Source organism: Nonomuraea sp. NPDC049714 (assembly GCF_044465295.1).
GTDB lineage: Bacteria > Actinomycetota > Actinomycetes > Streptosporangiales > Streptosporangiaceae > Nonomuraea.
The window spans coordinates 294,932-405,426 of record NZ_JBITLM010000009.1 but is presented as its reverse complement, the minus strand read 5'-3'; the positions used below and the strand labels follow the sequence as shown (position 1 = coordinate 405,426).

Annotated in this window: 98 protein-coding genes, 1 tRNA gene and 1 pseudogene; 60 read left to right on the top strand and 40 right to left on the bottom strand. The window is 68.4% G+C overall.

From position 1 onward, the window contains the following. Nucleotides 1-609 precede the first annotated feature (609 nt). Complete coding sequence (locus ACIBQX_RS33260; RefSeq protein WP_397011553.1) at nucleotides 610-1,110, bottom strand: YajQ family cyclic di-GMP-binding protein; 501 nt, start codon at nucleotides 1,108-1,110, stop codon at nucleotides 610-612. 389 nt (nucleotides 1,111-1,499) lie between these two features. On the opposite strand from ACIBQX_RS33260, the gene ACIBQX_RS33255 reads away from it, so the two are divergent. After that, nucleotides 1,500-1,581 (top strand) — tRNA-Tyr (locus tag ACIBQX_RS33255). A 297-nt stretch (nucleotides 1,582-1,878) separates the two neighbouring features. Here ACIBQX_RS33255 and ACIBQX_RS33250 read toward each other — a convergent pair. The 6 genes from ACIBQX_RS33250 to ACIBQX_RS33225 all read right to left on the bottom strand — a co-directional run bounded on the left by ACIBQX_RS33250 (nucleotide 1,879) and on the right by ACIBQX_RS33225 (nucleotide 5,824). After that, nucleotides 1,879-2,718 (bottom strand): hypothetical protein, encoded by an 840-nt coding sequence (locus ACIBQX_RS33250; RefSeq protein WP_397011533.1) that lies wholly within the window; start codon nucleotides 2,716-2,718, stop codon nucleotides 1,879-1,881. 216 nt (nucleotides 2,719-2,934) lie between these two features. Beyond that, nucleotides 2,935-3,843, bottom strand: coding sequence for a phosphotransferase family protein (locus ACIBQX_RS33245; protein WP_397011532.1), 909 nt, complete (start codon nucleotides 3,841-3,843; stop codon nucleotides 2,935-2,937). Further along, nucleotides 3,840-4,529: a GntR family transcriptional regulator gene (locus tag ACIBQX_RS33240; protein ID WP_397011531.1), complete on the bottom strand. Its 690-nt coding sequence runs from the start codon at nucleotides 4,527-4,529 to the stop codon at nucleotides 3,840-3,842. Before ACIBQX_RS33240 ends, ACIBQX_RS33245 begins: the two co-directional genes overlap by 4 nt. Before the next feature lie 326 nt (nucleotides 4,530-4,855). Next, the gene (locus ACIBQX_RS33235; RefSeq protein ID WP_397011530.1) at nucleotides 4,856-5,173 is read right to left on the bottom strand and encodes a hypothetical protein; all 318 of its coding nucleotides are present in this window, start codon (nucleotides 5,171-5,173) and stop codon (nucleotides 4,856-4,858) included. Beyond that, nucleotides 5,157-5,429, bottom strand: coding sequence for a hypothetical protein (locus tag ACIBQX_RS33230; protein ID WP_397011529.1), 273 nt, complete (start codon nucleotides 5,427-5,429; stop codon nucleotides 5,157-5,159). The genes ACIBQX_RS33235 and ACIBQX_RS33230 overlap by 17 nt, the downstream gene beginning before the upstream one ends. Then, nucleotides 5,426-5,824 carry a hypothetical protein gene (locus tag ACIBQX_RS33225; protein WP_397011528.1) on the bottom strand — a complete coding sequence of 133 codons (399 nt, stop codon included), beginning with the start codon at nucleotides 5,822-5,824 and terminating at the stop codon, nucleotides 5,426-5,428. The genes ACIBQX_RS33230 and ACIBQX_RS33225 overlap by 4 nt, the downstream gene beginning before the upstream one ends. Nucleotides 5,825-5,925: 101 nt before the next feature. On the opposite strand from ACIBQX_RS33225, the gene ACIBQX_RS33220 reads away from it, so the two are divergent. Together ACIBQX_RS33220 and ACIBQX_RS33215 are read left to right on the top strand one after the other, a co-directional pair. Then, nucleotides 5,926-7,182: a multiprotein-bridging factor 1 family protein gene (locus ACIBQX_RS33220; protein ID WP_397011526.1), complete on the top strand. Its 1,257-nt coding sequence runs from the start codon at nucleotides 5,926-5,928 to the stop codon at nucleotides 7,180-7,182. Then, nucleotides 7,179-7,811 (top strand): 2'-5' RNA ligase family protein, encoded by a 633-nt coding sequence (locus ACIBQX_RS33215; protein WP_397011524.1) that lies wholly within the window; start codon nucleotides 7,179-7,181, stop codon nucleotides 7,809-7,811. Before ACIBQX_RS33220 ends, ACIBQX_RS33215 begins: the two co-directional genes overlap by 4 nt. 753 nt (nucleotides 7,812-8,564) lie before the next feature. Here ACIBQX_RS33215 and ACIBQX_RS33210 read toward each other — a convergent pair. From ACIBQX_RS33210 to ACIBQX_RS33195, 4 genes are all read right to left on the bottom strand, one after another. Next, a complete protein-coding gene (locus ACIBQX_RS33210) occupies nucleotides 8,565-9,752 on the bottom strand; it encodes an ISAs1 family transposase (RefSeq protein ID WP_397011522.1) in 1,188 nt (395 codons plus the stop codon). A 268-nt stretch (nucleotides 9,753-10,020) separates the two neighbouring features. Beyond that, on the bottom strand, nucleotides 10,021-11,760 hold the full coding sequence (locus ACIBQX_RS33205) for an ABC-three component system protein (RefSeq protein WP_397011520.1): 1,740 nt from the start codon (nucleotides 11,758-11,760) through the stop codon (nucleotides 10,021-10,023). Beyond that, entirely contained in the window at nucleotides 11,750-12,010 is a 261-nt protein-coding gene (locus ACIBQX_RS33200) for an ABC-three component system middle component 6 (protein WP_397011518.1), read from the bottom strand. Before ACIBQX_RS33200 ends, ACIBQX_RS33205 begins: the two co-directional genes overlap by 11 nt. Next, complete coding sequence (locus ACIBQX_RS33195) at nucleotides 12,007-12,954, bottom strand: ABC-three component system protein (protein WP_397011516.1); 948 nt, start codon at nucleotides 12,952-12,954, stop codon at nucleotides 12,007-12,009. The genes ACIBQX_RS33200 and ACIBQX_RS33195 overlap by 4 nt, the downstream gene beginning before the upstream one ends. Before the next feature lie 1,065 nt (nucleotides 12,955-14,019). Here ACIBQX_RS33195 and ACIBQX_RS33190 point away from each other — a divergent pair. The 3 genes and pseudogenes from ACIBQX_RS33190 to ACIBQX_RS33180 all read left to right on the top strand — a co-directional run. Then, a complete protein-coding gene (locus ACIBQX_RS33190; RefSeq protein WP_397011514.1) occupies nucleotides 14,020-15,270 on the top strand; it encodes a hypothetical protein in 1,251 nt (416 codons plus the stop codon). 163 nt (nucleotides 15,271-15,433) lie between these two features. Further along, complete coding sequence (locus ACIBQX_RS33185; protein WP_397011512.1) at nucleotides 15,434-15,595, top strand: hypothetical protein; 162 nt, start codon at nucleotides 15,434-15,436, stop codon at nucleotides 15,593-15,595. A gap of 92 nt (nucleotides 15,596-15,687) precedes the next feature. Further along, nucleotides 15,688-16,039 (top strand): annotated as a pseudogene (locus ACIBQX_RS33180) (hypothetical protein); the annotation flags it as partial. An 11-nt stretch (nucleotides 16,040-16,050) separates the two neighbouring features. Here ACIBQX_RS33180 and ACIBQX_RS33175 read toward each other — a convergent pair. The 3 genes from ACIBQX_RS33175 to ACIBQX_RS33165 form a co-directional block, all read right to left on the bottom strand. Then, complete coding sequence (locus tag ACIBQX_RS33175) at nucleotides 16,051-16,494, bottom strand: hypothetical protein (protein WP_397011510.1); 444 nt, start codon at nucleotides 16,492-16,494, stop codon at nucleotides 16,051-16,053. 159 nt (nucleotides 16,495-16,653) lie between these two features. After that, complete coding sequence (locus tag ACIBQX_RS33170) at nucleotides 16,654-17,022, bottom strand: hypothetical protein (RefSeq protein ID WP_397011508.1); 369 nt, start codon at nucleotides 17,020-17,022, stop codon at nucleotides 16,654-16,656. 764 nt (nucleotides 17,023-17,786) lie between these two features. Further along, nucleotides 17,787-19,085 carry an MFS transporter gene (locus tag ACIBQX_RS33165; protein WP_397011551.1) on the bottom strand — a complete coding sequence of 433 codons (1,299 nt, stop codon included), beginning with the start codon at nucleotides 19,083-19,085 and terminating at the stop codon, nucleotides 17,787-17,789. 100 nt (nucleotides 19,086-19,185) lie between these two features. On the opposite strand from ACIBQX_RS33165, the gene ACIBQX_RS33160 reads away from it, so the two are divergent. After that, the gene (locus tag ACIBQX_RS33160; RefSeq protein ID WP_397011506.1) at nucleotides 19,186-19,485 is read left to right on the top strand and encodes a sulfotransferase; all 300 of its coding nucleotides are present in this window, start codon (nucleotides 19,186-19,188) and stop codon (nucleotides 19,483-19,485) included. A gap of 45 nt (nucleotides 19,486-19,530) precedes the next feature. Beyond that, on the top strand, nucleotides 19,531-20,379 hold the full coding sequence (locus ACIBQX_RS33155) for a serine hydrolase domain-containing protein (protein ID WP_397011504.1): 849 nt from the start codon (nucleotides 19,531-19,533) through the stop codon (nucleotides 20,377-20,379). 59 nt (nucleotides 20,380-20,438) lie between these two features. Here the strand turns inward: ACIBQX_RS33155 and ACIBQX_RS33150 are convergent, their stop codons facing one another. Then, a complete protein-coding gene (locus tag ACIBQX_RS33150; RefSeq protein ID WP_397011502.1) occupies nucleotides 20,439-21,413 on the bottom strand; it encodes a helix-turn-helix transcriptional regulator in 975 nt (324 codons plus the stop codon). Between the two features lie 130 nt (nucleotides 21,414-21,543). On the opposite strand from ACIBQX_RS33150, the gene ACIBQX_RS33145 reads away from it, so the two are divergent. After that, nucleotides 21,544-21,939, top strand: coding sequence for a RidA family protein (locus tag ACIBQX_RS33145; protein ID WP_397011549.1), 396 nt, complete (start codon nucleotides 21,544-21,546; stop codon nucleotides 21,937-21,939). 349 nt (nucleotides 21,940-22,288) lie between these two features. Here the strand turns inward: ACIBQX_RS33145 and ACIBQX_RS33140 are convergent, their stop codons facing one another. The 3 genes from ACIBQX_RS33140 to ACIBQX_RS33130 all read right to left on the bottom strand — a co-directional run bounded on the left by ACIBQX_RS33140 (nucleotide 22,289) and on the right by ACIBQX_RS33130 (nucleotide 27,601). Further along, nucleotides 22,289-23,677, bottom strand: coding sequence for a tannase/feruloyl esterase family alpha/beta hydrolase (locus ACIBQX_RS33140; RefSeq protein WP_397011500.1), 1,389 nt, complete (start codon nucleotides 23,675-23,677; stop codon nucleotides 22,289-22,291). Nucleotides 23,678-23,832: 155 nt separating this feature from the next. Beyond that, a complete protein-coding gene (locus ACIBQX_RS33135) occupies nucleotides 23,833-24,492 on the bottom strand; it encodes a TetR/AcrR family transcriptional regulator (protein ID WP_397011498.1) in 660 nt (219 codons plus the stop codon). Between the two features lie 40 nt (nucleotides 24,493-24,532). Further along, on the bottom strand, nucleotides 24,533-27,601 hold the full coding sequence (locus ACIBQX_RS33130; RefSeq protein WP_397011496.1) for a BTAD domain-containing putative transcriptional regulator: 3,069 nt from the start codon (nucleotides 27,599-27,601) through the stop codon (nucleotides 24,533-24,535). Between the two features lie 236 nt (nucleotides 27,602-27,837). On the opposite strand from ACIBQX_RS33130, the gene ACIBQX_RS33125 reads away from it, so the two are divergent. Then, nucleotides 27,838-29,037, top strand: a complete 1,200-nt coding sequence (locus tag ACIBQX_RS33125; protein ID WP_397011494.1) for a cytochrome P450 — start codon at nucleotides 27,838-27,840, stop codon at nucleotides 29,035-29,037. On the opposite strand, the gene ACIBQX_RS33120 is transcribed toward ACIBQX_RS33125, so the two are convergent. Further along, complete coding sequence (locus tag ACIBQX_RS33120; protein ID WP_397011492.1) at nucleotides 29,021-29,953, bottom strand: substrate-binding domain-containing protein; 933 nt, start codon at nucleotides 29,951-29,953, stop codon at nucleotides 29,021-29,023. The two genes, ACIBQX_RS33125 and ACIBQX_RS33120, sit on opposite strands and share 17 nt — an antisense overlap. Before the next feature lie 55 nt (nucleotides 29,954-30,008). On the opposite strand from ACIBQX_RS33120, the gene ACIBQX_RS33115 reads away from it, so the two are divergent. The 10 genes from ACIBQX_RS33115 to ACIBQX_RS33070 all read left to right on the top strand — a co-directional run bounded on the left by ACIBQX_RS33115 (nucleotide 30,009) and on the right by ACIBQX_RS33070 (nucleotide 43,556). Continuing rightward, nucleotides 30,009-30,863, top strand: coding sequence for a substrate-binding domain-containing protein (locus ACIBQX_RS33115; RefSeq protein ID WP_397011490.1), 855 nt, complete (start codon nucleotides 30,009-30,011; stop codon nucleotides 30,861-30,863). 10 nt (nucleotides 30,864-30,873) lie between these two features. Continuing rightward, nucleotides 30,874-31,575, top strand: coding sequence for an ABC transporter permease (locus ACIBQX_RS33110; protein ID WP_397011488.1), 702 nt, complete (start codon nucleotides 30,874-30,876; stop codon nucleotides 31,573-31,575). Next, on the top strand, nucleotides 31,572-32,627 hold the full coding sequence (locus ACIBQX_RS33105) for an ABC transporter ATP-binding protein (protein ID WP_397011486.1): 1,056 nt from the start codon (nucleotides 31,572-31,574) through the stop codon (nucleotides 32,625-32,627). Before ACIBQX_RS33110 ends, ACIBQX_RS33105 begins: the two co-directional genes overlap by 4 nt. A gap of 32 nt (nucleotides 32,628-32,659) precedes the next feature. Next, nucleotides 32,660-33,505: an NTP transferase domain-containing protein gene (locus ACIBQX_RS33100; RefSeq protein WP_397011484.1), complete on the top strand. Its 846-nt coding sequence runs from the start codon at nucleotides 32,660-32,662 to the stop codon at nucleotides 33,503-33,505. Between the two features lie 17 nt (nucleotides 33,506-33,522). Continuing rightward, nucleotides 33,523-35,325 carry an aldehyde ferredoxin oxidoreductase family protein gene (locus tag ACIBQX_RS33095; protein ID WP_397011482.1) on the top strand — a complete coding sequence of 601 codons (1,803 nt, stop codon included), beginning with the start codon at nucleotides 33,523-33,525 and terminating at the stop codon, nucleotides 35,323-35,325. An 80-nt stretch (nucleotides 35,326-35,405) separates the two neighbouring features. Further along, nucleotides 35,406-38,369, top strand: coding sequence for a formate dehydrogenase subunit alpha (gene fdhF / locus ACIBQX_RS33090; RefSeq protein WP_397011480.1), 2,964 nt, complete (start codon nucleotides 35,406-35,408; stop codon nucleotides 38,367-38,369). Further along, a complete protein-coding gene (locus ACIBQX_RS33085) occupies nucleotides 38,370-40,115 on the top strand; it encodes an NAD(P)H-dependent oxidoreductase subunit E (RefSeq protein ID WP_397011478.1) in 1,746 nt (581 codons plus the stop codon). It begins immediately after the preceding gene. Continuing rightward, on the top strand, nucleotides 40,112-41,332 hold the full coding sequence (gene glp / locus ACIBQX_RS33080; RefSeq protein WP_397011476.1) for a gephyrin-like molybdotransferase Glp: 1,221 nt from the start codon (nucleotides 40,112-40,114) through the stop codon (nucleotides 41,330-41,332). Before ACIBQX_RS33085 ends, glp begins: the two co-directional genes overlap by 4 nt. Continuing rightward, nucleotides 41,329-43,248, top strand: a complete 1,920-nt coding sequence (locus ACIBQX_RS33075) for a molybdopterin biosynthesis protein (RefSeq protein ID WP_397011474.1) — start codon at nucleotides 41,329-41,331, stop codon at nucleotides 43,246-43,248. The genes glp and ACIBQX_RS33075 overlap by 4 nt, the downstream gene beginning before the upstream one ends. 56 nt (nucleotides 43,249-43,304) lie before the next feature. Beyond that, nucleotides 43,305-43,556 carry a hypothetical protein gene (locus ACIBQX_RS33070; protein WP_397011472.1) on the top strand — a complete coding sequence of 84 codons (252 nt, stop codon included), beginning with the start codon at nucleotides 43,305-43,307 and terminating at the stop codon, nucleotides 43,554-43,556. Between the two features lie 102 nt (nucleotides 43,557-43,658). Here ACIBQX_RS33070 and ACIBQX_RS33065 read toward each other — a convergent pair whose 3' ends face one another. The 3 genes from ACIBQX_RS33065 to ACIBQX_RS33055 form a co-directional block, all read right to left on the bottom strand. Then, nucleotides 43,659-44,804 (bottom strand): RNA polymerase sigma factor, encoded by a 1,146-nt coding sequence (locus ACIBQX_RS33065; RefSeq protein WP_397011470.1) that lies wholly within the window; start codon nucleotides 44,802-44,804, stop codon nucleotides 43,659-43,661. 4 nt (nucleotides 44,805-44,808) lie between these two features. Further along, nucleotides 44,809-45,216: a YciI family protein gene (locus ACIBQX_RS33060; RefSeq protein ID WP_397011468.1), complete on the bottom strand. Its 408-nt coding sequence runs from the start codon at nucleotides 45,214-45,216 to the stop codon at nucleotides 44,809-44,811. Nucleotides 45,217-45,332: 116 nt separating this feature from the next. Further along, nucleotides 45,333-46,160, bottom strand: a complete 828-nt coding sequence (locus tag ACIBQX_RS33055) for an SDR family NAD(P)-dependent oxidoreductase (protein ID WP_397011466.1) — start codon at nucleotides 46,158-46,160, stop codon at nucleotides 45,333-45,335. An 83-nt stretch (nucleotides 46,161-46,243) separates the two neighbouring features. Between ACIBQX_RS33055 and ACIBQX_RS33050 the strand changes: the two genes are divergently transcribed. Then, the gene (locus ACIBQX_RS33050; protein ID WP_397011464.1) at nucleotides 46,244-46,876 is read left to right on the top strand and encodes a TetR/AcrR family transcriptional regulator; all 633 of its coding nucleotides are present in this window, start codon (nucleotides 46,244-46,246) and stop codon (nucleotides 46,874-46,876) included. Here ACIBQX_RS33050 and ACIBQX_RS33045 read toward each other — a convergent pair. After that, nucleotides 46,783-47,508, bottom strand: coding sequence for an alpha/beta fold hydrolase (locus ACIBQX_RS33045; RefSeq protein WP_397011462.1), 726 nt, complete (start codon nucleotides 47,506-47,508; stop codon nucleotides 46,783-46,785). The two genes, ACIBQX_RS33050 and ACIBQX_RS33045, sit on opposite strands and share 94 nt — an antisense overlap. A 235-nt stretch (nucleotides 47,509-47,743) precedes the next feature. Here ACIBQX_RS33045 and ACIBQX_RS33040 point away from each other — a divergent pair, with 235 nt between their 5' ends. Further along, nucleotides 47,744-49,195, top strand: coding sequence for a cellulase family glycosylhydrolase (locus tag ACIBQX_RS33040; RefSeq protein WP_397011460.1), 1,452 nt, complete (start codon nucleotides 47,744-47,746; stop codon nucleotides 49,193-49,195). A gap of 78 nt (nucleotides 49,196-49,273) precedes the next feature. On the opposite strand, the gene ACIBQX_RS33035 is transcribed toward ACIBQX_RS33040, so the two are convergent. Together ACIBQX_RS33035 and ACIBQX_RS33030 are read right to left on the bottom strand one after the other, a co-directional pair. Next, a complete protein-coding gene (locus ACIBQX_RS33035) occupies nucleotides 49,274-50,152 on the bottom strand; it encodes an SDR family oxidoreductase (RefSeq protein WP_397011458.1) in 879 nt (292 codons plus the stop codon). A 30-nt stretch (nucleotides 50,153-50,182) separates the two neighbouring features. After that, nucleotides 50,183-51,442: an MFS transporter gene (locus ACIBQX_RS33030; protein WP_397011456.1), complete on the bottom strand. Its 1,260-nt coding sequence runs from the start codon at nucleotides 51,440-51,442 to the stop codon at nucleotides 50,183-50,185. An 88-nt stretch (nucleotides 51,443-51,530) separates the two neighbouring features. Between ACIBQX_RS33030 and ACIBQX_RS33025 the strand changes: the two genes are divergently transcribed. The 7 genes from ACIBQX_RS33025 (at nucleotide 51,531) to ACIBQX_RS32995 (ending at nucleotide 70,872) form a co-directional block, all read left to right on the top strand. Next, a complete protein-coding gene (locus ACIBQX_RS33025; protein WP_397011455.1) occupies nucleotides 51,531-52,412 on the top strand; it encodes a LysR family transcriptional regulator in 882 nt (293 codons plus the stop codon). Nucleotides 52,413-52,509: 97 nt separating this feature from the next. After that, nucleotides 52,510-64,800, top strand: coding sequence for an amino acid adenylation domain-containing protein (locus ACIBQX_RS33020; RefSeq protein WP_397011453.1), 12,291 nt, complete (start codon nucleotides 52,510-52,512; stop codon nucleotides 64,798-64,800). Continuing rightward, nucleotides 64,793-65,005, top strand: coding sequence for an MbtH family protein (locus tag ACIBQX_RS33015; RefSeq protein ID WP_397011451.1), 213 nt, complete (start codon nucleotides 64,793-64,795; stop codon nucleotides 65,003-65,005). The genes ACIBQX_RS33020 and ACIBQX_RS33015 overlap by 8 nt, the downstream gene beginning before the upstream one ends. A gap of 44 nt (nucleotides 65,006-65,049) precedes the next feature. After that, the gene (locus ACIBQX_RS33010; protein ID WP_397011449.1) at nucleotides 65,050-66,252 is read left to right on the top strand and encodes a cytochrome P450; all 1,203 of its coding nucleotides are present in this window, start codon (nucleotides 65,050-65,052) and stop codon (nucleotides 66,250-66,252) included. A gap of 33 nt (nucleotides 66,253-66,285) precedes the next feature. Next, nucleotides 66,286-67,866: an MFS transporter gene (locus tag ACIBQX_RS33005; protein WP_397011447.1), complete on the top strand. Its 1,581-nt coding sequence runs from the start codon at nucleotides 66,286-66,288 to the stop codon at nucleotides 67,864-67,866. Between the two features lie 73 nt (nucleotides 67,867-67,939). Then, nucleotides 67,940-69,517 carry a citramalate synthase gene (cimA, locus tag ACIBQX_RS33000; protein ID WP_397011445.1) on the top strand — a complete coding sequence of 526 codons (1,578 nt, stop codon included), beginning with the start codon at nucleotides 67,940-67,942 and terminating at the stop codon, nucleotides 69,515-69,517. A 17-nt stretch (nucleotides 69,518-69,534) separates the two neighbouring features. Beyond that, nucleotides 69,535-70,872: a M14 family zinc carboxypeptidase gene (locus ACIBQX_RS32995; protein ID WP_397011444.1), complete on the top strand. Its 1,338-nt coding sequence runs from the start codon at nucleotides 69,535-69,537 to the stop codon at nucleotides 70,870-70,872. An 81-nt stretch (nucleotides 70,873-70,953) separates the two neighbouring features. Here ACIBQX_RS32995 and ACIBQX_RS32990 read toward each other — a convergent pair whose 3' ends face one another. Then, complete coding sequence (locus ACIBQX_RS32990; RefSeq protein ID WP_397011442.1) at nucleotides 70,954-73,575, bottom strand: BTAD domain-containing putative transcriptional regulator; 2,622 nt, start codon at nucleotides 73,573-73,575, stop codon at nucleotides 70,954-70,956. Nucleotides 73,576-74,257: 682 nt separating this feature from the next. Here ACIBQX_RS32990 and ACIBQX_RS32985 point away from each other — a divergent pair. Then, nucleotides 74,258-74,548 carry a helix-turn-helix domain-containing protein gene (locus ACIBQX_RS32985; RefSeq protein ID WP_397011440.1) on the top strand — a complete coding sequence of 97 codons (291 nt, stop codon included), beginning with the start codon at nucleotides 74,258-74,260 and terminating at the stop codon, nucleotides 74,546-74,548. 109 nt (nucleotides 74,549-74,657) lie between these two features. Beyond that, nucleotides 74,658-75,830, top strand: coding sequence for an RNA-guided endonuclease TnpB family protein (locus ACIBQX_RS32980; RefSeq protein ID WP_397011547.1), 1,173 nt, complete (start codon nucleotides 74,658-74,660; stop codon nucleotides 75,828-75,830). A 36-nt stretch (nucleotides 75,831-75,866) separates the two neighbouring features. Here the strand turns inward: ACIBQX_RS32980 and ACIBQX_RS32975 are convergent, their stop codons facing one another. After that, entirely contained in the window at nucleotides 75,867-76,484 is a 618-nt protein-coding gene (locus tag ACIBQX_RS32975) for a TetR/AcrR family transcriptional regulator (RefSeq protein WP_397011438.1), read from the bottom strand. Between the two features lie 107 nt (nucleotides 76,485-76,591). Between ACIBQX_RS32975 and ACIBQX_RS32970 the strand changes: the two genes are divergently transcribed. The 5 genes from ACIBQX_RS32970 (at nucleotide 76,592) to helR (ending at nucleotide 82,804) form a co-directional block, all read left to right on the top strand. Then, complete coding sequence (locus ACIBQX_RS32970) at nucleotides 76,592-77,773, top strand: NAD(P)/FAD-dependent oxidoreductase (RefSeq protein WP_397011436.1); 1,182 nt, start codon at nucleotides 76,592-76,594, stop codon at nucleotides 77,771-77,773. Between the two features lie 26 nt (nucleotides 77,774-77,799). Next, nucleotides 77,800-79,014 carry a cytochrome P450 gene (locus tag ACIBQX_RS32965; RefSeq protein ID WP_397011434.1) on the top strand — a complete coding sequence of 405 codons (1,215 nt, stop codon included), beginning with the start codon at nucleotides 77,800-77,802 and terminating at the stop codon, nucleotides 79,012-79,014. A gap of 30 nt (nucleotides 79,015-79,044) precedes the next feature. Then, on the top strand, nucleotides 79,045-79,254 hold the full coding sequence (locus ACIBQX_RS32960; RefSeq protein WP_397011432.1) for a ferredoxin: 210 nt from the start codon (nucleotides 79,045-79,047) through the stop codon (nucleotides 79,252-79,254). Nucleotides 79,255-79,418: 164 nt separating this feature from the next. Beyond that, on the top strand, nucleotides 79,419-80,660 hold the full coding sequence (locus tag ACIBQX_RS32955) for a glycosyltransferase (RefSeq protein WP_397011430.1): 1,242 nt from the start codon (nucleotides 79,419-79,421) through the stop codon (nucleotides 80,658-80,660). Beyond that, entirely contained in the window at nucleotides 80,657-82,804 is a 2,148-nt protein-coding gene (gene helR, locus ACIBQX_RS32950; protein WP_397011428.1) for an RNA polymerase recycling motor ATPase HelR, read from the top strand. Before ACIBQX_RS32955 ends, helR begins: the two co-directional genes overlap by 4 nt. A gap of 70 nt (nucleotides 82,805-82,874) precedes the next feature. Here the strand turns inward: helR and ACIBQX_RS32945 are convergent, their stop codons facing one another. Next, complete coding sequence (locus ACIBQX_RS32945) at nucleotides 82,875-83,111, bottom strand: hypothetical protein (RefSeq protein WP_397011426.1); 237 nt, start codon at nucleotides 83,109-83,111, stop codon at nucleotides 82,875-82,877. Nucleotides 83,112-83,498: 387 nt separating this feature from the next. Here ACIBQX_RS32945 and ACIBQX_RS32940 point away from each other — a divergent pair, with 387 nt between their 5' ends. After that, a complete protein-coding gene (locus ACIBQX_RS32940) occupies nucleotides 83,499-84,296 on the top strand; it encodes a class I SAM-dependent methyltransferase (RefSeq protein WP_397011424.1) in 798 nt (265 codons plus the stop codon). Nucleotides 84,297-84,302: 6 nt separating this feature from the next. Here the strand turns inward: ACIBQX_RS32940 and ACIBQX_RS32935 are convergent, their stop codons facing one another. After that, nucleotides 84,303-85,274, bottom strand: coding sequence for a helix-turn-helix transcriptional regulator (locus ACIBQX_RS32935; RefSeq protein ID WP_397011422.1), 972 nt, complete (start codon nucleotides 85,272-85,274; stop codon nucleotides 84,303-84,305). A gap of 60 nt (nucleotides 85,275-85,334) precedes the next feature. On the opposite strand from ACIBQX_RS32935, the gene ACIBQX_RS32930 reads away from it, so the two are divergent. Beyond that, entirely contained in the window at nucleotides 85,335-85,907 is a 573-nt protein-coding gene (locus ACIBQX_RS32930; protein WP_397011420.1) for a DinB family protein, read from the top strand. Next, a complete protein-coding gene (locus ACIBQX_RS32925; RefSeq protein WP_397011418.1) occupies nucleotides 85,904-86,365 on the top strand; it encodes a VOC family protein in 462 nt (153 codons plus the stop codon). Before ACIBQX_RS32930 ends, ACIBQX_RS32925 begins: the two co-directional genes overlap by 4 nt. A gap of 29 nt (nucleotides 86,366-86,394) precedes the next feature. Here ACIBQX_RS32925 and ACIBQX_RS32920 read toward each other — a convergent pair whose 3' ends face one another. Together ACIBQX_RS32920 and ACIBQX_RS32915 are read right to left on the bottom strand one after the other, a co-directional pair. Next, a complete protein-coding gene (locus ACIBQX_RS32920; RefSeq protein WP_397011416.1) occupies nucleotides 86,395-87,645 on the bottom strand; it encodes a tyrosine-type recombinase/integrase in 1,251 nt (416 codons plus the stop codon). Continuing rightward, nucleotides 87,642-88,187 (bottom strand): helix-turn-helix domain-containing protein, encoded by a 546-nt coding sequence (locus tag ACIBQX_RS32915; RefSeq protein ID WP_397011414.1) that lies wholly within the window; start codon nucleotides 88,185-88,187, stop codon nucleotides 87,642-87,644. Before ACIBQX_RS32915 ends, ACIBQX_RS32920 begins: the two co-directional genes overlap by 4 nt. A 118-nt stretch (nucleotides 88,188-88,305) precedes the next feature. Between ACIBQX_RS32915 and ACIBQX_RS32910 the strand changes: the two genes are divergently transcribed. From ACIBQX_RS32910 to ACIBQX_RS32860, 11 genes are all read left to right on the top strand, one after another. Continuing rightward, the gene (locus ACIBQX_RS32910) at nucleotides 88,306-88,509 is read left to right on the top strand and encodes a helix-turn-helix transcriptional regulator (RefSeq protein WP_397011412.1); all 204 of its coding nucleotides are present in this window, start codon (nucleotides 88,306-88,308) and stop codon (nucleotides 88,507-88,509) included. Then, nucleotides 88,509-88,859, top strand: a complete 351-nt coding sequence (locus ACIBQX_RS32905) for a hypothetical protein (RefSeq protein ID WP_397011410.1) — start codon at nucleotides 88,509-88,511, stop codon at nucleotides 88,857-88,859. The genes ACIBQX_RS32910 and ACIBQX_RS32905 overlap by 1 nt, the downstream gene beginning before the upstream one ends. After that, nucleotides 88,856-89,131 carry a hypothetical protein gene (locus ACIBQX_RS32900; protein WP_397011408.1) on the top strand — a complete coding sequence of 92 codons (276 nt, stop codon included), beginning with the start codon at nucleotides 88,856-88,858 and terminating at the stop codon, nucleotides 89,129-89,131. The genes ACIBQX_RS32905 and ACIBQX_RS32900 overlap by 4 nt, the downstream gene beginning before the upstream one ends. Then, nucleotides 89,128-90,669, top strand: a complete 1,542-nt coding sequence (locus ACIBQX_RS32895; RefSeq protein WP_397011406.1) for an AAA family ATPase — start codon at nucleotides 89,128-89,130, stop codon at nucleotides 90,667-90,669. Before ACIBQX_RS32900 ends, ACIBQX_RS32895 begins: the two co-directional genes overlap by 4 nt. Beyond that, nucleotides 90,669-90,932: a hypothetical protein gene (locus ACIBQX_RS32890; protein ID WP_397011404.1), complete on the top strand. Its 264-nt coding sequence runs from the start codon at nucleotides 90,669-90,671 to the stop codon at nucleotides 90,930-90,932. Before ACIBQX_RS32895 ends, ACIBQX_RS32890 begins: the two co-directional genes overlap by 1 nt. Continuing rightward, nucleotides 90,929-91,276 (top strand): helix-turn-helix domain-containing protein, encoded by a 348-nt coding sequence (locus ACIBQX_RS32885; RefSeq protein WP_397011402.1) that lies wholly within the window; start codon nucleotides 90,929-90,931, stop codon nucleotides 91,274-91,276. Before ACIBQX_RS32890 ends, ACIBQX_RS32885 begins: the two co-directional genes overlap by 4 nt. Nucleotides 91,277-91,298: 22 nt before the next feature. After that, entirely contained in the window at nucleotides 91,299-92,006 is a 708-nt protein-coding gene (locus ACIBQX_RS32880; protein ID WP_397011400.1) for a hypothetical protein, read from the top strand. A gap of 101 nt (nucleotides 92,007-92,107) precedes the next feature. Continuing rightward, on the top strand, nucleotides 92,108-92,458 hold the full coding sequence (locus ACIBQX_RS32875) for a hypothetical protein (protein ID WP_397011398.1): 351 nt from the start codon (nucleotides 92,108-92,110) through the stop codon (nucleotides 92,456-92,458). Further along, on the top strand, nucleotides 92,458-92,847 hold the full coding sequence (locus ACIBQX_RS32870; protein ID WP_397011396.1) for a hypothetical protein: 390 nt from the start codon (nucleotides 92,458-92,460) through the stop codon (nucleotides 92,845-92,847). Before ACIBQX_RS32875 ends, ACIBQX_RS32870 begins: the two co-directional genes overlap by 1 nt. 719 nt (nucleotides 92,848-93,566) lie before the next feature. Further along, nucleotides 93,567-94,901 carry a hypothetical protein gene (locus tag ACIBQX_RS32865; protein ID WP_397011394.1) on the top strand — a complete coding sequence of 445 codons (1,335 nt, stop codon included), beginning with the start codon at nucleotides 93,567-93,569 and terminating at the stop codon, nucleotides 94,899-94,901. Continuing rightward, the gene (locus ACIBQX_RS32860; RefSeq protein WP_397011392.1) at nucleotides 94,829-97,327 is read left to right on the top strand and encodes an NlpC/P60 family protein; all 2,499 of its coding nucleotides are present in this window, start codon (nucleotides 94,829-94,831) and stop codon (nucleotides 97,325-97,327) included. The genes ACIBQX_RS32865 and ACIBQX_RS32860 overlap by 73 nt, the downstream gene beginning before the upstream one ends. A gap of 282 nt (nucleotides 97,328-97,609) precedes the next feature. Here ACIBQX_RS32860 and ACIBQX_RS32855 read toward each other — a convergent pair whose 3' ends face one another. Continuing rightward, a complete protein-coding gene (locus ACIBQX_RS32855; RefSeq protein WP_397011390.1) occupies nucleotides 97,610-97,816 on the bottom strand; it encodes a hypothetical protein in 207 nt (68 codons plus the stop codon). A 180-nt stretch (nucleotides 97,817-97,996) separates the two neighbouring features. Here ACIBQX_RS32855 and ACIBQX_RS32850 point away from each other — a divergent pair, with 180 nt between their 5' ends. Then, complete coding sequence (locus ACIBQX_RS32850; RefSeq protein WP_397011388.1) at nucleotides 97,997-98,236, top strand: winged helix-turn-helix domain-containing protein; 240 nt, start codon at nucleotides 97,997-97,999, stop codon at nucleotides 98,234-98,236. A 692-nt stretch (nucleotides 98,237-98,928) separates the two neighbouring features. Here the strand turns inward: ACIBQX_RS32850 and ACIBQX_RS32845 are convergent. The 7 genes from ACIBQX_RS32845 to ACIBQX_RS32815 form a co-directional block, all read right to left on the bottom strand. After that, entirely contained in the window at nucleotides 98,929-99,120 is a 192-nt protein-coding gene (locus tag ACIBQX_RS32845; protein ID WP_397011386.1) for a hypothetical protein, read from the bottom strand. Between the two features lie 497 nt (nucleotides 99,121-99,617). Further along, the gene (locus tag ACIBQX_RS32840) at nucleotides 99,618-99,779 is read right to left on the bottom strand and encodes a hypothetical protein (protein WP_397011384.1); all 162 of its coding nucleotides are present in this window, start codon (nucleotides 99,777-99,779) and stop codon (nucleotides 99,618-99,620) included. Next, nucleotides 99,776-100,087, bottom strand: a complete 312-nt coding sequence (locus tag ACIBQX_RS32835; RefSeq protein ID WP_397011382.1) for an HNH endonuclease — start codon at nucleotides 100,085-100,087, stop codon at nucleotides 99,776-99,778. The genes ACIBQX_RS32840 and ACIBQX_RS32835 overlap by 4 nt, the downstream gene beginning before the upstream one ends. Beyond that, the gene (locus ACIBQX_RS32830; RefSeq protein ID WP_397011380.1) at nucleotides 100,084-100,320 is read right to left on the bottom strand and encodes a hypothetical protein; all 237 of its coding nucleotides are present in this window, start codon (nucleotides 100,318-100,320) and stop codon (nucleotides 100,084-100,086) included. The genes ACIBQX_RS32835 and ACIBQX_RS32830 overlap by 4 nt, the downstream gene beginning before the upstream one ends. Next, nucleotides 100,317-100,601 carry a hypothetical protein gene (locus tag ACIBQX_RS32825; RefSeq protein WP_397011378.1) on the bottom strand — a complete coding sequence of 95 codons (285 nt, stop codon included), beginning with the start codon at nucleotides 100,599-100,601 and terminating at the stop codon, nucleotides 100,317-100,319. Before ACIBQX_RS32825 ends, ACIBQX_RS32830 begins: the two co-directional genes overlap by 4 nt. Beyond that, the gene (locus ACIBQX_RS32820) at nucleotides 100,598-101,176 is read right to left on the bottom strand and encodes a DUF6907 domain-containing protein (RefSeq protein ID WP_397011376.1); all 579 of its coding nucleotides are present in this window, start codon (nucleotides 101,174-101,176) and stop codon (nucleotides 100,598-100,600) included. The genes ACIBQX_RS32825 and ACIBQX_RS32820 overlap by 4 nt, the downstream gene beginning before the upstream one ends. A 78-nt stretch (nucleotides 101,177-101,254) precedes the next feature. Further along, nucleotides 101,255-101,437 (bottom strand): hypothetical protein, encoded by a 183-nt coding sequence (locus ACIBQX_RS32815; RefSeq protein ID WP_397011374.1) that lies wholly within the window; start codon nucleotides 101,435-101,437, stop codon nucleotides 101,255-101,257. Nucleotides 101,438-101,546: 109 nt separating this feature from the next. Between ACIBQX_RS32815 and ACIBQX_RS32810 the strand changes: the two genes are divergently transcribed. Continuing rightward, nucleotides 101,547-101,732 (top strand): hypothetical protein, encoded by a 186-nt coding sequence (locus ACIBQX_RS32810; RefSeq protein WP_397011372.1) that lies wholly within the window; start codon nucleotides 101,547-101,549, stop codon nucleotides 101,730-101,732. A 179-nt stretch (nucleotides 101,733-101,911) separates the two neighbouring features. Here ACIBQX_RS32810 and ACIBQX_RS32805 read toward each other — a convergent pair whose 3' ends face one another. Beyond that, nucleotides 101,912-102,934 (bottom strand): M48 family metalloprotease, encoded by a 1,023-nt coding sequence (locus tag ACIBQX_RS32805; protein ID WP_397011370.1) that lies wholly within the window; start codon nucleotides 102,932-102,934, stop codon nucleotides 101,912-101,914. Nucleotides 102,935-103,229: 295 nt separating this feature from the next. On the opposite strand from ACIBQX_RS32805, the gene ACIBQX_RS32800 reads away from it, so the two are divergent. From ACIBQX_RS32800 to ACIBQX_RS32765, 8 genes are all read left to right on the top strand, one after another. Further along, nucleotides 103,230-103,853 carry a LuxR C-terminal-related transcriptional regulator gene (locus ACIBQX_RS32800; RefSeq protein ID WP_397011368.1) on the top strand — a complete coding sequence of 208 codons (624 nt, stop codon included), beginning with the start codon at nucleotides 103,230-103,232 and terminating at the stop codon, nucleotides 103,851-103,853. Beyond that, complete coding sequence (locus tag ACIBQX_RS32795; protein ID WP_397011366.1) at nucleotides 103,850-104,446, top strand: DUF4255 domain-containing protein; 597 nt, start codon at nucleotides 103,850-103,852, stop codon at nucleotides 104,444-104,446. Before ACIBQX_RS32800 ends, ACIBQX_RS32795 begins: the two co-directional genes overlap by 4 nt. Beyond that, nucleotides 104,443-106,104 carry a zinc-ribbon domain-containing protein gene (locus tag ACIBQX_RS32790; protein WP_397011364.1) on the top strand — a complete coding sequence of 554 codons (1,662 nt, stop codon included), beginning with the start codon at nucleotides 104,443-104,445 and terminating at the stop codon, nucleotides 106,102-106,104. The genes ACIBQX_RS32795 and ACIBQX_RS32790 overlap by 4 nt, the downstream gene beginning before the upstream one ends. Before the next feature lie 507 nt (nucleotides 106,105-106,611). Beyond that, nucleotides 106,612-107,004, top strand: coding sequence for a fasciclin domain-containing protein (locus ACIBQX_RS32785; protein ID WP_397011362.1), 393 nt, complete (start codon nucleotides 106,612-106,614; stop codon nucleotides 107,002-107,004). Between the two features lie 122 nt (nucleotides 107,005-107,126). Beyond that, entirely contained in the window at nucleotides 107,127-108,671 is a 1,545-nt protein-coding gene (locus tag ACIBQX_RS32780; RefSeq protein ID WP_397011360.1) for a phage tail sheath family protein, read from the top strand. A gap of 15 nt (nucleotides 108,672-108,686) precedes the next feature. Continuing rightward, a complete protein-coding gene (locus ACIBQX_RS32775; RefSeq protein WP_397011358.1) occupies nucleotides 108,687-109,130 on the top strand; it encodes a phage tail protein in 444 nt (147 codons plus the stop codon). Between the two features lie 2 nt (nucleotides 109,131-109,132). Then, complete coding sequence (locus tag ACIBQX_RS32770) at nucleotides 109,133-109,555, top strand: hypothetical protein (protein ID WP_397011356.1); 423 nt, start codon at nucleotides 109,133-109,135, stop codon at nucleotides 109,553-109,555. Next, nucleotides 109,552-109,698, top strand: coding sequence for a DUF6760 family protein (locus ACIBQX_RS32765; protein ID WP_397011354.1), 147 nt, complete (start codon nucleotides 109,552-109,554; stop codon nucleotides 109,696-109,698). The genes ACIBQX_RS32770 and ACIBQX_RS32765 overlap by 4 nt, the downstream gene beginning before the upstream one ends. Nucleotides 109,699-110,495: the final 797 nt, after the last annotated feature.

The following is a 110,495-nucleotide window of genomic DNA, read 5'->3' as shown; positions in this document are numbered from 1 at the left end:
AACGCCGACACGCGCTCAACAACGCCCACGACCTCGACTATGCTGCCGCGTAGTCACAAGCCCTGATGTGTCTATCGAACCGGGGCAACTCCACCCGCGCTATACCGAAGCTGCCATTCGTTAGTTGAAAATGTGTGTATTCGGCGGTCAGTCGGGGGCGGCGATGGAACCATCGCCTACGAACCTGATGACGGCGACGCCAGATCGACCAGTGTGCCAGCGACGGTGGCGTTGACCAGGCGATTGATCTCAGCTCGCCCTTGCCGGCGGAGGCGAGGTAAAGGGGCGGTCCTGTGATGATCGCGTCGCTGATCTACTCGGCTGTGCGGAGGCGATCAGGGTGTGCCCTGTACCGGCGCGGATGCGGTGTTGTCGACGTCGCCGGCGCAGCCCAGGTGCCGGCTCTGACGCCCGCCGTGGCGGTGCCCTTCATCTCATCCTGACCGGTCTCGACCGGTGGGCCCACTCTCAAGGCAGCGGGCGGAGGCGGCGGCGTCCAGGCGGGCGACGGCGGAGCGGTACATGCACATGGCGGCTGTCGTACCAGGTGGTGTGCACCAAGGTCGGAGCGCGATGACCGCGCAGGTCACGGTCTCGCGCGCCGCTCCATTACCTGTAGTTCACGAACTGCAGGGCGATGTCCAGATCTTTGCCCTTAAGGAGTGAGATGACATCCTGCAGGTCGTCCTTCTTCTTGGAGCTGACCCGAAGCTCCTCGCCCTGAATCTGCGCCTTGATGCCCTTGGGGCCCTCGTCGCGGATGAGCTTGGAGATCTTCTTGGCGTTCTCCTGGTCGATGCCCTCCTTGAGGCTGACCAGCATGCGATATTCCTTACCGGACAGCTTCGGCTCACCGGCGTCGAGAATCTTCAAGGAGAGGCCGCGCTTGACCACCTTCTCCTTGAACACATCGAGCGCGGCGTTCGCACGCTCCTCGCTGTTGGCCTTGATTTCGATGTTCTCCTGCCCGGACCAGCTGATGGCCGCCCCGGTGCCCTTGAAGTCGAAACGGTGCCCGATCTCCTTGACCGTCTGGTTGAGAGCGTTATCGACCTCCTGGCGGTCGATCTTGCTGACGATGTCGAAAGACGAATCGGCCAAAGCGCACATCCTCTCAGCTGCGTAAGCGTTCGTCGGTGTCCGCATCGCACCCCGCGAACGCGGACTCAGCCGATGAGCCTAGCCAGCATCGGCCCGCCTTGCAGGCTCCGCCTCCTGGGGCTCGCCCACCACCGCCAAGTTGGCAGCGGGCCGATGCCCCCTCAGCGGCCTTCTGTACGGGCCGCGCCCGTCGACTGTGGCCCCTCGGTCGGCGGTTGCCGAGAATCTCCGGGGCGGAGGCCCTTGATTGCCGCACCCCTGTCCGGACATGCGGAGGCTTGGGCGGGTGGGCGTTTCGGGGGAGCAGCTGCGCGGGATCCGGCGCGGGACAAACCGGTGTCACGTACACCGCAGAAGTCCGCTATCCTTCTGTCTGTCGCCGCGAGAGCGGAAGACACGGCAGGTTGCCCGAGTGGCCAAAGGGAGCGGTCTGTAAAACCGTCGGCTCAGCCTACGCAAGTTCGAACCTTGCACCTGCCACACCAGCGGGAAGAGGCCCGTCACCAGCGGAAACGCGGTGACGGGCCTCTCGCGTTGTGTCCGGCTGTCTATGGCGATCACCGGCGCGGCACGGCCATCCACGGCCAATACGCGGCCAAGTTTTCAGGGCTTGTGGCGCCCTGGATGCGCTGGACATGGTGGCCCATGTTGTCGTCGTGGTTGTCGTCAACGCTCGCGCTACCTCAATCGTGGTCATCTGGCATGGCCTGGCGTAGGAGGGCTGCGGCCGCAATCGACTTACAGGGCCTGTCCGGGCGCTCCTGGTGTCTCCTACGATCAAGGCGCGGATGAGGAATTCACGCGGGTTCGGGGCGACATCTCCCTGCGTCCTTCCAGGCTACGTAGGACTACCGGCATTCTCGGGAGCCCGTGGCGAGGCGGCCGGCCGTATCTCCACAGGAGGTAGCCGAGCGGCAGCACGAGCACCAGCAGCCGAGCGGGGGCATCGCGGAGGTTGTCGAACTGGAGCTGATGCAGCAGGCCGACGCGTAGGGATTCGTCCCCGGTGAGGAGAGGGGCGAGGGCCACCAGCCCGTACACGACCAGGGCATCCATGACGGTCGTCAGCGCGCGCCGCCCAGAGATCGGCGGCGCCGGGGAGTCCGATGCGAGCAGCACCAGCAGCGCAGCCGCCAGCAGCCACAACTCCCAGAGTCCCCAGCCGCCGGACAGGGCCTCGAACCAGTCCGGGGTGAACATGGGCAGTGAGCCCGAGCAGATGTTGTCCCCCTGGTAGTCGGCCGAGAGCGGCCGGGCGAGCGCGATCAGCACCAGCACCCAGGCAGCACGCGGTCCTGCCGTCGCCGAATGCCGCCGCATCAGGGCGACCAGCACGACCAGCAGGGGCACGGCCCAGGTCGTCGCGAGTTCGGTGAGGGTGGCGAGGTCGTCGCGCAGCGGTAGGAACGGCGAGTGGTCGATCGCGTCGTACGGACGTACGCAGCTCACTACGCCCTCGGTGAAGCCCCCGTAGTGCAACTGCGCTAAGTACTGCTCGGGCACATAGGCGGCCGTGAACAGGGAGGACCAGTCGAACCTGGTCTTCCAGGTGTCCCAAGTGGGGTAGGCCGCAGCGGCGAGGGCCGCCATCCAGGCTAACGGGGCTGAGGGTGACACGTCAGAGGCTCCTTTTGCTTCTGGCGTACCCTATCGGTGATCTTGAGCGACGAGAGCTGTGGCTGTTGGAGAGGGGCATTCCGTCCCTGCGACTGACAGCCGTCACAACACGTCGGATACGGCACGTGAGCTGAGACACCGACCTTGATTTTCGAGTAGGTGGCACCCGTACTGCACTCCTGCAGGGCGGTCATCTCCCGGGCCAGGACATCGACCTTAGAAAGCATGCCAGCGGCGAGGTGCATCGGGATTCCGCAGCGAGTTCATGCGATTGCGGAACTCCCGGGCTATGGCCGCGTCTTCGTCGACGTTCTGCATGAGCCAGGTCGTCATTTTCAGCTCATTGATGTCTCTGAGTACCGGGTAGCCTTCCCAGGCCAGAACATCGAATCCGTACCGCTCCGCGAACCGGTCATATTCGGTTCGAGTTCCCCAGCCGACGGCGTGCTCGATGGCGGTGACCGCGAGGTCCGTCTCCGGTGGGCCGAATGCGAAGCGCTCGAAGTCGATGAGCAGGACCCTTCCGTCGACGGTTCGGATGAGATTCTCGTTGTGCGCGTCACCATGAACAGCGCACGGCGTGAGAGGGAAGGCCAGCTCGTCGTACGCGCATTGCAGCTCACGTCGCCGTGTCAGCAGGAAGTCTCGATCCTCATCGGTGAGGACGGACGCCGCGTTGATGCGTTCGGAGACGCGGCTGAGGATGTCCATCGCCGGCAGCCCCAGGTCAGTGGGGACGGCCAGCCCATGGAGTTCGCGCAGGACGCCGGCCAGGTCGTCGAGGGTCGCGGGGGAGCCGCTGTCGGGGATGAGGTGCCAGAGCGTTACCGGGTGGCCTCTGACGATGAGTGGCTGGTCGTGCGCCGTCGTTCTCGCCGCCGGTATCCCGGAGTCGTTCAGCCAGACCGAGACGGCTACTTCCTTGTGTACGTCGTCCAGCACCTCGACGCTGCGCGCGATCCTCACGACCACTTGCTCGACGGGGAGTACAAACAGGGCGTTCTCGCCAAGGCGGATCAGGCGGCTGTCCTGGTCAGCCAGTCCTGCTGTCTCGCAGGTCTCGTGCAGGGTTGCCAGCGCTTCGGTGGTGGTGAAGGGGATCGAGGGCGTCTGAGATACGGTCACGTGTCACCTTCGGCTCGTGATTTGACGACGCGGCCCATGCCGGGCCTTTTCTCGATGACTCCTTCCGTTTCCAGCAGCGCGAAGGCGCGCCTGATGGTGACGCGGCCGACGCCGCGTTCTTGGGCGAGTGTGTTCTCTCCGGGTAGGACGGACCCAGGAGCGAGCTTGCCTGTGGAGATGTCCTGCCGGAACTCGGCGGCGACCGCGTCGGCTCGGGTTCGCGCGTGCTCGGGGCCGCCGACGAACCAGCCCTTGCCGTGGATGGCCGTGATGAGCCGTTCGCCGGCCAGGAGTTGCAGCGCCTGGCGGGCCGTGCCCTTCGACACCCCGAACTCCTCCGCTGTTGCGGCCTCTCCAGGCAATTGCTGGCCAGGCGCTAGCTCGCCGTTCTCGATGCGCGCTCGGAGCGTCTCGGCGATCGACTCGTACTGTGTTGTTGCTGCCCGCGGGGCTATGGGGTCCTCGCTCTTCACACGCCGGCCACGGCCGGCCTCGCTGGCCACTAGCCCTGAGCGTTCCAGCTCGGCGACCGCCTGACGTACGGTCCCTCTCGCAACGCCGTACGTGCTGGCAAGAGCGGCTTCGGAGGGCAACATGGCACCGGCCGGCAGATCACCCTGGAGGATGCGATTGCGGAGGTCGTCTGCAATTCGGACGTAGATACGGGCGTCCTTCGCCTTGCTCATCGCGCTCCCTCGCCGAGGCACAGTGTCTCTAGGGTAGGGCGGGGGACATGGCTCACTGGCGAAGCTTCGCGGACCATGTCACCTCTTGGTCTTTCCCTATGCGCGGCGAAGGGACGCCGTACGGGACCAGCTTGTTCATGCCGGTGGACGGGCGTCGATCTTGTCGGACGCGCCGCATAATCCGCAGAACCCTGCATGCCGACGTTCAACCCCACACCCCCTCGCTGACCATCGCGGACGTGGCGGCTCGCACTATGCCGCGCAACGCCGCAGATTGGATCAGCTTCCGCGCTCGAAGAGGCGTTGTGGGTGGCAGCAGCGCCGCTTCATGCGGCGGGGTTCTCCGGAAGCGCCCGGCCACGCCGCTTAGAGCGAGCGGCGATTCGAGCCCGCGCCTTCCGCTTGTGCTCGTCCTCGTGAAGGACGAGCAACGCCTGCCAGACCGGCCGTGCATGCCGGTACAGCCCTCTGGCCGTCTCCTCGTACCGGCCTGTAGTGGTCTGCCGGAGGATGAGGAACTGCCCACCTCGGCAGGCCCACTCGTAGGCGCCGCAACATGAGGTCTCCGTGATCCGGATGCGGTCCTTCGGAGGGCGCCGGTACGGCTCCCACGCAGGTACGGGCTCGTCAGGAGGCTGGGTCATGCTCCGGTTCCCCCGCGCCGTACTTCCTCAGGTACCGGTAGACCTTGCGGCGGCTCCGCTGCCAGGTGCACTTGTAGGCGAGCTGCAGGGGCGAGTCGGCGACCAGCTCCGGCAGGACGCCGTAGGCGACTTCGCCGGCTGTCAGCTTGGGCAGCGGCCTCGCACGCCAGAGGCCAGCGGCATCACGCCAGACGTAGAAGCGCCTGAACGCACCGCGCAGATCAGGATCACAGGCTTGCTCAAGCGTCGAGGTCATGCGGGCCGCCCCTGCAGTCGATGAGCTGGACGGACGTGTGGAGATCCCGCACGGTTCTCGACGTTGTTGATCAGGGCCGATTGCCAGGCCAGAGCTGTCGCGAGAGCAATTGCGTCCTCACAGCGGACGATGCGCATGACCCCTTCTGCCATCAACTCGACTGTCAGAGGCCGGCGCGACACGGCGGTCCACCACAGCCTCTCCGTGGAATCGCGCTCAAGGGCGATGTCCCAAGCCGGGTAGGTGCCGCGCAGTACGGCGAGCTGTCGGTCGCGCAAGTCCTGTATGAGCGCCGCCAGCGCGGAGGCTTGGCGAACGCTTTGAGCCGTGGCACGCAAGAGCTCGTCGAGCCCGGATTTGGTGTCGGCGTCTAGGTGATTCGTGTCCCAGTACACGAATCCATCACAACGCTCAGTAACGACGCGTAGACAGATGCGGTTGGGGGACACTGGGGGCGGCGACCGTGTCCCCCAACTCGGTGGTGAGGTGCGACGGCATGCTGGAACAGCCCAGAACTCCCCGGTGGGCCGAACGCATTCGCGATGAGCGACGTCAGCGTGGCTGGTCACAGAAGCAACTGGCCAGGCACCTGTTCCAGGCGGCGGGCGAGGAGATCGCCTTGCCTGAGTTCGAGTCGGTGGTCCGCAGGATCAAGGATCACGAGGCGGGCAACAGCCGTCCGAAGGATCCCTACCCCTTGCTGTACTGCCGCGTGTTCGGCATGGACGAGGCCGTTCTCTTCGATCGTGACGGCGAGCTGGTGGGGACGCTCCCGATGAGCGGCGACCTGATCGAGCACACAGCCTGGATCGAACAGACCAACGTCGGCGACAGCACCATCGCCATGATTGACGAGACCCGCTACCACCTGACGCAGCGTCACACCCAAGCCGCACCCGCGCCGCTGCTCGCCGATGTGCTGCGCCTGCACCGGCGAGTGCTGGAGCTCCTGCGGGGCGGCAAGCAGCGGCTTCACCAGACGCGCGAGCTGTTCCGGATCGACGCCGAACTCCTCGCCCACGCCTGCATCCTGCTGGGCGACCTGTACGACGACGAATCGGCCATCGTCCATGGCAGGGCCGCCCTCCTGTCCGCCCAAGAGGCTGGCGCGTGCGAGGCGGCGGCGTTGAGCGCTCAAGCCAAGACCGAGCGGTGGCGATGCTGGTACGCGGTCTCCGCTGACGCGGCCAGACGTGGCTACGAATGCAGCCCGCCCACGCCCCTGCGGGTACTGCTGGCCAGCCAGGAAGCGAACGCCGCAAGCCTGCTCGGCGACTTCAACCGAGCCCGAGAAGCCCTTCACCGAGCGGACGAGGCAGCCGGTTCCGTGACCGGCGACTCCGGCGTGACGCCCTGGTCGTGCCCGGCGCCAAGGCGTGCACTGTACGCCCTGTCGGTGGCGCTCCAGGCAAGCGACCATACTGCGGCGCTACGCGCGGCGGCGGCGGCCGACGACGCATGGGCCAACGGCGCTCCCTGGGTAGCCGGCACTTGGGCGCAAGTCCGCTTCGGCGCAGGCATCGCGTACGTGATGATGGAGGACCTGGACGCCGCCACCGAACAGGTCACGCCGGCCCTGTCCCTGCCGCCCGAACATCGGCTGTCCACGATCACCAACTACCTGGTGCGGATGGATGCACGATTGGCCGCCCCACGGTTCCGCGGCTCGGATATGGTGACCACGCTGCGCGAGCAGATCAAGACGTTCAACTCCGCTCGGGCTCTGCCCGCCCCTGTCGAGGAGGATGCGTGAGCCCGTTGCCGACGCGGATGGCGAACCGTTGGGAGAAGCGACGAGCGCTCATGCTGCCGCCAGGTCAGGGCCAGCTCTACTGGCACGTCCTCCTGGGGGAGGACCCTGAAGCGCGGGCCATCGTTCAAGAAGCTCACGACCGCCTGGCTGGCCTGCCCGGCCTCGATCTGGTGCCGCAGAAATTCATCCACCTCACCACGTTGGTCGCCGGCTACTCGCATGAGATCACGGATCACCAGGTGAACGTGATGGCAGAGGAGGCCACGGCTCAACTCGCCCGGGTCGCACCTATCACCGTCACGCTAGGGCGCGTGCTCTACCACCCTGAGGCGGTGGTCCTGGAGGCGCGCCCGGCGGACCGTCTTCGCCCACTGCTCGAAGCGGCGAAGTTCGCCACGCGGGCGGCCACCGGCCGTGATGGTGCTCTCGCCCATACAGCGTGGGTACCGCACGTCACTGTGGCGTACAGCAGTGCTGATGGCCCGGCTGCTCCCATCATTGAGGCGCTCGGCAAGCAGCTCCCCGAACGTGACGTCACCATCCGTAGCATCCACATCGTCAAGCAGGACGGCCCGGAGACGGTTTGGGACTGGCGTTCATTGGCGCAAGTGCGGATCGGGACCTCGTGAGGCGTCGGCGTCACTACGCGACCCTTGACGCCCTGCTCTTTCACCACATGACCTGCCGATCAGCTCATAAAGACCGCGGAAGCATCGCAAGGTTCTGCGTGGGAATCGAGTGAGGCTGGTCGTGGAGGATGAGCTGCCCGGCGAGTGATGACCGGCGGGCGGTGGTTCTGCGGAATACTGCGGCAATCTGCTGGCCGCCAAGGTCATTGTGCGGTTGCCGCATCTAAGCCACTTGACCTGCGTCAACGCCTTGACGTATCAATTTGCGGATTACGCGGAACGGGGCTGCCTTCAGTGCTTGAAAAGCGTCATGCAGACCCGCGCCTTGACTCCCTTCAGCTTGCTGCACGGACCGCGATGACCGGTGTGGGCTCGTACCCGCGTGTGCGCCCTGGCCCGACCGGCCGTGCCAGGCGTGCCTGACCCCCTCGCTGAGTAGTCGAAGGAGTCTCAGCATTGACCACCGTCAACTCCACTCCAGGCTAATGACCCGCCCATCGGCTGAACCGTCAAGGATCAACTGGTGTTCTCATACCTATCACACACGCATAGAGCCTGGTCAGAGGCGTGATCGTCAAAGCTGATCGTCAACCGGATGAGGACTTTCTCCACGGTTTCAAGGGCAGTCCGCCTGCGGCGGCCTGCCGCGTCGGGCGGTCGCTGGCCGCGCTGCGGCTCTCCGGCCGGTCGCGGCCCGCGCCGCCCACGCGCAAAGCTCCGCAGATGGGACACGGGCCCAGGGCTGAAGCGTTCTCATGTCGTGAGACCGAGTAGCTGAAGTCCGTCGGCTGGGTGGTTGCGGTAGTGGTCGGTGGCGGCGGCGATGTTGGTCCAGCCGATGAGGCGGGTCAGGCCGATGGCGAGGTTGCGGAGGCTGGCCATGATCCTCGGAGTGGTGCCGGTGCGGATGCGGGAGGCGTCTTCGCGGTAGGTGATGTCGCGGATGTGGTGCAGGGCCTCGATGCTCCAGTGTCCGCGGATCAGGGCGGCGAGCTGGGCGTGGGTGATCCGGCCGGGTGGCAGGCTGGTGATGGCGTAGATCGTGACGATGGTGGTCTTGCCGGTCCTGTGGTCGGTGCGGCGGCGTTTGACCTGGATGGCCTGGACTGCGTGCGGGAAGGGCAGCCCGGGCCGGGCGGTGCAGATCTTCATGCGGCGGATTTCGCGGCGGCCGTGGCCTTGCTCGTCGGTGCGGTCGTTGAGGATGGCCTTGCGCCAGGGCAGGGCCTTGAGCCGGCGGTGCAGGGTGGGCTGGTTGCCTTTGACGATGAAGAGGTAGTGGCCGCCGGCGGCGTTGATGTGGTGGGCGTGGTCGTGCTGGGTGTGCAGGGCGTCGGCGGTGATGACCATGCCGGTCAGGTCGAGGCCGCGCAGCAGGGGTGTGAAGGCGGGGATCTCGTTGCTCTTGGCCTCGATCTGGCGTTGAGCGAGGACGGTCTGGGTGTCGTGGCGGGTGGCGGCCAGCAGATGCACCGTGGTGCTGTTGGCGGTGCGGCTGCCGCGCAGGGTCTTGCCGTCCACGGCCAGGCCGAGCAGGGGCATTCGGGTGACCTTCGTCGTCTCGGGCGGCGGGCAGGCTGCCAGCGCGGCAACGTAGCCGCAGGTCGCGGCGTCGAAGGCGTCACCGTCCAGGCGGGCCAGCAGTCGTCCCAGGGTGGAGGCGGCCGGTCGCATGGCGGGCGGGAGGCCGAGCCGGGCGCGCAGGTTGGGCTCGTATCCGGCGATGAATCGGGTGATCTGCGCCAGTGATGTTGCTCCGCTGAGGATGGCGAGCAAGGCTAAGGCGAGCAGCGGGCCGAGCCGGTAGCGGCGTCCGCGGCGGCAGCGGGGATCGGGGATGGCGTCGAGTATCTCGGCCAGGGCGGGCAGGTCGACGGTGGCGTCGGTGTGGGTGACGTGCTCCAGGTGGCGGGCGAGCACGTCGATCGGGGATGATGGCACGCGAACGCGGCCCCTGTTCTTGATCGACTGGCTAGACACCGACGATCATCAGGGGTCGCGTTTGTCATCTCCGCACTGGGGCACCCCTACTTGCCCGCCCGGCTCAGGGATGCAGCAATCTCACCAGCCGAGAACGCAACGGCCTTGGACACGGGCCTATGAATCGACGCCGCATATAGCCCTTTGGGCATAACTCCGAACTTTCCGCGCCGGACCGACCTTATCGTCCTCCTCGACAACTCCCAGGGCCGAGGTGCACTACAAATCCTCAGAAGCGGAAACCAAATAGGCCACCCGAAGACTGATCGGTTAGGTAGGGTTCAATGATATATGGATCGGCATTGAACCCCATCGACACGGCTTTATTCAGATCATCAGTATTCATGGTCACTATATATTGTAGACCTTCGGTTGACATCACATCAGCGGCTAACTCAAGCGCCAAGGCGACCTGGCGCTCGTCTACACCATCATAAAGGTGGCTGTCATGAACAAGGAAGTCTGGCCCTCGGCCGGCGCGGTGCGCGGTAACCGCTAACGTGAGGTCGAAGCAGAATATCAACATGTTGTGAATGCCACGGCTTCGGTCATCTGCGATGTGCGCCTCTATCTCCATTCGACGCCTGCCGGGCTTGAAAGCTAGATAGGGATTGCTGTCATCACCATATAGCTTCCGAGCATACTGATTGAAGAGCTTGTTCGCTGCATCAGTGATTTCGGCTCGGTCTTCTAGGTCTGTAACTATTGCCTCCTCAAGTTCGAGACGCTTTATCTCGATCTCCCTTCGGCTCGCTTCAAGAGCTTGAGCAGCCTGAAATCGATGGCGCAAAGACTCAAGTTGAGCTTGCTCTCGTGCCAGTGCGTACTGCAAGGCAGTGAGGGCATCCAATGCACCCCCAGAATTGAGAGTACGCAGCAGAGCTGCCTGCTGCTCCCCGAGAGCCTCTCGCTCCCTCCGCCTCTCTTCTAACGCTCGACTAACGCGATCAATTTCATCGCGGAGTTGCCGCTCACGATTACGCACAACTGCCTGATGAAAAACGCGGACTTCATCGAAGCGTCGTCTTACCTCGGACCCGATCACCACGCCAAGCTGCTGATATGCTGTTTCCAGATATCGATCATCAGGTTCAGAGATGTCCGTAGCCGCTTGTTGCATATCCTGCAGGTTCCGTCGATCCAGATCGTCTGCGGCCCGCATGGCACGGATGCGTTCACCAAGTAGATCAGCATTTCTCCTGATGTGTTCGTATTCAGGCACTACACGAAAAGCTGCGATTTGCCGTTCAAGCTCGCTGATCCGTTGTTCAACTGCGCCCATTTCGCCTCGAAGCTCCGCAGACTTCCCTACTATGCGCCCCCACACAGGATCTTTAGCGGCCTCTACCAGCTTCCGACGCGTAGTCTCTTGATTTGATAGATTACGGTATTGTGTGGTTAGGGCGACATCAAGACCGAAGAGATAGCAAAGATTGATCATCGCATCGTGAGGCGATTGCTGTGCAACGGTCTTTGTAGGTTCGAGAAAGCCCCCCCGGCCAACTCGGCGCATAGCAAAAGCAAGCATTGCGCGACCACTTACCCCAGAGTCTTCTGTCGTTACCTTGTACAGGTCGCGCTCTATTGCCCATTGCCAAGTTTTCAAGGGGACGTCAGTCTTTTGAGCGAACAAAGCAGCTGGCATACTATTCGTGATATCAGGGTAAACGATAATTCGGCCAGGACTTGCCCCGCTCCTCTTGACTGAAATAGCTTCCGGTTGTCCTGGCCAATCAAGCAAGAGTTCAAACGTATGATTTTTGATCGCATCGTTTGCCCAAACCGCGCTTGCTTCGTTACGAGCCCCAAGCAAGAAATGCAAAAGCTCAATCATGCTGGATTTTCCGGCGCCATTGCGGCTATCTGTGTCCGTGGACGCCTCATCGCGCTCCGCTACGAGCAGATTCAGGCCTGGACCGAATTGCACTTCATGGAATCTGCTGTCAGACGACTTCAGTTTACGCAGCATTGCGCCTCGCCCGGAATATTAGAACATCTCGCTCTAGTTCGACTAGGTCCATGGCATAGAGTAGGTCAAGCGCTAGCGCGAACCACCAGAAAGGAATAGGAGCCTTATGCTTGTTCTCTTCACGCCAAGCCAGCAACCGTCTCCACGCTTGATTGACGGTTACTGGTTGCCGGTCTGTAGCAAGTACAACCTGAGCGGCGACAGCGAGCAGTGCACGTTGGGGCGCTACGCCTTTAGTGGGCACGATCATTTCATCACCTCCAGGTGTTGCATCGACGTCCACCCTGGAGGGGGTACCTTGAAGATGTCACATTCCCCGAAAAAATACATGAGGATAACCAGAGCGTTTAGCTGCATCTTGGGTGCAGGCGTGGCGTTGCCGAGGATATGGCACTCTAAATACCATAAGACTTCGTCCGGATCGTCGCAAGCAGCCGCCACCATTTCATAATAGTCCCTGAAGCCTGCGGCCGTCTCGTCGCGCTCATTGGGATCGAGCCGACCTGCGTAAAATGTCTCGACATGCTGAACATAGGGTAGAGCTGTGCGCATACGATGTTTAGCGTCGGGAGAAAAGCCGTTATAGTCCATCTTCGTCACGGGAGGCTCAGGTACTTCTGGCAACTGATCAAAGGGACGACGATGTTCGGCCAGATGATCTAGGAGGGGAATCAGATCACCTAGAACGACGCTCGTGACTACAGGTTTGGCCGGAAAGGGACCTAAAAGGTCTTCGATTTGCCAGCGTTCCAGCCGGCAAAGCTCGTTATAGAACCTGTGATGGCCAAAATTCTCGAAGGAGATCTCAGGGTGATTATTACGCTGCTCCGCGAGGCCTCGACTAACTTCGGGATGCATTCCCTTGTGATCGTTATGAACGAAGACGAAAGTGTCAAATTCACTCGATCGTTTTTCTACGGCTCCCTGTAAGTCACTTTTTAACTTTCTTTTGATGGCGCTAGCGTCCATGCCTTCAGCGCCGTAGCACGCATATAGCTTTCGGTCGTGAAGCCTGAGCCCATCAGAACTTAAGTCGCCGATGTTGCCATGGGCCCGAACGTCGATAAAGGTGGGATAGCGAGCGCACATTATGGCTTGAAAGAAGTCTTGAAAGGTCTGTCCGTGCAGCTCGCCAAGTTTAGCCGCGAGCATGAACCGGATCGAGGACCGCTCCCACTGCTCTAGTGATGACATGCATCCTCCCTGTGCTCCCACCAAGATATGCTTCTCGCTGCTACATACCAATGACTTTAGCTGCTAGATCACGTAACAGTACGGGGCTGATCGTTTGCTCTGCTTCTCTATGTACACCAAAGCCGAGTCAGGTCGCTACGCATCGGCTGCGGGCTGAGCTGTTGAGGGATGCACCGTGGCCTGCGCTTTCGCGCAGCGGCGTTGCTGCCGAGCAGTCCCCGGGTTCGGGAGGCTGTTGATGGCAAGCAGCTCGGTCGATCGCCTGAGGGCGGACGTTGGCACCTCATCTGGAGTCGATGATGACGCGGGGAGAGCAGCCAATAGGGTCGCAACGGCCTCGGACACCCCTGGACGTCTCTAGAGGCTCCGCGGCCAAGAGCCTCTGATGACCTAGCGTATCTGTCAGTGCTGGGCGGTGGTGGACGTCTCTGGTCTTGCTACGGATCAGATGGCGGCACAGTGGCTAGGGCCGTGACGATCGCGGACTTCGGTCCCCGTCGTACGGGCTGGAGCGATCGCCGGCAAGGCCCTCCTCCGTCGGGACTTGCCACGAGGGCGACTATGGCTGAGGTGACCTTTGCTGCCGACACAGTTTGCAGCTGACAGCCGAACTGGCTCTCCGGAGGAGCATCGGGTGAGGTCTGGCTTTAGGGCTTCTCGCGGCTTCCCAGCTATGATCACGGCTAATACACGGCCAGACAATGGGATCGACGGAAGAAACCCCAGGTCAGAGCTTGATTGCGACGGGACTGTAAAACCGTCGGCTCAGCCTACGCAAGTTCGAACCTTGCACCTGCCACACCAGCTAGAAGAGGCCCGTCACCAGCAGAAACACGGTGACGGGCCTCTCGCTTTGCGTCCGGTGGCGGCCGGGCGGCTACGGCGTTCTGCGACTGCGCGTGCTGAATATGTGCTGACGTTCCCGAGCCGTCCTGCGGTGCCTTCGGAGCCGCTGGGTCTTGAAGCGTTCAAGATCAACATGTGTGCGGCGCAGCTTGGATTGTCAGTGCGGTGGGCCATACTCCGCCAAGCCAAGATGATCACCAACAAGGCGAAGGCGTTGACATGGCACAGTTGCTGCGGAGGCTCGACGACGAGATCTACGTCCAATACAACGCGTTCGGGCTGGACGGCACCGACCTGCCGGAGTGGGGCTCCCCCACCGACGAGACCTACCACTTCGTCGCGGGGGTGCGGCTGGAATCCTGGGACGCCGAGCCGGAACCTGCGGACGGCTCCTGGACGCCGGTCAGTTCGACCACGTTCGTCGCGGAGAGCGGTGTGGTCGCGATCGTCACAATGATGGACGGCAGAGGGCATGACTTCCTGATCGGCCCGCCGCGTTTCGAGTACGGCGTGGACATGTACCTGCGTGAACCCGAGCCAGACGACGGGCATGCAACAGGTGAGTGTGAGGAGACATGGCTGCTGAGGTTCTGGCCGATCAGGGATGTCTTCGACCCGATCACGCACGCGGCGCCGTTCTCCTACATTGCGCGCGGGGTTCTGTACTACTCGATCGACCTGGAGCCCGAACAGTTCGTGCAGCCTCCGGCGCGGCGGGAGGTGCCGGTGCCGGTCTCGGCGGTGACGGACTGGGCGTCGCTGCGCGCGGACCCGGACCTGGACACCTTCGGCGGCTGGCTGCGTAGGCTGCGCCACAAGGCCCAGGGCAGGGGCGTCACCGTTCACGAGTTGCTGCGCGAGGCCGGGATCGACATCGAGGACGGCGTGGACCTCACCCCGGCCTCCTGCACCCCGCAGCGGGCGCGTGCGGGGCGGTTCAAGGATCCGCTGATCGACCGCTACTCCGCTGAGCAGACGCGGCGGGGCTCGTTGTCCGGGCAGAACCTGGACGAGGAACGGCTGCGCGAGTACGCCGATGGCGACCGCATCGCCAAGGAGCTGTGCCGGGCCGGCACGCGGACGTTCTCCGTGCCCGTCGAAGGTCGTGGTGCCCTGTATGTACCAGCGGGTGTCAGCCGCCGCGTGTGGCGGTGGGAGGACGACATGCTCGGCGGCGAGCTCATGGACGACGGGCTGACAGTGGATCGGCGGATTCTGGCCAGGAACCCGTGGACCAGGCAGATCCTCGTCTCCGGCATCGTCACGGTCCTGCGCCGCGATCACGACAGGCGCGGCTGCGACGACACCGTCTGGTACGTGGTGCGCGACGCCGAGCCGCACGAGGCGGCCAGGGTCTTGTGCGCGGAGGCCACCTGGGAGGAGGACCCGGATCAGCGCCGAGCCTTGGACGAGGTGGCCAGGGAGAAGCTGATCGACCTGCGGGCCACCTACAGGAGCCGGGAGGGATGAGGGCCGGCCTCGTCGCGCGGCGAGGGCGTGCGGCCGGGCCGGAGGGGCCAGGCGACCGATGGGCGACGAGAAGCCTCAGGTGGGCACTCCGGCTGCCGCCTGATCACTGGGCTGAGAGCGGAGCCGTAGGCGGCTGAGGCGGAAGCCGATCATCCCGCCTGTCATGCTCTGCACACCGAAGGACACCATGGCGCGGCACGTGCCGGTGAGCCTGAAGACGGGCGATGTGGTGGAGTTCCTCATGGCCGGCGCCTACGCATGGAACATCTCACACCACGACTTCCTGATGCACCCGAAGCCAGGCTTCCACTACGTCGGCGGTTGAGTGGAGGTGTCCGGGGGTGCCCCTATGGGGTTGGTCAAGCCGCGCGGAGCGTGGGTGGTCGGTAGGGGGTGTTGGTGCGGAGCATGGCGCACAGGACGTCGCAGCTGACCGCGATACGGCACCGGGTCCGGTCGATGGAGATCGCCACCCCGGCGATCTCCGACCGCGACGCCGGGGTGGTCGGCTTCGACATCGCCGGCGCCGAGGCGGGCTACCCGCCCACCCGGCACCTGGACGCCTTCGAGTACCGGCAATCGCCTGATGAGCGGCACCTCGATGACCCGCGACCTCGCCCTGCCCGCCGACGCCTTCGGCTACGGCCTGCCCGACTTCCGCTAGTTCGCCATCAACGCGATGAAGTCCGCCTTCATCCCCTTCGACGAACGCCTGACCATCATCGGCAACGTCATCAAGTCCTGGTACGCCGACCAGCTGAAAGCCTGAGCGTCAGCGGCTCAGGTGTACTGGTTGTCTCGGGGCCCGCTGTAGGCGCAACTCAGTTCCCCGTTTGATCGGTTGTAGACGCACACCTCCAGGTTGATCCTCGAGATGGACTTGGAGCCGGTGCGGATGAAGTCTCCGAAGTTGGTGCCGTCGCCGCCGCAGCCGTTGGTGTCCGCCTTCCAGGCGGCGGTCCCGCCGGTTCCGTCGGTGTGCGTCCACATAAACCGGGCCTTCACCGGAAGGTTGTCGCCGGGACAGATGTCACGCACCGTGAAGTCCCGAAAGACGACCTTCGTCCGGCTGACGAAGTCGACGGTCGCCCGGACGGACCCGGCGCCGGACCCGTAGTCCACGCGGGCGGAGGACACTCCGTCTGTCGCCTGCGCCGGGCTTGCCACCAGCAGCCCGCTCAATACTGCGATTCCCAGCGCGGCGCCCAGAATGCGTGTCTTCAACAGTCCTCCAGCAAGAGATGTCTCGGTTGGTTCGGTTGGCCTTGGGGCGTGCGCTTCAGCGCTCCCGCGTGGCCGGCGGGGGGAGAGGTGCGAGGTATCGCCTCGTGGCGGATCGCGACGAAGAGCGGCGATCGATGGTGCGGTGGCCCTGCCTGAGCGTCAGGCCTGGAAGGTGAACGTCCCGCGCAGGACGGTGCCTCGCCCGCTCCAGTAGCTCTCGTAATCGGCCCGGTAGGTGACGTTGTCGAAGGCGGGGAGCACCGCGCAGGTGGCGCCGGGGTGGCGGATGTTGTCGTCTCTGATGACGATGGGCTTTCCGATCACACCCGGGCGGGTCAGGGTGACCTCCACCCAGGCTGTTCCGGTGGTGTCATCGGCCCGGACGCACAGCTCGTTCGTGGGGTCGGCGTAGCGGACGATCCCGTCGCCGACGTCCCGTTGAAAACTCGCCGCCAAGGCCGGTTGCGCGAGAATGACGCTCGCCACCGCGACAGCGACGCCGACGGTGACCGTTTTGAGCGGGTTCATCGTTCTTCCTTCTCTCGGACGAAGATCAGCCCGCCGGAGCGCCTGGTGCCAGGGGATGGAATACGGCCTCCGACGAGGCTTCTGACATGAGCGATCCCGGCGGCCCGAGGTTCACCGGAGTGATCGTTGCACGCGCCGGCAGCAGCGTGGAATACGCCGGGAATACGCCTGGTCACCCGGCATCGAGAGATGACTTCGGGCGGAACCCCTGTGCCGGGGGCGCCTGTCTTTGCAGTGATGCTGAAGGAGTTGGGGGGTGACGACGATCAGCGGCCAGATGCGCCGGCAACCCAGCTGATCGTCAGAATGAGTCAGCGGGTGGGGCACCATCAGTGCGATCGCACTGCTCAAAAGTGAGTCGAGACCACCCATCATGATCAGCTGGCGCGGAGCGCGGATGTCGCCGCCTGAAGAGTCTCCGGTCGGTTCGTCCGGCACATCGGTACGGCGAGCCGATGACCCCTCGCCCGGTCCCTGACGCCGTCGCCGCGATGGACCGGCTCGCCTTGGCGGCCGGACGAGGTCAGCATGGCCGCCTCGTGGGTCGGTGCCCTCTCGGCCGCCATCCTGCACGAGGTCTGGGACGCTGCGAACTCGCTGTTGTGAACGGCCACCTTGCCCTTGCCGGGGTGACGCAGATCATGGCATGGTGCCAGGAGATCTTACCCTGGTTCAGCCTGGGTCTTCGGAGCGAGGGTCGTCCAGGTGGCGGCTGTGGGGCTGGGCGATATGGCGTACCGCAAGCTGGTGCGCCGGCGGCGTCGTCAGACGATCTGCTGTTGGGTGAGACCCAGGTCGATGCCCTTCGGCTCCTTGACCGCCGTGACGGCCGCCAGGGAGATCACGCAGAGCACCATGATGTAGGCGCCGACGGACAAGGCGGATCCGGTGCTCTGCACCAGCGCCTGGGCGATCGTGGGGGCGAAGGCTCCGCCCAGGATGGCGCCGAGCGCGTAGCCGATGGCCGCGCCGGAGTAGCGGACCGAGACGGGGAACATCTCGGCGTACATGGCCGACATGGGCCCGTACGACAGGCCCAGGCCGATGGTCAGGACGATGATCGCGGCAGCGAAGAGCCAGATGCTGCGGGTCTGCATGAGCAGGAAGAGCGGGATCATCCAGACGAACACGAGGGCGTAGCCGATCTGGAAGGTGCGGACGCGGCCGATGCGGTCGGACAGCGCTCCTCCGTACAGGGTGAAAATCAGCCAGCCGACCGACCCGGCGACGGTGGCGAGCAGGACCGGCGGCCGCGACAGGCCCAGTGTGGTGGTGCCGTAGCTGATGAAGTAGGCGATGAGGAGGTAGCCGGCGGCGTTGTTGGCCACGAAGATCAGCGCGGTGAGCATCACGTTCTTGCTGTTCTGGCGGAACAGGTCGCGCAGTGGCGCGGAGGACGTCTTGGTGCGCTGCTGCAGCTCCTTGAACACGGGGCTTTCCTCGACGGCTCGCCGTACGAGGTAGCCGATGATGATCAGGGTCAGGGAGAGCAGGAACGGCACCCGCCAGCCCCACGCCAGGAACTGCTCCGGGGTGGTCACCGTGCTCATGATCCACAGGACGCCGGTCGCCAGGATGAGGCCGATCGGCACGCCGATCTGGGGAAAGGCGCCCCACCATCCGCGGCGCTCGCGGGGCGCGTGCTCTACCGCCAGCAGGGCGGCGCCGCCCCATTCGCCACCTGCGGAGAAGCCCTGCAGGATGCGCAGGAGGATGAGGGCGATGGGCGCGGCCACGCCGATCGACCCGTAGGTGGGCAGCAGGCCGATGAGGGTGGTGGCCGCGCCCATGAGGAGCAGGGTCAGCACGAGCATGCGCTTGCGGCCCAGCCGGTCGCCGTACCGGCCGGCGATGATCGCGCCGAGCGGCCGGAACAGGAAGCTGATGCCGATCGTGGCCAGCGAGATGAGTGTGGCCAGGCCGGGGGCCTGCTCGTTCACCGGGGCCAGGAAGAGCGGGCCGAACACCAGGCCGGCGGCTTGGGCGTAGATGAAGAAGTCGTACCACTCGACGGTGGTGCCGGCCAGGGTGCTGGCGAGGACCTTGCGGTCGTCGCGCGTCATGGCGCGTGGTTCGCTCGTCACGTTGGACTCCGTTCCTTACCTTGGGGGGTTTGGTGGCGCGCTCCAGCGGCGATTCACTTGACACATCGGCGAGTCGCGGGTGGAGTACGTCGCCATGGCTTGTCCGTTGCCGATCTTCGTCGCTGGCACCGGTCGGTCGGGAACATCGCAGCTCGCGAACATTTTCGGGGAGCACCCGCAGATCCACAGGATTCCGATTGAGACCAGGTTCATTGTGGACCCGAGCGGCTTCAGGGACTTGGCGGATGCACTCACAATTCGATACGACCCTTATGTCGGGGACGACGCCCTCCGCAGGCTCAGCGACATTCTTACGGTGCGACTGGTCGGCAGGAAAGACTTCGATCGCGGTTATACCGTTCCTAAGGCCATCGGCTAGCGGCATCTTTGGGACGCGGTGGGAAGGCTGTGGTCGGAGCTCGTCGTGAGTACGTTCGACGAGTTCGTTCCTGCGGAAGGGTTCGGCCATGCCGACTGGGCCGCCGGGCCATTCTTCGCCACGGGCGTCGGTCCCGAGTGGTTCGAGCACCGCAACGACACCTACACCCCCCGGCAGCTGGTGAAGATCGCCCTGGCCCACCCGCCCACCGGCGAGCCGGGCCAGCGTTTCAAGTACTCCAACACCAACTACATCCTCGCCGCGATGATCGTCGAAATGGCGACAGGCAAGACGTTCGAACAGGAACTGATCCGCAACGTCATCCGCCCCCTGCGCCTGACCGGCACCTCCCTGCCCGGCACCGCCTCCAAGATCCGCGGCCCGCACCCGGTGCACTACTCCATCCTGTTCTCCCGCGACCCCCAGCCCACCATCTACGACGCCACCCAGATGAACCAGTCCTTCGCCTGGTCCGCCGGCGGCATCATCTCCACCGCCACCGACCTCAACCGGTTCTTCGCGGCCCTGTTCGGCGGGCGGGTCCTGCCGCGGCGACTGGGCCCCGCTCAGCGTCTTCACCGACGCGCTCGCCGCCGAATTCTGCCCGGCCGGTTCCTGACGAGCCGGACCGCGCGCACCAGCGGGCTGCGATTCACGTCGCTCATCGCGGCCGGTCGGACATCTTGCGGATTTGTTCGCGTTGTCATCCGAATGCCACTGCCGTCCAGTTGGATCAGGGCTAGGAGGTCAGCTTCGTCGGCGTCAGTTCGCAGCGGCCTGATCTCGATCCAGGCTCGACACTCTGGCCGGCCCGCCTCGACTTCGGCGACGAGAGATCTGCCAAGGCGAAGTGCGCTCAGCTTGTCCGTCGGGATAAACGCCTCAGAGCGTTGAGCCACAGGGCGCAGCCTCTCACGGGGTGAGTCAAGGCGGCCTGGAGGAGGTGACGACTCTCAGGATGGCGCTCCGTAGCGGCTGGCGATGGCGGCGGCGCGGTTGCGCAGTGAGGTGCGCAACCACTGCGGGGCCAGGGCTTCCGCGTTCGTGGTGAGCTGCCACAGTGCCCATTCGGCGTGTCTCGGATCTTGGAAGGTCACCTCCAGTCGTAGCCAGCCGTCTGGGTCGGTTTCTTCGGCGAGGACGGCCAGCGCGGTGCCCACCAGGTCCTCCCGCCGCGCCGGGTTCATCCGTACCAGCACGGTGACCTGGTCGCCCCCGGCCCGGAACTGCGTGCTGCGTTCCTGCCAGGCCCGGTCCAGGTCGACCCGGTCCGGTCGCTGTGCGGGTTCGGCGAGTTCCTCGGCGGCCAGGATCCGGGACAGCCGGTAGGTGCGGTCCTCGCCGGACCTCGTGGCCAGCAAATAGCCCCGATCGCGTACGGTGACCAGGCCGATCGGGTCGACCGTGCGCCATTTCGGGGCCTGGTTCACAGCCGCGTAGTGGATGCGCAGCTTGTGTCCGGCGAACACCGCGCGCAGGACCTCGGCCGTTACGGTGTCAGGCGCCTCCTCGGTGACCAGCCGGCGCGAGAGGAGGTCGGTCTCCGGGTCGATGAGCAGTCGCTCGGCCGCGCCGGCGGCGGTGTCTCGATAGCTCTCGGGCAGCGCGTCCACCACCTTGAGCATCGCCGAGGCGAGCGCCGAGCCGAGGCCGAACGCCTGCGCGCCGCGCCGCGATCCGGCGACCAGCAGGGCGAGGGCCTCGTCGTGGTTGAGTCCGGTGAGCTCGGTCCGGAAACCGGGCAGCAACGCGAAACCGCCGTGCCGGCCGCGTTCGGCGTAGACCGGGACGCCGGCTGCGGACAGCGCCTCGATGTCGCGCAGCACGGTGCGGGTGGACACCTCCAGCTCGCGGGCCAGCGTGGTCGCGGACAGCCGACCGTGCTGCCGCAGCAGCAGCACCAGCGAGACCAACCGGTCGGCACGCATACGAGAACCCTACCGAGATACACGACACAGGATGTCGTGATTTGTTGGCAGGCTCATCAACACGGCCAAGGCGGCTACCGAGCCGATGGACGTACGTGATGTCGACGAAGCGAATGGAGCTGATGTGGCAATGGAGCGAACGACGGTCAACCCGTGGGCGTGGTCGGTGGAGTTCGGGTACAACCAGGGTGAGATCGTCTCCGGGCACACCCGGACCTTGTACTGCGCCGGGCAGACCGCGATGAGCGGCGACGGCAAGCCCCAGCATGCCGATGACATGGCGGCGCAGTTGGCGCTGAGCCTCGACAACCTGGAGGCCGTGCTCGGCGAGGCCGGCATGACCCTCGCGAACCTCGTCCGGCTCAACGTCTACGCCACCGACGTCGATCGGCTTCTCCAGCACTACGGCGTGCTGGCGTCGCGGTTGGGCGCCGCCGGGGTGGCGTCGGCCACCACGATGCTCGGGGTGGCACGGCTGGCGATGCCCGATCTGATGGTCGAGCTTGAGGGGACCGCCGTCGCCTGATGCGACCTCGTGCCGCCCCCGGCAGGACTGCCGGAGGCGGCACGAAGAGCACGCGGGTGGGTGGTTTCCGGTGCTCAGAATGGTGACAATCGGCGGCAACGGCTTCGGGGGCGAGCCCTGGTTCCGCTCATGGACTCAGCAGTTTGCGATGTCGCAGATCTTGGCCCGTCCCGTCCTGCCCACCTTCGGGTCGGGGATTTCGCCGCTCGCGGCCAGAACGCTTCAGGGGTTCGGCGTGATCTGGTGTGGAACCCCGGGCTTACGCCCGGGAGGAATCTGGACGACCTGCTGACCCTGTCCCAGAGCTGGGGGAACGGCGCGGACCGTCGAGGTGAGGGTCCCGCTCCGGTCAGTTGAGGGAGCAGGTGTTGACCACGTCACCGGAGGTCTGGCGGGGGATGGTGGCGCTGCGTGGGGGCTGGTGGCCGCCGCCCGCGGCCGTCCAGCGTTCGAGGGCTTCGAACGCCGTCCGCATGCAGGGGAGCAGGGGCCGCATCCTGTCCGGGAACGCGTCGTACTCGATGTCGAGGTGGGAGGCGCCGTCGATCCTGTAGTAGCGGTGCCGCGAGGCCTTCCCCTCCGAACGCACCAGTGAGGCGTACGCGTCGCCGTGCACCTTGATCGGCAGCAGGGTGTCCAGCGTCCCATGCACGGTGATCAGCGGCTTGCCGATGTCGCCGGTCAGCGATGCCCGCCGCACCGCCTGGTGCACGCTCCTCGGGCGCGCGTAGTAGTCGTAGTCGGTGTCGCAGTTGGGCGTGCCGCTCTGACAGAACGGGATGCCCGCTTCCAGGTCGCCGTCGTAGTCCGGGTCGAGTTCCTCACGGACTCTGCGTTGCGTGCCGTCCCAGAGAACGCGGTAGTTGAAGTCCCACAGGAACTCCGAGCCCGGGGCGAAGCCCGCCCGCAGCATCGCGGCGTGCGCTTCGGGGTCTCCGGTCGCCGCGTACTTGGGGTAGTTGCGCAGGGCCACCGGCAGGTAGACCAGCGCGTTCGAGCGGTTGTCAGGAGGCCAGAGCGTGCCTTCGGAGTCGACGCCGCCGTCGTACAGCTCGGGGTGGTTCTCCAGCGCCCAGCGCACCAGCTGGCCGCCGTTGGAGATGCCCATCGCGTACGTTCTGCGCGGTGCGGTGCGGTAGTGGCGGGCGACGGTCGCCTTGGCGGCGATGGTGACCTGCGTCATCCGGTCGTACCACTCGACGATGGCGTCGCCGGGGCGCCTGCCGTCCTTGTAGAACTCCAGGCCGCCGTTGCCCTTGTCTGTTGAGGCGTAGGCATAGCCCTTGGCCAGCACCCAGTCGGAGATCGTGAAGTCGTTGGCGTACTGGCGGCGGTTCCCCGGCGCCCCCGCGACCACCAGGCCGCCGTTCCACTTCTTCGGCAGCCGGATCACGAACTGGGCGTCGTGGTTCCAGCCGTGCGTGGGGTTGGACGTGGAGGTGTCCTGGAAGTAGCCGTCGATCTGGATCCCCGGCACTCCGCTCGGGTTGCGGGTGGCCGCCGAATGCAGTCCCGCCCAGTCGGCGGCGTCGGTGTGCCCCGAGGCGACCGTGCCGGCGGTGGTCAGATCGTCCAGGCAGGCGGCGACCTGATGCTGCGCTCGCGGGACGTCGACCCTGTCCATGCGGGGGCAGCGGGTGTCCGCCTGCGCGGGCGACGCCGCCGGCGCCAGAGAGATGGCCAAGAGCGACGCCAGCAGGATCGGGAAGACAGCGTGTCTGCGAAGGGGAAGGGGCATGTGCGACTCCCATGCGTGGGGAACGGAACTCGTCGGTCAGGCCCGTGGCGGAGCCTCCAGTGCCACAACGGGCGGGAGTCCATTCGAGTTACTAAGCGCATAGTCAGTTACGGAAGGTCACTTGTCAACCGGCAATTCAGGACGCGCGGCGCGGCCTACCGGGCGACCAGCTTGAGCGCCAGGCCGGCGTAGAACTCACCGAGCTCCTCCGGCGAGTCGGAACCGTCGAGCCGGTACCAGCGGACCAGGTCGATGCTCAACGAGAGCATCGCGCGCGTGACCCGCGCGACGTCGACCTGCGCGAACGACCCGTCGGCGACCCCGCGCCCGACCACGCCGCGGATGTACCCGTTGGTCTGGTGGCGCAGCTCCACGATCTCGCCGTAGTGCTCGGCCGTGAGACCGTTCAGCGCCATCTGGCAGACCCGCGCGGCCACGTGGTGGCGGGCATGCCACACGGTGTACGCCGAGACGATGGCGCGCAGCCGATCCGCCGAGCTCTCCACGGCCAGGATGGCCGGGTCCCGGACGTGCGCCAGGACTCGCTCGTGGCCGACCCGGATGATCTCGAACAGGACCAGTTCCTTCGAGGGGAAGTGGACGTAGAGGGCAGCCGGGCTGAGCCCGACGCCCTCGGCGATGTCGCGCGTGGTCGTGGCGTGGAACCCGTTCGCGGCGAAGCAGCGCACCGCCGACGACAGCAGGCCGCGCTGCACCTTCCCCAGATCTTCTCTCCAGAGATCGGGGGAGTGGTCCCGCAGCCGGGGATCGTCCGCCATTTCCTGTGCGGTGAATCGGGCCTGCCGCCTGGCCATCCGTGCCCCTTCGACTGCGCGTGCATGGTATCGATGCCGTTCACGAAGCGAGGGTGATCTCGGCCAGCTCGCGCCAATCCTGCCGCTGCCCGGCACGGGTCGCCTCGGTGAACGCGGTTTCGCCGAGGCGCTTCCGCGCGTCCGCGGCGATCCTGGAAGCGTCCGGGTGCGAACGGTCCGGTGTGCCGCGCACGCTGTCGCTCGCCGCCAGCAATCGTACGGCCTGCTCGTCCTGTCCCTGGCGCAGCGCGAGATCCGCGATGCCGATCAACATCTCGGCGATCAGCGGCGGATACGTCATCTCCACGGCCGCGCGGAACGCCTCGGTCCGGTGCGCGCGGGCCTGGTCGAGATCCTCGGCGAGGTATCCGTACAGGTCCATGGCCCTGGCCCGGGACAAGTCACTCATTCCCTCCTCGCCCAGCATCGCCCGCACCGTGGCCAGGTGCTGGTGTGCCTGGTCCGGCTCGCCGCGCCGGCGCGCCAGCTGCGCCTTCGCGACCACCAGCTCGGCGAGCGTGTCCGGCCAGGTGATCCCGTCCGCGCACCGCTGCGCCTCGGCCATGGCCTCGGTGCTGGCTCGCTCATCACCGAGCAGCCAGTACAGCTGCGCCTGCCGCGCCCGCAGGGAGATGGCGTCCTCGCTCGCGCCCACCTCGACCAGCGCCGTGGCCGCCTCTTCGTAGTGCTCGCACGCGCGGGCGAGCTCGCCGCGCATGGCGAGCCGATCGGCCAGGAAGGCCAGTGCCGACGAGATCCCCCACCGGTCACCCAGCGTGCGGAACTCGGCGAGGGCGATCTCGATGTCGGCGTCCACGTCGGTCTCGTCGCCGCCGAGTGTGAGCCGCAGCCGGCCACGACTGAGCCGGGCCTGCGCGCGTACCCAGGTGTCGTCGTCGGCGATGAGCGGTTCGAACACGGGCAGGAAGTCCGTTGGCTCCCGCAGCATCCGCTCCCACAGCGCGACGAACCCGAGCATCGGGTGGCGATACCCGCTGCGCTGGACGAACCGGTGCGCCTCGATGATCCACTCCTGCGCCTGATACTGATCGCGGCCGGGCCCGGAGGTCATGAACACCGTCACGATGGTGTACGCCATCGCCCGCACCTCATCGGGCACCTCACCCTTCAGCGAGGCCGCCGCGATGCTCAACTCGGTGCCCTCGGCCCGGTGCCCGCTCAGGAACCAGTACCAGCCCGCCGCCCCGACCAGCCGCATCGCCTCCTCGGCCCATCCCTCGGCGATCGCCCCGCGCAGGGCCGCACCGATGTTGTCGTGCTCGGCCGAGAGCGTGGCCAGCCACTCCAGCTGCTCGGCCCGGCGCAGGTACGGCTCGGCCGTCTCCGCCAGCTCGACGAAGTAGGCGAGGTGCGCCCGGCGGGCCGGCTCCTCTTCCCCGGCCTCGGCGAGCCGGTAGGCCGCGTACTCCCTGATGGTGTTGAGCATCCGGTAGCGGGGCGTGCCCTCGCCGTCGGCGAGCAGCAGCGACTTCTCGATCAACGCGGTCAGCAGGTCGAGCACCTGCTCCCCGGCGAACGCCTCGTCCCCGCAGACCTGTTCGGCCGCCTCCAGGCTCACCCCGCCGGAGAACACCGAGAGCCGCCGCAGCACGCCGCGTTCGGCCTCGGACAGCAGATCCCAGCTCCAGTCCACGACCGCGCGCAGCGTCTTGTGCCGGGGCAGTGCCGTACGGCTGCCGCCGGTCAGCAGCCGGAACCGGTCATCGAGCCGGCGGGCCAGCTGATCGACGGACATGGTGCGCAGCCGTGCCGCGGCCAGTTCGATCGCCAGCGGCATCCCGTCGAGCGCCCGGCAGATCCGCGCCATGGCCGACAAGGTGTCCGCGTCGGAGCCGATGTCCTTGCGTACCATGTCCGCGCGGTCCCGCAGCAGTCGCACCGCGGGCGAGGACCCGGCGTCGGCGGGGTCCGCTTCCTTCGCGGGCAGCCCGAGCGGCTCGACCTGCCACAGCACCTCCCCGGTGATGCCGAGCGGTTCCCTGCTCGTGGCCAGGATGCGCAGGCTACGGCACTCGCCCAGAAGCCGATCCGCGAAAGCCGCGGCCGCCTCGACCAGATGCTCGCAGTTGTCCAGGATCAGCAGGATCGACCGCTCCCGGACGGCGGCGATGAGCCGGTCCATCGGCTCCCCGCCCCGCGCGTCACCGAGCAACGGCTGGTCACGCAGGCCGAGCGCGGTGAGTGCGGCCTGCGCCGGCTCACCGCCCGCCTGCACCGAGGCCAGCTCGACCAGCCACGCCCCGTCCGGCAGCTCGGTGAGCATCGTCCGCGCGGCCTCCGCGGCCAGCCTGGTCTTGCCGGAGCCACCCCCTCCCGTCAAGGTGACCAGCCGGTGATTGATGACCAGACCGGCGACCGCGCCGACGTCGCCGTCCTTGCCGACGAAACTCGTCAGCTCGGCGCGCAGGTTCGTCCTGCGGCTCTCCGCCCGCTCGCCGAGCTCGCCACGGAGCAACGCGGTGTGCAGCGCGGAGAGCTCGGCCGACGGATCGGCGCCCAGCTCCTCGGCGAGCAGCTCGCGCGTCCGCTGGTAGAGGGTCAACGCCTCGTTGCCACGCCCCGCCTCGGCGAGCGCTCGCATCAGGGCCGCCACGAAACCCTCCCGCAGCGGGTACGTGGCGACCAGCTCGGTCAGCTCGGACACCAGTTCCGAGCCGCGGCCGAGGCGGATATCCGCGTCCACCCGATCCCCGAGCGCGGCGACGTGCAGCTCGTCCAGCCGCGCGACGGTGGCGTCGAAGGCCTCGCTGTCGCGCTGTGCGATGTCCGCCATGGCCGTGCCGCGCCACAATGCCAGGGCCGAGCGCAGCAGATCGGCCCGCGCCGCAGGCTCGGCGGTCCGGGCCTGACCCACCAGGTGCTCGAACCGGTACACGTCCACGGCGTCGGGAGCCACGGCCAGCCGGTACCCGCCGGAGTCCGCCTCGATCACACCGTCCGGCAACACCCTGCGCAGCCTGGACACCAACGCCTGCAAGGCATTCACCTCGTCCGCGGGCGGCTGTTGCCCCCAGATCCAGTCCACCAGCCTCGCCCGCGTGACGCTTCGGCCCGGTTCGAGGGCGAGTGCGGCGAGCAGCGCGCGCAATCGAACCCCCGGAACCTCCACTACGGCCCCATCGGGGTTCCGGACCTCGAACGGTCCCAGCAATCCAACTCGCACAGGGGCAATTGTGCCGAATAGTGATGACCAGCCGCGACTGCCCGCGTTTCGCGCTCAACGCCGGGCCGTCGTCGTGTCAGCGCGGTAACAGCCCGGTGTCAGGGCGACCGGCGATGGTGAATGCCAACGAACCACCGCGAATGGAACCCAGGGGAGTGACCATGGAACACACCGTCACGACAATGCCGACCGCGCGTCAGTCCGGCTGTCCCTTCGACCCGCCCAAGGAGCTGATCGAGGCGCGCGAGCACGGCCCGATCAGCCGCTATCCCTTCCCGGACGGGCACCAGGGCTGGCTGGTCACCGGCTACGACCTGGTCCGGTCGGTCCTGGCCGACCCGCGGTTCAGCTCCCGCAAGGAGTTCATGCGCCATCACCCGACCATCGACATGGGCGACTTCGAGGTCCCGCCGGCGCCGCCCGGTGAGTTCCTGCTGATGGACGACCCCGAGCACAGCCGCTACCGCAAACCGCTGGTGGGCAAGTTCACCGTACGGCGGATGCGGCTGCTGACCGAGCGCGTCGAGCAGGTCACCGCCGAGCACCTGGACGCCATGGAGAAGGCCGGGCCGTCGGCCGACCTGGTGACCGCGTTCGCCAAGCCCATCCCCGCCATCGTCATCTGCGAGCTGCTGGGCGTGCCGTACGAGGACCGGGGCTCCTTCCAGGACAACATCGACAAGTTCCTCGGCGGAGAGGTCGGCGACGAGGAGCTGATCGCGGCCTACACCGCCACTCAGCAGTACCTCGCCGAGCTGGTGGCCGCCAAGCGCGCCCATCCCACGGACGACGTGCTCAGCGACCTGCTCGACAGCGACCTCACCGATGAGGAACTGCAGGGGATGGCCCTGATCCTGCTGTCGGCCGGGTTCGACACGACCGCGAACATGCTCGCGCTGGGCACCTTCGCCCTGCTGCAGAACCCGGAGCAGCTGGCCGCGCTGCGCGCCGACCCCACGCTCACCGACGGGGCCGTGGAGGAGCTGATGCGGTACCTGACCGTCGCCAAGATGTTCATGAGGACGGCGCTGGAGGACGTCGAGCTGGGCGGCCGGACCATCAAGGCCGGCACCACGGTCATCCTGTCCTACAACACCGCCAACCGTGACCCCGAGCGCTTCACCGACCCCCACACGCTCAACGTGCGCAGGCAGGACGGCGGCCACCTGGCCTTCGGCCACGGCATCCACCAGTGCCTGGGCCAGCAGCTGGCCCGCGTCGAGATGCGGGTCGCCTTCCCGGCCCTGCTCAACCGCTTCCCCACCCTGCGCCTGGCCGTACCCGCCGAAGAGGTCGCCCTGCGCCCGGAGGCCGCCGACATCTACGGGGTCAAGAGCCTCCCGGTCACCTGGGACGCGTGAGCTTCGGGAGTTCCGTGACGTCGCCGGACCGGGAGGTGTCGTAGCCGCCCAGCGCGGAGATCCTGTCGCGCAGGGCCCGCGTGCGCAGCGCGGCGATGAGATGAGCAGCCGGGTCGAGGGCGTTCCTGAGCAGCCCGATGTCGAAGTCCTCCCAGGTCAGGGGGATGAATTCGAGGTCCAGGTCGGTCGCGGCGGCGCGGACGCCGAGGCCGGCGTCGACGGTGCCGGTCGCGACCGCCAGGCCGACCTCGAGATGGGTGCCGACCTGAGGGCCCCGGAGGTTGTCGGGGTCGTGGCCGGCGTCGAGGAGCAGCCGGTCCAGCAGGATGCGGGTCCCGGTGCCCGGAGGCCGGGTGCAGATCCGTCGCCCGGCGAGGTCGGCGATGCCGGTGATGCGGTGGGGGTTGCCCGGCAGCACGATCAGCCCTTGTTCGCGCCGCCAGAGGTGGATCAGGTGCGGTTCCAGGCCGCGTAGCATGCCGAGCGCGAAAGGCGCGTTGTAGACGCCGGTGTGGTGCAGCAGATGGATCGCGGCGCCGTCCGCGTGCCCCTGGCGCACCGCACCGAGGCCGGCGACGCTGCCCTCGCGGGTGACGATGCGCAGCTTTCCGTGCAGCGCGCCGGCGAGGAGGTCGAGGGCGGGATCGTCGCTGCCGGCGAGGGTGAAGACGGAGTCCTCGTGCAGGAACCGCCGGGCGGTGAGCGCGGCGCCGGGGGCCACGCGCGCACGGCGACGGTCGGCCAGTTCGAGCACGCCGGCGTCGGCCAGCCGGCGCTGCGCCCGGCTGACGGTGGAGGCGGTGGTGTGCCACTGCTGCGCGAGTTCGCGAACCCCCGGCAGCTCGTCTCCAGGATGGAGCGTCCCCGCGCTGATCCGCTGGGCGAGGTCGGTGCAAATTTCCCGATATCGGGTCACGTTTCCACAACCTACCCTTGCACTGTTCTGAAGTAGCACAGATAGGGTCACAGCCATGCGGAGAAGGCTCGTGATCGTTTTCGTGTCAGCGGTGGCCTTACTGGCCGGCTGTGGGACCGGCGAACCTGCGTCGACCCCCTCGGCGGAGAAGTCGCTGATCCTGGCCACCACGACCAGCACCCAGGACAGCGGGCTGCTCGACGAGCTGCTGCCGGTGTTCACCCGCGACAGCGGCTGGCAGGTCAAGACGGTGGCGGTCGGCAGCGGGCAGGCCATCGAGATGGGCCGTCGCGGCGAGGCGGACGCGCTGCTGGTGCATTCCCCCGCGGCGGAGGAGAAGTTCGTGGCCGAGGGCGGCGCCGGCTCGCGACGGCTGGTGATGCACAACGACTTCGTGCTGCTCGGTCCCAAGGCCGACCCGGCCGAGATACGCGGCACGACCAGCGCGGAGGCGATGAAGAAGATCGCGGCCGCAGAGGCGGTGTTCGTCTCCCGGGGCGACGAGTCGGGTACGCACGCCAAGGAGCAGGGCCTCTGGTCCACGGCCGGGGTTACCCCGGGCGGATCCTGGTATCAGTCCACCGGGCAGGGCATGGGCGCTACCCTGCGGGTCGCCAGTGAGAAGGCCGCCTACACCCTGTCGGACCGGGCCACCTATCTCACCCAGCGCGGCACCCTGGCGCTGGAAGTGCTCAGCGAGGGCGACGCGGGCCTGCTGAACGTCTACCACGTCATCGAGATCACCAAGAAGGCGGGCGATCGGGTTCGGCCCGACGGCGCGAAGGCGTTCGCCGACTGGATCGTCGCCCCGCCCGCGCAGCGGCTCATCGGCGAGTTCGGGAAAGCGAAGTTCGGCCGGCCGTTGTTCACCCCGGACGCCGGCGCGGACGAAGCCCAGCTGGGTCAGTGAGCACGACTCGATGGACGTGCTGCGCGACGGGCTGATGGACGCGATCGGACTGCTGGTCTCCGGGGATCAGGACAGCTGGTCGATCATCGCGCTGACCCTGCGGATCTCGCTGACCGCGACCGCGATCGCCCTGCTGGTGGGCTTGCCGCTGGGCGCGATCGTGGCGCTGGCACGCTTCCCGGGCCGGCGGATCGTCCTGGCGGCGGCCAACACGGGGATGGGCCTGCCGCCGGTGGTGGTCGGCCTGTTCGTCACCGTGCTGCTGTGGCGCAGCGGGCCGCTGGGCGGGCTCGGCCTGCTCTACACCCCGACTGCGATGATCATCGCCCAGGCGGCGATCGCCACCCCGATCGTGGTCGCACTGGTCGCGGCCGCACTGCAACAGGTCGATCCCGACTTCCGGGTGCAGATGCGGGCCCTGGGAGCGACGCCGATCCGGGCGTTCGCGGCGTTGCTGGGTGAGGCCAGATTGCCGCTGCTGGCCGGGGCGATGGCCGCGTTCGGGGCCGTGGTGAGTGAGGTCGGGGCCGCGCAGATGGTCGGGGGCAACCTGGCAGGACAGACCCGGGTGCTGACCACCGCCGCGGTGCTGGCCACCAGTCAGGGCCGGTTCGCGCTGTCGATCGCGTTCGGCCTGATCCTGCTGCTGATCGCGTTCGGGGTGAACCTGTCGCTGACCCTGATCCAGCAGCGGGGGGCAGTGACACGGTGAGTGACGCCGTGAGCGCCGGGATCGGCTGCCGGGACCTGCGCGTGCACGCCGGCGGCAGGGAACTGCTCAGCGTGCCGGAGTTGTCCGTCGCGGCGGGACGCACGCTGGCCGTGCTGGGCCCCAACGGCGCCGGCAAGTCCACCCTGCTGCGCGCGCTGGGCCTGCTCAGCGGCCACCGGGTCAGCGGGCAGATCTTGCTCGACGGGCGTCCCGCGACGCGGTCACTGATGCGCCACGCGCTCGCGGCCGTGCTGCAACGGCCGATCCTGCGCCGTGGCACGGTGGCCGACAACGTGATCAGTGGACTGCGCTTCCGCGGTATGAGCCGCCGCGAGGCCCGTATCGAGGCATGGCCGTGGATCGAGGCGCTCGGCCTCGGACCTCTCGTCGGCCGGGACGCCCGCAGCCTGTCCATCGGCGAGGCGCAGCGGGTGAGCATCACCCGCGCGCTCGCGGTCGGGCCCCGGGTGCTGCTGCTCGACGAGCCGTTCAGCGGGCTGGACGGCACCACCCGCGCCGACCTGCTCGCCGACCTGCGCGCCGCGCTGACCGGGCGGCCCACCGCCACGATCCTGGTCACCCACGACCGGCAGGAGGCCCTCGCCCTGGCCGAGGACACCGCGCTGCTGATCGACGGGCGGATCCGCCAGCACGGCACGACCGCCGAGGTGCTGGACCACCCCAGCGACACCGACACGGCCCGGCTGCTCGGCTACACCAACCTCCTGCCGCCATCCCTCACCGGCCGCGCGCACACCCTCGTGGCCAGGCCCGAGCACACCCGGCTGGTCCTTGATCCTTTCGACAACCACCCGGCCGATGACGTACGGCCGGTGATCGGGACGTTGCGCCGGACGGTCGCGCTCGGCAGCGTCACCCGTGTCGACGTCGACACCCCCACCGGCCCGCTGACCTGCCTGCACGCCGGCGACGTGCTCGCCACCGAGCTGCCCCCGATCGGCAGCGAGGTCCACGTCAGGATCCGGCACGCGCGGTCGTTGGCCACCGCCGCTGAGCCGGGCCGCCCGGTTGGGCGACCGGCCCCGTCGTGAGCGCGTTCCACGGTGTGGCCTACCATGCGGGCATGCAGACTGCTGCGGGCGTCGTCCTGGCGGGCGGGCGCTCCACGCGGATGGGGCAGCCGAAGGCCTGGCTGGAGTGGCACGGTTCGACCTTGCTGTATCGGGCCGCCGCGGTTCTCGCCAGGACGGTCGACGGTCCGGTCGTCGTGGTGGCCGCCCCCGGGCAGGAGCTCCCGCCGCTGCCCTCGGGGGTCTCGGTGGTCGAGGATCCCGTGGAAGGACTGGGCCCCATGCAGGGGCTGGCCGTGGGGCTCGCGGCGGTGGCCGACCGGGCCGAGACGGCGTTCGTGTGCTCCACCGACATGCCGTTCCTGCATCCGGCCTTCGTCCGCCGTGTCCTGCGCGCCCTGCCCCCCGGAACGGACGTCGCGTTGCCGGTGGCCCGGGGCTTCCGGCAGCCGCTGGCCGCCGGCTACCGGACCGCCCTGGCCGGACTGATCACCGATCTCCTGGCGGCGGGCGACCTCCGGCCGGGCATGATCTTCAAGCACTGTGCGGTGGCCCGGCTGAGCGACGAGGAGCTGCTGGCGGACGCCGAGCTCGGCCGGCACGACCCGACGCTGGAGTCCGTGGTGAACGTCAACTCCCCGGACGACTACGCGGAAGCCCGGGACCGGTTGCCGCCGGAGGTGACGGTGGAGTGTTTCGGCGCGCTGGCGAGGAACGGCGGCCATCGGCCTCGTGGGGTCCGGGCCGCCACGCTCGGGGCGGCGGCCGCCTCGGCCGGGCTGGCCCTGAACCGTCACGTGGTGGCCGCGCTCAACGGCGACCAGGTCACCCGGGACGAGTCGTTGCCGCTGGTGGCCGGGGACACTGTCGCCTTCCTGTCCGCGGACGCCGGCGGTTGAGGTCGTAAGGTCGGGACATGGTGCCTGGTGGATTCTTCGGACGCGCGCTCCTCGTAGAGGTCGTCGGCAAGCAGGCGAGCAGCGCCCCCTACGAGCTGAACGAGCAGGTGTTGCGGTCCTACCTGGGCGGAGTGGGCCTCGGCACGTGGTTGATGCACCGGCTGGCGCCCCCCGGGGTCGATCCACTGGCTCCGGAGGCGCCGCTGGCCTTCGTCTTCTCCTCGCTGGTCGGCACCCCGTTGACGACCAGCGCGAAGTTCGCGGTGGTGGCCAAGTCGCCGCTGACCGGACTGCTGACCGACGCCCTCGCCTCCAGCCAGTTCGCCATCGCCGGCAAGCTGACCGGGCATGACGCGATCGTGATCCGCGGCCGTGCCGACGAGCTCTCGGTGCTGCTGATCGACGGCGACGGCGTACGTCTCGAACCGGCTCCCGAGCTCGCCGGGCTGAGCGCGGCCGAGGCGGAGACCGCGGCGAAGGAGCGGTTCGGCCGCACCTGGCGGACCGCGGCCATCGGCCCGGCAGGCGAGCGCCAGGTCAGCTACGCGACCATCAGCCATGACGGCCGCCACGCCGGCCGGGGCGGCCTGGGCGCGACGATGGGCGCCAAGAACATCAAGGCCGTGCTGGTCAGGGCGGCGACGAAGGTGTCGGTCGCGGACCAGCCCGGGGTCCTCGCCGCCGCCCGGGACCTGCGCCGGCGCAGTTTCGGCCCGGCCACCGCGAAATACCGGGAGCTGGGCACGCTGGCCAACCTGCTGGCCTTCAACGCCGTCAGCACCCTGCCCACCCGCAACTTCACCGCGGCGACCTTCGAGGGCGCGCCCCGGCTGGCCGCCGAGGAGCTGCACGAGCTGCGCGGGGTGGCGCGCAACAGCTGCGCGTCGTGCTCCATCGGCTGCGAGCACATCTACTCGCGCAAGGGCGGCGGCAGCCAGCGGATGGAGTACGAGAACGTCTTCGCGCTCGGCCCGCTGTGCGGCGTGTCCGACCCGGACGAGGTGTTCGCCGCCAGCGCGCGCTGTGACGAGCTGGGCATCGACACCATCTCGGCGGGCGGCACCATCGCGTGGGCGATGGAGTGCGTCGAACGCGGCCTGCTCGACGAGCCGTGGCTGCGGTTCGGCGACGGTGCGGCGCTGTTACGGGCACTGGACGCGATCGGGGAGCGGTCGCCGGGCCTGGGGGAGTTGCTCGCGCAGGGCTCCCGCCGGGCCGCCGGCGTGGTCGGGCACGCCTCGATCGACTTCGCGCCGCAGGTCAAGGGGCTGGAGCTGCCCGGTTACGAGCCGCGCAGCCTGCAGGCGATGGCGCTCGGGCTCGCGGTGAACGCCAGGGGAGCCGACCACAACCGGTCCGGCGCCTACGAGGCCGATCTGTCGGGTGAGCTCGACCGGCTGGCCGGCGGCGCGGCCCATGTCGCCGCCGCGGTCGACACCGAGGACCGCGCCGCGGTCATGGACTCGATGATCCTCTGCAAGTTCCTGCGCGGCGTCTTCGACGACCCCTTCACCGAGTGGGCCAAGCTGCTCACGCTGGTCACCGGATGGCAGCTGGACGCCGCCGAGCTGCGGGACACCGCCCGGCGGATCGTCCAGGCCAAGCGCGCGTTCAACATGCGCGAGGGCGCCACCGCGGCCGACGACACGCTGCCGGCCCGGATGCTGGAAACGCCGCTGGAGCTCGGCTCCGGCCGTAGCGCGTCACTGGACGCGGGCCGCCTGCAGTCGATGATCGCCGGTTACTACGTCGTGCGCGGACTGGACGAGGAAGGGCGCGTCACTGCGGCGGACCTCGCCGGTCTGCTGCTCGACGCGTAGAGCGCCATGCGGTGGAAGGGTGACGGCCAGGTCTTGCAAAAGGGACAAATTGCAGTGCAATACTGTATGCCGTATTCTGTATGCTACTTCACTGCTCGACTGACGAGGTTGAGATGACGATGCTCGGCGAGCCGGAGACGGCCGTACGGACTGTGACTGTCGAGATCGATGGGCGTGCTGTTACCGTCCCGGACGGCACCAGCATTTACGATGCCGCGAAACTAGTAGATGTAGACATTCCGGTGTTGTGTCACAACGAGCGTTACGACCCCGTCGGGGTCTGCCGCATGTGCGTGGTGGACACGGGCGGGCGGGCCTTCGCCGCCGCGTGCGTGCGCCCCTGCGAGGAAGGCATGCAGGTCAAGACCAGCACCCCCGAGCTGGAGCGTAACCGGGCCACCCTGACCGAGCTGCTGATCTCCGACCAGCCACCGCGCGCCGAGGATCCGAAACAGACGACCACCGGCGACAACCTGCTCCTCGACCTCGCCGATCGGTTCGACGTGGCCAAGGAGACGACCGACCTGCCGTGCGGCTCGGGCCGGGGCCTGGACATCTCCAACCCGGTGATCGCGGTCGACCACGACGCGTGCATCCTCTGCGACCGCTGCGTCCGCGCGTGTGACGACATCCAGGGCAACGACGTCATCGGCCGCTCGGGCAAGGGCTACTCGACCAAGATCGCCTTCGACCTTGACGACCCGATGGGCGCCAGCTCCTGCGTGACCTGCGGTGAGTGCGTGCAGGCCTGTCCCACCGGCGCCCTGACCAACAAGGCGATCAACGACATCCCCATCCGGCCCCGTGAGGAGCTGGACGCGGTCGACAGCGTGTGTCCGTACTGCGGCGTCGGCTGTGCTCTCACCTACTACGTCGACCGGTCGCGCGGCGCGATCGCGTACGCGGAAGGCCGCGACCAGCCGGGCTCGCAGAGCCGGCTGTGCGTCAAGGGGCGGTACGGCTGGGACTACGCGGCGTCGCCGCAGCGCCTGACCGTGCCCCTGATCCGGGTCGAGTCGTCCTACCCCAAGGGCCCGCTGTCGGCTGATGTGCGCGGCGACCGCGGCGCTGGTGGCGCCGGTGGCCGCAGCGCCAAGCTGAGCAAGAACGGCAAGGACGGCCGGCGCAAGCCCGGCGGCCTGGTCGACTACGACGAGGTGCTGCCGCACTTCCGCGAGGCCACCTGGGAGGAGGCGCTCGACCTCGTCGCCCGGCGGCTCAAGGAGATCCACGCGGAGCAGGGCGCCGGCGCCATCGCGGGGTTCGGCTCCGCGAAGTGCTCCAACGAGGAGGCGTACCTCTTCCAGAAGCTGATCCGGGCCGGCTTCGGCACCAACAACGTCGACCACTGCACCCGGCTCTGCCACGCCTCGTCGGTGACCGCGCTGTTCGAGGGCGTCGGCTCCGGCGCGGTGTCGACCACGTACGGCGACGTCGCCAACGCCGACGTCGTGATCATCACCGGGTCGAACCCGACGGCGAACCACCCCGTCGCCAGCTCCTTCTTCAAGCAGGCCCGCCGGCGCGGCACGAAGATCATCTATGTCGACCCGCGCGCCAGCACCGTGTCCGAGCACGCCGACTATCACTGCCAGGTCAAGCCCGGCACCGACGTGGCGTTCTACAACGCGATCATGCACGAGGTGATCCGGCTCAACCTGATCGACCTGGAGTTCATCAAGGCCAGGGTGTCCAACTTCGAGGAACTGGTCCGCACGGTCAACGAATACCCACCGGAGCGCGCAGCGCAGATCACCGGCGTCGACGCGGACCTGATCCGGGAGGTCGCGCGGGTCTGGGGCGAGGCCGATGCCGGCGTCATCTACTGGGGCATGGGCATCTCCCAGCACACCACCGGCACCGACAACGCCCGCTGCCTGATCGCGCTCTGCTCGATCACCGGCAACGTGGGCAGGCCGGGGACCGGTCTGCACCCGCTGCGCGGGCAGAACAACGTCCAGGGCGCCTCCGACGCCGGGCTGGTCCCCATGTTCTATCCCGACTACCAGGGCGTCGACCTGGACGGCACCCGCCGGCGGTTCGAGGAGGCCTGGGGCACGGAGCTCGACCCCAACCGCGGGCTCACCGTCACCGAGATCATCGGCTCGGTGCTCAAGCCCGGCGGCGTGCGCGGCATGTACATGCTGGGCGAGAACCCGTTCCTGTCCGACCCCAACATCAACAAGGTGCGCAAGGCGCTGTCGCAGCTGGACTTCCTGGTGGTGCAGGACATCTTCCTGACCGAGACCGCGGAGTTCGCCGACGTCATCCTGCCGGCGTCGTCCTACCTGGAGAAGGACGGGAGCTACACCAACACCGACCGCCGCGTGCAGCTGGGCCGCAAGGTGATGGACCCGCCGGGCCAGGCCCGGGTGGACTGGGAGATCATCCAGGATCTCGCCCAGCGGATCGGACTGGACTGGTCGTACTCCTCGCCCAGCGAGGTGTTCGACGAGATGGTCGCGCTCATGCCCTCGTACGCGAACCTGCGTCACGACAACCTCGGGCTGAGCGGGAAGCTCTACCCCAACGACGACCCCGAGCACTCCGACGGGACGGTGGTGCTGTTCGACGAGCGGTTCAACACCGACGACGGACTCGCCCACCTGGTCCCCGCGCAGTGGCTGCCGGCCAAGGAGCTGCCGGACGCGGAGTACCCGCTCGTGCTCAACACCGGGCGGCTGCTCGAACACTGGCACACCGGGTCGATGACCCGGCGATCGTTCGCGCTGGACACCATCTCGCCGATCGCCGAGGTGTACATGCACCCCAAGGACGCCGCCGAGCGTGGGCTGTCGCACGGCCAGAAGGCCCGGGTGCGGTCCCGGCGCGGGCACATCGAGCTGCAGGTACGCATCTCCCACCGCGAGCAGCTGGGCAACTGCTTCATCCCGTTCCATTTCCGGGAGGCGGCGGCGAACCTGCTGACGATCGACGAGATCGACCCCTACGGCAAGATCCCCGAGTTCAAGTTCTGCGCGATTCAGGTCGAGGCGTTGGGCGTGGCAGACGCGGAGCCCCTCAGCAGCATGGGAAGTGTCTAAATGACTCTGAGTTTCGAGCTGGGACGTCCCCGGGTGCCCGGTGTGGAGGCACGAGCCGGGAAGTTCCCCGGGCCGTCGCTGATCCCGGCGCTCAACGCCATCCAGGCGCGGCTGGGCTGGTTGCCGCGCGAGGATCTTGAGGAGCTGGCCCGCACCATGCGGCGGCCGCTCTACGAGATCGAGGGCCTCGTCTCGTTCTACCCGCACTTCCGTACGACTCCGCCCGCCAAGGTGGCCGTCAACGTCTGCCACGACCTGTCGTGCTGGCTGCGCTCCGCCGACGACCGGATCGCCGAGGTACGCGACCGTTACGGCGACGACACCGAGATCGAGCTCGTCGAGGTGTCCTGCCTGGGCCGCTGCGACGCCGCCCCGGCGCTGGCCGTCAACGAGCACCCCGCGCCGGTCGCCGACGTCGACGCGCTCGTGGTCGCCGCGCGGGAGGAGGAGCTCGGCGAGGCGACGGTGACGCCCCGCGCCGAGCCGTGGCCGAACGACCCGTACCCGGCCGGTTCGGACGTCTCCACCCGGTACGCGAGCCTGCGCGCGCTGCTGGCCGGCGAGCTGAGCGCGGAGAGCGTGGTGGCCACGCTGGAAGCCTCCGGGCTGCGGGGCATGGGCGGCGCGGGGTTCCCCACGGGCAGGAAGTGGGGCCTGGTCGCCTCCGCCGAGCCGGGCAGCGTCAAATACGCGATCTGCAACGCCGACGAGTCCGAGCCGGGCACGTTCAAGGACCGTCAGATCCTCACCGACCAGCCGCACCTGGTGATCGAGGGCCTTCTGCTCGGTATGGCCGTGGTCGGGGCCGAGCAGGGCTGGATCTTCATCAGGCACGAGTACGGTCCCGAGGAGCGGGTGCTGCGCGCGGAGATCGCGGCACTGCGCGAGGCCGGCCTGATCGGCGAGAACGCCTGCGGCAGCGGCCGCCGCCTGGATCTCGACATCTTCGTCTCGCCCGGCGGCTACATCCTCGGCGAGGAGACCGCGCTGCTGGAGTGCATGGAGGGCCACCGCGGCGAGCCGCGCAACAAGCCGCCCTTCCCGGGCAACTACGGGCTGCACGGCCGCCCCACGTTGATCAACTCGGTGGAGACCTTCGCCGACGTGCCGGTGATCCTGCAGCGCGGCGCCGACTGGTGGGCCGAGCAGGGCGAGGGCGACTCCGTCGGCTGGAAGTTCTTCGCCGTGTCCGGGCACGTGGAGAACCCCGGCGTGTACTGCGTGCCGATGGGCACCACGGTGCGCGCCCTGATCGACATCGCCGGCGGCGTGCTCGGCGGCGCCCAGGTCGGCGCCGTGCAGCCGGGCGGCGCGTCCTCCAACTTCATCGGCCCCGACAAGCTGGACCTGGCGCTGGACTTCGGGACGCTCGCCGAGGCCGGGACCATGCTCGGCTCCGGCGCCCTGGTGGTGCTCGCCGAGGGCACCGACCTGCTGGCCGCCTCGACGAACGTGCTGCGCTTCTTCCGCAACGAGTCGTGCGGCAAGTGCGTGCCCTGCCGGGTCGGCTCCACCAAGGCCCACGACGTGCTGCGCGGCGCACTGGACTCGGGGTCCGCCACCCTCGATGACGCGCAGCGGGGCCGGATCCTGCAGTTGGAGGAGACCATGCGCAAGACGTCGATCTGCGGGCTCGGGCAGGTCGCCCTGGGCCCGGTGGTGTCCGTGCTCGGGCTGAACAAGGGCGCCGCGGCAGCGCGTCCGCAGCCCCGGCCCGAAGGCTCGACGGAGCAACCGGACCGTTGACCGGCAAGGAGTTCTTCACCGCCCGTACCCTCGCCGAGGTCCGGTCCGGATTCCGGCCCGCGCGTCGCACGCCGGTGGAGCGCGTCCCGTTGTCCGCGGCGCTGCACCGGGTGCCCGCCGCGGACATCACGGCACCCGCCGCCCTGCCCGGCTTCGCCCGGTCCACCGTGGACGGCTTCGCGGTCCGGGCGATGGACACCTACGGCGCCTCCGACGGGCTGCCGTCCTACCTCGACCTGCTCGGCGCGGTGCGGATGGGCGCCGAGCCCACCGTGGCGGTCCGGGCCGGCGGATGCGTCGCGATGCCGACCGGAGGAGTGCTTCCGGCCGGCGCCGACGCGGTGGTCATGGTCGAGTACACCGCGGAGACGATGCCGGGCACGATCGAGGTGACCCGGCCCGTCGCACCGGGCGGCGGCCTCGTCCGCGCCGACGAGGACGTGGCCGGCGGCGGCGTCCTGGCACCCGGCGGTCGGCCGTTGCGCGCCCCCGACCTGGGCTTCCTCGCCGCCGCCGGGGTGACCACGGTCGCCGTGCACCGCCGCCCCCGAGTGGCGATCATCTCCACCGGAGACGAGGTGGTGCCACCCGGCACCGTGGAGCTCGCCCCCGGGCAGGTGCGCGACGCCACCGCCTCCGCGCTGGCGGGGCTGGTCGCCGACGCGGGCGGCGAGCCGGTGATCGCCGGCATCGTCCCGGACGAGCCGGGCGCGCTCAAGGACCGGCTGACCGCGGTCCTGGCCGAGTCCGACCTGGTGGTCGTGTCGGCGGGCTCGTCGGTCGGCGCGAGGGACGAGACGGCGGGCGCGGTCGCCGCCATCGGCGAGGTCTGGTGCCACGGGATCGCCATCAAGCCGGGCAAGCCCACGCTGCTGGCGGAGTGCTCCGGGATCCCGCTCATCGGGCTGCCGGGCAACCCGCTGTCCGCGTTGGTGGTGTTCGGGCAGGTCGGGGTACCGTTGCTGTGGCGCCTCGCCGGGTGCGAGGCCCCGCCACCGCAGCCGGGCACCCGCGCGCGGCTGTCGCGTGACCTGGCCTCGGCGGCCGGCCGGCTCGACGTGGTCCAGGTCCGGGTCCGGGACGGCGTGGCGGAGCCGCTCTTCGGCCCGTCGGCGCTGCTGTCGGTGCTGACCCGCGCCGACGGATACGTGATCGTGCCCGAACCGGCCACCGGGCTGGACGCGGGCACCGAGGTAGAGGTCGTCCTGTACCGATGAGCGCAGAAAGTCCCTTCGTCTCCGACGTCCCCGCGGCGCAGGCCCTCGCCGTCTGGCGCGAGGCACGTGCCGCGGCAGGGTGCCCCGCCCGGGTCGGCCCGGTCCGGGTACCGGTGGCCGCCGCCGTGGGGCGGGTGACGGCCGAGCCGGTGTGGGCGCTGCGGTCCTCGCCCGCCTTCGACTCCGCCGCCATGGACGGCATCGCCGTACGGGCCGCCGACACCGTCGGCGCGGCCGAGACCAGCCCGGTGCTCCTCGCCGCAGGCGACTTCGACGTCGTCGACACCGGCGACCCGCTGCCCGACGGATACGACGCCGTGGTCATGCGTGAGCACGTGCACCGCACCCCCGACGGGGAGGCCGAGCTCCGCGCCGCCGTACCGCCCTACCAGCACGTTCGCTCCATCGGGGAGGACATCAGCGCCGGCGAGCTGCTGCTCCCGGAAGGCCACCGGCTGCGCCCCGTCGACGTCGCCGCCTGCGCCGCGGCGGGAGCGGCCGAGCTCGGCGTCCGCCGCGCGCCGCGCGTGGTGATCGTGCCGACCGGCGACGAGATCCGCCCGATCGGCGCGGAGCTCGCCCCCGGCGACATCCTCGACACGAACTCGATGATGCTGGCCGCCCAGGCCCGGGAGGCCGGGTGCGAGGCCCGCGTCACCGAGATCGTTCCCGACGACCCCGAGGCCATCGCCGCGACGCTCCGCGAGGCCACCCGCGACGCCGATCTCGTCCTGCTCATCGCGGGCTCCAGCGCGGGGCGGGACGACTACACCGCCCGTGTGGTCGCCGAGGCCGGCGTCGTCGCGGTCCACGGCGTCGCCGTGCGCCCCGGCCATCCCGTCGTCCTCGGCGCGGTCGCGGCGACGCCCGTGATCGGCGTTCCCGGCTACCCGGTGTCGGCGGCGCTGACCTTCGACATCTTCGCCGCGCCGATGCTCGCCGAGCTGGAGGGCGCCGCGCCACGCGAACGCCCGTCGGCCACCGCGCACCTGGCCAGGAAGCTGCCGTCCGCCATCGGCATGGACGACTGGGTACGGGTGCGCCTCGGGCGGGTGGAGGACCGGCTCGTCGCCACCCCGCTGCCACGGGGCGCCGGCGTGCTCACCTCACTCGTCCGCGCCGACGGCCTGCTCGTCGTGCCCTCCGGGGTGGAGGGCCACCACGCCGGGGAGGAGGTCCGGGTCGAGCTGCTGCGCGGCCTGTCCGAGATCGGCCGGACCATCGTCGCGATCGGCTCGCACGACCTGGTGCTCGACCTCGCGGCCTCCGCCCTGCGCGCGGCGGACCCGCTGATCACCCTGGCGTCCTCGAACGTCGGCTCGCTGGGCGGCCTCGTGGCGCTGCGCGACGGCCTGTGCCACCTGGCCGGCTCGCACCTGCTGGACCCGGCCACCGGCGAGTACACGCTGCCGTACGTGGACAGGCTGCTGGGCGCGGACGCCGACATCGCGGTGGTCCGGCTGGTCCACCGCGACCAGGGGCTGCTCGTCGCTCCCGGCAACCCGCTCGACCTGGCCGGCATCAAGGACCTGACCAGGCCCGACCTGCGCTACGTGAACCGGCAGCGCGGCGCCGGCACGCGGGCCCTGCTGGACCACGAACTGGCCGGCCTCGGCATCGACCCGAGCGAGATAGCCGGTTACTCCCGCGAGGAGCACACCCACCTGGCGGTGGCGGCGGCGGTGGCCGCGGGGCGCGCGGACACCGGCCTGGGGATTCTCGCCGCCGCCCGGGCCTTCGGTCTCGACTTCGTCCCGGTGGCCCAGGAGCCGTACGACCTGGTGATGCGTACCGGCGCGCTGTCGGAGGAGTCGCTGGCCCCGCTGTGGGCACTCCTGGAGCGACCGGACTTCCGGGCCGAGGTGGAGGCGCTGGGTGGCTACTCCTGCGCCGAGACGGGACGCCGCATTCGCTGACCGGAGCGCAGGAAGGGGGCATTGCCCGCGCCTAAATCGTTAGTTAACTTTCTTGTATGAAAATGCGCCTCTCCGCTGCGCTCGCCCTGACCGCGGCCGCCCTCGTCGCCGCGTCCACGGTCGCTTCCCCCGCCCTGGCCACCTCCACCGCCTACGTCAAGCAGGCCAGCTACGGCTGGCCCGACCAGTGCCAATGGTTCGGCAACCAAGGGCAGGTCAACCACGCCTGGAGCTCGTACTACTGCGAGACCGTCATCCCGACCAACTGGACCTCACCCGGCCTCTATCACCTGTGGGTGCAGTCCTGACATGGCGTCTCTCCCGGTTCCGGGAGCCGGGGGACCCTGGGCGACCAGGCGTACCTCTGGGCAGGGGAAGGCGCGGCGGGGGGCGTCTTCGCCCGCTTCGGCTCAACCGCGCGGTCGCGCGTTGAGTCGTGCGGCCTGTCGCATGAGATGCTCGCATTCGGCGAGGCTGGGGGCCGATCGGGCGGCTTCGGCGTAGAGCCGGGCCGCGGTCGCCAGGTCGCCATCGCGCTCGTGCAGGTACGCCGCGACGGCGGTGTGGCGGGGCAGAGCCGGGTCGAGCTCCGCCAGGGCGGCCAGGCCGGCTCGCGGGCCGTCGGCCTCGCCGACCGCGACGGCCCGGTTGAGGCGGGCCACCGGGCTGCCGGTGAGGCGCACCAGCTCGTCGTACCACTCGACGATCTGCACCCAGTCGGTCTCCTCGGCCGTCTGGGCGTCGGCGTGGAGCGCGGCGATGGCGGCATGGGCCTGGAACTCGCCCAGGCGGTCGCGGGCGAGGGCCGCCTGGAGCACGTCCACGCCCTCGGCGATCATGCGGGTGTCCCACAGGCCGCGGTCCTGCTCGGCCAGGGGCACGAGCCGGCCGCCGGGGCCCATCCGTGCCGGACGCCGCGCGTGGTGCAGCAGCATGAGCGCGAGCAGGCCCGCGACCTCCTCATGGTCGATCTCGGCCGCCAGCCGGCGAGTGAGCCGGATCGCCTCGCCGGCGAGGTCGACGTCGCCGGAGTAGCCCTCGTTGAAGACCAGGTAGAGCACGCGCAGCACCGTGGCGACGTCACCGGGCTGGTCGAACCGGACGCCCGAGACGGTCCGCTTGGCCCTGCTGATCCGCTGGGCCATGGTCGCCTCCGGCACGAGGTACGCCTGCGCGATCTGCCGTGTGGTCAGGCCGCCGACCGCGCGCAGCGTGAGCGCGACGGCCGACGCCGGTGTCAGGGACGGGTGCGCGCACAGGAAGTACAGCTGGAGCGTGTCGTCCACCGTCTCGCCCGGACCGGGCAGGGGCTCGCCTTCGACGCGCACCTCGCGATGCCGCCGGGAGGCGTCGGCGCGGGCGGCGTCGAGGAACTTGCGCCAGGCCACCGTGACCAGCCAGCCCTGGGGGTCCCGCGGCGGGTGGTCCGGCCACCCGCGCACGGCCTCGATCAGGGCTTCCTGTACGGCATCCTCGGCCGCCGCGAAGTCGGCGCCGCGACGGACGAGGATGCTGATCACGGTGGGGGTGAGGGCTCGCAGGAGGGCCTCGTCCACCGTGTCACTCCGTGATGGTCGGGTGCGCGGTCAGGAACGGGCGCACCTCGAGCCACTCGTGGATCGGCTTCCCGCCCGCACCGGGCGCCGCGGACAGCTCGCCGGCCAGTTCGAGCGCCCGCTCGTAGGTCTCGACGTCGATCACCATCCAGCCGGCGATCAGGTCCTTGGTCTCCGCGAACGGGCCGTCGGTGATCGGCGGCCGCCCCTCGCCGTCGTAGCGGACGAACGTGCCCTCCGGGGAGAGCGCCTGACCGTCGACGAACTCGCCGGTGGCCTCAAGCCGGTCGGCGAAGTCCTGCATGTACTGGACATGAGCCGAAACCTCCTCCGGCGTCCACCGGTCCATCGGCACGTCGTTGACCGCCGCCGGCGCGCCCCGGTAGTGCTTGAGCAACAGGTACTTGGCCATCGTCTTCTCCTCGGTGCGGTACGGCCATTGTGGCCGTGTTCACCCCGGGGACGAAGCAAGGCGCGGGTTCTCGACATCCCGCCGGGACTTTTTCCGGCGAATTTTCGAGGACCCGATCAGCGGAACGCGGCAAGCGAGACCGGCTGCCATTTCCGCCAGGTGGCGAGCCGTTCCTCGTGCTCGGCCGCGACCGGCTCGTACGACTTGCCGAAGAAGATCCGTGCCGGTGGGTCGTCGGTGTCGGCCAGCTGCAGGATCGGCCCGCGCGTCGCCTTCGGGTCGCCCAGCTCCCACTCGATCTCGGTGGCCGCGCGGACCCCGGCGTAGTCGGGGTGTTCGGCGCTGGCGCGGAGGCTGCCGCCCCCGAAGTCGGTCGTGTACGGGCCCGGCTCCAGGCAGATCACGTCGATGCCGAAGGTTGCGACCTCCTTGCGCAGCGACTCCGACAGCCCTTCCACCGCCCACTTGGAGGCATGGTAGGCGCCGATGCCAGGGTAGGCCCGGACGCCGCCCTCGCTGGTGACCTGGATGATCCGGCCGTGGCCCTGCGCGCGCAGCACGGGCAGGACCGCCTGCGTCACCCACAGCGTGCCGAAGAAGTTGGCCTCCAGCTGGGCGCGGATCTCGGCCTCGGTCAGCTCCTCGACCATGCCGAAGTGACCGTACCCCGCGTTGTTGACCACCACGTCCAGCGTGCCGAAGTGCTCGGCCGCCTGGCGCACGGTGGCGAACACGGCCGCGCGGTCGGTGACGTCGAGCCGCAGGGGGAGCACGGCGTCGCCGTACTTCTCGATGAGGGGACGCAGGTGGTCGAGGTCGCGCGCGGTGGCGGCGACCCGGTCGCCCCGATCGAGCGCGGCCTCCGCCCACTCGCGGCCGAACCCCTTCGATGTGCCGGTGATGAACCACGTCTTGGACACCGTCTTGGACACCGTCTTGGACATCGTCTTCATCTCTCTCCCGTCGATACCTGCCACCATAACAGTAGTACGGAATGTATTTATTTCATGGGTGGTACTCTTGCCGCATGGAGGGTCGGCGAGATCGGAAGAAGCGGCAGACGCGCGAACGGGTCCAGACCGCGGCGCTGGAGCTGTTCACGTCACACGGCTACCGCAAGACCACGATTGCGGCGATCGCCGAGCACGCCGACGTCGCGACACGGACCGTCACCCTGCACTTCCCCACCAAGGAAGAGTTGCTGTTCGCCGACGACCCGTTCACCCCTGAGGCGCTGGCCGCCCGCCTCGACACCCGGTCCGGCGCCGCTCTCGACGCCTTCGGCGAGTGGATGCGCGACACGATGCACGCCCTCGACGAACGCGACGCCCAGCGGGGCCGGAGGCCGGGCGAGACGTGGTCCCTGCGCACCAAGCGCGCCAGGCTGATCGCCGAGGACGAGGACCTCCGTGGCCGCGCCCGCGCGAGCTACTACGAGTTGGAGCAGCTGATCGCCGCCGCCATCGGCAAGGACCTGGGCCTGCCGTCCGACGCGCTGGCCCCGCGCCTGACCGCCTACACCGTGGTGGGCGGCCTACGCGAGCTCTACATGACCCACGAGGCCCATCACCGCTCGACCTCCACCGAAGAACTGCTCGCCCTGGTCGACCGCGTGCTCGACTTCGCCCGCGCGGGCCTGGCCACGCTCCGGACCAGATAGTCGGCCAGCTCGGCCGGGCGTGACAGCATCGCCATGTGGCTGCCGGGCATCTCGTCCGGAACGATGCCGAGTCGCTCCTTCGCATGGCGGCGTACGAAGTCAGGGGTGAAGCAGCGGTCGTCGCGACAGAGCAGGTAGCTCGTCGGGACGTCCGGCCAGGCGGCCAGCGGCCAGGGCTCGTGACCCGCCCGTTCCATGCTCATGTTCTCGGCGAGCGCGCCGTCGTGGGCCAGCACCCGCTCGGCCAGCTCGCGCGGGACGTCGTGCAGGTAGAGCTCGTAGTCGTCCTCGATGCCGGAGGAGGGCCGGCCGCTGCGTTCCCACCAGTCGTCCGGCGCCTCGCCAGGAGTCGGGATCATGGCGGTCAGCAGCACGAGCGCGGTGGCCCGGGTACGCGCGCAGACGAGCGGGCCGACGAAGCCGCCCCAGGAATGAGCCACCACGACGAGGTCCTCGCGCTCGCCCGCCGCCTGGACGACGGCGTCCGCGTAGTCCCACAGTCCCGCCCGCGGGTCGGACATGGGCAGGTCCACCGCGACCGTGTCATGCCCACGGCCGCGGAGCTCGGCTTCGAGCAGGTGCCAGTCGTAGGCGCTCCCGCCGGCGCCGTGAATGAGGGCGAAGGTAGTCATGATGATGAGGACCGGCGGCGGCGCGAAAACTCATCGGTGAGTGCTCGGGCAACGGCACACGGGCCGTGATCGGAGTACGGCCGCCCGAGCAAGCAGTAAGCCCCCTTTTGGGTCTTGTGTAAGGTTCGCCGTCAATTTAGGCTGCGCCGCAAGTTAAGAAACTTTCCTAACCGGGTCAAGCGAGCGGTCCCGGGCCGCCGCCCTTGATCGTCCCCCCGAAGGATCGGAGTCGTTCGTGAGGCGAAGTGCAGGTGCGAGGATCTTCGCGGTCGTGGCCGCGCTGGTGGTGCCCCTGGTGGTGCCGTCCGGCGCGAGCGCGGTAGAGGCGGGGCAGGCGGCGGCCGACTCACTGGTGTCCCAGGGCAAGACCGTGACGGCCTCCTCGGTCGAGGCCGCCGGCCTGGAGCCGGGCAAGGCGGTGGACGGCAGCACGTCCACGCGGTGGGCCAGCGCCGAAGGAGTGGACCCGCAGTGGATCCGGGTGGACCTCGGCTCCACGCACACCGTCTCCCGCGTGCGGTTGACCTGGGAGGTCGCCCACGCCACGGCGTACCGGGTGCAGACCTCGCCCGACGGATCCACCTGGAGCGACGTCTACTCCACCACCGCCGGCGACGGAGCGACCGACGACCTCACGGTCACCGGCACGGGCCGCTACGTGCGGGTGCACGGCACGCAACGCGGCACCCCGTACGGCTACTCCCTGTGGGAGATGGAGGTCTACGGCGCTCCCACGGGCGGCGGGGGCGGCGGCACCCCGGTCGAGGCCAACGGCCAGTTGCGGGTGTGCGGCATCAAGCTCTGCAACGAGAACGGCAAGCAGATCCAGCTGCGCGGCATGAGCAGCCACGGCATCCAGTGGTACGACCAGTGCCTCAACAACGGGTCACTCGACGCGCTGGCGACCGACTGGAAGGCCGACGTCCTGCGCATCTCGATGTACATCCAGGAGGGCGGGTACGAGACGGACCCCCGGCGGTTCACCGACCGGGTGCACTCCCTGATCGAGATGGCCACCGCCCGCGGGATGTACGCGATCGTGGACTGGCACATGCTCGACCCGGGTGACCCGATGTACAACCTCGGCCGGGCCAGGACGTTCTTCACCGAGATCGCCCAGCGGCACAACGGCAAGCGGAACGTCCTGTACGAGATCGCCAACGAGCCGAACGGCGACGCCGTCACCTGGTCCGTCATCCGCGACTACGCGCACCAGCTCATCCCGGTGATCCGGCAGCACGACCCCGACGCCCCGATCCTGGTCGGCACCCGCGCCTGGTCGTCGCTCGGCGTCTCCGGCGGCGGCGACGAGACCGAGATCGTCAACAACCCGGTCAACGCGGCCAACATCATGTACACGTTCCACTTCTACGCGGCCACGCACGGCACCGATTACCTGAACACGCTGTCCCGCGCAGCCGACCGGCTGCCGATCTTCGTGACCGAGTTCGGCACCCAGACCTCGTCCGGCGACGGAGCCAACAACTTCGCCAGGTCGCAGCAGTACCTCGATCTGCTGGCCCAGAAGAAGATCAGCTGGGTGAACTGGAACTTCTCCGACGACTTCCGCACGGGCGCCGTCTTCACCACCGGAACCTGCCCGAACGGCTCGTTCGCCGGGACGAGCCGCCTCAAGGAGGCCGGCGTCTGGATCCGCGACCGGATCCGCACCGCCGACGACTTCTGACCCGGAAAGGCAGCCGGCGCGGGCGTCCCCATCCGGGACGCCCGCGCCGGCTCGCGGCGATCGTGACGGTTCCGGTGGTCAGCCGGTGGCGGTGAACGCGGTCGCGTGGTCGCGGGCGAAATCGGTCAGGTCGCGCGCGGGGCGGCCGAGGAGGCCGGCGACCGTGTCGGTGGTGAAATCGCCCCAACCGGAGACGTACGCCCGCGCGTACTCCTCCAGCATGTCGACGATCCAGGCCGGAACGCCGTACCCGAGCAGGGTCTCGCGCTTGGCGTCGTCGCTGACCGGCAGGTATGCGACGGACCTGCCGAGTGCGAGACTCATCTGGCCCGCGACCTCGTCGAACGTCAGCGAGCGCGGGCCGGTGAGCGTGTAGGTCTCGCCATGGTGTCGATCCGGGCCGTCGAGGAGCACCTGGGCGGCGCACTCGGCGATGTCCCGTACGTCGATCATCCCGATCCGCGCCGAGGCCATGTTCGTGGCGAACGTGCCGGAGGCGGCGATGTCGCCCGCCTCGTTGAGCAGGTTCTGCATGAACCAGTGGGGACGCAGGATCGTCCAGCGCATGCCGGACCGTACGGTCTCGTGGTCGGACAGCGCGTGCAGCCTGCCGCTGCGGTTCGGCGCGTCGTGCGCCGCGCCGACGACGGACAGGCGCACGACACGCTCCACCCCGGCCTGACGCGCGGCCCACATGGCGTTCATGCTGTGCTCCGGAGCGCGCGGACCGTTCGGGGTGAGCAGCCACAGGTCCTGTACGCCCGCGAAGGCGGGCGGCAGCGACCGGGCGTCATCGAGGTCACCGATGAAGACCTCGGCGTTCCGCTCACGCGGGCCGTCAGCTCTGGCCTCGTCACGGACGAGGGCACGAAGGACCACATCGGTCCCGTCCAGCGCGTTCATCAACGCGTTGGAGACGGTTCCGGTGGCTCCGGTGATCAGCACTGTTCGGGACACGATCGTTCTCCTTATGGGTGCGCACATGGATCAGTTGGCCGAGGGGGCCGGCGCAGGGTCATCGCCTTGATGGACCGAGATCTTCGGGGGCTTCGCCGCCGCCCGGTTGACGGTGACGCGCTCCAGGATCCAGAGCGCGACGGTCCCGGCCGAGAGGACGGCGCCCAGAAGGCACACCCCGGCCCACCCGCCGTACGCCCAGACGACCGAGGCCAGCGCGGAGCCCGCCGCGCCCCCGGCGAAGAAGGCGGTCAGAAAGGCGGAGTTGATCCGGTTACGGGCTTCGGGGCGGAGGGCGTAAAGGACGTTCTGACTGCTGTTGAGCACCGCCTGGTGCGCCAGATCCACCACGATCACGCCGACGAGCAGCCAGATCAGCGAGTCCGCCCCGGCGGCGAGCGCCGGCCAGGACACCACCAGCAGGACCGTCCCGGCGCCGGTCACCGCCTGGACGCGTCCGCGGTCGGCCAGCCGCCCCGCCACCGTGGCGGTCAGCGCGCCCACGGCGCCGACCAGGCCGAACAGACCGACAGCCGACTCCGACCAGTCGTACGGCGAGCGCACCAGCAGGAAGGTCAGCGCCGTCCACAGCACGCTGAACGAGGCGAGGCTCAGCGCGCCGATGGCGGCCCGCCACCGCAGCAGCGGCTCGTACCGGAACATCGCCAGCGTCGAGCGCAGCAGCCCGGGGTAGGACAGGCGGCGACCGTCGCCGTCGCCGCCGAGCCGGGGCAGGAAGATCCGCAGCAGCACGGCCATGAGCGCCATCAGGGCAGCGGTCACCCAGTAGACGGTCCGCCAGCCGCCCAGCTCCGACAGCGTTCCGGAGGCGGTACGCGCCAGCAGCAGGCCGAGCATCAGTCCGGTCATCACCGTGCCGATCACCCGGCCGCGTTCGGCCGGGTCCGCCAGCGTCGCCGCGAGCGGCACCACCACCTGCGCTCCGACCGAGGTCAGCCCGGTCAAAGCCGTACTGACCAGGAGCACCGTGCCGTTCGGGGCGACGGCGGACACCAGCAGGAACACCGCGGTCGCCGCGTAGAGCGACACCGCCAGCCGCCGCCGCTCCAGCAGATCGCCGAGCGGCACCAGCAGGAGCAGCCCCACCGCGTACCCGACCTGCGCGGCCGTCACGACCAGCGCCGCCGACGACGGCCCGACCCCCAGCTCCCGGCCGATCAGGTCGAGGAGCGGCTGCGCGAAATAGTTGCCCGCGACGGCCAGCCCGGTCGCCACCGACATGAGCAGGAGCAGCCCGCGCGGCACGCCGCCGTTCGTGTGAGGTTGCATCGCCGTCATGTCCTCAGCCTCGGGGACAGAGGATCAATGAGTCCAACACATGTTTGTCATCGAACCGATCGTGGATCACGATTGATCCATGGAGCTCCAGCAGATGCGTTACGTCGTCGCCGTCGCGGAGACGAGCAACTTCACCCGCGCCGCCGAGCAGTGCCTGGTCGTCCAGTCCGCGCTCAGCCACCAGATCGCCCGCCTGGAACGTGAGCTCGGCGCCAAGCTGTTCGACCGCACCAGCCGCCGCGTCCGGCTCACCCCCGCGGGCGAGGCGTTCCTCCCCGCGGCCCGCCAGGCGCTGGACGCCGCCGACCGGGCCCGCGCCGAGGTGGCGGCCGCCGCCGGGGAGATCCGCGGCCGGCTCGCCATCGGCGCCATCCCCACCGTCACGGCGGTCGATCTCCCGACCGCGCTGAAACAGTTCCGGCTGCGGCACCCGCAGGTACGGATCAGCCTCCGCTCGGGCGCCAGCGAGGAGCTGACCGAGCGGGTACGGCAGGGCTCCCTGGACACCGCCTTCCTGGGGCTGCCCCTGGGCGTACAGCCCAAGGGCGTCCACGGCCGCGAGCTGGCGCGCGGCCACCTCGTCGCCGTCGTGGCGCCCGACCACCCACTGGTCGCCCAGGAACACGTGAACCTCCGCCGGCTGGCGGACGAGCCGTTCGTCGACTTCCCCGCGGGCACCGCCGCGCGGGCCCAGTCGGACGACGCGTTCGCGGCGGCCGGAGTCCGGCGCGAGGTCGCCTTCGAAGTCACCGCCCCCGACTTCATGGCCGGCCTGATCCGTCAGGGCCTGGCCATCGGCATGCTGCCGGCCGCCTTCGCCGCCGGGCTCCCCGGGCTGCCCAGCATCCGTCTCAGCGACGCTCCGGCCCGCGTGGAGCACCTCATCTGGAGCCGCTTCCGCCCCTCTCCCGCCGCCGCGGCCTTCCTGTCCACGCTGGGCATCTCGACAGCCCCCGACTAAGGCCCTCCACCTGCGGCTCTAGGCAGACGTTGGGAAGGGCGTTAGGGCCCTGCTCTTAGCATGATGCCGATTCCGCGTTCGAGGGAGTTCTACGGGGATGGCTCTGGGGAATGTGATTCACTCTGCCGTTGTCATGGCCGAATCGGCAATAAAGGAAAGGAGCCCGGGGGAGATATTCCTGACCGAACCTGCCGGTCGTCGTTGCGCGGCTCTGGCCGTTGTCGCCGCCTATTTGCACCGCACGTCGAAACTTTCCGAGATCGTGTTCCGTGCGGATTCCGAGGACGCCAAGACGTCCCTGCCTTTTTCGGTACGGGTCCACGGCGAGGAGACACTGGACGACCTGGCTCAGCGCGTGGCCGAGAAATGGTACGCGGCCACCGGGATGGCGCCCGATGCGCTGGATCGGCAGCGGATCTCCCTGCATGCCGACGCCGAGCTGAGCGGGCTGACCGCGTTCGTGTGGCGGTTGGAGCGGGGCGTCCGGGTGGCGGCCCTGGATCTTGCTCCTGCCACGGTGGTGGAGGCATTCGAGGCCCAAGTACGGAGGTCCGCCGACGCGATCGCGCTGTCCGGCGAGGGTGCCGAGTGGTCGTATGCCGAGTTGAACGCGCACGCTGATGAGTTGGCGGGGCGTTTGGTGGCGGCCGGGGTCGGCAGTGAGACGCCGGTGGCGATGCTGATGGAGCGTTCGCCGCAGGTGATCGTGGCTTCCTTGGCGGTGCTCAAGGCCGGTGGCGTCTATGTGCCGCTCCATCCGAGCTTTCCCGCTGAGCGCATGCGCTGGGTCCTTACTCATGCGCAGGCGCCGCTTCTGCTGACCGATCCGGTGATGCGGGAGCGGGCGGCTGAGCTGGGCGTGCCCCTGATGCTGGTCGACGCTCGGGAGGAGCGCACCGAGCCGGTTCCGGTTCTGAAGGCCGCGCGTGTCGATCAGCTGGCTTATGTGATGTTCACGTCGGGGTCGACCGGCACTCCGAAGGGGGTGGCTGTCACTCATGCTGATGTGGTCGCCCTTGCGGCTGATCGGGTTTGGCGTAATGGTGCGCATCGGCGGGTGCTGATGCATTCGCCGCATGCGTTCGATGCTTCGACGTATGAGATCTGGGTGCCGTTGTTGAACGGCGGGACGGTGGTGGTGGCGCCGTCGGGTCCTGTTGAGCCTGTTCAGCTGGCTGACACCATTGCCAAGCATCGGATCACGGCTGCGTTCGTGACGACTGCGTTGTTCAACACGCTCATCGATGATGAGCCGTCGGGTCTGGACACGCTGACCGAGATCTGGACGGGTGGCGAGTTCGTGTCGGCCGCCACCATGCGTGCCGCTGCGCGGGTGTTGCCCGGTACTCGGATCGTGCATGTGTACGGGCCGACCGAGACCACCACCTTCGCCACCTATCACCCGCTTCGGTCCGCTGTCCCGGAGCAGGCACGCAACGTCCCTATCGGCCGGCCCATGGACGGGCTGCGGGCTTATGTGCTGGATGAGGGGTTGCGGCTGGTGTCGCCGGGGGTGCCTGGGGAGTTGTATCTGACGGGGTCGGGGCTGGCTCGCGGTTACTGGGACCGTCCCGACCTGACGGCTGAGCGTTTCATCGCTGATCCTTTCGGGGACTCCGGTCGGCGCATGTATCGCACCGGCGACCTGGTGCGGTGGACCGGTGAGGGGGAGCTGGAGTTCCTCGGCCGCACCGACGACCAGGTCAAGATCCGTGGCTTCCGCATCGAGTTGGGTGAGGTCGAGGCGGCGCTTGATCGGTTGCCTGCTTCGGCGCAGTCGGTGGTGGTCGTGCGTGATGACGACGTGCGCGGTAAGCAGCTGATCGGGTATGTCGTTCCGGCTCCTGGTGGTCGGCCTACTGGTGTCGAGCTCCGTGCTGAACTGGCTGACCATCTGCCGGCGTTCATGGTGCCGGCTGCGATCGTGGTGTTGGAGTCGTTCCCGCTCACGCCGAACGGGAAGATCGATCGGGCCGCCCTGCCTGCGCCCGTCTACGCCACCACGGGACACAGCGCCGCCCGCACTCCGGCTGAGGAGATTCTCGCCGGTCTGTTCGCCGAGGTTCTGCACCTGCCGGCCGTGGACATCCATGACAATTTCTTCGACCTCGGTGGGCATTCGCTTTTGGCCACTCGGTTGATCAGCCGGGTGCGGCGGAGTCTGGATCGTGAGTTGACGGTTCGTGACCTCTTCGAGGCGCCGACGGTGGCCGCGTTGGCTACGCGGCTGGATGGTAATACTGCTGTTCGTCCGTCTATTCGTCGGCGGTCACGTGACACCGATGTGTTGCCGCTGTCTTTCGCTCAGCAACGGTTGTGGTTCATCGACCAGATTCAAGGTCCCAGCGCCGCTTACAACATTCCTCTGGCGTTGGAGATCACCGGCTCCATCGATGTTCAGGCGTTGGAGCGAGCGCTGGGTGATGTGGTCGGGCGGCATGAGCCGCTGCGCACGGTCTATCCGGTGCGGGAGGGGCAGCCGTACCAGCAGGTGCTTCCTGCGTACATCCGCCTGATTCGGGATGAGGGTGGGCTGGCGGAGGCGGTGTCGGGGGTGTTCGCGTTGGAGCGTGAGGTGCCTCTTCGGGCTCATCTGTTCACTCACGCGCCGGACCGCCACACGTTGTTGCTGGTCATTCATCACATCGCCGCTGATGGCTGGTCCTTGGAGCCGTTGGCCCGTGACCTGGCCACGGCTTACGCCGCTCGCTCGGCTGGGCGGCCGCCGCAGTGGGAGCCGCTGCCGGTCAGTTACGCCGATTACGTCGATTGGCAGCGTAACCTGCTCGACAGCGACCTCCTCCACGACCAGCTGGCCTTCTGGACTCAGGCGCTACACGGCGCACCAGAACAACTCGCTCTGCCGTACGACCGGCCACGTCCGCTGGCGCCCTCTGGGCAGGGCGGCGTTGTCGATTTCCATGTTGACGTGCAGACGCACCTTCGTATCCAGGAGCTCGCTCGTGCCCATGGCGTGAGTGTCTTCATGGTGATGCACGCTGCCCTAGTCGCTTTGCTGCATCGGATGGGTGCCGGCAGCGACATCCCGATCGGCAGTGTCGTCGCCGGTCGTGTGGACGAAGCTCTGGATGATTTGATCGGGTTCTTCGTCAACACGCTGGTCCTGCGGGTGGACGTTTCCGGTGATCCCACTTTTCAGGAATTGCTGCATCGGGTCCGTGACATCGACCTGGCCGCGTACAACAACCAGGATCTGCCCTTCGACCGGCTGGTCGAGGAACTCAACCCCACCCGCTCTCTGGGCCTGCACCCCCTGGCCCAGGTCATGCTGGCCTACCACAGCCAGGGACAGCCGACGCTCGACCTGCCCGGTCTGCAGACGGAGCTGACGCAGGTCCATGCTGGGGTGTCGAGGTTCGACCTCACTTTCGAGCTGACCGAGCACCACGACAGCGGCGCGCTGGCCGGTCGCCTCGAATACGACGTGGACCTGTTCGAGCGTGAGACCGCGCAGGATTTGGTCAAACGGCTGCTGCTCCTGCTTGATTCGGCGATCCGCGATGTGCATACGCCGGTCGGGGACCTTGAGGTTCTTTCCGGGGACGAACGCGGCCTCATGCTCGGTGCCTGGGGCCGGGCGGAGTCGGTCGGTCGGGAAAGCACGTTCGTCGAGCTCTTCGCGGAGCAGGTGGCGCGCGTTCCCGACGAGCCGGCGGTCGTTCATGAGAATGAGCGGCTGACGTACGCCGAACTCGACGCCCGCGCGAACCGTCTCGCGCACTGCCTCGTCGCGCATGGCGTCGGCCCCGAGCAGGTCGTCGCCATGGCGGTGCCGAGGTCCGTCGAGATGGTGGTCGCCATCGTGGCGACACTCAAGGCCGGCGGTGCCTATCTGCCCATTGACCTGGCCTATCCGCCACAGCGCATCTCGTACATGCTGGAGGAGGCCGAACCGGCTCTCATCCTGACCACCTCCGCCTCCGCCGCGCAGCTGCCGGATGGGCACCCGATGGTTCTGGTGGACCGGCTGCCCGACATCTATCCGGCGTCGGCCGTGACGGGCGGCCCGGTTTCGCCGGGCAGTGCCGCGTACGTGATCTACACCTCCGGCTCGACAGGTCGGCCGAAGGGTGTGGTGGTGCCGCATGCCGGCACGGCGAACCTGATGCGGTCGCAGGCCGAGGCGTTCGCGCTGGGGCCGGGGTGCCGGGTGATGCAGTTCGCCTCCCCGAGCTTCGACGCGATGTTCTGGGAATTCTGCATGTCGCTGCTGACCGGAGCCACGCTGGTGGTCGCCGCCCCCGAGCGGCTGCTGCCGGGAGAGGCCTTGGCCGAGTTGGTCAGCGATCACGCGGTCACGCACGTCACCCTTCCTCCGTCGGCGTTGACGCAACTCGCTGATCACGGCCTTGCCGGCGTCACCACGCTCATCGTGGCCGGCGAATCCTGCCCTGCCGAGCTGGCCGCCGCCTGGGCGGTGAACCGCCAGATGATCAACGCGTACGGCCCGACCGAGACCACGGTGTGCGCCGCGATGAGCGGGCCCCTCTCTCCCACGTCAGCCCCCACCATCGGCGGGCCCATCAGGGGGATGCGGGCTTACGTGCTGGATGAGCGGTTGCGGCTGGTGCCACCCGGGGTGCCTGGGGAGTTGTATCTGGCGGGGTCGGGGTTGGCTCGCGGTTATTGGGGCCGTCCTGATCTGACGGCCGAGCGTTTCCTCGCCGACCCCTTCGGTGAGTCTGGTCGGCGTATGTATCGCACGGGGGATCTGGTGCGGTGGACCGGCGAGGGGGAGTTGGAGTTCCTGGGGCGCACTGATGATCAGGTCAAGGTTCGTGGCTTCCGTATCGAGTTGGGTGAGGTCGAAGCGGCGCTTGATCGGTTGCCTGGTCTGGTGCAGTCGGTGGTGGTCGTGCGTGATGACGACGTGCGGGGCAAGCAGCTGATCGGGTATGTCGTTCCGGCTCCCGGTCACCGGCTCACTGGTGTCGAGCTTCGTGCCGAACTGGCTGGCCATCTGCCGGCGTTCATGGTGCCGGCTGCGATCGTGGTGTTGGAGGCGTTCCCGCTCACGCCGAACGGGAAGATCGATCGAGCTGCCCTGCCTGCGCCCGTCTACGCCACCACGGGACACAGCGCCGCCCGCACCCCCGCCGAGGAGATCCTCGCCGGTCTGTTCGCCGAGGTTCTGCACCTGCCGGCCGTGGACATCCATGACAACTTCTTCGACCTTGGCGGCCACTCCCTCCTGGCTACCCGCCTGATCAGCCGGGTGCGGCGGAGTCTGGATCGTGAGTTGACGGTTCGTGACCTCTTCGAGGCGCCGACGGTGGCCGGGTTGGCCACGCGGCTGGACGGCAACAACCGGGGGCGTCCAGCTGTTCGTCGGCGGTCACGTGACACCGATGTGTTGCCGCTGTCTTTCGCTCAGCAACGGTTGTGGTTCATCGACCAGATTCAGGGTCCCAGCGCCGCTTACAACATTCCTCTGGCGTTGGAGATCACTGGCTCGGTGGATGTTCAGGCGTTGGAGCGAGCGCTGGGTGATGTGGTCGGGCGGCATGAGCCGCTGCGTACGGTCTTTCCGGTGCGGGAGGGGCAGCCGTATCAGCAGGTGCTTCCTGCGCATATCCGCCTGATTCGGGATGAGGGTGGGTTGGCGGAGGCGGTGTCGGGGGTGTTCGCGTTGGAGCGTGAGGTGCCTCTTCGGGCTCATCTGTTCACTCACGCGCCGGACCGCCACATGTTGTTGCTGGTCATTCATCACATCGCCGCTGATGGCTGGTCTTTGGAGCCGTTGGCCCGTGATCTGGCTACGGCTTACGCCGCTCGTTCGGCGGGGCGGTCGCCGCAGTGGGAGCCGCTGCCGGTCAGTTACGCCGATTACGTCGATTGGCAGCGTGACCTGCTCGACAGCGACCTCCTCCAAGAGCAGCTGGCTTTCTGGAGCCGCACTTTGCACGGCTCACCCGAACGGTTAGACCTGCCTTACGACCGGCCACGTCCGTCGACTCCTTCTGGGCGGGGTGGCGTTGTCGATTTCCATGTTGACGCGCAGACGCACCTTCGTATTCAGGAGCTCGCTCGTGCCCATGGCGTGAGTGTCTTCATGGTGATGCACGCTGCCCTAGTTGCTTTGTTGCATCGGATGGGTGCGGGCACCGATATCCCGATCGGCAGCGTGGTTGCCGGTCGTGTGGACGAAGCTCTGGATGATTTGATCGGGTTCTTCGTCAACACGCTGGTCCTGCGGGTGGACGTTTCCGGTGATCCCACCTTTCAGGAATTGCTGCACCGGGTCCGTGACATCGACCTGGCCGCGTACAACAACCAGGATCTGCCCTTCGACCGGCTGGTCGAGGAACTCAACCCCACCCGCTCCCTGGGCCTGCACCCCCTGGCCCAGGTCATGCTGGCCTATCGCACTGCCGTCGAGGCCGGCAGCGACTTCGGGGATCTTCACACCCGGGCCCGGCCGGTCCATCCGGGCACGGCCAAGTTCGACCTCACGGTGGAACTGGTCGAGCACTTCGATGCCGACCATCACAGCAACGGCATCCTCGGACATCTCGAATACAACACCGACCTGTTCACCCGTCAGACCGCCCAAGCGCTCACCGAGCGCCTTGCCCACCTCCTGCAAATGGTGGTGGCCGACACCGACCAGCCGATCGCCGACCTTGCGCTGCTCACCGACGATGAACGGCACCACCTGCTCAGCATCGGCACCGGCCACCCCAACCAGCCCAGCACCTCCATCGTCCAGGCCTTCGCCGAACAAGCGCACAAGACCCCCGACGCGATCGCGCTGTCCGGCGAGGGGACCGAGTGGTCGTACGCCGAACTGAACGCGCACGCGGATGAGTTGGCCGCCCGGCTGATCGCGGCCGGGGTCGGCAGTGAGACGCCGGTGGCGATGCTGATGGAGCGTTCGCCGCGGGTGATCGTGGCTTCCTTGGCGGTGCTCAAGGCCGGTGGCGTCTATGTGCCGCTCCATCCGAGCTTTCCTGCTGAGCGCATGCGCTGGGTTCTCGACCACACCGGCGCTCCGCTTCTGCTCACCGACCTGGTCATGCGGGAGCGGGCGGCCGGGCTGGGTCGGCCGATGTTGGTGGTCGACGGCGATTCGGCGGGATGTGGGGTGCCGGTGGCCGCTGACCGCCAGGCCCCGGCCGGCCAGCTGGCTTATGTGATGTTCACGTCGGGGTCGACCGGCACTCCGAAGGGGGTGGCCGTCACTCATGCTGATGTGGTCGCCCTTGCGGCGGATCGGGTCTGGCGTAATGGTGCGCATCGGCGGGTGCTGATGCATTCGCCGCATGCGTTCGATGCTTCGACGTATGAGATCTGGGTGCCGTTGTTGAACGGCGGGACGGTGGTGGTGGCGCCGTCGGGTCCTGTTGAGCCTGTTCAGTTGGCTGACACCATTGCCAAGCATCGGATCACGGCTGCGTTCGTGACGACTGCGTTGTTCAACACGCTCATCGATGATGAGCCGTCGGGTCTGGACACGCTGACCGAGATCTGGACGGGTGGCGAGTTCGTGTCGGCCGCCACCATGCGTGCCGCTGCGCGGGTGTTGCCCGGCACTCGGATTGTGCATGTGTACGGGCCGACCGAGACCACCACCTTCGCCACCTATCACCCGCTTCGGTCAGCTGTCCCGGAGCAGGCACGCAACGTCCCTATCGGCCGGCCCATGGACGGGCTGCGGGCTTATGTGCTGGACGAGCGGCTACGGCTGGCGCCACCCGGCGTCGCAGGAGAGCTGTACCTGACGGGATCGGGGCTGGCTCGCGGCTACTGGGACCGCCCCGACCTGACCGCTGAGCGTTTCATCGCTGACCCTTTCGGGGACTCCGGTCGGCGCATGTACCGCACCGGCGACCTGGTGCGATGGACCGGCGAGGGGGAGCTGGAGTTCCTCGGCCGCACCGACGACCAGGTCAAGATCCGTGGCTTCCGCATCGAACTCGGCGAGATCGAAGCCGCCCTCAGCCGGCTGCCCGGCATCGCCCAATCCACCGTCATCGTCCGGGACGACACCCGCGGCAAGCAGCTCGTCGGCTATGTGGTTCCCGCTCTCGACCACCAGCCCACCAGCGCGCAGGTGCGGGCCGATTTGGGTGTTCACCTGCCGGCGTTCATGGTGCCGGCTGCGATCGTGGTGTTGGAGGCGTTCCCGCTCACGCCGAACGGGAAGATCGATCGGGCCGCCCTGCCCGCGCCCGTCTACGCCACCACGGGACACAGCGCCGCCCGCACCCCGGCTGAGGAGATTCTCGCCGGTCTGTTCGCCGAGGTTCTGCACCTGCCGGCCGTCGATGTCCATGACAATTTCTTCGATCTCGGTGGGCATTCGCTTTTGGCCACCCGGTTGATCAGCCGGGTGCGGCGGAGTCTGGATCGTGAGTTGACGGTTCGTGACCTCTTCGAGGCGCCGACGGTGGCCGCGTTGGCCACGCGCCTGGATGACAACACTCCGGTCCGGCCGCCTATCCGCCGTCAATCACGTGACACCGATGTGTTGCCGCTGTCTTTCGCTCAGCAACGGTTGTGGTTCATCGACCAGATTCAGGGTCCCAGCGCCGCTTACAACATTCCTCTGGCGTTGGAGATCACCGGCTCCATCGATGTTCAGGCGTTGGAGCGAGCACTGGGAGATGTGGTCGGGCGGCATGAGCCCCTGCGCACCATCTATCCGGTGCGCGAGGGGCAGCCGTACCAGCAGATCCTTCCTGCGCACATCCGCCTGATTCGGGATGAGGGTGAGTTGGCGGAGGCGGTGTCGGGGGTGTTCGCGTTGGAGCGTGAGGTGCCTCTTCGGGCTCATCTGTTCACTCACGCGCCGGACCGTCACACGTTGTTGCTGGTCATTCATCACATCGCCGCTGATGGCTGGTCTTTGGAGCCGTTGGCCCGTGACCTGGCCACGGCTTACGCCGCTCGCTCGGCTGGGCGGCCGCCGCAGTGGGAGCCGCTGCCGGTCAGTTACGCCGATTACGTCGATTGGCAGCGTAACCTGCTCGACAGCGACCTCCTCCACGACCAGCTGGCTTTCTGGACTCAGGCGCTACACGGCGCACCAGAACAACTCGCTCTGCCCTATGACCATCCTCGCCCGACTCGTCCCACCGGCCGAGGAGAGGTCATCGAGTTCCATGTTGACGCGCAGACGCATATCCGAATTCAGGAGCTCGCTCGTGCGCATGGGGTGAGTGTCTTCATGGTGATGCACGCTGCCCTCGTTGCTTTGTTGCATCGGATGGGTGCGGGCACCGATATCCCGATCGGCAGCGTGGTTGCCGGTCGTGTGGACGAAGCTCTGGATGATTTGATCGGGTTCTTCGTCAATACCCTGGTCCTGCGGGTGGACGTTTCCGGTGATCCCACCTTCCAGGAATTGCTGCATCGGGTCCGTGACATCGACCTGGCCGCGTACAACAACCAGGATCTGCCCTTCGACCGGCTGGTCGAGGAACTCAACCCCACCCGCTCCCTGGGCCTGCACCCCCTGGCCCAGGTCATGCTGGCCTATCGCACTGCCGTCGAGGCCGGCAGCGACTTCGGGGACCTTCACACCCGGGCCCGGCCGGTCCATCCGGGCACGGCCAAGTTCGACCTCACGGTGGAACTGGTCGAGCACTTCGATGCCGACCATCACAGCAACGGCATCCTCGGACATCTCGAATACAACACCGACCTGTTCACCCGTCAGACCGCCCAAGCGCTCACCGAGCGCCTTGCCCACCTCCTGCAAATGGTGGTGGCCGACACCGACCAGCCGATCGCCGACCTTGCGCTGCTCACCGACGATGAACGGCACCACCTGCTCAGCATCGGCACCGGCCACCCCAACCAGCCCAGCACCTCCATCGTCCAGGCCTTCGCCGAACAAGCGCACAAGACTCCCGACGCGATCGCGCTGTCCGGCGAGGGGACCGAGTGGTCGTACGCCGAACTGAACGCGCATGCCGACGAACTGGCCGCCCGGCTGATCGCCGCCGGAGTCACCATCGAGACGCCGGTGGCGATGCTGATGGAGCGCTCGCCGCAGGTGATCGTCGCTTCCTTGGCCGTCCTCAAGGCCGGCGGCGCTTACGTCCCCCTCCACCCGAGCTTCCCCGCTGAGCGCATGCGCTGGGTTCTCGACCACACCGGCGCTCCGCTTCTGCTCACCGACCTGGTCATGCGGGAGCGGGCGGCCGAACTCGACGTGTCCTTGATGCTGGTCGACGCCCGGGAGCAGCGCACCGAGCCGGTTCCGGTTCTGAAGGCCGCGCGTGGCGATCAGTTGGCTTACGTGATGTTCACCTCGGGCTCGACCGGCGCTCCGAAGGGGGTGGCCGTCACTCATGCCGATGTGGTCGCCCTCGCCGCAGACCGGGCTTGGCGTAACGGTGCACACGAGCGGGTGCTGATGCATTCGCCGCACGCGTTCGACGCTTCCACCTATGAGATCTGGGTGCCGCTGCTCAACGGCGGCACGGTGGTGGTGGCGCCACCGGGTCCTGCTGAGCCCGCTCAACTGGCCGACACCATCGCCGAACACCGCATCACGGCCGCCTTCGTGACCACTGCGCTGTTCAACACGCTCATCGACGACGAGCCTCGTGGCCTGGACACGCTCACCGAGATCTGGACAGGTGGCGAGTTCGTGTCGGCCGCCACCATGCGCGCCGCAGCTCGCGTATTGCCCGGCACCCGCATTGTGCACGTCTACGGGCCGACCGAGACCACCACCTTCGCCACCTATCACCCGCTTCGGTCCGCTGTCTCCGAACAGGCACGCAACGTCCCCATTGGCCGCCCCATGGACGGACTGCGGGCATACGTGCTGGACGAGCGGCTGCGGCTGGCGCCACCCGGCGTCGCAGGAGAGCTGTACCTGGCAGGCACAGGGCTGGCCCGTGGCTACTGGGACCGCCCCGACCTGACTGCCGAGCGCTTCATCGCCGACCCCTTCGGCGGCCCCGGTCAGCGCATGTACCGCACCGGCGACCTGGTGCGATGGACCGGCGAAGGAGAGGTGGAGTTCCTCGGCCGCACCGACGACCAGGTCAAGATCCGTGGCTTCCGCATCGAACTCGGCGAGATCGAAGCCGCCCTCGACCAACTGCCCGGCATCGCCCAATCCACCGTCATCGTCCGCGAAGACGACACCCGGGGCAAACAGCTCATCGCCTACGTCGTCCCGGCCCCCGGCCACCATCCCACCAGCGCCGAGCTCCGTGCCGAGCTCGCCGCCCACCTGCCGGCGTTCATGGTGCCCGCCACGATCACGGCGCTGGAGGCGTTCCCCCTCACCCCGAACGGAAAGGTCGACCGAACGGCCCTGCCCGCCCCCGTCTACGCCACCACAGGACACAGCGCCGCCCGCACCCCCGCGGAAGAGATCCTCGCCGGCCTCTTCGCCGAGGTCCTGCACCTGCCGGCCGTCGACATCCATGACAACTTCTTCGACCTCGGCGGCCACTCCCTCCTGGCCACCCGCCTGATCAGCCGCGTCCGTGACGTCATGGGAACCGAGCTGACCGTCCGCGACCTGTTCGAGAGCCCCACCGTGGCCACGCTGGCCAGGGCGGTCACCACCGCGGGCAGTCAGCGGAACCCCTTCGATGTCCTGTTGCCCCTGCGCCCGTCAGGCCAGCTCCCGCCCTTGTTCTGCGTCCACCCCGGCATGGGGTTCGCCTGGTCCTATTCGAGCCTCCTGGGTCCCATCGACAGTTCTCGCCCGCTGTACGCGATCCAGGCCCGCAGTCTGACCGACCCGCGGTTGTCCCCGCCGAGCGTGGAGGCCATGGCGCGTGACTACGTGGCCCAGATCAGAAGCGTGCAGCCGTCCGGCCCCTACCACCTCCTCGGCTGGTCCTTCGGCGGCCTGGTCGCGTACGCGATGGCGACGGAACTGTCCCAGCAGGGCGAGACAGTGGCACTGCTGGCGATCCTCGACTCCTACCCCGGCAGCGAATACCACATCGACGCGGGCAGAGTGCCGGAGAACGAGGCGCTCGCGCTGATCCTGGACGACCTCGGCCGCCCGGTCCCAGAAGCGGAAAGGCCGGCCATGGATCGCGGCAGGTTCATGGAGATCGTGAACACCGAAGTGGATTCCCTGCGATTCCTCGACCACGACCAGATCTCGAACCTCATCGACACCTGGATCAACAACATCGAGCTGGTCCGTACGTTCACCCCCGACAGGTACGACGGCGACCTGCTCTTCTTCGTGGCCACCGAGGGCCGGCACGCGGATTCGCCGACGGTGGCCGGCTGGGTCCCCTACATCGACGGCCAGGTCATGGACGTGGAGATCGGCTGCCGGCACGGGGCGATGATGCAGCCCGGCCCGGCCGCCGAGATCGGCCAGGTCGTTTCCCAGGAACTGGAGAGAACCCGAGGAAAGGAGGCCTTCCGTGGCTAATCCGCTCGATGACGAGAACGCCGAATACCTGGTCCTGCGCAACAGCGAAGGACAACATTCCCTGTGGCCGGCGTTCGCGGACGTGCCGCACGGCTGGGAGGTGGTCAAGGAAAAGGACGGCCGTGGCGCGTGCATCGACTACATCAATGAGCACTGGACGGATCTGAGACCGCTTTCGCTGGTCGCGCAGTTGGCCCGCGACTGACGACCTGCCGGAGAAAGCAAGAAATCCATCTGAGGAGAAAAGAAATGTCGATCGACCAGCAGCCCCTGATGGACTTCCCGGTACGCCGGGAGAACCCGCTGGAGCCTCCGAGCACGTACGCCCGGCTGCGCGACAATGAGCCGGTTTCCAAGGTTCGCCTGCCGGACGGCAGCACCTGCTGGATCGTCACGCGTTTCGATGACGTCCGCACCGTGCTCACTGACAGGCGGTTCAGCGCGGACAGCAGGAAGCCCGGTTTCCCCATTCTCATGCCGCACCGGCATCTGATGCAGAAAGTACGCATGATGAACCGGCTTGACCTGCCGGAGCACACCGCGTACCGCAGGCTGTTCGTCAAGCCGTTCACCTCGGGGGCCATCGAGAACATGCGGCCGGCCATCCGGGGCCACGTCAACGAACTGCTCGCCGACCTGGAGAAGCAGCAGCAGCCGGCGAACCTGGTGACGAACTTCTCGATGCCGGTGCCGGCCCGGATCATCTGTGACATGCTCGGCGTGCCGTACGACGACCAGGGGTTTCTCCAGAAATTCAGCCAAGTGCTGACGAATCGGACGACGAAGGTCGACGAAGTGAAGGGCGCGCTGGACGCGTTGTTCGACTACGTGGACCGGCGCCTGCTCGAAGAGGAGCGCAATCCCGGCGACGGCCTGCTGGGCAAGCTCGTCGCCAACAACGCCGAGACCAAGGCGCTGACCCATGACGAGATGGTGGCCACGGTGGTGGTGTTGCTCGTGGACGGCTACGAGACCACCTCGAACATGATCACGCTCGGCGTCCTGATGCTGTTCAAGTACCCCGACCAGATGGAGGAGTTGCGTACCAACAGGAAAATCATTCCCAGCGCGGTCGCGGAGATGCTGCGTTACCTGTCCATCTCCGATATCGGAGTCGCCCGGGTGGCCGACGAGGATGTCGAATTAGGCGGCGGACATATCAAGGCCGGCGACGGCGTCATGACGCTCATCGCCGCCGCCAACCACGATGACACGGCCTATCCCGAAGCCGCGAAATTCGACGTCACGCGGAACCCCCGCAACCATCTCACCTTCGGCCACGGCATTCACCAGTGCCTGGGCCAGCACCTCGTCACGATCGAGCTGGAAGTCGTCTTCGAAACACTCATCGATCGGCTGCCCACCATCCGGCCCGCGGTGCCTTTCGACGAGATCTCGTTCAAGCATGATGCCGGTCTTTATGGCGTATGGGACCTTCCCGTCGCCTGGTAAAGGCCCGCCCCCAGAAAATCAGGAGTGAAATCGGTGTCCGAAAAAGGGCAGAAGCCCAAGGAAACGTCGCAGGAGAGAACGGACGCCCCTGAGGCTGCCGACCGGCCCAACCCGCAACGATGGTGGGTGCTGGCCGTCCTGTGCCTTGTGGTCACCGTGGTGGAGGTCGACGCGACGGTCGTCAACGTCGCGTTGCCGTCGATCGCGGCGGACCTGAACGCCACCAGCAGTGACCTCGCCTGGATCAGCGACGCGTACATCCTCACCTTCGCCGCCTGCATGCTCATCGGCGGGCGGCTCGGTGACCAGTACGGGCACAAGCGCCTGCTCCAGGTCAGCCTGCTGATCTTCGGCGTCGCGTCGCTCCTGTGCGTGCTGGCCACGACGACGGGGCAGTTGCTCGCCTGGCGGGCGCTGCTCGGTCTGGGCGGGGCCGGGATCCTCCCGGCCTCGCTCGCCCTGGTCACGGTCAGCTTCCCCAAGGAGGAGCGGCCCAAGGCGTTCGGCATCTGGAGCGCCATGACCGTGCTCGGCCTTCCGCTCGGCCCCGTGCTGGGCGGCTGGCTGCTGAACCACTTCTGGTGGGGGTCGGTCTTCCTCATCAACATCCCGCTGGTCCTGATCACGATGATCAGCGCGCAGTTGCTGATCAAGCGGCAGCCGGCGGCCGGCGGGCGCGGGCTCGACGTGCCGGGCGTGCTGTTGTCCGCGCTCGGCACCGGGACGCTGCTGTTCGCCATCATCGAAGGCCCACGGCTGGGCTGGGCGTCGCCGGGCACCATCGTCTCGGCGGTGGCGGGCGTGGTGCTGCTGTCCGCGTTCCTGGCCTGGCAGCGTACGGCCGCCGCGCCGGTGCTCGACCTCGGGCTGCTGCGCGTACGCACGTTCGTGGTCGGCTCGATGGCGGCGGCGCTCAGCTTCTTCGTCTTCACCGGCATCATGTTCGTGCTGACGCAGTACCTACAGGGCGTCCTGGGGTACACGCCGCTGAACGCCGGGCTCGGCCTGGTGCCGCTCGCGCTGCTGTTCACCCTGGCCAGCCTGGTCGCGGGCCCGATGGCGACCAAGATCGGCAGCCGGGGTGTCATCGCGGTCGGGCTCATCCTGATCGGGGCGGGCATGTTCATCCTGGCCGCGGCGGACACGCTCACCACGTACCCGCTGGTGGGGGCGAGCCTGAGCTTCACAGGGCTCGGCGCGGGTCTCACGGTGGGGCAGGCCATCGCCACCAGCCTCAGTCAGGTGCCGCCGGCCCTGGCCGGCGTGGGCAGCGCGGCCGGCAACTCGGCCAGGCAGATCGGCGGCGCGCTCGGCGTGGCCGTCCTGGGCAGCGTGCTGGCCTCGGTGTACGCGAACAACGTGCTCGCCGGCCTGGGCGGCTACCCGGCGAACGTGGCGGAGCTGTCGTCGGAGTCGGTGAACGCCCTGACCCAGGCCGCCGCGATGGTCGGCCCGGCCGAGGTGGAAAGGCTGCTGGAGATCGGCCGCACCGCGTTCGTCGACGGCATGCACGTCAGCATGATCGTCGGCGGCCTCCTGGCGGTCCTGAGCGCGGTCGTGGTGTTCGCCTCGCTTCCCAAGGGCAACCTGGCACGCGGAGAAGAACTCGTATGACGCCGTCACGGGCGGGACGCGGTCCATCAGGGGACACCTGACGGGATCGCCATGACCTGGTGAGGAGTGTTGGATGGCCGACGACCGGTTCCACGTATATGACACGACGCTGCGGGACGGCGCGCAACAGGAGGGACTCAACCTCACCGTTGCCGACAAGCTCGCCGTCGCGCGCCACCTGGACGGGCTGGGCGTCGGTTTCATCGAAGGGGGCTGGCCGGGCGCCAACCCCAAGGACACAGCGTTCTTCAGCCGGGCCCGCACCGAGCTCGACCTGAAGCACGCGCAGCTCGCCGCGTTCGGTGCGACCCGCCGGGCCGGGGTGAAGGCAGCCGACGACCCGTTGGTGGCCGCGTTGCGCGAATCCGGCGCGCCGGTCGTGACCCTTGTCGCCAAGAGTCACGACCGGCACGTGGAGCTGGCCCTCCGCACGACTCTCCAGGAGAACCTCGCGATGATCCGCGACACGGTCTCTCACCTTCGTGCGGAGGGACAGCGAGTCTTCCTCGACGCCGAGCACTTCTTCGACGGCTACACCTCCAACCCGGCGTACGCGCTGGAGGTGGTCAGGACCGCCGCCGAGGCCGGGGCCGACGTCATCGCCCTGTGCGACACGAACGGCGGCATGCTGCCCGACGATCTGGCCGAGATCGTCCTCGACGCGGTGGACACGAGCGCCCGGGTCGGCATCCACTGCCACGACGACACCGGCTGCGCGGTGGCCAACACGCTGGCCGCGGTAAAGGCGGGCGCGACCCACGTCCAGGGCTGCGCCAACGGCTACGGCGAGCGCTCCGGCAACGCCAACCTCTTCACCGTGGTCGCCAACCTGCAGCTCAAGCGCGGCTTCGACCTCGTCCCGCAGGAGTCGCTGGCCGACATGACCCGCATCGCGCACGCGATCACCGAGGTCACCGACGTCACCCCCAACTCCCACGCCCCCTACGTGGGCACGTCGGCGTTCGCGCACAAGGCCGGCCTGCACGCCAGCGCCATCAAGGTGGACCCCGACCTCTACCAGCACATCGACCCGGCCGCCGTCGGCAACGACATGCGCATGCTGGTCTCCGACATGGCCGGCCGCGCGTCGGTCGAGCTCAAGGGCCGCGAGCTCGGCTACGAGCTCACCCCTGAGCACACCAAGGCCCTGGTCGGCCGGGTCAAGGACCTGGAGTCCAAGGGCTACACGTTCGAGGCCGCGGACGCCTCGTTCGAGCTGCTGCTGCGTGACACCGTCCACGGCGAGCGCAGGCGGCACTTCGAGGTCGAGTCCTGGCGCGTCATCGTCGAGCACACCAAGGGCGGCGAGCTCGTCAGCGAGGCCACGGTCAAGCTCCACGCCAAGGGCGAGCGGATCATCGCCACCGGCGAGGGCAACGGCCCGGTCAACGCCCTGGACAAGGCCGTCCGGTTCGCGCTGGAGCGGCTCTACCCGGAGCTGGCCAAGGTGGAACTGGTCGACTACAAGGTCCGCATCCTGGAGGGCACCCACGGCACCGACGCCGTCACCCACGTCCTCATCACCTCCAGCGACGACACGACCGAGTGGGCCACGGTCGGCGTCGCCGAGAACATCATCGACGCCTCCTGGCAGGCACTGGACCAGGCGGTCGCGTACGCCCTCGTCCGCGCGCGGTACGCATACCCATGACCTCCTGGAGGGCTTCCTTGAAGATCGCCTCGATCCTGCGCGAGATCCCGTACGAGGACCACTACCCCGGCCCGGACGAGGTGGAGAGCCGGCTGGCCGGCCTCGCGGCCCGCCATCCGCGCCTCGTACGCCGCCGCCGTGTCGGCTTCTCCCGGCTGGGCGAGCCGATCCACCTGGTCAGCGTGGGATCCGGGGACCGGTCCGTCCTCGTGTTCGCCGGCCCGCACCCCAACGAGCCTGTCGGCTTCCTCACCGTCCCTTACCTGGCCGAGCTGCTCTGCCGCGACGACGACCTCCGTCTCGGCCACACCTGGCACTTCATCGGCTGCGTGGACCCCGACGGCGCCCGGCTCAACGAGGGCTGGTTCGCCGGCCCGCTGACGCGCAGGAACTACGGGCGCCGGCACTACCGGCCGCCCTTCGACGAGCAGGTCGAATGGACGTTCCCGCACCATGGCGACCCGCAGGGCGAGCTGAGCATGCCGGAGACCAAGGCGCTGGCGGACGTGATCGACGAGCTCCGCCCGGCCCTGATGTGCTCGCTGCACAACGCCGAGTTCGGCGGCGTGTACTACTACGTCAGCGACGAGCGCCCGGGCATGGCGAAGGCGCTCACCCATCTGTCCACGTACACGGGCATCCCTGTGCAGACCGGCGACGCCGACATTCCGGGCGCGCGCAGCATCGCCCCCGGCGTGTACGTCGTGCCGTCCGCGAACGTGGCCGGCGAGGCGGTGTCCGGCGGCGACGGCCCCGAGACGGCCTTGATGGGCGCCTCCAGCCTGCACTACGCCGCCCGCCACGGCACCTTCTCGCTCATCGTCGAAGTTCCGATGTGGGCCGACCCGCGCAGCGGCGAGGACACGGACTGCGGGGTGCGGCGCGCCGACCTGCTGCGTGCCACGGCCGCACTGCTGGCGGACATCTCTCCCCGCATCGGCGCCCTCGCCGACCCGGCCCTCGTCTCCCTGGCGGTGCCCGGCTCGCCGTTCGCCCGTTCCCTGACCGACCTGCGCCGGACGAGCGCGGCTCTGGCTGCCGCGTTCAGGAGTCACGCCGAGCGGGCCGGCGACGCGCGGGGCAGCGTCGCGGAACAGCTCTCGTTCCAGCAGACCGCCCACACCCTGCGCCTGCGTACGTGCGGGAGCGCGCTGCGGCTGATCGCCGGGGAGCTGGCCGTCGGCAACAGTTCACCGGCGATGCGATCCGCCGGCCAGGCGCTCGACGGCCTGTTCGAGACCTGGGCGGACGAGGCCGACGCCGACGCGACAGGCACACCGGTCCCCATCGCCCAGCTGGTCGGCGCCCAGCTCGGCGCGGTCCTGACCGCCGCGTACCAGCTCTCGGCGTCCTGACGGCGAGGGCCTCACGAACCCTCCCGAACCGTAATGGACCCTCCCGAACCGTAATGGACCCTCACGGACCCTCACGGACCCTCACGGGCAGGGGGCGCTCCTGGCGTGGATGCGCCGCAGGATCTCGTCCGTCGCCGAGGCCCCGTGCTGGTCGTGGTCGCGTGCGTAGATCTCCTGCGCCTGCTCCGCCGCGGCCGTGGCCAGGGCGAGATCGCCCTGGTCCAGCCGTACGCGGGCCAGCTGGACCAGCATCCAGGCCGACGCCTGCCCCTCCCCGTACGTCTCCGACAGGGCCAGGCCACGCTCGGCCGCCCACACCGCCCTTTCCAGGTCCCCGGCATCGCGGGCCGCGCTGGTGAAGCCGTTCAGCACCATCCACTGGTGTGCCGAGTCGCCGAGCCGTTCGGCGGTCTCCCACGCCCGCTGGAACGACGACAGCACCTCGGGCCGGTGGCGGTCCGTGGCCAGCGCCGAGACGAAGTCGGGCACCGCCAGCGTCCGGGCGGTGTCCTGGTCCAGCGTCTTGGCCAGGGTCAAGGCACGTGCGGCGAACCTGCGGGCCAGGAGCACCTGGTCCGTCATCGTGTGGCACATGGACAACCACACGAGCGTGTGGCACTCGGCGTGCTGCGCGCCGAACCGCTGGAAGGCTTCCAGGCACGCGGTCAGTCGGCGTACGGCCTCCTCGGGCCGCTGGTGCACCAGCCGGCGAGCCAGGGCGAACTCGGCCTGGTGCCAGACCTGCTCGTCCCCGGCCGCGTACGCGGCGGTCTTGACGGCCTGGTGCATGCGGTTGAAGTCGGCGTCGGTGGTGACGCAGATGAGCCCGGCCAGCCGGCCCGCGTCCTCGTACCAGCCGAGTTCGCTGGCCCGCTCGACCAGGAACACCACGAGCTGCCGCATCGACTCGTCCAAGGCGAGCGGCCGCGCGAGCAGGCGCGCCAGCCGGTCCTGGGACAGCGGCGCGCTGGTGGGCGTGGCCGGCGCCCCCGGTGGGCGGCCCCATAGGACGCGCGGGTTCCTGCTCCACGCGGCCAGCTCGATCTGCAGGAACGCGTCCAGCAACTGCCGCAGGGCGGCCCGCCGCTCGCTCTCCGGGTCCATGGCCGCGAGGTCGGCGGCGTACACGAGCAGCAGGTCGTGCATCCGATAGCGCGGCTCCCCCGTCCGGTCGCGTCCGGCCGGCGCGAGGAGGCTCGCCACGAACAGCTCCTCCAGCGGCAACTCCGCCTCCTTCTGCCGTAGCAGCGTGGCGAGCACCCACTCGGGGAAGTCGGACCCGTCGAGCAGCCCCAGCATGCGGAACGCCCGGCGGGCGCCCTCGGAGAGCGCCAGGTAGCTCAGCTCCAGGCCCGCCCGCAGCTCCATCGACACGGTCTGCAACTCGTCCAGCCGCCGCCGATCGCGTAGCTTGCACGCGAAGTCGGCCAGGTGGGTGTCCGGCCTGCTGGCCAGCCGGGCGCCGGCGATGCGCAGGGCCAGCGGCAGCCGGCCGCACAACGAGACGATCTCGCGCATGGCGTCCGGCTCGTCCCTGACGCGCTGCCCCACCAGCCCGGTGAAGAACTCCTCGGCTTCGTGCCAGGGCAGCGCCCCGAGGTTCAGCTGAACGGCACCGGGCAGGCCGGCCATCATGCGCTGGCTGGTCACGATCACCGCGCAGCCGGGATCGTTGGGCATGAACGGCAGCACCTGGTCGAGGTTGGCCGCCTGGTCGAGGATGAGGAGCACCCGCCGGTCGGCGAGCCGGGCCCGCAGGGCGGCCGAGCGTGCCAGAGCGCCTCCCGGCACGCTGTGCGGGTCCACCCCGGACAGCTGCAGCAGGGCGCTCAGCGCGTCCTCGGTCACCTCCCCGGCCTTGGAGCCCGACAGTTGCGCGTACCACTGGCCGTCGGGGAACAGCCGCCGCAACCGGTGGGCGACCCGCGTGGCCAGCGCGCTCTTGCCGACGCCCGGCGGTCCCGAGATCACCACGACCGGTACGGCCGTCCGCCCCGTACTCGGGACCAGCGACTTCTCGATCCGGTGGATCTCATCGGATCTTCCGACGAAGTCGGCCGTGTCCGGCGGCAGCTGGCACTGTGGCACCCAGGAGGCCGGGGCGGGTACGGGCCGCACCTCGTCCCCTGCGCCGGTCAGCTCGATGGGCTTGGCCGGCACCTCATGGTCGAAGATCTGCTGGTGCAGCCGCTGCAGCTCCTCGCCGGGCTCCAGGCCGAACTCCTCCATGAACAGCGTGCGGGCCTCCCGATAGCAGTCCAGCGCCTCCACCTGGCGGTTGTCGTGATAAAGCGCGAAAATGAGCTGCCACCAGAATCGCTCGCGCAACGGGTAGCGAACGGTGAGCTCGCGCAACTCGCCGATGTGGTCACTGTGGAAGCCGATGCTCAGTTCAAGGTCGATCCGGTGCTCCACCGCGCGGGCCCAATCCTCGGTGACCCGGATGGCCTCGTCACGGTGCAGCGCCTCGGACGGCACGTCGACGAACGCGGGCCCCCGCCACAACTCCTCGGCCTGGCGCAACATCTTGACCGCCGCGGCCGGCCGCCCCTGCCGCTCCTCTTCCAGGGCCTGCTGTACGAGTTGGCGGAAGACCAGGACGTCCACCCGGTCCTGGCCCAGAGTGAGCCGGTAACCACCGCCCTCGGTGTGAATCCCGACCCCGCCGCCAACGGAGTGTGCCAGCTCTTTCCGCAGCCGCATGAGATAGACATAGAACGTTTCTTTGGCGGTAATCGGCGGGGAGTCGTCCCAAAGCCACCTGATCAAATCATTCACCGGCACCACCGAGTTGGCCCGCGATATTAGTCCGGCGAGCAACACCCGATGTTTTCCCGCAGTGGGACGTAAGGTGCCGAGTGGGCCGGCGAGTTCAAGAGGACCCAGGACACGACCGCTCACCAGCGGGTTCTTGGCCGTCGCGGCTGTCCGTGGACGTTCGGTGGTCTGCACAGTGCGCCACTTCCTCAACACGAGAGATTGAGCCCTTCCCCGGAAACTTGGTCCTGGGCATCATCGATTCGTAGGCCGAGTTCTGGCCATGGATCACCCCGCGCGTATCACCCCGTGAGCCGTAGTTAATCACCTTTGTCCGCGTTCGCATACGAGTTTACCGGAGGTCCGTAGAACGCCCTGGCCTTCAGGCTGGGGATGAATGCGGTTCCCGTCAGGGGATGGCCCGCCGTAGGCGGGGCAGCCAGGAGCGCCTGGCGCGGACCACGGACGTCAACGTCGGTCGGCGTTGTCGGTCGATATATGCCGCGTCGGTATGCGTCAGGCGTGGCCATGGAGTAGTCGTTAGTATGTTCGAGTTCGCAGAACGTGTGCGATCTATTGCACACTGTCAGTTGTTGCGTTGCGTAGTCATGCAGAGGGGTTGTGCTCGGTGAAGCTGCGCTACAACTATCGGCTGTATCCGGACGCGCCCCAGCGGGCGCGCCTGGCTCGGTTGTTCGGGTGTGTCCGGGCGGTGTGGAACGACGGGCCGGCCCGGCGTAAAGCCGCGTGGAAGAACGATCGAGCGCGGATCAGCGCCCGGAGTTGCAGTCGGCCCGGTTCACCACCACCGCGTTCAGGCTTCGCCCCGGCGGTGCCGGTGATGCGTTGTATCTGGCGAAGATCGGTGAGATCGAGGTGCGGTGGTCGCGCGAGCTCCCCGCTCCGCCTTCTAGCGTGACGGTCGTCAAAGACGCGGCGGGCCGCTATTTCGCCTCGTTCGTCGTCGACGTGCCCGACGGCAGTCAGACCCTCGCCCAGGTCGATACGGAGACGGGTTCGATCTCGGTCTGGCCCACTACGCGGTCACCTCCGACGGCGAAAAGATCGCCAACCCGAAGTGGCTACGCCGCAGGGAACGCAAGCTCAAGAAACTCCAGCGCGCCCTGGCACGTAAGCAGAAGGACAGTGTCAACCGCACCAAGGCCCGCATCAGAGTAGCCCGTCAGCATGCCAAGGTCGGCGACGCCCGCCGGGACTTCCTGCACCAGACCAGCACCACGATCGTCCGTGAGACCCAAGCGGTGGCGGTCGAGGGTCTGGCCGTGCGAGGGCTGGCACGGAGCAGGCTGGCCAAGAGCGTCAACGATGCCTCCTGGGGCACCTTCCTGCGCCTGCTGGAAGGCAAAGCGGCACGCTACGGCCGCGCGTTCATCACCATCGACCGCTGGTACCCCTCCTCCCAGCTGTGCCCCTGCTGCGACTACAAGATCGGGAGACTGGGCTTGGACATTCGCGCCTGGGACTGCCCCTCCTGCGGCGAACACCACGATCGAGACATCGCCGCAGCACTCAACATCCTGGCCGAAGGCATCCGCCTGAAGGGAGAATCCTTGTCATTCATGGCGGGGAGAAGTCAATCGTGGGATGAGACACCTGAGCGAGCCCCGCTAAAGCTTCGAAAGCTTCGAGAGCGAAGCCTCTTGCCCTCTGGACAGGCTGATGGCACGGTGACAACTTCTCGACAGGGCTGCGAGGCGATGATGGGCGGTATGGACGGTGTCGAGTTCGGCGCCGCGTACATCAACTCGTGGTTGGCCGCATGGCAGGGCAATCTGGTCTATGCGCAGGATCCGGAGCAGGGGGAGGCGCGGCGGATCTGGGCCAGGGTCGGCTTCACGGCCCTGGACGGTGCTGAGCGCGCCGGCTACCGCACGCGGGACGCGAACGCGAGCCGGTTCAACCTCCGAGCGCTGTTGATCGCCGATCTCGGCCCCGGTGACGACCCGCTGTGGGATCCGGATCGACTGGCCGCGGATGTCCTGGCGGCTCTGCCGTTGACCCTGGAGCAGGCCGCCGACTGGGCGGTGGACTGGCGGACGCGGCCTCGCGAGGAGATCCTGGCACTACGTACCTGCAAGAACCTCCTCGCGCCCACGAAAATGATCACCGGTCAGCTGGCGGAGGGACCGGTGAGCGCACGGATCGAGCAATGGCTCCGCCTCTGGCCCCGGCTCCCGTGACGTGCGGCACGCACGCGATGAGGTGGCGCCGGGTTCTCAGCTGTCGTTGATCTCGTTGATGCGGTATTGCGCGTGCAGCAGGGGCCAGGTCACTTCGGCCATCTCGGCCGGGGTTCGGGCGCAGCCGCCTTCGAGCCAGTCCACGGCCACGCCGATGAGCGCGCCCGCGGTGAACGCGGCCGTCACGTCGTGCGGGACGCGCTCGGGCCAGCCGCTGAGGTCGGTGTGGGCCAGGCGCTGATGGATGACCTCGGCGATGCGACGGCGGATGTGGCCGAGGACGCGTGCGCTGCCCTGCGGGCCCAGCAGTGCGCGGTACAGGCCCGCGTGCCCGGCCAGGCTGCCGAAGAACGCCGTCAGTGACTCGGTCGCCTCCTGCGCCAGGTCCGGGGAGTCGAGACCGGGGCCGGGCAACGACTCCATCAGGTTGTCGATCATCGCGGTGCAGGCGTCCTCGGCCAGTTCGTGAACGTCCCGGTAGTGGTCGTAGAAGGCCGAACGGCTCACGCCGGCGCCCTCGGCGACGTCTGAAACGCTGATCCGGGACAGGTCGCGCTCCTCGACCAGCGCGATCAGCGCACGCGCCAATGCTGATCGAGTCCGGCGCACGCGCCGGTCACTCGACGGGGTGTTGCTCCCTCTGGCAGTGACCACACTCCCAATCTTACCCATAAACGACATATGTCAGTTTTCTTGCACCTGTAGGTTAATGTTGAAGCCATGTGGATGAACACCGCCGCTGGCAACCCGAACCACGCCTCATGACCCCGCCGGAACACGTACTCATCGTCGGCGCGTCGGCGGCCGGGCTGAGCACCGCGGAGGCGCTGCGGCGGCACGGCCACCAGGGCAGGCTGACGCTGCTGGACGCCGAGCCCCACCTGCCCTATGACCGGCCGCCGCTGTCGAAGCAGGTGCTGGCCGGGGCCTGGGAGCCGGAGCGGGCCCGGCTGCGCAGCCAGGCGCAGCTGGAGGCGCTGGGCGCGGAGTTCGTCCGGGGCGAGTCCGCGGTCGCGCTGGACGTGGCCGAGCGCGCCGTCACCACCGCCTCCGGCCGGGTGCTGCGTGGCGACGCCGTCGTCATCGCCACCGGCCTGACCCCCCACCGCCTGCCCGGCCAGGACGGGCAGGCGGGCGTGCACGTCCTGCGCGGCCTCGACGACGCGATCGCCCTGCGCGCCCGGCTGGCCGAGGGCACGCGCCTGGTGGTCGTCGGCGAGGGGGTGCTGGGCGGCGAGATCGCCGCCACCGCCCGAGGGCTGGGCCTGGAGGTCACCCTCGTCGGCATGGGGCAGGCGGTGCTCGGCGACCAGCTCGGCGACGAGATCGGCGGCCTCCTCACCCGGACGCACGCCGAGCGCGGGGTCCGGCTGCGGCTGGGCGCCGCCGTCGAGGCGCTGGCCGGCGACGCGGACGGGGTTTCGGGTGTACGGCTGGCGGACGGCGAGTCGCTGTCCGCCGACGCCGTCGTGGTGGCCGTCGGCTGCCGCCCGGCGACCGGCTGGCTGGAGGGTGGCGGGCTGGTCCTGGGCGACGGGGTGGAGTGCGACGCGCGCTGCCGCGCCGCCGAGGGCGTCTACGCCGTCGGCGACGTGGCCTCGTTCGCGCACGAGGGGCTCGGCAGGCGGCTGCGGCTGGAGAACCGGACCAACGCCATCGAACAGGCCCAGACGGTGGCCGCGAACATCCTCGGCGCGGACCGGGCGTACACCCCGATCCCGTACTTCTGGACCGACCAGTACGACATCAAGATCCAGTTCCATGGCCTGCCGTCACCGGCGGCCGAGGTGACCGTCGTCGAAGGGGACCCGGCGCAGGGCCGCTTCGCCGCCCTCTACCGCGAGGGCGGCCAGGTCACCGGCGTCCTCGGCTGGAACATGGCCAAACAGGCCCGCCTCCTGCGCCAGCAGACCTTGACCACCCCACCGCTCATGCCCGCCTGAGGACACCTTCCCTAAGGAGACATCGAATGAGTGCCAACGAGCAGGTCCTGAACTACCCGATCCCGAACGACGCCGCCCTCGACCCGCCCGCCGAATGGACCGAGCTGCGCGGCACGTGCCCGGTCGCCCACGTGACGTTGCCCAGTGGCGACCAGGCCACGCTGCTGACCCGCTACACCGACGTCAAGGAGGTGCTCGCCGACCCGCGCTTCACCCGCCTGCTGAACGCGCCCGACGCGGCCCGGCTGTCGGCCACCGAGGACGGCGGACTGTTCAGCAGCGACATGGCGGCGATCATTCCGGACGGCGGGGAGGAGCACCAGCACTGGCGGCGGCTGGTCGGCAAGTGGTTCACCGCCAAGCGCATGACCGCCCTGCGGCCGGTCATGGCGCAGATCGCCGAGGACCTCATCGACGACATGGTCGAGGGCGGCGCCCCCGGTGACCTGAAGGCGTCCCTGGGCTTCCCGCTGCCGGTGTACGTCATCTGCGACATGCTCGGCGTGCCCGCCGCCGACCGTGACCGATTCTCGTACTGGTCCGACACGCTGCTCAACCTCACCCGCTACGGCAAGGAGGAGATCGAGGCGGCCCAGGCCGAGTTCTTCCAGTACATGTCCGACCACCTCGCCGCCAAGCGCGCCGAGCCGGGCGAGGACCTGCTGAGCGAGCTGATCGCGGTCGGCGGCCCGGAGGACGGCGGCCTGACCGACCTGCAGATCGTGGTCACCGGCATGGGCCTGCTGGTCGCCGGGCATGAGACCACCGCCAACATGATCGGCAAGATGGTCTCGATGCTGCTGGCCGACCGCAGCCGCTGGGAGGCGCTGCTGGCCGACCCGAAGCTGATCCGCACCACGGTGGAGGAGTCCCTGCGTCTCGACGCCAACTCCGGCTTCGGCCTGCCGCGCTACCTGAAGGAGGGAACCGAGGTCAGCGGCGAGCACCTGCCCAAGGGCACCACGGTCATCTGCAGCATGGCCGCCGCCAACCGGGACGAGCAGGCGTTCGAGGCGGCCGAGCACTTCGACCTGACCCGCAGCCCGAACCCGCACCTGGCCTTCGGCGCCGGCGCCCACTCCTGCCTCGGACAGGCGCTGGCCCGGACCGAGCTGCAGGTCGTGCTCGAAGTGCTGCTGCGCAAGCTGCCGGGCCTGGAGCTGGCGGTGCCGGTGGCGGAGCTGGAGCGGGTGGAGGGGCTGGCCGTCGGCGGCCTGCGCACCGTCCCGGTCCGCTGGTGACCCGTTCATCCAAGGACAAGGGGGTAACACATGAAGGTCACGATCGATGAGGACAAGTGCTGCGGCGCCGGCCAGTGCGTGCTGATCGCGCCCGAGGTGTTCGACCAGCGTGACGACGACGGCATCGTCATCCTGCTGGAGGCCGAGCCGGCGGCGGACCAGCACGCCGCGGTCCGGGAGTCCGCCGCGGTCTGCCCGGGGCTCGCCATCGAGGTCATCGAGGTGAACAAGGAGGCGTGACCGCTTCGCGAGCGGACGAAGAGTGGGAAGGGGAGTGGCCACCTCTTTCCACTCTTTACGTTTCCACTCTCAACGTATAGCGCACCAGGGGGCTTGCGGCAAGGCCCGGGTCATGCCGGACAATCGTCCGCCGAGGCTGGAACCTGCGGAAATGGGGGTGCGAAATGCGTGCGTTGCTGTCCACGTACGGGTCGCGCGGGGACGTCGAACCGATGGTGGCACTCGCGGTGCGGTTGCGGGAGCACGGTGCGGAGGTGCTGGTGTGCGCGCCGCCGGACGAGGAGTTCGCGGCGCGGCTGGCCGGTGTCGGCGTGCCGCTGGTGCCGGTCGGCCGGTCGGCGCGCGAGCTGACGACCGCGGTGACGCCGCCGTCGTCCGGGGACCTGCCCCGGCGGGCGGCGGAGCTGATCGCCGGCCAGTTCGACGCGATCATCCCCGCGGCCGAGGGGTGTGACGTGCTGGTGGCGAGCGGCCCGATGCCGGCCGTGGCCGGCGCGCGGTCGGTGGCCGAACACCTGGGCATCCGCTCCGTGCACGCGACCTTCCAGCAGATCACCCTGCCGGCGTTGCACCGCCCGCCGCTGCCGTACCAGGGCCGGCCGTTCCCGCCGGACGTGACCGACAACCGGGTGCTGTGGGAGCTGGACGCCGAGAGCATCGACGCGCTGTTCGGCGCGGCGCTCAACGCCAACCGGGCGTCGATCGGCCTGCCCCCGGTGGACCACGTTCGCGACTACGCCATCGGCGACCGGCCGTGGCTGGCGACGGACCCGGTGCTGGACCCTTGGCGTGGAACGCGTAAGACGCCGGATCTCGACGTCGTACAGACCGGCGCGTGGATCCTGCCCGACCCTCGCCCGCTTCCGCCCGCGTTGGCGGCGTTCCTGGACGCCGGCACGCCACCGGTGTACGTGGGCTTCGGCAGCATGCCCATGCGCGGGTCGCCGGACGCCGCCCAGGTGGCCATCGAGGCCGTCCGAGCGCGGGGCCGCCGGGTGCTCGTCGCCCGGGGCTGGGCGGATCTGGCCTTGATCGACGACCTGGACGACTGCTTCGTCGTCGGCGAGGTCAACCACCAGGCGCTGTTCGGCCGGGTGGCCGCCGTCGTGCACCATGGCGGCGCGGGCACGACGACGACGGCCGCCGGGGCCGGTGCGCCCCAGGTGGTGGTGCCACAATCGGTGGACCAGCCGTACTGGGCCGGTAGGGTGGCTGAGCTGGGCATCGGCGCGGCACACGACGGCCCGACGCCGACCGCCGAGTCCCTGTCGGCGGCGCTCAGCACGGCTCTGGCCGCCGAGACCCGCGCACGAGCGACCGCCGTGGCCGGCACGATCCGCACCGACGGGGCGACGGTGGCCGCGCAGCTGCTGCACGACACGATCTGCTTGGAGCCAATAGCGTGAACCCGCTGACCACCAGCGCGTTTGACCTTCCCGACCGTCTTCTCCCCAAGGCCGACCCGAAGCTCATCGGCCGCGATGAGCAGCACTTCGCGGCCATCGCGCGGAGCCTCGAAGAGTCCATCGCCGACCTGTCCGACCGGCTCGACGCCGAGCGCAAGGCGCCCGGCGGCAAAGGCAGGCAGGTGCTGGACCGGGACATGGAGATCCACCGGCTGGCCGCCCGCCTGCGCACCCTGCGCCGCTTCGGGCTGGACCTGTGCCTCGGGCACATGGTCGGCGCGGACGACTCCGAGCCCGTGTACATCGGGCGACTCGGCCTCACGGACGGCGAGGGTCGCCGGCTGCTGCTCGACTGGCGTTCCCCGGCGGCCGAGCCGTTCTTCGGAGCCACCCACGCCAACCCGATGGGGCTGGCGAGCCGCCGCAGGTACCGCTGGACCCGGGGGCGGATCAGCGACTACTGGGACGAGGTGTTCACCTCGGACGGGTTCGAGGGGCACGCCGCCCTCGACGACCAGTCCGCCTTCATCGCCAGCCTGGGCGGCGACCGGTCGCCCCGGATGCGCGACGTGCTCGGCACCATCCAGGCCGACCAGGACGCCATCATCCGCGCGGGATCCAGCGGCGCTCTCGTCGTCGACGGCGGTCCTGGCACCGGGAAGACCGTCGTGGCCCTGCACCGCTCCGCCTATCTCCTGTACTCCGACCCCCGTCTCGGTCACCGCCGGGGCGGCGTGCTGTTCGTCGGCCCGCACCAGCCGTACCTGGCCTACGTCGCCGACGTGCTGCCCAGCCTCGGCGAGGAGGGCGTGCAGACCTGCACCCTGCGCGACCTCGTCGCGGAGGGAGCCGCGGCGGCGATCGAGCCCGATCCGGACGTGGCCCGCCTGAAGTCGTCGGCGAACCTGGTGCAGGCGATCGAGCCGGCCGTCAGGTTCTACGAGAACCCGCCCACCAAGGGGATGACGATCACGACTCCCTGGGCCGACATCCGGCTCAGCGCCGAGGACTGGGCCGAGGCGTTCGACGCGGCCGAACCCGGCACTCCGCACAACGAGGCGCGTGACCAGATCTGGGAGGAACTGCTCACGATCCTGATGGACAAGCACGACGGCGAGGTCTCGGCCCACCTGCTCCGCAAGGCGCTGCTGCGCGACAGGGAGCTGCTCACGACCTTCAACCGGGCGTGGCCGTTGATCGAGGCCGCCGACCTCGTCGGGGACCTGTGGACGGTGCCCGCCTACCTGCGGATGTGCGCCCCCTGGCTCAGCCCCGACGAGGTACGGAAACTCCAGCGTGCGGACGCCCAGGCCTGGACGGTGTCCGACCTGCCGCTCCTGGACGCGGCCCGGCAGCGACTCGGCGACCCGGAGGCTGCGCAGCTCAAGCGCCGCCGTGCGGCCTCGGTCGCCGCCGAGCGCGAGCGGATGGCCGCGGTCATCGACAACCTGCTCGAAGCCGACGACGACGGCGAGGGCGCGGTGACGATGCTGCACGGACAGGACCTGCGGGACGCCCTGGTCGACGAGAACGCGCTGCCCAGCGCCGAGCCGGACCAGCTCGCCGGTCCGTTCGCGCACATCGTCGTGGACGAGGCGCAGGAACTCACCGACGCGGAGTGGCAGATGCTGCTGCTCCGGTGCCCGTCCCGGAGCTTCACCATCGTCGGGGACCGGGCCCAGGCCAGGCACGGGTTCACGGAGTCGTGGCAGGAACGGCTGGAGCGGATCGGGCTCGATCGGATCAAGCTGGCGTCGCTGAGCGTCAACTACCGGACGCCGGAACAGATCATGGCGGAAGCCGAGCCGGTCATCCGGGCCGTGCTCCCGGACGCCAACGTGCCGACCTCCATCCGCGGCAGTGACGTCCCCGTCGTCCACGGATCCGCCGCGGAGCTCAGCTCGATCCTCGACACCTGGCTCGCCGCACATGCCGACGGGATCGCCTGCGTCATCGGCGACCCTGCCTTCCGCACGACATCCCGCGTCCGGTCGCTGACGCCGGAGCTGTCGAAGGGGCTCGAATTCGACCTGGTCGTCCTCGTCGACCCGGAGGCGTTCGGCGAGGGCATCGAGGGAGCTGTCGACCGCTATGTCGCGATGACCCGGGCGACCCAGCAGCTCGTCATCCTCACGAGCTCCTGACGTAACCGATCATCCCGCCCGCCGTCGGCGGTCCGGGCGGGATGATCGTCGCCGTACTGCCGCGAGGGCGTCAGGCGGGGTCGCGGAGCGCGAGGGCTTCGGCGTCCGTCAGTCCGTGGCGGGCCGCGATCCTGCGCCGGGCCCGCACCTGCGCGCTGGTGTGCGGGCGGTATTTCGGCTCCTGCCCGCAGCCGCAGGGCTCGAAGCCTTCGTAGCGGAGCCCCGCGGCCAGAACGGCCGCGACGGCCGCCCACTCGCTGTCCTTGGTCTTGCGCGGCGCGGCGAAGTCATGGCCGGCGAAGGCCATCGGCCGGCGGCAGCGCGTGCAGAGGTGCCCTGCGTCGTCCCAGTGCAGTTTGTGGCTCTGACGGCACGAAACACACACATAGTGGACTTTGTAGGTGACCATCGCGTATGTGCACACAGGGACAGAGTACTCCCCGTTAAATAGCACATAACCGGAATCACTTCATTTTCACTGGCCTCGTCCGTATCTCGTTATTCTCGATCTTCGCGTTGTATCGCACAGGGATCTGCGGGACGTCAGCAATGGGGCGATGTCGCCGGGCACTGTTGCTGGTCGGCTCCCTCCGCCTGCGTATGGTTCTCCCTTCCTCAGTCCGTCCGGTTTCGGGACGGCCAACTCCCCTCGGAGGACCAGCGCGGCCGGCATCCGTGCTGTCAGAATCGGTGCGTGCCCCCTGACCGCCGGCTGAGAGCCACCTTCGACAGAGCCGCTGCCATCTACCAGGAAGCGCGTCCCGACTACCCGGCCGACCTCTACTCCGACCTGCTGGCATGCACCGGGGTGACGCCACCCGCGCACCTGCTCGAAGTCGGCTGCGGACCGGGGAAGGCCACGCTGCCGCTGGCGCGGAGGGGGTTCCGGATCACGGCGGTCGAGCTCGGCGAGGCCCTGGCGGCGGAGGCGCGGCGCCGGCTCACCGCGTTCGACGACGTCTCGGTGATCACGTCGTCGTTCGAGGGCTGGGAGCCGCCGGAGGGTGCCCGCTTCGATCTCGTGTACGCGGCCACGGCCTGGAAATGGGTGGACCCGGAGGTCAAGTACGCGAAGGCCGCCGCCCTGCTCGCCCCGGGCGGCCACCTGGCCGTCTGGAACGCGGACCACGCGATGCCGGTGGATTTCGACCCGTTCTTCACCGAGATCCAGAAGGTCTACGTGGAGATCGGCGAAGGCCACGACGGCCCGTGGCCCTCCCCTCCTCCCGAGGAGCAACCCGACCCCATGGCCGACGAGTTCGACGCCTCCGGACACTTCACGGTGGTCAGGACGAAGCTCTACGTCTGGGCCCTGCGCTACACGGCGGACGAATACCTCGCCCTCCTCGACACGTTCTCCGGCCACATCGCCATGGAGCCCGCCAAGCGCGACCACCTCTACCAGGAGATCCGCCGCCTCCTCGGCGCCCGCCCGGACGGACGGCTCACCCGCCACTGGTCCGCCGTCCTCACCGTCGGCCGGCGCCTGTGACCTGGTTCAGGGCGCCGGTGCGGCCGACAGGAGTCTCTCCGCCAGCGCGCGGCAGCGGCTGCCGAGCTCAGGCGGGTCGAGCACCTCGAAGTCGTGCCCCAGCAGGACCATGTGCATGAGCAGGAAGTCGAGGTTCCCGGCGCCGCTGAGCACCTCGCAGAGCTCGCTCCCGCGCTGCCGCACGACGGCCGCCGACGCCGGGATCTGGGCGCGGACCGTGTCGGCCGGCGCGTGCACGAGGAAGCGCGCCTGGTGCCGGTAGACGCGGCTCGCCACGCTCTCCTGCACGTACGTCGCAGCGTCGGGCGCCTCGCGGGGGCGGAAGCGCCAGGTGCGTGCGGACACACCGGTCATCCGGTCGACGCGGAAGCTGCGCCAGTCGTCGCGATCGAGGTCGTAGGCGAGGAGGTACCAGCGCCGGTCGGAGGCGACCAGCCGGTACGGCTCGACCCGCCGCCGTCGCACCTCGTCCCCGGACGGGTAGTCGAAGCCGGCCTCGACCTCGTCGCGGCAGGCCCTGGCCAGCGTCATGAGCACCTCCGGGTCGACCGGCGTACGGCCGCCGCCGAAGGACTCCACCGAGTCGGAGAGCGCCCGCACCTCGTGCCGCAACCGGGCGGGCAGCACCCGGTCGAGCTTGGTCAGCGCCCGGAGCGCGGCGTCGCCGGCGCCGGCGACCGCGCCACCCGCGCCCGCGAGCAGCGAGACCACGGTGGCGATCGTCTCCTCGTCGTCGAGAAGCAGCGGCGGCAGGTCCTGCCCAGGACCGAGCTGGTAGCCACCGCCGGTCCCCTGGCTGGCATGCACGGGATACCCGAGTGTGCGCAGCCGTTCGACATCGCGCCGTACCGTGCGGGGCGTGACCCCGAGCCGGTCGGCGAGCTCGGGGCCGGTCCAGACCTGCCGCTGCTGCAACAGCCCGAGCAGCGCGAGCACCCGTTCCGTCGTACCCCGCTCGTCACCGCGCGCCACGCCCATGCCACCCACCTTGCCAGATAGCGGACCGATCCTGTCCGCTTGGGGTGTCAAGGTGACGCCATGGACGCAGAACTCGACTGGAACCGGACACTGCGCGAGCAGTGGGAGTTCCACTGGAACCATCAGCTTCGAGCCCGGCTCGACGGGCTCACCGACGACGAGTACTTCTGGTCGCCGGTCCCGGACGCCTGGAGCGTGCGGCCGCGCGGCAGCTCGACCGCGCCCGTGCAGGCCGGCGCCGGGAACTTCACGATCGACTACGCCTTCCCCACGCCGGTCCCCGCGCCCTTCACCACGATCGCCTGGCGGCTCGGACACGTCATCGTCGGCGTGCTCGCCGGGCGCAACGCGGCGCACTTCGGCGCGCCGGCGGCATCGTACGAGAGCTGGGAGTACGCCGGCAGCGCGGCCACCGCGCTCGGCCAGCTCGAAGCCCAGCTCGACGTCTGGCTGACCGGGGTACGCGAGCTCGGCGAGGCCGGGCTGCCGGTCCCGGTCGGCCAGAAAGAGCCCTACCCCGAGGCGCCCATGGCCGACCTGGTGCTGCACATCCACCGGGAGCTGATCCACCACCTGTCCGAGGTCTGCCTGCTGCGCGACCTCTACCTGCACATGAACGGAGCGACCCGATGAGCCGCCACATCCAGGTCACCTTCGACGCCCACGACCCGCGAGCGCTGTCGTCGTTCTGGCGCGACGTCCTGGAGTACGTCCACCCCGGCCCGCCCGGTGTCGACCTGCCCGACGGCGCCGACCCGCTGGCCGCGTGGGACGACTTCCTCGCGCGGACCGGCGTACCGGAGGAGCAGCGCAACACGAGATCGGCCATCGAGGACCCGGACGGGGACGGCCCACGGCTGTTCTTCCAGCAGGTGCCGGAGGACAAGATCGCCAAGAACCGCGTCCACCTGGACGTCCGCGTGGCCCCCGGGCTGCGGGGGGAGGAGCGGATGGCGGCACTGGAGGCCGAGTGCGACCGGCTCGTCGCGCTGGGCGCGAGGCGGGTACGCCGCTTCGAGCCCGCTCTCCCGATGAGCGCCGGCTTCATCGTGATGACCGACCCCGAGGGCAACGAGTTCTGCCTGGACTAGATCGGAATCGCGTTCACCAGGGCAGACGGTCATTCCGAGCCGCTGGAGGGCACATCCAGGGCACTCGACACATCGGCAGCGCCCTCGAAAAAGGCGTTCATGGCCTTGCGCGCCCGGTCGGCCGCGTTCGGCATTAGGTGTGAATAGACCCGCAGCGTGAACCCCGGGTCGTCATGGCCCAGATACTCCGCCACAGTCCGAATGTCGACGCCCTGGGCGAGCCAGGCCGACGCCGCAGTGTGGCGTAGGACGTGCATGCCGTTGTCCCGGGTGGCCGGCACCCCGGCCGCGTCCCTCGCAGAGCGCCACCATGGGTTGAAGCCGTTGCGGTTGAGAGGATTGCCGCTGTCGGTCGTAAAGAGGAGCTCGGCCGTGTGCGGGGCGCCGTCCGGTGTCCGCCACGGCAGGGTGACGGACACCGGAGGGAACCGCTGGATATGCGCCGACAGCCGCATGCCGATCGCGTCCGGTAGAGGAACCGAGCGGACCTTGTCCCGCTTGGGCAGCGAGAACACCAGCTTGCCGTTGATGATGCGGACCTGGCGACGTACGTGCACGACCCGCTGGAGAAAGTCGACGTCATCGACCGCGACGGCGAACACCTCTCCCTGACGATGCGCGCACCCGGCGCCGAGGTAGACCATCGCCGAGTAGCGGTCAGGCAGCCCCTCGGCCACGGCGTTCACCGTGGCGAGCGTCCAGGGAACCACCTGCTTGTCGACGACCTTCGGCGTCCTGACCGACTTCACGAGAAGTGGGTTGCGGTTCACGATGCCGTCATCCAAGGCCGCATTGAAGATGATGGACACCCACGTGACGACGCCGCGGAGGGTGGATGGCTGTAATCCGCCCTCCTGCATTTCCTTGATCCACGCCTGCATTAGTGACGGGCTCTTGGCGAGCGTGGCCATGGGGTAGTCGCTGATCTTCCTACCGAATACCCACTTCCCGAGCCTGGTGTTGATCTGCATAAGCGTGGCCGGATCGCACGTGAGCGTGTCACGCCACTGCTGGCCGTACGCCTTCAGCGTGACCTGACCCGCCCTCGGGTTGACGTAGTCGCCCCTGTCCAGGCTGGCCTTGACCTGTGCGGCCTTGCTCTCCGCGTCCGGCAGGCGCTCGAAGTTGAGCTTCTGGGGAGTGCCCGCCTCGTCGCGCCAACGCACCTGCCATCGCTTGCCCTGGCCATGTTCGGCGGTCGGCACCTTGGCCGGCCTGCATTTGCACTTCGGCTCACCCGCCGCAGGTCTGGACTTGTGCCACCTGTCGTAGACGTTCACGACTCCCCGCCCTTGTTCTCTACTATCCGCCTCGCCGCCTCTGCGGCTCGGCCGCGCCGCTCGATGACGTCTTCCGCTGGCCTTTGCGGCGGCTCCCACTCCTCCGGCGGCACTTCGCTGAAGTAGATACGGGTGTCCGTGTAAGGGAGGGCGAAGTTGCCTCGCACCCACTCACGCGCCGCCGCAGGGCCGATCGCGAACCGTTCGGGAGTGATCTTGTAGAGAACGGGGCGATCGGGAGCCTCCGCCTTCGGGTCCAGGTCACCGATCGTGGCGTCTACGGGCACCAGGAGATGCAAGGGTGCGACATCCAGCACGAACGCGAGCACGAGTAGTTCGTCGACGCTGACCTTCTGCCGGCGCCCGATCTCAATATTCGTGATCGCTGTTCGATCGAGGGTGGCCATGCCGACTGCTGCACAGCGGTCGCCGAGCTCGCGGGCCGACCAGCCACGCCTCACCCGCAAAGCGCGAAGTCGCTTGGCGATCGCCTCGGTGGGGCTCACAAAGGCGGGTTTCCGGGGTGCATCCTCTTGCGTCATGAATACACCGTAGGCCATCACAGTTGCGCCATTCAACGCCGTTGCCCCATACTTCACTCACGTTGTAATCATGACGACTCGTTGCGTCTTGAGAGCGCGACGATGTGTAGGGGGGACATTGAACAGAAGCCTTGCCACCACGGCAGAGGTAGCCGAGTACCTCGCCGAGGACGAGCGCACCCTTGAAAAGTGGCGCTATCAGCGTCGCGGGCCGAGGTGGATCAAGATGGGCGATGGACGCACTGCGCCCGTGCGCTACCGCTGGTCTGATGTGGAGAAGTGGCTCGACGAACGCACCGTCACGGTTGGCGGTGCCGCCTGATGCACCCGCCCGCCAACGAGAACGGCGGTCCCCGAGCCACCGGGAACCGCCGCAACGAGCCCAACGCCCACCAGACGCAAGTTCGTGCTGCCACCGTACAGACCGAGCTGCCCGTGCGCCACCCAGTCGCGCACGTCAGCCTGTACGCGCCGCACGCCGGCCGCCGCACCTGGTGGTTCGCTTACCGGTGTCCTCATTGCTCGTACGGGCATCGAGGAGAGCTCCGCCAGGCCACCGACGAGGAGACCGCCGAGAAGGCCGTGATCGGTGTTCGCCGTTCACGCTGCGGCAAGCGGCTCTGGCTCGTCGTGGCCAGGGTGTACCGCGGTAACGAGGGGATGGCGGCGTGACCGAGAACGAGATCAACTCCGTCTACCGACTCGGCTTCGCCCAAGGCGAGGCGGCCGGCTATCTCCTCGCCGAGCACGACATGGAGACGACGTGGTCGCGGGTGGCCGAGAAGGTCAGGTCGATCAGCCGCACGCCCACCGCCGTCGAGCTGGCCGAGCGTCGGAAGCCGGGCGGCAAGATCTACGAGGCCAGGATGCGCAGGCACGGCCGGGAGTACGCGGGCGGGCCGGTCCACTTCGAGACCGGTCAGCCGATGAGGGAGAGCGCGTGAAGGTCTGCCCCAAGTGCGGCGCGGCCGTCAGTTCCAGCGAGAACATGTACGGGGGCGGCATCATCTACAGCTGCTCAGGCTGCAAGGCCGATCCGCAGTACTGCACATGCGAGCCCAAGCCCGCTGCTGATGAGCCGTTTTCGCGGCGGCTCAAGCTCACCCGCGCCTCCGAGATCCAGATCAAGCCCGTCACCTGGGCTTGGAAGGAGAACGGTCGTGGGCGCATCCCGGCTGGTGCGCTGGCCTCGGCCGCCGGCCGGGAGGGCACCGGCAAGTCCAGCTTCGGTATCTGGATGTCCGCCGAGATCACCACGGGCATGCTCCCCGGCGCGTTCTTCGGGGCCGCCCACAACGTGATCTACGTGGCGATCGAGGATTCCTGGGAGCACACCATCGCGGGCAGGCTCAAGGCCGCAGGCGCGAACCTGTCCCGCGTGTTCCGGGTCGACGTCGAGATCAGCCAGGACGAGACGAGCATCATCAACCTGCCGTCCGACTTTGATCTGCTGGAGCAGGCGATCACGGAGCATGACGTCAAGCTGGTCGTGCTCGACCCTCTGATCTCCACCATCAGCTCTGTCGTGGACACCCACAAAGAGCGGTCCGTTCGTACCGTGCTCGACCCGCTGGCGCGCATGGCCGACCGTACGGGCTGCGTCATGCTGGGCATCGCCCACTTCGGCAAGGGTGCCGGCACCGACGCGTCCTCGCTGATCGTGGGAAGCGGGGCATTCAAGAACGTGCCTCGCGCCATCTTCGGCTTCGCCGTGGACAGCGAAGACGATTCGCGGGTCATGACCCAGACCAAGAACTCCCTCGGGCGTAGCGATCACCCATCGCTGGCGTACCGCATCGAGGAAGCGAACGTGCTCACCTCAACCGGCGAGATGGCCGAAGTCGCCCGGTTCGTGTTCGACGGCATCTCTGATCGATCCGTCGAAGACGTGCTGTCCAGGAACGGCGGAGAAGGCGAGGACCGGGAGACCAAGGCCGACGCCGTCGACTACCTCATGAAGGCGCTCGATGGTCGCTGGCGCCGCAGCAACGAGATCACCGAAGAGGCGCGCGAGGTTCACCAGATTACGAAGCGAACCCTGGAGCGCGCTCGCAAGTCGCTCGCGGTGGTGGCCAGGCAGTTCCCCACCGACCCGAAGGGCAAAAACGAGTGGTGGATCACGCTCCCCGAGCAGGTGGGCACTGTCACTGAGCCGCAACCGACCCAGACCGCCACGACGACGGATAGCAGAGGGCAGACCGCCAAGCAGTACGAGCAGACCGCCATCGGCGACGGCTCTACCAGGGCAGACAGCCAGACCGCCAACCAGGGTGACGCCGTAGAGGATTGGCGGTCTGGCGGTCTGGCTCCCGAATCTGAGCCCGTAACCGTCACTCCTGCGAAGCCCGTACGGCGTAAGTGCGAGAACTGCAAGAAGGCCCTGCCGAAGGCCGCCCGAGCCGACGCCCGGTACTGCAAGTCGAGCTGTCGCAACGCCCACTGGGCCAGAGAGAAGCGCCAGAAGGCCAAGGAGGCCCCGTGATGGAGATCTACACCCACGCCCTCGATGACAGCCCGATCCAGGGCGCAGCCGACATGGCCACTCTCTTCGGCGTGACGGTGGGGGAGTACTACGCCGAGTGTCAACGCCAATCCGGCAAGCTCGCCCACGGCTCGTTCACCATCCCCCAGCAGTGGATGCGCAACGGCCGGCGACTTCACCGCGAGGCTGCTGCCGTGCTCGGTCACGACCCGACCGTTCACGAAGTGCTGGCCTACCTGAAGGCGAAGCAGGCCGAGGAGTGACCCAGCTCGACCAGCACGAGGCCAGCGTCTCCGCCGAGACGCTGGCCTTGCTACGTCGCCTCCGAGTCCAGTACCGGGACCGGCCGGTCGTGTACCGCGACCTCGTGCGCCTCTCCGCCCTGGCCATGTCCAGTAGCGCTGGCGCTACCGAACTGGCGTGCGAGAACCCAGCCCGGCCAAGCTTGCCCCTGTCAACGCAGCAAGCGGCAGACCTGACCGGATTCAAGCCCGTCACGATCCGCCGAGCCTGCGCAGAGAAGCGGCTCCCCGCCGTCAAGGACGGTCGCGACTGGCGCATAGCCAGAGATGACCTGAACCGATGGATGGTGACCAGGGCCGCCTGACCCGAAGGGGTGCCGTATGGCCATGAGCCGCAACGACATGCAGGCCGTAGCTCGCGCCCAGCAGCGCTACATGCAGCGGTGCGCCGACATCCGCGGCGACCGCGACCTGTCCGAGCACGGCAAGCGCAAAGCCCTTGCCCGTGCCTACCGCGAAACCCAGACCGCCGTGGGGGCGCTGCGAGATGGCGCCCAGCAGGAGACCGGCCGCCGCCGCGCCGAGCTGGAGAAGAAGCTCTTCCGCGCAGCCGGCAGTGACGGCATGTCCACCATGGCCTACCGCGACGCTCTCGACCGGGCGTCGCAGCTCAAGAACGTTCAAGACGCCCAGCGCATGATGCGCCGCGCCATCCGGCACGGAGACGACAGCCTCGCACGGGCCATCTTCTCCACCGCCCTGGACCGCGTCGGCAACCCGCTGGAGCGCACATGGGCATCCGTCATCGACGACTTCGTCGACAACGCCAAGCCCGAACTGCGCAACGACGTCAACGAGTACAACAGCCTGCTCAACGGTGAAGGCAAGATGTCCCGCTTCGAGCAGGCGATGGCGACCAGCATCGTCAAGCCCGGCGAGCTCAAGTCCGCCAACGACGTCGAGATCGACATCATCCTTCGATCTCCCGCCGACCCGCATGACTACCTCCCCGCCCAGCAGACCGGGCCGAGCCTCCACCAGAACGTCAACGCCTCTCAGGTCCACTTCCCCGAAGGGCCCGGAGAGATGGCCTGACCACAGACCCTCGTCACCGTGGCACGGGGCGAGACAGACGGGCCGGGAGGAGTTTCCTCCTTTCGCCTTCCGGCCCGTCTCAACACACGCAGGAGAACAACATGGCTACCAAGATCAGAACCATCCCCACCGACTTCGAGGACCGGGTGGAGAACATCCTCCGCGCCAGCCTCGCCAACGCGCCGGCCCATCTCGGCGCCCACCTCAAGGCCGCGGTCAACGAGGTCCTCACCTACGGCGACATGCCGACCATCCCCGATCACCTGCTCGTGTTCGATGAGGGCAGGTACGTCGACCAGGTCGAGCCGAGCGTTCACTTCCGCAACCTGCGAGCAGGCGAACTGTGGCGGCAGGAACAGGACCAGTGGGGCCACAACAACGGCGTAGACCGCGCCAGGTTCGAGCAGCTGCGAGACAGGCAGCTCGCCGCGCGCAAGCAGGAGAGCGCCTGATGCTCGTACTCGCCGCCCCGCACACCGACGACCCGCGAGACGACGGGTTCAACCACGCAGTAGCCGGTGAGCTCCTCTACCGGCCGTTCGTGTGCTCCAGCGGACAAGAGGATGCATGCGGCTGTGAGAGGTCATGGGCCGGCGTAGGCAGCAGCAAGGCAACGACGCTCGCCGAGGTCATCGACAAGCCCGACATGACCCCATCGGAGTACCTCAACACCATCAGCCTCTACCTCGCCGACACGTGGGGCTGGGAGGTCAAGGACGCCGTAGACGAAGCGCAAACCCTCGCCAGCATCGCCGAGGACTTCGGAGCCGGCGCGTACGTGACCATCCGCATCGAGGACGACAGCCACGTCTTCGAGCTCATGGAGGCCGACCGTGCCTAGGCGTCTACAGGCCAACCCGAGGGACAGGATCGAGTCCGGCCAGATGTGGCGCACCACGGCCAGGCCCGTCGACTGGCCGGCAAGGGTCGAGCGCGTCAAGAAGCGCGACCAGTCATGCCGATGGATCGAAGCAGGCGAGCTCTGTCTCAGCACGGAGAACGTCGAGGTCGACCACATCGGAGACCCGAGCGACCACGACCTATCCAACCTCCGCTTGCTCTGCCGGATGCATCACCGAAGGCGCACAGGCCAGCAAGGAGCAGCCGCGGCGGCACTGGCACGCGCACGCAAGCCACGCAAGAGGCCGGCCGAGCAGCACCCGGGGCTGATCGCATGACCACGCGCAGGGGTGGCACCCTCCCCATCGGCCATCCCAACGCGAGCGCGTATCCGTATAGAGCCGGACATCCTTCCCAAGTTTCGATGCCCGCCAGAGCCGACCTGGGGGCCGCCCCTCATGATCATCTAGCGCGAGCGCGGACTGTAATTGCGCCGGAGATCCTGTACGGGCTGCTACGAGTACGCGACCAGCACAAACGCATGATCGGCTAACCAGGTCCACCTAACCCCCCGCACGTTTTACCAGGTCAGAAGCTTATAGACGTTACACGCAGGGGGCGCTTGCAGACCTGACAACCCGTACAGAGCCGGACTTGCTATACGTATACGCGCTCGCTTCGGAATCGGGTCTCGGCACCCCCCCAGGGGGGTAGGTCAGGGTGGCTGAGTTCGTCGCCGGTGAGGTTGTTGTCCCGGTGATCCCGTCTGCGGATGGGTTCGTCAAGACGCTGAAGAAGCAGATCATGCCGAAGATCTACAGCGCGGGTGCTGAGATCGGCAAGGAGCTGCAGCGGGGGATCTCCGACCAGCTGAAGGGTGTCTATGAGCCGCTGAAGGAGCAGACGCGACGTCAGAAGCACCAGGCTCCGAAGGATGGGGCCGAGGTCGGTGGGTCTTGGGCCCAGGGCTTCAAGAAGCGGCTTGAGACGGCCCTGAAGGCGCTGCCTAAGGTCGAGCTGGACGTGGATGCCAGCGCTGCTCAGCGTCGCGTACAGGAGATCAGGGCCCAGCTCGCCGAGCTCGGCGATAAGAAGATCGGCGTCGACATCGATGCCGGCGCGGCTCAGGCGGAGATGGCCGCCCTGCTGGCCGAGCTGGCGAAGCTCGACGGCCAGGACCTGAGCATCGACGTGCGGGCGGACGTGGCCGCGGCCTCAGCGGCGCTGGCCACGGTCGAGGCTCAGGCGTCGCAGGTGGACGGCCGCCGCGTGAGTATCGACGTCGACGCGAACGTCGCGGGTGCTCTTACCGGTATCGCCGCGGTGGCGGCTGCTCTGGCGGCGCTGCCCGCCGCCGCAGCGGTGGGGCTGGGCGCGGCTGGCCTGGCTGGCGCCGCGGTGGCCGCTGGTGTGGGTGTGGGCGCTCTGGCCGCTGTGGCGGTGCCTTCGCTGACTCGTATCGCCGAGGCGACCAAGGCGAACGAGGCGGCATCGAAGGCTGCCACGCAGGCATCGTCCGGGGCTGTGGCCGCCGCACAGCAGGCTCAGATTCAGGCGCTCAACCTGGCCGCGGCCGAGCAGCGGGTAGCCGATGCCAAGCGGGTTGCGCTGGTCGCCGAACAGGAGCTCACGCGGGCGCGGATCGATGCCAAGCGGGCGGCCGAGGACCTGGCTCTCGCCTCCCGGAACGCCGCGTTGTTGGAGGAAGACGCCCTGCTCAGCGTGGAAGAGGCACGCGAGCGGCTGGCCAAGGTGTCCGCGGACCCGAAGGCCGGCGAACTCGAGCGGAAGCGGGCCGAGCTCTCCGTACGTCAGGCGGAGCAGCGGGCCAAAGAGGCGACGCTCCGGAACAAGAGGACCAGCAGGAACAGAAGGCATCCGACAAGGCGGGCATCGAGGGCAGCGCCCAGGTCATCGCCGCGAAGGACAAGATCGCCCAGGCGAACAAGCGGGTCGAGGACTCCGAACGCCAACTGCGGCTCATGCAGTTGCAGGCGATCGTGGCCGCCAAGCAGCAGGCCGCGGCCCAGCGCGGGACGGTCGCCCAGCTGGTGAAGCTCTCCCCAGCGGCGGCGCTGGCCGCCAAGCAGATCTCAAGCTTCAAAGACGCCTACCTGGCGTGGCAGCAGCGGTTGGAGCCTGCCGTGCTGCCTGCGGTGACGGGCGGACTGAAGGTCATGCAGGCCCTGTTCAAGCCGCTGACCCCGCTGATCAAGGGCACGGCCGGCGCGCTGGTCGGCCTGGAGAAGGACGCGGCCAAGGCGCTCGGCGGCAAGTTCTGGTCGAGCTTCTTCAAGGACCTGTCGCAGGCGGCGCCCACCGCTGTTACCGGGCTGGGCAAGTCGCTCGGCAACATCGCGACCGGCGTAGCAGGGATCATCAAGGCTTTCCTGCCGTTCGTCCCCACGATCGTGGGCGGGATCCAGAAGGCTACGGCCGCGTTCGCGACCTGGGGCAAGGGACTCAGCAGCTCGGACGGGTTCAAAGCCTTCATCGAGTACGCGAAGACGAACGGCCCCAAGCTGCTCGCGGTGATCAAGGCGGTTGCCGGGGCCGGCCTGAATCTGGTGCGGTCGCTGGCGCCGCTCGGTGGTGCCGTCCTGAGTGGCTTGTCCGGTCTGGCTACGACGATTGCCACGATGGATCCGCAGCTCTTGCAGGCGATCGTGCTGGGCATCGGCGGCCTGGCCGTGGGGATCAGGGTGGCGTCGGCCGCCATGCGCGTCTTCAACACCGTGTTCCGGGCGAACCCGATCGGCCTGGTGATCACCGCGATCGGCCTGCTCGTCGCTGCCTTCGTCTACGCCTACCAGAACAGCGAGACGTTCCGGAACATCGCTGACGCCGCGTTCAAGGCGATCGGCGCCGCGGCCACGTGGCTGTGGGAGACGGTCCTGCAGCCCGCCTTCACGGCCCTGGTGGCGCTGTGGCAGAACGTCCTTGCCCCCGCGATCACCTGGCTCTGGCAGACCATCCTGAAGCCCGCTTTCGAGGGCATCGGCGCGGCGATCAAGTTTGCCTGGGAGAGCATCATCAAGCCTGCCTTCTCGGCGGTGCGCGACTTCCTGGTCAACGTCCTCGGTCCCAAGATCCTGTGGCTTCACGAGAACGTGGTCAAGCCGGTCTTCACCAAGGTCGGCGAGGCCATCAAGTTTGCCTGGAACAGCGTCATCCAGCCCGCTCTGAAGGCCTTGTGGGCGTTTATCACCGAGACGCTGGCGCCCAAGTTTTTGTGGCTCCATACGACGATCGTCAAGCCGGTGATGGACAAGGTCGGCGAGGCCATCTCCTTCGTGTGGGAGAAGGTCATCAAGCCTGCTTTCAGCGCACTGTGGACGTTCATCACCGAAACCATCCCAAATGGGTTCAAAAAGGGCGTCGAGCTGATCGGCAAGTTCTGGGACGGCCTCAAGGCGGTCGCGTCCAAGCCGGTCGAGTTTGTGGTCAACACGATCTACAACAACGGGATCAGGGCCGTCTGGAACGCCGTAGCGAAGGCGCTCGGCCTGTCCGAACTGCCCGAGCTCAAGTTCAACGGCATGGCGCGGGGCGGCATCCTGCCGGGCACCAGCTCTTACCGGCAAGGCGATGACCAGCTTGTCGCCATGCGGCGCGGCGAAGGCGTCTACGTCTCCGAGGCGATGCGCAACCCGTACGAGCGGGCACGTCTGCAAGCCGTCAACACCGCAGCGATGCGCGGCCAGTCGCTAGCCCCGTTCCAGGGCCTGGCGGGTGGCGGCATCGTCGGCGACATCCTCGCCAAGGGTGTCCGGTTCGGTGCCGAGAAGCTGCTTAATCCGATGCTGGCTCAGGCGTCCAGCCTGATGGGTGACTCGCCGTTCGCCAAGATGCTCGTCGGTGTCCCGAAGAAGCTCGTCGCTGACGTCATCAAGTTCCTGGAGGGCAAGGAAGCCGCTCAGGGCGGGCCGGGCGCGGCCAAGGCGATCGAGTTCGCCCGAGCGCAGATCGGCAAGCCGTACCTGTGGGGCGGCACCGGTCCGGGTGCGTTCGACTGCTCGGGCTTGACCATGCGCGCGTGGCAGGCCGGCGGCCGGGGTGACATTCCGCGCACGAGCCAACAGCAGATGGCGTGGGTCAAGCAGGTCGGCAAACCTGTCCCCGGCGCGCTCGGGTTCCCGAACCCTGGCCATGTGTGGCTGCATGTCACCCCGTCGACCATCATCGAGGCCCCTCAGACGGGGTTGAAGGTGCGGCAGGTGGCTGCCCGTGCGGCTCAGGTGACCGGTGTGCCGCCGGCCAAGTACGACTCCGGCGGCTACCTGCCGACCGGTCACAGCCTCGTCTACAACGGCACGGGAGCCCCTGAGCGGGTGCTGACCGATCGCCAGTGGGAGTCGCTACAGGGTGGCGCACAGGGAGGCGGCGGGCCTCTGGTGGAGATCGGCAGCTTCCACGCCACACCGCAGCAGACGCCCCAGCAGATCGCGCAAGAGCTCGCCTGGCTCGGTCGCGCCCGCTGACTTTTGCAAGGCATCCAACGCGCGTGCGCGCGAGGGTGCGCCCGACCGCCCAGGGCGAATCACCGGGCGGTCGGGCGGTCTATGGGGTGAGCTGGGGGCCCAGCGTGGAGACGATGTGCCCCTCATACCGGGGCTCGCCGACAACACGCCGGCCGCGGCACTCATCGAGAGGTAAGCCAGGGTCCCATCCCTGGTAAAAGACCTCCATGACGCCGTTGACCTCGTGGATGCGCTCGCCGCAGTGCCGGCACAGGGGGAGGGTCTTCGGGTCTACCGGCCCGTTCACGACGCCTCGCCCGTCCGGAACGGGATCTCGCTCGGGCGCTGCCAGGAGGCGGCGACCCGAAGGACTATGCCCTCGATCTCCGCCTGCTCGGCGGTCAGGGCTACGGCGGTGTCGCGGCTGCCCTTGTGCGTGATCAGATATCCGCCGCCGCCTGCGAGTTCGACATCGCACCCGACGATCTCGGGGACCGGGTTACTCTCCATACGTCGTCGCACCTTCCCGTGCGATGGGGCCCGCCCGCGTCACCAGCGCGAGAGCGGGCCCGTTCCATGTCCGGACTCAAGTCTGCACCGTACTGCTATGCACTGCTACCTCTGCGACGCAGTGCAGGGCAGTGCTAGGCGCTGGAAGGCGCATCTATGCAGGTCAGTACCGTTTAGGGCATGGAGTTTCGTGCGGACTCGTACGTCTGGGATCAAGTTGCGGCTGAGATCAAACGCCGTATAGCTGCAGGCCAGTACCGGCCGGGCCTGCCGATCCCGTCCGAGCGGCGGATGGCCGACGAGCTGGGCGTGTCAGTCAGTACGATCCGCCGCGCGGTCGGAGCGCTCAGGGACGAAGGTGCGTTGATCACGTTGCCGCAGAAGGGCACGTTCGTCGTTGATCGTCAGGCCGACGAGTAGCAGACACCGACCAAGATCGACATCCCCTCCCCCGCCGCGGCTACGGTTTCGCTCCGTAATCCCGACATTCGGGGACAATTATTGTCTCAGAGCCCCTCCCCCGGCGTCCCCTATGCGGAGAACAGTGGGACATAAGACAATCTCTGCCCGACGAGGCTTGCGACAACATTTCGTCACTCTGTGTGGATGTAGCGGCGGATTCTCGCGAGGCTGGCAAATCAGTAACATGTTCCTGATTCGACAGATCGGGATGCCCTCGGCGGGCTTCATCAAGATCGCTTGGCATGCATCCGTGGACCTCCGCATGTGCGTAGACGCGCGCGCGTACGTAGAGCAGGTCTACGAGGTGCACGGAGCGGGGATGTGGATCAGCTGTGCACCCCGTGTGGACCTCCGGGGGAGGGGTTGTTGATCAGCTGTGCACCTTCGTGCATGTTCCCCAGAAGGGGATGTCGATCTTCGTGCACATCGCCGAGAGGGGTACTCGATCATGGCTGCGACCCGTGGACCGTGGCCGCCGCCGGCCGGAGCGTGGCACCCCGTAACGGGCCGGGCGTGTGGGCTACTGGTCAGAGGCATGCAACGGGGCCCGTTGCAGGGGGAGCGTGGCGGGTCGTGGCACCCCCTTTCCACAGCCCCGTTGCACCCCCGGCCTAGATCGCGTGGCACCCCCGTGGGGGCGGTCGTGTGGGTCAGGTCCGCAGCACGTTGACGGCGATCCGCGCGACCAGCTCGGCGTGCTCATCGGAGACGTCGGCGGTCACGGTGGCGGTCCCGTCCTCGTGCACCTTCAGTTCCTCCGGGGTCACGTTGGGGACATCGAGCAGGAGGTGGCGGAGCGTCGTCCGAACTTCGGTCGCGTCACCGGCAAGTGTGATCTTCATGGGTGGTTCATCTCCTCGTGTTGTGCTGTCTCATGATGGGCCCGTCCACCCTCTCGTCCACCTCCGAACAGGTGGACGAGCATGCCGCGATGGCGCCCACGGGAGCGCGCCCCGGTGCAGGCCAGTACGTCCGTTCCACGGTGGACGGACGAGCCCCGATGGGGTCACACGCGAGGTCACATTGGCAGTCGCATCGCGGGTCACATTCGGTCGCCATGCCGGTCGTCATCTCGTCGGCCATCGTGACCACCAGTACGACCGGAAACCGCGTACTGACCTGTACGGATCCGGAACCGTGTTGACCCCGACCGTGACCCCGTTCGTGACCAAGATCGTGACCTCGAATCGACGGCGACCGGTCGCCGAAGTGGTCGCGTCCAGTACGCGCCGGCAAGCCGTACCGGCGACCGGTCTCGCGACCGGTCGCGAGACCGCGAAAGCCGGCGCCGCCCACCCGTGAGAGTGGAGCAGCGGCGGCAGTCGAGCCGCGTCCCGGTTCAGTCGTCGGAGGCGTTCCGCCAGCGCGCGACCCAGCGCTGTAGCAGTGCTATCTCCTCCGCCGTGGCGGTGGCCACGATGCACGCCCAGTCGAGGTCCTTCAGGGCGATCACGCCGAAGACGAGTTCGTACTGGTCGTCCGTGATCTCGACGTCGTTCACGCTGCCTCCCGCACCTGGCTAGTGGAAATGGGCACGGGCACATTGCCACTAGCCAGCAGCACGAGCACCAGGCCGAGCGGGAGCCGGTCGGCCTTCGCCCAGTTGCAGGGCCCACACGCGAGCACCAGGCCGCGCGGTCCCCACACCTTCCCGACCGTCCGCGGAATGTAGTGATCGAAGGTCGCCCGGTCCAGGTCGTCGAAGGTCGTCCGGCAGTAGAAGCACCAGCGGCCGTCCCGAGCGGCGAGGCGAGCGCGCAGACGCCGCTTCCTCGCCGCCGAGATCCGGTTGGGATATCCGCGCGTCACTGGCCCGCCTCCACATGCCGGGCGATGGCCTCCCACACGCCGTCAGCCGAGCCCAGCTCGGCCGGTACGTCCAGCGGGACGCGTACTGACCGGTCGCAGCCGATGCTGTCCCATTCGATCTCGATGTGCAGCTGCTTGTCGTCCAGGCTGCGCACGATCGAGAGCGAGAAGGTGGTGTCGTCGGGCCAGGCCGCACTGATGCAGTCCAGGTGCTCGAAGTCGTCCGCCTTCATGACTGCGGCTCCTCGGAGTTGATCAGGGTGGCGCCCTCGCCGAGCAGGACGCCCAGCTCCCTGATGGCACGGCGGTCGTAGGTGGCGATGATGCGGTGGATCAGCCAAGCCGCGTCCGGGGTCAGGCGGCCCTCGTGCTCGCTGCCGTCGAGGTCCGTCAGGAGGACCTGCACGCGCGGCTCCTCGCCACGGACCAGGTTCACCTCGAACAAGGCGGCGCGGTCGTCCAAGTGCTCGACCAAGTCCAAGTTGACGCGGGGTGCCCGCTTCTCCTCGCTCACGCCGACACGTCCGACTGGCCGTAGCAGTGGCGACACGACCTGTCCTGGCAGCGGCCCTCCGTGTCGAACGGCATCCCGACCGGGGCGGACAGACCGCGCGCCTCACGGACCAGAGCGAGCAGGGCGAACGCGGTCTCCTCGGCCTCGGCGAGCGTCGCCCAGATGATCGTGTCGTCTCCCTTGCCGAGGCACACGCGCGCCTCCCGCTCCCGGTACTTCTGCTCCAGGGCGAGGTTCACCTGGTCGGGCGCCCACCTCGTCGGGTAGCCAGCGACCACCGGTTCCATGGTGACCAGGTCAACCGAGTGCGTCGGTGACCAGTGGTTTCTGTCGTCCGGGTGAGTGCTCTCGTCGTGGTCCAGGCCGCCCGCGCACCATGCCGGGCATGGGTCTTCGCTCAACCAGCTGGCGGGGGTGGGGGCGATCCCAGCTTCGCGGTCAGCGAACGACCTCTCGTGCGCCCTCATCTCGGACTGGTACTGCGCGATGAACCGCTCGGCAGCCCTACGGCCGGCCTGCTCGGCGCGCTCCCGGACGGTGGCGGGAATGTCGGTGGACGTGATGTGATCAGACAAGGCTCTCTCCTGGTCTAGTCAGGGTGGGGGCTCAGGGCGGGCCGGGTGGTTGCACACCTGGCCCGTCCGCTTGTGGGGTCAGAGGTCGAGCAGTTCGCGGGCGTCGGCGAGCTCGCACCAGTAGCCGTCCCGGATCTCGGGCGTCTGGTCAGCGAGGAACCGGTCCCGCAGTTCGGGGATGTTCCGGCTGAGCGCCGTGTGCATCGCGATCAGGATCGAGGCGGTGGCCTTCTCGTCGGCGGTGGGGGTGGTGCGGGCCATCTCGTCTCCCTGGTGTCTCGCTCCGTGCTGATGTCTAAACTGTAGCTACATTGTAGCGACAGTACAAGCAGTGTGAGAGACTTTCTGTAGCGACAAGAGAGGCACTAAAATGGCAGAGAAGCCACCAAGCGGCATGCGCCGGTTCCGCACCACCGATGACCTGTGGGAGCGCTTCGGCGATGCCGTCGAGCGCGGACCCGACCCAGAGGCCGACATGTCCAAGGTGCTCCGAGCGTTCGTGCGCTGGTACGTCGGCGAGCCAGGGGCCAAGCTCCCCGAGCGCCCAGGGGAGTGACGTCAGGGCACACAGAGGGCACATCAACGGGCGTGAAGCCGCGTTTAATGTCGTAGCGATGCGTACAGTTTTGGCAGGTCAGAACGGTTGCCGGGCATGTTCGTGCAGGTCACGAAATCGCGGCATCCAGTCCTGCCTGGACTGAAGCGATGGCCGCAAGGCGTTGGAGGCCGCGTGGCTCATCGGTAGCGGGCCGACTGGGCGTTCTCCCGTAGGCTCCGCGCCACGCGCCCTGCCGCCTGCTCGAGCTCTTCCTCGATCTGCTCCATCGCCGCAGCGGATATCCGGGGCGTCGGATACGGCAGCGCCAGCACGCGTCGCATGCGCAGGTGCGTCGGCGGATGGGTCGTGTCCACCCGAGTCCTCTCCACGCGGGCGGCCTCGCGGCGTTGGTCGAGTTCGGCCTGAGGGATGGCGTCCACATGGGACCGGAGAGCCGTCCACAGGTTCCACGTTCCCACGGCCACGGCGCTGGAGCCGAGGAAGTCGCTGACGGAGGGGGCGCGGGTGGACAGGACGTCCAGGAGCGAGGCGGTGGCCGCGGAGCCGGCCACCTGGGCCTGCATCTCGTCGGCACGGTATTCGGCCTGTTGGGAGGAGTGGTTCAGGAGGAGTTCCAGCAGGAAGATCAGGGCGCGGACGGGGACGCCCAGGAGGGCGAGGAGGCACCGGGTGACCAGGACCGATCCGCCGTCGCCGGGGCGCCACCCGAAGCGGGTGACCACGCGGAGTTCGTGGAGCGAGCGCAGGGCGCTGCCGACCACGAGGCCGTGCCTGGCGTCGCCGTTCCTGGAGTGGGCCATCTCGTGGGCCAGCAGGGCGACGCGTTCCTCCGGGGTGAGGATCAGCCAGAGCGGGTAGCCGATCTCCACCAGACGACGGCGTCGCGGGCCGTAGGCACGGAACGAGGCGTTGACCTCGCCGCTGATGGCGACCAGATCTGTACGGGGCGCCGCCAGGGCCACGCCGATGCCGTCGATGAGGGCGTACAGGTGAGGGGCGTCGGAGCGGGTGAGAGGCACGGCGGAGGCGGGGAAGGGGGCGGGGCGGGGACGCAGCAGCCAGGCGAGGTCCAGCGCCACCAGACCGAACAGGATGCCGCCTATGGTCAGGCCGGCGATCAGGTAGATGCCGGTGACCAGGAAGGCCGGCGCCAGAAGGTGGACGACGAAGGCGAGGGCGTAGCCGGCCGTCCGGGACACTCGGCCGGCTGTTCGGAGCGGCTGGGCCGATGGCGGGTGCGGCAAGGATCGCGCGGGCTCCTGGGACGCACTGGGCGCATCGGCGGACATGTCGAACAGGGTGCCAGAGAAGACGCGGGAACTGGCGATGAAGGCGCCTCAGAACGGCGGCGACAACCCCGATTTGCAGGGGCGGGGCAAAGCTGCGTTGTCGCATTCTTTGCCTGTGTCCAGGATGTGGCTTCCTCGTCTCGCGTGCTTTCTGTGCCATTTTCGGAGGTGCCGGCTCGCCAGAGCGAAGTCGAATGGAGATGGGATGGAGCGCATCCAGGTAGTCGTGAAGGCTCACGACCCCATCTCCCGCGCAGGTGTGCTGAGCCAGCTCAAGCAGCGGCCCGAGATCGAGATCCTGGAAACGGACAGTCCGGAGAAGGCGCAGGTCGCGCTGGTGGTGGCCGACAGCGTGTGCGCCGACACGCTGGGCGTCCTGCAGGCGCTGCGATGCCATGGAAGTCTCCGGCTGGTGGTCGTCGCGGGGACCGTGGACGACAGCGGCCTGCTCGCCATCGTGGAGATCGGCGTTTCGGGTGTCGTACGCCGCGCCGAGGCCAGCCCGGAGCGGCTCGTCGCGGCGATCCAGTCGGCCACCGACGGCGCGGGTGTCATGCCGCCGGATCTGCTCGGCCGGCTGCTCACCCAGGTCAGCCGGGTGCAGGGCGAGACGCTCGGGCCGCGCGGGCTGACCTTCGCCGGCCTGGCCGAGCGGGAGGTGCAGGTGCTGCGGCTGATCGCCGAAGGGTGCGACACGGCGGAGATCGCCGCCGCCCTGTCGTACTCGCAGCGTACGGTGAAGACCGTCCTGCATGACATCACCACCCGGCTCCACCTGCGCAACCGGGCCCACGCCGTCGCCTACGCCCTGCGCAACGGGCTGCTGTGACCGGGCAGGGCGGCGTCATCGGAGAGGTGGACCGGGCGCTGGAGGAGCTGGTCCGCCGGGAGGTGGTGCGGCGCTCGAAGACGGAGGTCTCCTTCGGCGCGCCCGGCGGGGAGCGGACGGCCGCGACGGTGCACCTGCAGCTGTACGACATCCGTGAGGATCAGGGCAGGCGCCGGCAGGGCACGATCAACGAGTACGACTCCGACGGCGCGTTGACGGTCAGGCGTTGCCCGCCCCGCTATGTGCGGCTGTCGTACCTGGTGACGGTGTGGGCGCCGCAGCCGGAGGAGGAGCACCGGCTCCTGGACGCCACCCTGCGGGCGTTCCTCGCGCAGGACGCCATCCCCGCCGAGCGGCTGACGGGCTCGCTGGCGGATCTCGGGCTGCCGGTCCCGATGGCGGCCGCCGTGCCGCCACCGGACGACCGCGCCCTCGCGGCGGCGCTGGCCGCGTCGGGCGCGGGACTGCGGCCGTTCGTCAACGTCGTGATCAGCGCTCCGATGATGCCGGAGCCTCCCACGCCCGTGTCGCCACCGGTCACCAAGCCGCTGACACTGCGCCCCGAAAGCCACCGCACCGGAGGTTCTGGATGAGCGTCACCTGTCCGAAGTGCGGCGACCAGAATCCGGACGGCACCAGGTTCTGCGCCGGGTGCGGGGAGTACCTCGCCTGGGAGCGGCGTGACGCCGAGGACGACACCCGGCGACCACAGCCCGCCGAGCCGCCGCTCCAGGAGCAGCACGCCGAACTGGCCGTCAGTCTGTCCGGCAGCCCCGTCGCCTGCACTCCCGGCGAGCGGGTCTCCACGACTGTGACGGTGCGCAACAGGGGCACCCGGGTGGAACGGGCCGGCGTCGTGGTCGAGGGCGGCGCGGCGCCGTACGCGACGGTCGTGCCCGAGGAACTCGTGATCCAGCCGGACGACGCGGCCGAGTACGTGGTCACCTTCGCCCCGCCGCGCTCCTCGTCCGTCCGTGCGGGGACGGTGGGTTTCACCGTACGGGCCCGTTCCCAGATCAACTCCGGCATCACGGCCACCGCGGAGGGCCAATGCGTGGTGGCCGGGTTCGACGACCTCTCCGTCGAGCTGGCCCCGAAGGACTCCCGGGGCTGGTGGATGACCCACCACATGGTGGTGTTCGCCAACCGGGGAAACCTGACCCATCGGGTACGGGTTCGCGCGGAGGACGACGAGAACGCGCTGCGCTTCTCCCGGCCGGCGGGCGGGCTCGTGATTCCCCCCGGCCACACCGAACTGGCCCTGCGCGTGCGGGCGAAACCTGGCCTCACCGGGCCGGCGCGCGAGATTCCCTTCGCCACCAAGGTGGACGTCGACGACGGCGCGAAGACGATCCGGGTCGACGGAACCAGGACGGTGTTGCCGCTGGTCACGTCCTGGCCGCTGAGGACGGTCGTCCTCGTCCTCGCCCTCCTCATCGTCGCCGCCGTCGCCATCGGCGGACTGCTCAACGCGCGGGAGCGAGCCATTCTGGATCAGGAGACCTACCTGGCGGGAAGCGGCACGCTGAGCAACGGGTTGACCTCCGTCGAGACGCCCAGACTGCCCGATGAGGCGAGGATCTTCGTCACCCCAGATCTGTCTCAGGGGCCCTTGGCCGAGACGCAGCCCGGCTGGCTGCCGTTCGCCGGCGCGCTGGGCGTCACCGGCCGTGGCTGGACCTCCTTCTCGGTCCAGCCGCTCGACGGGTCGCACATGGACGGAACGGGCTTCAACTACCTCATCGTGAGGGACTCCAGCGGGACGCTCAACGGCCAGTCCTACGAGGCGGGTTCCGGGAGCGTCCAGCCGGGCGAGCGCCAGGTGAGCGTCCCGGCGGCCATGGCCACGAGCAGGTCGGTGATCCTGCTGACGGTGGAGACGGACGGGGGCCTCGCGGATCCCGTCGCGGGCCTCAGGGTGGACGCGAAGAACGAGGGCGCGTTCACGGTGGCGACGCTCGACCTGGTGCCGGCGCCCGTGGAGATCAGGTTCAACTGGCTCGTCATCGACTCCGACGATTCCTCGCTGGCCGGGGTGGAGACCACCACCTTCGGGGATCCGGCGCGGATCGACACCTCTGTCGAGAACGGCGTCGTCCTGCTCACCACGGACGTCGCGAACAACGGGCTGTCCGGTTCCGGGGCGACCGGCGTGTACGTGGACGACCAGAGCGATGACGCGTTCAGCGTGGCCGGGTTCAGCGGTCCGGCCGTGGGGTTCGACTATCTGATCGTCGAGCGGAGGGAGTGACCTCGCCTTTTCGGGCGGCCCGAAAGTGCTGTTCTCTCCGCCCTTTTGGTGGCATGTCTCGTACTGGTGATGGCTTCGTTCCCGGTGACAGCCTCGGGTAGACGTCTCGTTTCGGGGAGGCATCGACCCATGGACCACAGGGCTTACTTCTCGTCCATCTGCTTGGCGGCGGCCCTCGTCTCCGCCTCATCGCCCGTACCCCCGCCCGACGGCGGCTCGCCGCAGCCTTGGCCCGATCAGCAGCAGCGGCCCGATCAGCAACGGCCCGATCAGCAACGGCCCGATCAGCAGCGGCCCGATACCGATCGGAGCCCGGACCCCGGCTGGGGCAGCCCACCTCCGGAGACACCGGAGCCTCCGGAGACCCCCACGACTCCCAAGACTCCGACCACCCGGACGCCGCGTCCAGCCCCACCGGCCCCACCGGCCCCGCGCAGCCCCGCCCCGACCTGCGACCTGCTCCCGTCGTCGGGGCCCGGCAGCAGAGCCGAGATCAAGAATGAGCAGGTGACCACGGCCCTGGCCGACGTTCCCGAGGCGTCGACCTTCGTGTCGGCCATCGAGCAGGCCGGCTTCACCGACAGATTCAACGACGAGGCCGACATCACCGTGTTCGTCCCGGTGAACGATGCTTTCGACAAGTACGAGGGGACCGAAGAACTGCTCGACAACGAGACGGCTCTCGTCTCGTTTCTCGGCTACCAGGTGGTCGACGGTCGTAAGACCCCGGCCGACCTAGCCCAAGCCACGCTGCGTACGAAGCAGGGCGGCGACATCAAGACCGAGGGCACCGCCGGCGAGATCACCCTGAACGACACCGCCGAGGTGCTGTGCTCGAACATCCAGACGGCCAACGCGACCGTCTACCTGATCGACACGGTCCTCCCCCCGCCCGATTAGCCGCCCGAAAGGGTGGTCGGCTTCGCCCTCACGGTTGCCCGATGGCGCTGCCACGGTAGCGGTGAACAGGGAAGAACCCGAGTAGCCATGTAGCCGAGGAGGGGCCGCCAATGAGTGGGTCGATGAATGACCAGTCGCCAGGCGTCTTTTGGAATGAAGAGATCCCTGCATTTCTGCCGATCGAGGGTGTCCCTACAGCTGTGGCAGCATTCATCGGATTCGCGGAGAAGGGGCCCTCACAGGCGACGCGGGTGACTACTTGGAGCGAGTATAAAAGAGTCTTCGGAGGTTTCGTCGCAGGCTGCTACCTCCCCAATGCCGTCCATGGCTACTTCGCCAACGGCGGCGGCGCCTGTTACGTGATCCACCTCGGCGCCGACGGTGCGCAGCCGGCGGCGCCGGCGCCCGCCCCGGACGCGCAGGCGATCCTCGGCGGTTTCCGGATCGTCGCCAAGAAGCCGGCGCAGGGAGTGCGCGCCATCACCGTCGAGGTCGCAGAGCTGCCGACCGCGGAGGGCGAGCGTCCGCCAGAGGATCGATTCATGATCACGGTCAAGCGCGGCACCAGCGCCGAACCACCGATCGAGGTTTCGCTGAAACGTGGGGCCAAGGACTTCATCGCGACGGCCGTGACCAGGGAATCGCGGCTGGTCAAGATCGAGGAGAAGGTAGGGGAAGATCTGACCAAACTGCCGATCGGAACCGTCACGCTGCAGGAACCGGAGAAGGAACTGGAGCCGGTTTCGGCGCCGGAACTGCCCGCCAAGGTGCCCCAGGAAACGTACATCGGCAGCGCCGATGAGCGCCGCGGACTGGACGGGCTGGAAGCGGTCGACGAGGTGACCATGATCGCGATCCCCGACCTGATGAGTGCGTTGGAGCGAAACGCCATCGACGAGGCCGGTGTCAAGGGCGTACAGGCGGCGATCATCAATCACTGTGCGAATATGAAGGACAGGATGGCGATCCTCGACCCACCTCCGGGGCTGTCCGCGACAGCAGTCGCGGCCTGGGGGGATGGTCTGGCGGGTAACGAGTACGCCACCCTCTACTACCCATGGCTCAAGGTCTCCAATCCGCTCGCCGAAGGTGAGATCCGTATCCCGCCGAGCGGCCACATCGCCGGCGTTTGGGCACGGAACGACGCCACCCGCGGCGTGCACAAAGCTCCGGCCAACGAAGTGGTCCGCGGTGCGATCGCCCTGGAAACACACCTCACGCAGAGTGAACAGGATCAGATCAGCCCCACGAACGTGAACTGCATCCGCGTCATGCCCGGCCGCGGGATCCGGGTGTGGGGGGCGCGCACCCTGTCCTCCGAGCAATGGAAGTACCTGAACGTCAGGCGCCTGTTCAACTACTTGCAGGAATCCATTCTGAACGGCACCCAATGGGTGGTCTTCGAGCCCAACGACGACGCCCTGTGGGCCAGGATCCGCCGCACCATCTCCGCCTTCCTCGTCATGGAATGGCATCGGGGCGCGCTGTTCGGGCTTACCCCTGACGAGGCCTTCTACGTCAAGTGCGATCGCGAGACGAACCCTGCGGAGAGCATCGAAAAAGGCAGAGTCGTGTGCGAGATCGGTGTCGCGCCGGTGAAACCAGCCGAGTTCGTCTATTTCCAGGTAACCCAGAGCGCGAGCGGCGTCAGCCTCGTCAGCGAATAACGTAGGAGATCGCACATGGCACTTCCCGACCTCGACACCGTGGTCGCCCATTCCTTCGGCCTTGAGGTCGACGGCATCACCATCAAGCAGATCAGCGAGGTTTCCGGCCTCAAAATGGAACAGGACGTCATCGAGCTGCGGCAGAACACCGGTGACGGCAAGTACGTCGTCAAGAAACTGCCCGGCCGTCCCAAGGCGGGCGAGGTGACGCTCACCCGCGGCCTGACCGCCGACAACAGCTTCGAGCAGTGGGCCAAGGATGCGCGCTTCGGCCGGATGAGCAACGCCCGGAAGGGCGGCGCGATCATCGTCTACGACTTCGAGAACAACCCGATCAAGCGCTACAAGCTGACCAACGCCTGGCCGAAGAGCTTGGAGATCAGCACCATGAAGGCGGGCGACACCAGCGTGCTCACCGAGACCCTGGTCGTCACGTACGAACAGCTAGAGGTCGAGTAGGGATGCGCCGTTCGATGGCCGTGGCGGCGCCCCCGGCTTCCGCCGGGGAGCCGCCCCTGCGTACCGAGTTCGCCTTCCGGCTGCCACGCGGCTATCTCGACGAGTCCGGCACCCTCCACCGCGACGGCGTCATGCGGCTGGCCACCGCTCGCGACGAACTCGTCCCGCTTCGAGACGATCGCGTACGGGAGAACGCCGCCTACCTCACCGTCGTGCTCCTCGGCCGGGTGATCACCCGGCTGGGCGGCGTCACCGACGTCCACGCCGGGATCATCGAGAACCTCTTCGCCACCGACCTGGCGTTCCTCCAGGACCTCTACCGCAGGGTCAACAGCGAGGGGCACGCACGCGCCGCCGTGGCCTGCCCCGACTGCGGGCACAAGTTCGACGTCGACCTTTCGGGCAGCCGCCTGGGGGAATCATGACCTACGCGACGCATCGCCTCTACGGGGAGGTCGCATACGTCGCGTACCACTTCCACTGGCCCCTCGATGACATCCTCGATCTGGAGCACGCCGACCGCCGCCGGTTCGTCGCCGAGATCGAGGCTCTCGGCGGCTCCCAATGAAACGGCCCTGGCCCCGCCGCACCTCCCACCGCCCAGCGACGTCCTCCTGGGGGGCTCTGGCGACGCTCGCCTTGGGGTCGTCTCTGGCGACGTCCGCTTGGCGGGCTTGGAGGGCGAGGGACCCGCGTGGGCGGACGATGTCCGACGCCCAGGCTCTGGTGGCGCCCGAGCCGCGTGCCGAATGGCGGTCACTGCCCCCGATGAGCAGTGTCATCGCCGCCCATCCCTTGATGATCCCGTACGACCGCTTCGCCCTGTCCCTCGCCACCTGGCACAACCCGTCCTTCCTCGCCCCCCTGTCTCACCAGATGGCCACCGAAGCCCCCTCCGGCGTCATCCACGCCCTGGCCATCCCAGTCCCCAACACCGCCCCCTCCACCTCATCCCCTTCCCGCACCACACCCGCCACCACCCAGCCGTCCACCCCTTCCCGACACACCACCCGCACGCCGCCCGCTACCCCTTCAGGAAGTGAGGCCGGAGCGCGGTCCGCTACCCCTTCGGAGGGGGAGGCCGGAGCGCCGCCCGCTACCCCTTCAGAGGGTGAGACCGCAGCGCGGTTCGGTACCTCTTCGGGGGGTGAGGCCGGAGCGCGGTCCGCTACCCCTTCAAGGGGTGAGCCCCGCGCGCGGTCCGCTACCCCCTCCCAGCCCGTTACTTCCCCCTGGTCAGCCACCCCGCAGCCTGCCACCCCTGCTGAAGGTGACGCTTGCGCGCCGGTTGCTACTCCTTCGGAGTCGGTTACCTCCGCCTGGTCAGCCACTCCGGCGCCTGGTGCCCCTTCCGGGGGTGATGCT

Coding starts and splice junctions, on each gene's coding strand:
- ACIBQX_RS33260 (WP_397011553.1), bottom strand. CDS start 1,110: ATGTGCGCTTTGGCCGATTCGTCTTTCGACATCGTCAGCAAGATCGAC.
- ACIBQX_RS33240 (WP_397011531.1), bottom strand. CDS start 4,529: ATGAGCAAGGCGAAGGACGCCCGTATCTACGTCCGAATTGCAGACGAC.
- ACIBQX_RS33235 (WP_397011530.1), bottom strand. CDS start 5,173: ATGACCCAGCCTCCTGACGAGCCCGTACCTGCGTGGGAGCCGTACCGG.
- ACIBQX_RS33230 (WP_397011529.1), bottom strand. CDS start 5,429: ATGACCTCGACGCTTGAGCAAGCCTGTGATCCTGATCTGCGCGGTGCG.
- ACIBQX_RS33220 (WP_397011526.1), top strand. CDS start 5,926: ATGCTGGAACAGCCCAGAACTCCCCGGTGGGCCGAACGCATTCGCGAT.
- ACIBQX_RS33205 (WP_397011520.1), bottom strand. CDS start 11,760: ATGCTGCGTAAACTGAAGTCGTCTGACAGCAGATTCCATGAAGTGCAA.
- ACIBQX_RS33200 (WP_397011518.1), bottom strand. CDS start 12,010: ATGATCGTGCCCACTAAAGGCGTAGCGCCCCAACGTGCACTGCTCGCT.
- ACIBQX_RS33195 (WP_397011516.1), bottom strand. CDS start 12,954: ATGTCATCACTAGAGCAGTGGGAGCGGTCCTCGATCCGGTTCATGCTC.
- ACIBQX_RS33190 (WP_397011514.1), top strand. CDS start 14,020: ATGGCACAGTTGCTGCGGAGGCTCGACGACGAGATCTACGTCCAATAC.
- ACIBQX_RS33185 (WP_397011512.1), top strand. CDS start 15,434: ATGCTCTGCACACCGAAGGACACCATGGCGCGGCACGTGCCGGTGAGC.
- ACIBQX_RS33170 (WP_397011508.1), bottom strand. CDS start 17,022: ATGAACCCGCTCAAAACGGTCACCGTCGGCGTCGCTGTCGCGGTGGCG.
- ACIBQX_RS33165 (WP_397011551.1), bottom strand. CDS start 19,085: ATGACGCGCGACGACCGCAAGGTCCTCGCCAGCACCCTGGCCGGCACC.
- ACIBQX_RS33150 (WP_397011502.1), bottom strand. CDS start 21,413: ATGCGTGCCGACCGGTTGGTCTCGCTGGTGCTGCTGCTGCGGCAGCAC.
- ACIBQX_RS33145 (WP_397011549.1), top strand. CDS start 21,544: ATGGAGCGAACGACGGTCAACCCGTGGGCGTGGTCGGTGGAGTTCGGG.
- ACIBQX_RS33140 (WP_397011500.1), bottom strand. CDS start 23,677: ATGCCCCTTCCCCTTCGCAGACACGCTGTCTTCCCGATCCTGCTGGCG.
- ACIBQX_RS33135 (WP_397011498.1), bottom strand. CDS start 24,492: ATGGCCAGGCGGCAGGCCCGATTCACCGCACAGGAAATGGCGGACGAT.
- ACIBQX_RS33125 (WP_397011494.1), top strand. CDS start 27,838: ATGGAACACACCGTCACGACAATGCCGACCGCGCGTCAGTCCGGCTGT.
- ACIBQX_RS33115 (WP_397011490.1), top strand. CDS start 30,009: ATGCGGAGAAGGCTCGTGATCGTTTTCGTGTCAGCGGTGGCCTTACTG.
- ACIBQX_RS33110 (WP_397011488.1), top strand. CDS start 30,874: ATGGACGTGCTGCGCGACGGGCTGATGGACGCGATCGGACTGCTGGTC.
- ACIBQX_RS33100 (WP_397011484.1), top strand. CDS start 32,660: ATGCAGACTGCTGCGGGCGTCGTCCTGGCGGGCGGGCGCTCCACGCGG.
- ACIBQX_RS33095 (WP_397011482.1), top strand. CDS start 33,523: ATGGTGCCTGGTGGATTCTTCGGACGCGCGCTCCTCGTAGAGGTCGTC.
- fdhF (WP_397011480.1), top strand. CDS start 35,406: ATGCTACTTCACTGCTCGACTGACGAGGTTGAGATGACGATGCTCGGC.
- ACIBQX_RS33085 (WP_397011478.1), top strand. CDS start 38,370: ATGACTCTGAGTTTCGAGCTGGGACGTCCCCGGGTGCCCGGTGTGGAG.
- ACIBQX_RS33075 (WP_397011474.1), top strand. CDS start 41,329: ATGAGCGCAGAAAGTCCCTTCGTCTCCGACGTCCCCGCGGCGCAGGCC.
- ACIBQX_RS33070 (WP_397011472.1), top strand. CDS start 43,305: ATGAAAATGCGCCTCTCCGCTGCGCTCGCCCTGACCGCGGCCGCCCTC.
- ACIBQX_RS33060 (WP_397011468.1), bottom strand. CDS start 45,216: ATGGCCAAGTACCTGTTGCTCAAGCACTACCGGGGCGCGCCGGCGGCG.
- ACIBQX_RS33055 (WP_397011466.1), bottom strand. CDS start 46,160: ATGTCCAAGACGGTGTCCAAGACGGTGTCCAAGACGTGGTTCATCACC.
- ACIBQX_RS33050 (WP_397011464.1), top strand. CDS start 46,244: ATGGAGGGTCGGCGAGATCGGAAGAAGCGGCAGACGCGCGAACGGGTC.
- ACIBQX_RS33045 (WP_397011462.1), bottom strand. CDS start 47,508: ATGACTACCTTCGCCCTCATTCACGGCGCCGGCGGGAGCGCCTACGAC.
- ACIBQX_RS33030 (WP_397011456.1), bottom strand. CDS start 51,442: ATGCAACCTCACACGAACGGCGGCGTGCCGCGCGGGCTGCTCCTGCTC.
- ACIBQX_RS33025 (WP_397011455.1), top strand. CDS start 51,531: ATGGAGCTCCAGCAGATGCGTTACGTCGTCGCCGTCGCGGAGACGAGC.
- ACIBQX_RS33020 (WP_397011453.1), top strand. CDS start 52,510: ATGGCTCTGGGGAATGTGATTCACTCTGCCGTTGTCATGGCCGAATCG.
- ACIBQX_RS33010 (WP_397011449.1), top strand. CDS start 65,050: ATGTCGATCGACCAGCAGCCCCTGATGGACTTCCCGGTACGCCGGGAG.
- cimA (WP_397011445.1), top strand. CDS start 67,940: ATGGCCGACGACCGGTTCCACGTATATGACACGACGCTGCGGGACGGC.
- ACIBQX_RS32990 (WP_397011442.1), bottom strand. CDS start 73,575: ATGCGGCTGCGGAAAGAGCTGGCACACTCCGTTGGCGGCGGGGTCGGG.
- ACIBQX_RS32970 (WP_397011436.1), top strand. CDS start 76,592: ATGACCCCGCCGGAACACGTACTCATCGTCGGCGCGTCGGCGGCCGGG.
- ACIBQX_RS32965 (WP_397011434.1), top strand. CDS start 77,800: ATGAGTGCCAACGAGCAGGTCCTGAACTACCCGATCCCGAACGACGCC.
- ACIBQX_RS32960 (WP_397011432.1), top strand. CDS start 79,045: ATGAAGGTCACGATCGATGAGGACAAGTGCTGCGGCGCCGGCCAGTGC.
- ACIBQX_RS32955 (WP_397011430.1), top strand. CDS start 79,419: ATGCGTGCGTTGCTGTCCACGTACGGGTCGCGCGGGGACGTCGAACCG.
- ACIBQX_RS32945 (WP_397011426.1), bottom strand. CDS start 83,111: ATGGCCTTCGCCGGCCATGACTTCGCCGCGCCGCGCAAGACCAAGGAC.
- ACIBQX_RS32935 (WP_397011422.1), bottom strand. CDS start 85,274: ATGGGCGTGGCGCGCGGTGACGAGCGGGGTACGACGGAACGGGTGCTC.
- ACIBQX_RS32930 (WP_397011420.1), top strand. CDS start 85,335: ATGGACGCAGAACTCGACTGGAACCGGACACTGCGCGAGCAGTGGGAG.
- ACIBQX_RS32925 (WP_397011418.1), top strand. CDS start 85,904: ATGAGCCGCCACATCCAGGTCACCTTCGACGCCCACGACCCGCGAGCG.
- ACIBQX_RS32915 (WP_397011414.1), bottom strand. CDS start 88,187: ATGACGCAAGAGGATGCACCCCGGAAACCCGCCTTTGTGAGCCCCACC.
- ACIBQX_RS32905 (WP_397011410.1), top strand. CDS start 88,509: ATGCACCCGCCCGCCAACGAGAACGGCGGTCCCCGAGCCACCGGGAAC.
- ACIBQX_RS32890 (WP_397011404.1), top strand. CDS start 90,669: ATGGAGATCTACACCCACGCCCTCGATGACAGCCCGATCCAGGGCGCA.
- ACIBQX_RS32880 (WP_397011400.1), top strand. CDS start 91,299: ATGAGCCGCAACGACATGCAGGCCGTAGCTCGCGCCCAGCAGCGCTAC.
- ACIBQX_RS32875 (WP_397011398.1), top strand. CDS start 92,108: ATGGCTACCAAGATCAGAACCATCCCCACCGACTTCGAGGACCGGGTG.
- ACIBQX_RS32870 (WP_397011396.1), top strand. CDS start 92,458: ATGCTCGTACTCGCCGCCCCGCACACCGACGACCCGCGAGACGACGGG.
- ACIBQX_RS32860 (WP_397011392.1), top strand. CDS start 94,829: ATGCAGTTGCAGGCGATCGTGGCCGCCAAGCAGCAGGCCGCGGCCCAG.
- ACIBQX_RS32855 (WP_397011390.1), bottom strand. CDS start 97,816: ATGGAGAGTAACCCGGTCCCCGAGATCGTCGGGTGCGATGTCGAACTC.
- ACIBQX_RS32850 (WP_397011388.1), top strand. CDS start 97,997: ATGGAGTTTCGTGCGGACTCGTACGTCTGGGATCAAGTTGCGGCTGAG.
- ACIBQX_RS32845 (WP_397011386.1), bottom strand. CDS start 99,120: ATGAAGATCACACTTGCCGGTGACGCGACCGAAGTTCGGACGACGCTC.
- ACIBQX_RS32830 (WP_397011380.1), bottom strand. CDS start 100,320: ATGAAGGCGGACGACTTCGAGCACCTGGACTGCATCAGTGCGGCCTGG.
- ACIBQX_RS32815 (WP_397011374.1), bottom strand. CDS start 101,437: ATGGCCCGCACCACCCCCACCGCCGACGAGAAGGCCACCGCCTCGATC.
- ACIBQX_RS32810 (WP_397011372.1), top strand. CDS start 101,547: ATGGCAGAGAAGCCACCAAGCGGCATGCGCCGGTTCCGCACCACCGAT.
- ACIBQX_RS32800 (WP_397011368.1), top strand. CDS start 103,230: ATGGAGCGCATCCAGGTAGTCGTGAAGGCTCACGACCCCATCTCCCGC.
- ACIBQX_RS32790 (WP_397011364.1), top strand. CDS start 104,443: ATGAGCGTCACCTGTCCGAAGTGCGGCGACCAGAATCCGGACGGCACC.
- ACIBQX_RS32780 (WP_397011360.1), top strand. CDS start 107,127: ATGAATGACCAGTCGCCAGGCGTCTTTTGGAATGAAGAGATCCCTGCA.
- ACIBQX_RS32775 (WP_397011358.1), top strand. CDS start 108,687: ATGGCACTTCCCGACCTCGACACCGTGGTCGCCCATTCCTTCGGCCTT.
- ACIBQX_RS32770 (WP_397011356.1), top strand. CDS start 109,133: ATGCGCCGTTCGATGGCCGTGGCGGCGCCCCCGGCTTCCGCCGGGGAG.
- ACIBQX_RS32765 (WP_397011354.1), top strand. CDS start 109,552: ATGACCTACGCGACGCATCGCCTCTACGGGGAGGTCGCATACGTCGCG.